The sequence below is a fragment of the Rhodococcus sp. C3V genome, from assembly GCF_029269915.1.
In the GTDB taxonomy this organism is placed as follows: Bacteria; Actinomycetota; Actinomycetes; order Mycobacteriales; family Mycobacteriaceae; genus Rhodococcus_F; species Rhodococcus_F qingshengii.
Genome location: NZ_JARJBE010000005.1, coordinates 285,123 through 396,836, shown reverse-complemented (window position 1 = coordinate 396,836; position 111,714 = coordinate 285,123). Strand labels below are relative to the sequence as shown.

Annotated in this window: 116 protein-coding genes (1 of these 116 cut by a window edge); 65 read left to right on the top strand and 51 right to left on the bottom strand. The window is 62.3% G+C overall.

Going from position 1 to position 111,714, the window contains the following annotated elements:
- Positions 1–24 precede the first annotated feature (24 nt).
- The gene (locus tag P3G66_RS16755) at positions 25–798 is read right to left on the bottom strand and encodes an ABC transporter ATP-binding protein (protein ID WP_231915889.1); all 774 of its coding nucleotides are present in this window, start codon (positions 796–798) and stop codon (positions 25–27) included.
- A gap of 11 nt (positions 799–809) precedes the next feature.
- The gene (locus P3G66_RS16750) at positions 810–1,682 is read right to left on the bottom strand and encodes an ABC transporter permease (RefSeq protein WP_050654934.1); all 873 of its coding nucleotides are present in this window, start codon (positions 1,680–1,682) and stop codon (positions 810–812) included.
- A 234-nt stretch (positions 1,683–1,916) separates the two neighbouring features.
- On the opposite strand from P3G66_RS16750, the gene P3G66_RS16745 reads away from it, so the two are divergent.
- The 3 genes from P3G66_RS16745 to P3G66_RS16735 all read left to right on the top strand — a co-directional run bounded on the left by P3G66_RS16745 (position 1,917) and on the right by P3G66_RS16735 (position 4,777).
- Complete coding sequence (locus tag P3G66_RS16745) at positions 1,917–2,807, top strand: LysR family transcriptional regulator (protein ID WP_007735587.1); 891 nt, start codon at positions 1,917–1,919, stop codon at positions 2,805–2,807.
- Entirely contained in the window at positions 2,804–3,730 is a 927-nt protein-coding gene (locus P3G66_RS16740; protein ID WP_050654935.1) for a LysR family transcriptional regulator, read from the top strand. Before P3G66_RS16745 ends, P3G66_RS16740 begins: the two co-directional genes overlap by 4 nt.
- 186 nt (positions 3,731–3,916) lie before the next feature.
- Positions 3,917–4,777: an acetylxylan esterase gene (locus P3G66_RS16735; RefSeq protein ID WP_276116882.1), complete on the top strand. Its 861-nt coding sequence runs from the start codon at positions 3,917–3,919 to the stop codon at positions 4,775–4,777.
- A 63-nt stretch (positions 4,778–4,840) separates the two neighbouring features.
- On the opposite strand, the gene P3G66_RS16730 is transcribed toward P3G66_RS16735, so the two are convergent.
- Both P3G66_RS16730 and P3G66_RS16725 read right to left on the bottom strand, forming a co-directional pair.
- A complete protein-coding gene (locus tag P3G66_RS16730; RefSeq protein WP_007735590.1) occupies positions 4,841–5,329 on the bottom strand; it encodes a hypothetical protein in 489 nt (162 codons plus the stop codon).
- Between the two features lie 67 nt (positions 5,330–5,396).
- A complete protein-coding gene (locus P3G66_RS16725) occupies positions 5,397–6,296 on the bottom strand; it encodes a LysR family transcriptional regulator (protein WP_276116881.1) in 900 nt (299 codons plus the stop codon).
- 119 nt (positions 6,297–6,415) lie between these two features.
- On the opposite strand from P3G66_RS16725, the gene P3G66_RS16720 reads away from it, so the two are divergent.
- The 5 genes from P3G66_RS16720 (at position 6,416) to P3G66_RS16700 (ending at position 11,258) form a co-directional block, all read left to right on the top strand.
- Positions 6,416–7,642, top strand: coding sequence for an MFS transporter (locus P3G66_RS16720; RefSeq protein ID WP_276116880.1), 1,227 nt, complete (start codon positions 6,416–6,418; stop codon positions 7,640–7,642).
- 38 nt (positions 7,643–7,680) lie between these two features.
- Positions 7,681–9,141, top strand: a complete 1,461-nt coding sequence (locus P3G66_RS16715) for an amidase (protein ID WP_276116879.1) — start codon at positions 7,681–7,683, stop codon at positions 9,139–9,141.
- Positions 9,142–9,195: 54 nt separating this feature from the next.
- Positions 9,196–9,714: a MarR family transcriptional regulator gene (locus P3G66_RS16710; protein WP_276116878.1), complete on the top strand. Its 519-nt coding sequence runs from the start codon at positions 9,196–9,198 to the stop codon at positions 9,712–9,714.
- Positions 9,715–9,835: 121 nt separating this feature from the next.
- Positions 9,836–10,336: a hypothetical protein gene (locus P3G66_RS16705; protein ID WP_050654940.1), complete on the top strand. Its 501-nt coding sequence runs from the start codon at positions 9,836–9,838 to the stop codon at positions 10,334–10,336.
- A 10-nt stretch (positions 10,337–10,346) separates the two neighbouring features.
- Positions 10,347–11,258, top strand: a complete 912-nt coding sequence (locus P3G66_RS16700; protein WP_228232326.1) for an NmrA family NAD(P)-binding protein — start codon at positions 10,347–10,349, stop codon at positions 11,256–11,258.
- A gap of 42 nt (positions 11,259–11,300) precedes the next feature.
- Here the strand turns inward: P3G66_RS16700 and P3G66_RS16695 are convergent, their stop codons facing one another.
- The gene (locus tag P3G66_RS16695; protein WP_050654941.1) at positions 11,301–11,546 is read right to left on the bottom strand and encodes a DUF3253 domain-containing protein; all 246 of its coding nucleotides are present in this window, start codon (positions 11,544–11,546) and stop codon (positions 11,301–11,303) included.
- Between the two features lie 108 nt (positions 11,547–11,654).
- Between P3G66_RS16695 and P3G66_RS16690 the strand changes: the two genes are divergently transcribed.
- Positions 11,655–12,281, top strand: a complete 627-nt coding sequence (locus P3G66_RS16690) for a class I SAM-dependent methyltransferase (protein WP_197494282.1) — start codon at positions 11,655–11,657, stop codon at positions 12,279–12,281.
- Positions 12,282–12,422: 141 nt separating this feature from the next.
- Positions 12,423–12,887 carry a hypothetical protein gene (locus P3G66_RS16685; protein ID WP_042922950.1) on the top strand — a complete coding sequence of 155 codons (465 nt, stop codon included), beginning with the start codon at positions 12,423–12,425 and terminating at the stop codon, positions 12,885–12,887.
- Positions 12,888–12,908: 21 nt separating this feature from the next.
- On the opposite strand, the gene P3G66_RS16680 is transcribed toward P3G66_RS16685, so the two are convergent.
- The 3 genes from P3G66_RS16680 to P3G66_RS16670 form a co-directional block, all read right to left on the bottom strand.
- Positions 12,909–13,346 (bottom strand): SRPBCC family protein, encoded by a 438-nt coding sequence (locus P3G66_RS16680; RefSeq protein ID WP_046379623.1) that lies wholly within the window; start codon positions 13,344–13,346, stop codon positions 12,909–12,911.
- Between the two features lie 96 nt (positions 13,347–13,442).
- Positions 13,443–14,129 carry a hypothetical protein gene (locus P3G66_RS16675; protein ID WP_276116877.1) on the bottom strand — a complete coding sequence of 229 codons (687 nt, stop codon included), beginning with the start codon at positions 14,127–14,129 and terminating at the stop codon, positions 13,443–13,445.
- Positions 14,126–15,046, bottom strand: coding sequence for a LysR family transcriptional regulator (locus tag P3G66_RS16670; RefSeq protein WP_276116876.1), 921 nt, complete (start codon positions 15,044–15,046; stop codon positions 14,126–14,128). The genes P3G66_RS16675 and P3G66_RS16670 overlap by 4 nt, the downstream gene beginning before the upstream one ends.
- Positions 15,047–15,141: 95 nt before the next feature.
- On the opposite strand from P3G66_RS16670, the gene P3G66_RS16665 reads away from it, so the two are divergent.
- From P3G66_RS16665 to P3G66_RS16655, 3 genes are read left to right on the top strand one after another with little or no spacing between them, the layout of a single operon-like run.
- Positions 15,142–16,344, top strand: a complete 1,203-nt coding sequence (locus P3G66_RS16665) for a YbfB/YjiJ family MFS transporter (RefSeq protein ID WP_276116875.1) — start codon at positions 15,142–15,144, stop codon at positions 16,342–16,344.
- A 45-nt stretch (positions 16,345–16,389) separates the two neighbouring features.
- Complete coding sequence (locus P3G66_RS16660) at positions 16,390–17,418, top strand: nitronate monooxygenase (protein WP_276116874.1); 1,029 nt, start codon at positions 16,390–16,392, stop codon at positions 17,416–17,418.
- Positions 17,415–18,119, top strand: coding sequence for a hypothetical protein (locus P3G66_RS16655; RefSeq protein WP_276116873.1), 705 nt, complete (start codon positions 17,415–17,417; stop codon positions 18,117–18,119). The genes P3G66_RS16660 and P3G66_RS16655 overlap by 4 nt, the downstream gene beginning before the upstream one ends.
- Before the next feature lie 55 nt (positions 18,120–18,174).
- Here P3G66_RS16655 and P3G66_RS16650 read toward each other — a convergent pair whose 3' ends face one another.
- Positions 18,175–20,010, bottom strand: coding sequence for an acyl-CoA dehydrogenase (locus tag P3G66_RS16650; RefSeq protein WP_081558645.1), 1,836 nt, complete (start codon positions 20,008–20,010; stop codon positions 18,175–18,177).
- Between the two features lie 397 nt (positions 20,011–20,407).
- The gene (locus tag P3G66_RS16645) at positions 20,408–21,430 is read right to left on the bottom strand and encodes a zinc-dependent alcohol dehydrogenase family protein (protein WP_030537173.1); all 1,023 of its coding nucleotides are present in this window, start codon (positions 21,428–21,430) and stop codon (positions 20,408–20,410) included.
- A 134-nt stretch (positions 21,431–21,564) separates the two neighbouring features.
- Here P3G66_RS16645 and P3G66_RS16640 point away from each other — a divergent pair, with 134 nt between their 5' ends.
- Positions 21,565–22,461, top strand: coding sequence for a helix-turn-helix transcriptional regulator (locus P3G66_RS16640; RefSeq protein ID WP_030537174.1), 897 nt, complete (start codon positions 21,565–21,567; stop codon positions 22,459–22,461).
- 27 nt (positions 22,462–22,488) lie between these two features.
- Here P3G66_RS16640 and P3G66_RS16635 read toward each other — a convergent pair whose 3' ends face one another.
- Positions 22,489–23,697 carry an MFS transporter gene (locus P3G66_RS16635; protein ID WP_276116872.1) on the bottom strand — a complete coding sequence of 403 codons (1,209 nt, stop codon included), beginning with the start codon at positions 23,695–23,697 and terminating at the stop codon, positions 22,489–22,491.
- Between the two features lie 178 nt (positions 23,698–23,875).
- On the opposite strand from P3G66_RS16635, the gene P3G66_RS16630 reads away from it, so the two are divergent.
- Positions 23,876–24,961, top strand: coding sequence for a PQQ-dependent sugar dehydrogenase (locus P3G66_RS16630; RefSeq protein WP_276116871.1), 1,086 nt, complete (start codon positions 23,876–23,878; stop codon positions 24,959–24,961).
- Between the two features lie 109 nt (positions 24,962–25,070).
- Positions 25,071–25,475, top strand: a complete 405-nt coding sequence (locus tag P3G66_RS16625) for a DUF4259 domain-containing protein (RefSeq protein WP_003942974.1) — start codon at positions 25,071–25,073, stop codon at positions 25,473–25,475.
- Between the two features lie 25 nt (positions 25,476–25,500).
- Here the strand turns inward: P3G66_RS16625 and P3G66_RS16620 are convergent, their stop codons facing one another.
- Positions 25,501–26,184: an SDR family oxidoreductase gene (locus P3G66_RS16620; protein ID WP_007735616.1), complete on the bottom strand. Its 684-nt coding sequence runs from the start codon at positions 26,182–26,184 to the stop codon at positions 25,501–25,503.
- Positions 26,185–26,261: 77 nt separating this feature from the next.
- Between P3G66_RS16620 and P3G66_RS16615 the strand changes: the two genes are divergently transcribed.
- The gene (locus P3G66_RS16615; RefSeq protein ID WP_007735618.1) at positions 26,262–26,870 is read left to right on the top strand and encodes a TetR/AcrR family transcriptional regulator; all 609 of its coding nucleotides are present in this window, start codon (positions 26,262–26,264) and stop codon (positions 26,868–26,870) included.
- A gap of 94 nt (positions 26,871–26,964) precedes the next feature.
- On the opposite strand, the gene P3G66_RS16610 is transcribed toward P3G66_RS16615, so the two are convergent.
- Positions 26,965–27,930 (bottom strand): hypothetical protein, encoded by a 966-nt coding sequence (locus tag P3G66_RS16610; protein WP_054188329.1) that lies wholly within the window; start codon positions 27,928–27,930, stop codon positions 26,965–26,967.
- A 283-nt stretch (positions 27,931–28,213) separates the two neighbouring features.
- On the opposite strand from P3G66_RS16610, the gene P3G66_RS16605 reads away from it, so the two are divergent.
- On the top strand, positions 28,214–29,110 hold the full coding sequence (locus P3G66_RS16605) for an SDR family oxidoreductase (protein ID WP_050654950.1): 897 nt from the start codon (positions 28,214–28,216) through the stop codon (positions 29,108–29,110).
- A 39-nt stretch (positions 29,111–29,149) separates the two neighbouring features.
- Here P3G66_RS16605 and P3G66_RS16600 read toward each other — a convergent pair whose 3' ends face one another.
- Complete coding sequence (locus tag P3G66_RS16600) at positions 29,150–29,776, bottom strand: FMN-binding negative transcriptional regulator (protein WP_030537447.1); 627 nt, start codon at positions 29,774–29,776, stop codon at positions 29,150–29,152.
- A 79-nt stretch (positions 29,777–29,855) separates the two neighbouring features.
- Here P3G66_RS16600 and P3G66_RS16595 point away from each other — a divergent pair, with 79 nt between their 5' ends.
- A complete protein-coding gene (locus P3G66_RS16595) occupies positions 29,856–31,190 on the top strand; it encodes an aminotransferase class I/II-fold pyridoxal phosphate-dependent enzyme (protein ID WP_225320193.1) in 1,335 nt (444 codons plus the stop codon).
- 108 nt (positions 31,191–31,298) lie between these two features.
- Positions 31,299–32,003: an SDR family oxidoreductase gene (locus P3G66_RS16590; protein ID WP_042448150.1), complete on the top strand. Its 705-nt coding sequence runs from the start codon at positions 31,299–31,301 to the stop codon at positions 32,001–32,003.
- Between the two features lie 50 nt (positions 32,004–32,053).
- Here the strand turns inward: P3G66_RS16590 and P3G66_RS16585 are convergent, their stop codons facing one another.
- Together P3G66_RS16585 and P3G66_RS16580 are read right to left on the bottom strand one after the other, a co-directional pair.
- A complete protein-coding gene (locus P3G66_RS16585) occupies positions 32,054–32,422 on the bottom strand; it encodes a hypothetical protein (protein ID WP_042448254.1) in 369 nt (122 codons plus the stop codon).
- Positions 32,423–32,447: 25 nt separating this feature from the next.
- Entirely contained in the window at positions 32,448–33,794 is a 1,347-nt protein-coding gene (locus P3G66_RS16580) for an APC family permease (protein WP_276116870.1), read from the bottom strand.
- Between the two features lie 146 nt (positions 33,795–33,940).
- Here P3G66_RS16580 and P3G66_RS16575 point away from each other — a divergent pair, with 146 nt between their 5' ends.
- Together P3G66_RS16575 and P3G66_RS16570 are read left to right on the top strand one after the other, a co-directional pair.
- On the top strand, positions 33,941–34,612 hold the full coding sequence (locus P3G66_RS16575; RefSeq protein WP_276116869.1) for a DNA alkylation repair protein: 672 nt from the start codon (positions 33,941–33,943) through the stop codon (positions 34,610–34,612).
- 136 nt (positions 34,613–34,748) lie between these two features.
- On the top strand, positions 34,749–35,837 hold the full coding sequence (locus P3G66_RS16570) for an iron-siderophore ABC transporter substrate-binding protein (RefSeq protein ID WP_232319084.1): 1,089 nt from the start codon (positions 34,749–34,751) through the stop codon (positions 35,835–35,837).
- Between the two features lie 9 nt (positions 35,838–35,846).
- Here the strand turns inward: P3G66_RS16570 and P3G66_RS16565 are convergent, their stop codons facing one another.
- Positions 35,847–36,791 (bottom strand): helix-turn-helix domain-containing protein, encoded by a 945-nt coding sequence (locus P3G66_RS16565; RefSeq protein ID WP_003942841.1) that lies wholly within the window; start codon positions 36,789–36,791, stop codon positions 35,847–35,849.
- 205 nt (positions 36,792–36,996) lie between these two features.
- On the opposite strand from P3G66_RS16565, the gene P3G66_RS16560 reads away from it, so the two are divergent.
- From P3G66_RS16560 to P3G66_RS16545, 4 genes are all read left to right on the top strand, one after another.
- Entirely contained in the window at positions 36,997–37,671 is a 675-nt protein-coding gene (locus P3G66_RS16560) for a DJ-1/PfpI family protein (protein ID WP_042448156.1), read from the top strand.
- Between the two features lie 34 nt (positions 37,672–37,705).
- Entirely contained in the window at positions 37,706–38,176 is a 471-nt protein-coding gene (locus P3G66_RS16555; protein WP_136471037.1) for a DUF2269 family protein, read from the top strand.
- Positions 38,177–38,258: 82 nt separating this feature from the next.
- On the top strand, positions 38,259–38,924 hold the full coding sequence (locus tag P3G66_RS16550) for a HEAT repeat domain-containing protein (RefSeq protein ID WP_192712704.1): 666 nt from the start codon (positions 38,259–38,261) through the stop codon (positions 38,922–38,924).
- A gap of 13 nt (positions 38,925–38,937) precedes the next feature.
- Positions 38,938–39,972, top strand: a complete 1,035-nt coding sequence (locus tag P3G66_RS16545; RefSeq protein WP_064113539.1) for a HEAT repeat domain-containing protein — start codon at positions 38,938–38,940, stop codon at positions 39,970–39,972.
- Between the two features lie 44 nt (positions 39,973–40,016).
- Here P3G66_RS16545 and P3G66_RS16540 read toward each other — a convergent pair whose 3' ends face one another.
- Complete coding sequence (locus P3G66_RS16540; protein ID WP_064113540.1) at positions 40,017–40,388, bottom strand: SdpI family protein; 372 nt, start codon at positions 40,386–40,388, stop codon at positions 40,017–40,019.
- Between the two features lie 375 nt (positions 40,389–40,763).
- Here P3G66_RS16540 and P3G66_RS16535 point away from each other — a divergent pair, with 375 nt between their 5' ends.
- Together P3G66_RS16535 and P3G66_RS16530 are read left to right on the top strand one after the other, a co-directional pair.
- Complete coding sequence (locus P3G66_RS16535; protein WP_082900928.1) at positions 40,764–41,240, top strand: hypothetical protein; 477 nt, start codon at positions 40,764–40,766, stop codon at positions 41,238–41,240.
- Between the two features lie 133 nt (positions 41,241–41,373).
- Complete coding sequence (locus tag P3G66_RS16530; RefSeq protein WP_064113542.1) at positions 41,374–41,868, top strand: DinB family protein; 495 nt, start codon at positions 41,374–41,376, stop codon at positions 41,866–41,868.
- 62 nt (positions 41,869–41,930) lie between these two features.
- Here P3G66_RS16530 and P3G66_RS16525 read toward each other — a convergent pair whose 3' ends face one another.
- The 5 genes from P3G66_RS16525 to P3G66_RS16505 all read right to left on the bottom strand — a co-directional run bounded on the left by P3G66_RS16525 (position 41,931) and on the right by P3G66_RS16505 (position 46,081).
- Entirely contained in the window at positions 41,931–42,392 is a 462-nt protein-coding gene (locus P3G66_RS16525; protein WP_276116868.1) for a DUF6389 family protein, read from the bottom strand.
- A 19-nt stretch (positions 42,393–42,411) separates the two neighbouring features.
- Entirely contained in the window at positions 42,412–43,128 is a 717-nt protein-coding gene (locus P3G66_RS16520; RefSeq protein ID WP_276116867.1) for an NUDIX domain-containing protein, read from the bottom strand.
- A 159-nt stretch (positions 43,129–43,287) separates the two neighbouring features.
- The gene (gene dmpG / locus P3G66_RS16515) at positions 43,288–44,316 is read right to left on the bottom strand and encodes a 4-hydroxy-2-oxovalerate aldolase (protein ID WP_020909650.1); all 1,029 of its coding nucleotides are present in this window, start codon (positions 44,314–44,316) and stop codon (positions 43,288–43,290) included.
- Positions 44,313–45,257, bottom strand: coding sequence for an acetaldehyde dehydrogenase (acetylating) (locus P3G66_RS16510; RefSeq protein ID WP_003943168.1), 945 nt, complete (start codon positions 45,255–45,257; stop codon positions 44,313–44,315). The genes dmpG and P3G66_RS16510 overlap by 4 nt, the downstream gene beginning before the upstream one ends.
- Positions 45,254–46,081: a fumarylacetoacetate hydrolase family protein gene (locus tag P3G66_RS16505; RefSeq protein WP_007735684.1), complete on the bottom strand. Its 828-nt coding sequence runs from the start codon at positions 46,079–46,081 to the stop codon at positions 45,254–45,256. The genes P3G66_RS16510 and P3G66_RS16505 overlap by 4 nt, the downstream gene beginning before the upstream one ends.
- Before the next feature lie 69 nt (positions 46,082–46,150).
- On the opposite strand from P3G66_RS16505, the gene P3G66_RS16500 reads away from it, so the two are divergent.
- Entirely contained in the window at positions 46,151–46,912 is a 762-nt protein-coding gene (locus P3G66_RS16500) for an IclR family transcriptional regulator (RefSeq protein WP_003942865.1), read from the top strand.
- On the opposite strand, the gene helR is transcribed toward P3G66_RS16500, so the two are convergent.
- Positions 46,874–49,096: an RNA polymerase recycling motor ATPase HelR gene (helR, locus tag P3G66_RS16495; RefSeq protein ID WP_276116866.1), complete on the bottom strand. Its 2,223-nt coding sequence runs from the start codon at positions 49,094–49,096 to the stop codon at positions 46,874–46,876. The genes P3G66_RS16500 and helR overlap by 39 nt on opposite strands.
- A 281-nt stretch (positions 49,097–49,377) precedes the next feature.
- On the opposite strand from helR, the gene P3G66_RS16490 reads away from it, so the two are divergent.
- From P3G66_RS16490 to P3G66_RS16475, 4 genes are all read left to right on the top strand, one after another.
- Positions 49,378–49,842, top strand: a complete 465-nt coding sequence (locus P3G66_RS16490) for a hypothetical protein (protein ID WP_225320190.1) — start codon at positions 49,378–49,380, stop codon at positions 49,840–49,842.
- A 302-nt stretch (positions 49,843–50,144) separates the two neighbouring features.
- Positions 50,145–50,381, top strand: coding sequence for a CsbD family protein (locus P3G66_RS16485; protein WP_003943084.1), 237 nt, complete (start codon positions 50,145–50,147; stop codon positions 50,379–50,381).
- Between the two features lie 142 nt (positions 50,382–50,523).
- Positions 50,524–52,692, top strand: a complete 2,169-nt coding sequence (locus P3G66_RS16480) for a catalase (RefSeq protein ID WP_276116865.1) — start codon at positions 50,524–50,526, stop codon at positions 52,690–52,692.
- 87 nt (positions 52,693–52,779) lie between these two features.
- A complete protein-coding gene (locus tag P3G66_RS16475; RefSeq protein WP_118605858.1) occupies positions 52,780–53,049 on the top strand; it encodes a Rho termination factor N-terminal domain-containing protein in 270 nt (89 codons plus the stop codon).
- 57 nt (positions 53,050–53,106) lie between these two features.
- Here the strand turns inward: P3G66_RS16475 and P3G66_RS16470 are convergent, their stop codons facing one another.
- Complete coding sequence (locus tag P3G66_RS16470; protein ID WP_007735689.1) at positions 53,107–53,412, bottom strand: hypothetical protein; 306 nt, start codon at positions 53,410–53,412, stop codon at positions 53,107–53,109.
- A gap of 160 nt (positions 53,413–53,572) precedes the next feature.
- Between P3G66_RS16470 and P3G66_RS16465 the strand changes: the two genes are divergently transcribed.
- Positions 53,573–54,721 (top strand): glutamate--cysteine ligase, encoded by a 1,149-nt coding sequence (locus P3G66_RS16465; RefSeq protein WP_007735690.1) that lies wholly within the window; start codon positions 53,573–53,575, stop codon positions 54,719–54,721.
- Between the two features lie 77 nt (positions 54,722–54,798).
- Complete coding sequence (locus P3G66_RS16460) at positions 54,799–55,326, top strand: CinA family protein (protein ID WP_054781115.1); 528 nt, start codon at positions 54,799–54,801, stop codon at positions 55,324–55,326.
- A 298-nt stretch (positions 55,327–55,624) separates the two neighbouring features.
- Here the strand turns inward: P3G66_RS16460 and P3G66_RS16455 are convergent, their stop codons facing one another.
- Together P3G66_RS16455 and P3G66_RS16450 are read right to left on the bottom strand one after the other, a co-directional pair.
- The gene (locus P3G66_RS16455) at positions 55,625–56,323 is read right to left on the bottom strand and encodes a hypothetical protein (protein ID WP_228232324.1); all 699 of its coding nucleotides are present in this window, start codon (positions 56,321–56,323) and stop codon (positions 55,625–55,627) included.
- 60 nt (positions 56,324–56,383) lie between these two features.
- Entirely contained in the window at positions 56,384–57,082 is a 699-nt protein-coding gene (locus P3G66_RS16450) for a TetR/AcrR family transcriptional regulator (RefSeq protein WP_225320187.1), read from the bottom strand.
- A 219-nt stretch (positions 57,083–57,301) separates the two neighbouring features.
- Here P3G66_RS16450 and P3G66_RS16445 point away from each other — a divergent pair, with 219 nt between their 5' ends.
- Genes P3G66_RS16445 through P3G66_RS16435 form a run of 3 tightly spaced genes read left to right on the top strand, consistent with a single transcriptional unit; the run spans position 57,302 to position 60,803 of the window.
- Positions 57,302–58,672, top strand: a complete 1,371-nt coding sequence (locus P3G66_RS16445; protein ID WP_007735697.1) for an MFS transporter — start codon at positions 57,302–57,304, stop codon at positions 58,670–58,672.
- Positions 58,673–58,686: 14 nt separating this feature from the next.
- Entirely contained in the window at positions 58,687–59,151 is a 465-nt protein-coding gene (locus tag P3G66_RS16440; protein WP_003943225.1) for a MaoC/PaaZ C-terminal domain-containing protein, read from the top strand.
- Positions 59,152–59,165: 14 nt separating this feature from the next.
- The gene (locus P3G66_RS16435) at positions 59,166–60,803 is read left to right on the top strand and encodes an AMP-binding protein (RefSeq protein WP_276116863.1); all 1,638 of its coding nucleotides are present in this window, start codon (positions 59,166–59,168) and stop codon (positions 60,801–60,803) included.
- Between the two features lie 7 nt (positions 60,804–60,810).
- On the opposite strand, the gene P3G66_RS16430 is transcribed toward P3G66_RS16435, so the two are convergent.
- The 3 genes from P3G66_RS16430 to P3G66_RS16420 all read right to left on the bottom strand — a co-directional run bounded on the left by P3G66_RS16430 (position 60,811) and on the right by P3G66_RS16420 (position 62,421).
- Entirely contained in the window at positions 60,811–61,173 is a 363-nt protein-coding gene (locus P3G66_RS16430) for a hypothetical protein (RefSeq protein ID WP_225320185.1), read from the bottom strand.
- 88 nt (positions 61,174–61,261) lie between these two features.
- A complete protein-coding gene (locus P3G66_RS16425; protein ID WP_058038435.1) occupies positions 61,262–61,699 on the bottom strand; it encodes a hypothetical protein in 438 nt (145 codons plus the stop codon).
- Complete coding sequence (locus P3G66_RS16420; RefSeq protein WP_058038434.1) at positions 61,696–62,421, bottom strand: TetR/AcrR family transcriptional regulator; 726 nt, start codon at positions 62,419–62,421, stop codon at positions 61,696–61,698. Before P3G66_RS16420 ends, P3G66_RS16425 begins: the two co-directional genes overlap by 4 nt.
- A gap of 100 nt (positions 62,422–62,521) precedes the next feature.
- Here P3G66_RS16420 and P3G66_RS16415 point away from each other — a divergent pair, with 100 nt between their 5' ends.
- Positions 62,522–62,899, top strand: coding sequence for a VOC family protein (locus P3G66_RS16415; RefSeq protein WP_003943112.1), 378 nt, complete (start codon positions 62,522–62,524; stop codon positions 62,897–62,899).
- On the opposite strand, the gene P3G66_RS16410 is transcribed toward P3G66_RS16415, so the two are convergent.
- Positions 62,887–64,503, bottom strand: a complete 1,617-nt coding sequence (locus tag P3G66_RS16410) for a helix-turn-helix domain-containing protein (protein WP_276116862.1) — start codon at positions 64,501–64,503, stop codon at positions 62,887–62,889. The two genes, P3G66_RS16415 and P3G66_RS16410, sit on opposite strands and share 13 nt — an antisense overlap.
- Positions 64,504–64,608: 105 nt before the next feature.
- On the opposite strand from P3G66_RS16410, the gene fepB reads away from it, so the two are divergent.
- Genes fepB through P3G66_RS16385 form a run of 5 tightly spaced genes read left to right on the top strand, consistent with a single transcriptional unit; the run spans position 64,609 to position 69,439 of the window.
- Positions 64,609–65,622, top strand: coding sequence for a Fe2+-enterobactin ABC transporter substrate-binding protein (gene fepB, locus P3G66_RS16405; RefSeq protein WP_276116861.1), 1,014 nt, complete (start codon positions 64,609–64,611; stop codon positions 65,620–65,622).
- 4 nt (positions 65,623–65,626) lie between these two features.
- Positions 65,627–66,673, top strand: coding sequence for an iron chelate uptake ABC transporter family permease subunit (locus P3G66_RS16400; RefSeq protein WP_276116860.1), 1,047 nt, complete (start codon positions 65,627–65,629; stop codon positions 66,671–66,673).
- The gene (locus P3G66_RS16395; protein ID WP_276116859.1) at positions 66,670–67,725 is read left to right on the top strand and encodes an iron chelate uptake ABC transporter family permease subunit; all 1,056 of its coding nucleotides are present in this window, start codon (positions 66,670–66,672) and stop codon (positions 67,723–67,725) included. The genes P3G66_RS16400 and P3G66_RS16395 overlap by 4 nt, the downstream gene beginning before the upstream one ends.
- A gap of 25 nt (positions 67,726–67,750) precedes the next feature.
- A complete protein-coding gene (locus P3G66_RS16390; protein ID WP_003943123.1) occupies positions 67,751–68,575 on the top strand; it encodes an ABC transporter ATP-binding protein in 825 nt (274 codons plus the stop codon).
- A gap of 21 nt (positions 68,576–68,596) precedes the next feature.
- Positions 68,597–69,439, top strand: coding sequence for a siderophore-interacting protein (locus P3G66_RS16385; RefSeq protein ID WP_276116858.1), 843 nt, complete (start codon positions 68,597–68,599; stop codon positions 69,437–69,439).
- Between the two features lie 5 nt (positions 69,440–69,444).
- On the opposite strand, the gene P3G66_RS16380 is transcribed toward P3G66_RS16385, so the two are convergent.
- Genes P3G66_RS16380 through P3G66_RS16370 form a run of 3 tightly spaced genes read right to left on the bottom strand, consistent with a single transcriptional unit; the run spans position 69,445 to position 72,700 of the window.
- Entirely contained in the window at positions 69,445–70,638 is a 1,194-nt protein-coding gene (locus P3G66_RS16380; protein WP_276116857.1) for a winged helix DNA-binding domain-containing protein, read from the bottom strand.
- A complete protein-coding gene (locus tag P3G66_RS16375; protein WP_276116856.1) occupies positions 70,638–71,279 on the bottom strand; it encodes a histidine phosphatase family protein in 642 nt (213 codons plus the stop codon). Before P3G66_RS16375 ends, P3G66_RS16380 begins: the two co-directional genes overlap by 1 nt.
- 14 nt (positions 71,280–71,293) lie before the next feature.
- Positions 71,294–72,700, bottom strand: a complete 1,407-nt coding sequence (locus P3G66_RS16370) for an FAD-binding oxidoreductase (protein ID WP_276116855.1) — start codon at positions 72,698–72,700, stop codon at positions 71,294–71,296.
- 140 nt (positions 72,701–72,840) lie between these two features.
- Here P3G66_RS16370 and P3G66_RS16365 point away from each other — a divergent pair, with 140 nt between their 5' ends.
- Entirely contained in the window at positions 72,841–73,740 is a 900-nt protein-coding gene (locus tag P3G66_RS16365; RefSeq protein WP_276116854.1) for a LysR family transcriptional regulator, read from the top strand.
- 22 nt (positions 73,741–73,762) lie between these two features.
- On the opposite strand, the gene P3G66_RS16360 is transcribed toward P3G66_RS16365, so the two are convergent.
- Both P3G66_RS16360 and P3G66_RS16355 read right to left on the bottom strand, forming a co-directional pair.
- Entirely contained in the window at positions 73,763–74,842 is a 1,080-nt protein-coding gene (locus P3G66_RS16360) for a helix-turn-helix domain-containing protein (RefSeq protein ID WP_276116853.1), read from the bottom strand.
- A 9-nt stretch (positions 74,843–74,851) separates the two neighbouring features.
- Positions 74,852–75,823 carry an alpha/beta hydrolase gene (locus P3G66_RS16355; RefSeq protein WP_003942833.1) on the bottom strand — a complete coding sequence of 324 codons (972 nt, stop codon included), beginning with the start codon at positions 75,821–75,823 and terminating at the stop codon, positions 74,852–74,854.
- A 93-nt stretch (positions 75,824–75,916) separates the two neighbouring features.
- On the opposite strand from P3G66_RS16355, the gene P3G66_RS16350 reads away from it, so the two are divergent.
- The 3 genes from P3G66_RS16350 to P3G66_RS16340 all read left to right on the top strand — a co-directional run bounded on the left by P3G66_RS16350 (position 75,917) and on the right by P3G66_RS16340 (position 78,378).
- Positions 75,917–76,510, top strand: coding sequence for a hypothetical protein (locus P3G66_RS16350; protein WP_276116852.1), 594 nt, complete (start codon positions 75,917–75,919; stop codon positions 76,508–76,510).
- A gap of 161 nt (positions 76,511–76,671) precedes the next feature.
- Complete coding sequence (locus tag P3G66_RS16345) at positions 76,672–77,100, top strand: YciI family protein (RefSeq protein WP_054825105.1); 429 nt, start codon at positions 76,672–76,674, stop codon at positions 77,098–77,100.
- Positions 77,101–77,103: 3 nt separating this feature from the next.
- Positions 77,104–78,378, top strand: coding sequence for an RNA polymerase sigma factor (locus P3G66_RS16340; protein WP_054825059.1), 1,275 nt, complete (start codon positions 77,104–77,106; stop codon positions 78,376–78,378).
- 15 nt (positions 78,379–78,393) lie between these two features.
- Here P3G66_RS16340 and P3G66_RS16335 read toward each other — a convergent pair whose 3' ends face one another.
- Positions 78,394–78,807, bottom strand: coding sequence for a hypothetical protein (locus P3G66_RS16335; RefSeq protein WP_003942828.1), 414 nt, complete (start codon positions 78,805–78,807; stop codon positions 78,394–78,396).
- Between the two features lie 154 nt (positions 78,808–78,961).
- Here P3G66_RS16335 and P3G66_RS16330 point away from each other — a divergent pair, with 154 nt between their 5' ends.
- From P3G66_RS16330 to P3G66_RS16315, 4 genes are all read left to right on the top strand, one after another.
- A complete protein-coding gene (locus tag P3G66_RS16330) occupies positions 78,962–79,132 on the top strand; it encodes a hypothetical protein (protein ID WP_007735738.1) in 171 nt (56 codons plus the stop codon).
- Between the two features lie 79 nt (positions 79,133–79,211).
- Positions 79,212–79,883 (top strand): TetR/AcrR family transcriptional regulator, encoded by a 672-nt coding sequence (locus P3G66_RS16325; RefSeq protein WP_172827073.1) that lies wholly within the window; start codon positions 79,212–79,214, stop codon positions 79,881–79,883.
- A gap of 145 nt (positions 79,884–80,028) precedes the next feature.
- Complete coding sequence (locus P3G66_RS16320; RefSeq protein WP_116057683.1) at positions 80,029–81,462, top strand: lipase family protein; 1,434 nt, start codon at positions 80,029–80,031, stop codon at positions 81,460–81,462.
- A gap of 139 nt (positions 81,463–81,601) precedes the next feature.
- The gene (locus tag P3G66_RS16315) at positions 81,602–82,300 is read left to right on the top strand and encodes a type 1 glutamine amidotransferase domain-containing protein (protein ID WP_003943085.1); all 699 of its coding nucleotides are present in this window, start codon (positions 81,602–81,604) and stop codon (positions 82,298–82,300) included.
- Between the two features lie 81 nt (positions 82,301–82,381).
- Here P3G66_RS16315 and P3G66_RS16310 read toward each other — a convergent pair whose 3' ends face one another.
- Genes P3G66_RS16310 through P3G66_RS16300 form a run of 3 tightly spaced genes read right to left on the bottom strand, consistent with a single transcriptional unit; the run spans position 82,382 to position 85,187 of the window.
- Complete coding sequence (locus P3G66_RS16310; protein WP_276116851.1) at positions 82,382–83,692, bottom strand: HNH endonuclease signature motif containing protein; 1,311 nt, start codon at positions 83,690–83,692, stop codon at positions 82,382–82,384.
- Positions 83,693–83,751: 59 nt separating this feature from the next.
- A complete protein-coding gene (locus P3G66_RS16305) occupies positions 83,752–84,606 on the bottom strand; it encodes an alpha/beta hydrolase (protein ID WP_276116850.1) in 855 nt (284 codons plus the stop codon).
- Complete coding sequence (locus P3G66_RS16300; protein ID WP_230359246.1) at positions 84,603–85,187, bottom strand: TetR/AcrR family transcriptional regulator C-terminal domain-containing protein; 585 nt, start codon at positions 85,185–85,187, stop codon at positions 84,603–84,605. The genes P3G66_RS16305 and P3G66_RS16300 overlap by 4 nt, the downstream gene beginning before the upstream one ends.
- A 116-nt stretch (positions 85,188–85,303) precedes the next feature.
- On the opposite strand from P3G66_RS16300, the gene P3G66_RS16295 reads away from it, so the two are divergent.
- Complete coding sequence (locus P3G66_RS16295; RefSeq protein ID WP_276116849.1) at positions 85,304–86,737, top strand: amidase; 1,434 nt, start codon at positions 85,304–85,306, stop codon at positions 86,735–86,737.
- On the opposite strand, the gene P3G66_RS16290 is transcribed toward P3G66_RS16295, so the two are convergent.
- Genes P3G66_RS16290 through P3G66_RS16275 form a run of 4 tightly spaced genes read right to left on the bottom strand, consistent with a single transcriptional unit; the run spans position 86,734 to position 88,706 of the window.
- The gene (locus tag P3G66_RS16290) at positions 86,734–87,369 is read right to left on the bottom strand and encodes a DUF5701 family protein (protein WP_003942937.1); all 636 of its coding nucleotides are present in this window, start codon (positions 87,367–87,369) and stop codon (positions 86,734–86,736) included. The two genes, P3G66_RS16295 and P3G66_RS16290, sit on opposite strands and share 4 nt — an antisense overlap.
- Before the next feature lie 10 nt (positions 87,370–87,379).
- On the bottom strand, positions 87,380–88,024 hold the full coding sequence (locus tag P3G66_RS16285; protein ID WP_054188290.1) for a TetR/AcrR family transcriptional regulator: 645 nt from the start codon (positions 88,022–88,024) through the stop codon (positions 87,380–87,382).
- Entirely contained in the window at positions 88,012–88,275 is a 264-nt protein-coding gene (locus P3G66_RS16280) for a hypothetical protein (RefSeq protein WP_007730221.1), read from the bottom strand. Before P3G66_RS16280 ends, P3G66_RS16285 begins: the two co-directional genes overlap by 13 nt.
- The gene (locus P3G66_RS16275) at positions 88,272–88,706 is read right to left on the bottom strand and encodes a hypothetical protein (RefSeq protein WP_208690091.1); all 435 of its coding nucleotides are present in this window, start codon (positions 88,704–88,706) and stop codon (positions 88,272–88,274) included. The genes P3G66_RS16280 and P3G66_RS16275 overlap by 4 nt, the downstream gene beginning before the upstream one ends.
- 140 nt (positions 88,707–88,846) lie before the next feature.
- On the opposite strand from P3G66_RS16275, the gene P3G66_RS16270 reads away from it, so the two are divergent.
- On the top strand, positions 88,847–90,175 hold the full coding sequence (locus P3G66_RS16270; RefSeq protein ID WP_003943249.1) for a diacylglycerol kinase family protein: 1,329 nt from the start codon (positions 88,847–88,849) through the stop codon (positions 90,173–90,175).
- Here the strand turns inward: P3G66_RS16270 and P3G66_RS16265 are convergent.
- The 3 genes from P3G66_RS16265 to P3G66_RS16255 all read right to left on the bottom strand — a co-directional run bounded on the left by P3G66_RS16265 (position 90,156) and on the right by P3G66_RS16255 (position 96,577).
- Positions 90,156–91,541, bottom strand: coding sequence for an FAD-binding oxidoreductase (locus tag P3G66_RS16265; RefSeq protein ID WP_064075087.1), 1,386 nt, complete (start codon positions 91,539–91,541; stop codon positions 90,156–90,158). The genes P3G66_RS16270 and P3G66_RS16265 overlap by 20 nt on opposite strands.
- A gap of 118 nt (positions 91,542–91,659) precedes the next feature.
- Positions 91,660–95,055 (bottom strand): BTAD domain-containing putative transcriptional regulator, encoded by a 3,396-nt coding sequence (locus tag P3G66_RS16260; RefSeq protein ID WP_276116848.1) that lies wholly within the window; start codon positions 95,053–95,055, stop codon positions 91,660–91,662.
- Positions 95,056–95,131: 76 nt separating this feature from the next.
- Complete coding sequence (locus P3G66_RS16255; protein ID WP_219467184.1) at positions 95,132–96,577, bottom strand: MFS transporter; 1,446 nt, start codon at positions 96,575–96,577, stop codon at positions 95,132–95,134.
- A 173-nt stretch (positions 96,578–96,750) separates the two neighbouring features.
- Between P3G66_RS16255 and P3G66_RS16250 the strand changes: the two genes are divergently transcribed.
- The 4 genes from P3G66_RS16250 (at position 96,751) to P3G66_RS16235 (ending at position 101,453) form a co-directional block, all read left to right on the top strand.
- Positions 96,751–97,410 (top strand): response regulator, encoded by a 660-nt coding sequence (locus P3G66_RS16250; RefSeq protein ID WP_050794016.1) that lies wholly within the window; start codon positions 96,751–96,753, stop codon positions 97,408–97,410.
- Positions 97,407–99,101 (top strand): two-component system, sensor protein, encoded by a 1,695-nt coding sequence (locus tag P3G66_RS16245; protein WP_214925783.1) that lies wholly within the window; start codon positions 97,407–97,409, stop codon positions 99,099–99,101. Before P3G66_RS16250 ends, P3G66_RS16245 begins: the two co-directional genes overlap by 4 nt.
- Before the next feature lie 74 nt (positions 99,102–99,175).
- Positions 99,176–99,853, top strand: a complete 678-nt coding sequence (locus tag P3G66_RS16240) for a GAP family protein (protein WP_003942973.1) — start codon at positions 99,176–99,178, stop codon at positions 99,851–99,853.
- Between the two features lie 25 nt (positions 99,854–99,878).
- Positions 99,879–101,453, top strand: coding sequence for a carboxylesterase/lipase family protein (locus P3G66_RS16235; protein ID WP_003943103.1), 1,575 nt, complete (start codon positions 99,879–99,881; stop codon positions 101,451–101,453).
- Between the two features lie 4 nt (positions 101,454–101,457).
- On the opposite strand, the gene P3G66_RS16230 is transcribed toward P3G66_RS16235, so the two are convergent.
- Entirely contained in the window at positions 101,458–103,416 is a 1,959-nt protein-coding gene (locus P3G66_RS16230) for a BTAD domain-containing putative transcriptional regulator (protein ID WP_276116847.1), read from the bottom strand.
- Between the two features lie 98 nt (positions 103,417–103,514).
- Here P3G66_RS16230 and P3G66_RS16225 point away from each other — a divergent pair, with 98 nt between their 5' ends.
- Together P3G66_RS16225 and P3G66_RS16220 are read left to right on the top strand one after the other, a co-directional pair.
- Positions 103,515–104,393, top strand: coding sequence for an alpha/beta hydrolase (locus P3G66_RS16225; RefSeq protein ID WP_003942926.1), 879 nt, complete (start codon positions 103,515–103,517; stop codon positions 104,391–104,393).
- 71 nt (positions 104,394–104,464) lie between these two features.
- On the top strand, positions 104,465–104,950 hold the full coding sequence (locus tag P3G66_RS16220) for a hypothetical protein (protein WP_054825108.1): 486 nt from the start codon (positions 104,465–104,467) through the stop codon (positions 104,948–104,950).
- A gap of 32 nt (positions 104,951–104,982) precedes the next feature.
- On the opposite strand, the gene P3G66_RS16215 is transcribed toward P3G66_RS16220, so the two are convergent.
- Positions 104,983–105,960 (bottom strand): ABC transporter substrate-binding protein, encoded by a 978-nt coding sequence (locus tag P3G66_RS16215; protein WP_276116846.1) that lies wholly within the window; start codon positions 105,958–105,960, stop codon positions 104,983–104,985.
- 244 nt (positions 105,961–106,204) lie between these two features.
- Here P3G66_RS16215 and P3G66_RS16210 point away from each other — a divergent pair, with 244 nt between their 5' ends.
- Genes P3G66_RS16210 through P3G66_RS16200 form a run of 3 tightly spaced genes read left to right on the top strand, consistent with a single transcriptional unit; the run spans position 106,205 to position 110,103 of the window.
- Positions 106,205–107,758 carry an MBL fold metallo-hydrolase gene (locus tag P3G66_RS16210; protein ID WP_003942885.1) on the top strand — a complete coding sequence of 518 codons (1,554 nt, stop codon included), beginning with the start codon at positions 106,205–106,207 and terminating at the stop codon, positions 107,756–107,758.
- Between the two features lie 14 nt (positions 107,759–107,772).
- The gene (locus P3G66_RS16205) at positions 107,773–108,438 is read left to right on the top strand and encodes a YoaK family protein (RefSeq protein WP_054188283.1); all 666 of its coding nucleotides are present in this window, start codon (positions 107,773–107,775) and stop codon (positions 108,436–108,438) included.
- Positions 108,439–108,477: 39 nt separating this feature from the next.
- A complete protein-coding gene (locus tag P3G66_RS16200; protein WP_054825063.1) occupies positions 108,478–110,103 on the top strand; it encodes a sodium:proton antiporter in 1,626 nt (541 codons plus the stop codon).
- Here P3G66_RS16200 and P3G66_RS16195 read toward each other — a convergent pair whose 3' ends face one another.
- Positions 110,104–110,541, bottom strand: coding sequence for a DUF2867 domain-containing protein (locus tag P3G66_RS16195; RefSeq protein ID WP_054825064.1), 438 nt, complete (start codon positions 110,539–110,541; stop codon positions 110,104–110,106).
- A 53-nt stretch (positions 110,542–110,594) separates the two neighbouring features.
- Between P3G66_RS16195 and P3G66_RS16190 the strand changes: the two genes are divergently transcribed.
- Both P3G66_RS16190 and P3G66_RS16185 read left to right on the top strand, forming a co-directional pair.
- Positions 110,595–111,167: a TetR/AcrR family transcriptional regulator gene (locus tag P3G66_RS16190; RefSeq protein ID WP_054825065.1), complete on the top strand. Its 573-nt coding sequence runs from the start codon at positions 110,595–110,597 to the stop codon at positions 111,165–111,167.
- A gap of 178 nt (positions 111,168–111,345) precedes the next feature.
- Positions 111,346–111,474, top strand: a complete 129-nt coding sequence (locus P3G66_RS16185; protein ID WP_003943237.1) for a hypothetical protein — start codon at positions 111,346–111,348, stop codon at positions 111,472–111,474.
- A gap of 61 nt (positions 111,475–111,535) precedes the next feature.
- Here the strand turns inward: P3G66_RS16185 and P3G66_RS16180 are convergent, their stop codons facing one another.
- Positions 111,536–111,714, bottom strand: partial view of an NAD(P)H-binding protein gene (locus P3G66_RS16180; RefSeq protein WP_276116845.1) — the end only. It continues 706 nt past the right edge of the window; the window shows 179 of its 885 coding nt (coding positions 707–885); its start codon lies beyond the right edge, outside the window; the stop codon is at positions 111,536–111,538.

Sequence of the window (111,714 nt, the reverse complement as noted above, 5' to 3'; positions counted from 1 at the left end):
ATCAAGCTGAGTTGGCTGGGCACATCAGTGGTCGAGCTGACCACGCAGCCGATTGAAGATTTCGATGTATCGAGGTTCGGCGGTGAGGGTTTCGAGTTCGCGGGGGCGTTCGATGTCAATGCTGACGTCGTCGATCACTCGGCCGGCCCCGAGCAGCAGAACGCGGTCGGAGAGACAGATGGCTTCGCCGAGGTCGTGGGTTACGAAGATGACCGTCCGGCCTACCTGGGATTGCCAAAGCTCGAGGAATTCTCGCTGTACTTCGACTCGGGTTTGCGCATCGAGGGCGGCAAAGGGTTCGTCCATCAACAAGATGTCCGGATCCAGTGCCCACGTTCGGGCCAACGCGACACGCTGGCGCATCCCTTGGGAGAGTTGCCAAGTCCACAGCTGTGACGCCTCGGACATTTGAACGGCCGCAAGCCAGCGCGCTGATTGAGTTCGTCTCTCCGCCTTGGGTACTCCCCTTAATTCGAGACCGTACTCGACGTTCTTCTGCGCTGTTCGCCACGGGAACAGCGCATCTCGGGCCATCATGAAGCCCATCCGGGAACGAGCGTCGAATGGTGTTGTGCCGAGGACTTCGGTTTTGCCTTCCGTCGCGTCCACCAATCCAGCGAGCGCGTTGAGCAGAGTGGTCTTTCCGCAACCGCTCCTGCCGACCAGGCTGACGAACTGTCCGCGAGGGATGGTGAGGTCGAGATTGTCGACCACAGTTTTCGCCGACCCGTCGGGCGAGGGGAAGGATATCGTCAGTCCGTCGAGTTGGACTGCGGGTGTAATCACTTTGGTATCCATGATGATTCCTGTCATCGTCGAGCCGGCGGCTGCCACCGAAGGAGGTAGCGCTCGGCGAAGTTCATGGCCTGGTTGAGGACGACTGCGACGATTGCGAGAAGTATGAGGATCGCGTAGACCGCTTCCATCCGGAACTGGGCCGAGTAGATCGACACAAGCTGGCCCAGCCCGTCTCGTGACGAGATCAGTTCCGAACCGACAACGCCAAGTAGCGAATAGATCAGCCCCAACCGAAGACCGGCAAAAATGCCAGGTGTTGCGACGGGGAGGAGGATGTGCCAGAACACCTGTGTCTTACTGGCATTCAGGACAGTGGATAGTCGGAGCCATTCGTCGTCCACCGACTTCACACCGGCTCGTGCACTCGAGCAGACGATGAAGAAGACAAGTGTGAACGCGAGAGCGACCTTCGCCGTCATCGTGATCCCGAAGATGACGATAAGCAGAGGCGCCAGCGCAAGACGTGGCATGGCATTCGCCGCATCCAGGAACGGATTCATGATGCGTTCGAGGGTCGGAAGCAGTCCGAGAGAGAGTCCGACCGCTACCCCGACTGCGCTAGCGAGGATCCACGCGATCACGACGGCAGTCATCGTGGCACGCAAGTTCGACGAAATCTCGCCCGACTGCACCGCTGCGGTGAAGTAGGCCCAGGCCTCGCCTGGCGTTTTGGCCAGAACTGGCTCGATCCAACCTTGCGATGCGACGAGCTGCCACGCTCCGAGTAGGACCAGAAGCAGCGCGACCTGGGCCAGTCGTACCCCGATGATGAGTCGCGTACCGGATCGACGCTGTCGAGCGGGCTTCGGCTCAGAGCGCGCCCGCCTCACGGAACGGGGTGACGTAGCACCGGATGGCGAACTTGCGGTGATGGTTTCGGTCATTTCGGCGCCTCCTCCGTAGTGCTCGCAGGCGGCGATAGGTGCTCGACAAAAGCAGACGGGTGCCTCTGGTCGAAGCTCCCCGGGTTGTTGCTCACTGCGTTCATATGTGAAGCAGATCACGGGATTCTTCTTCCCGTCTACGCCACATTCGAGAGGTATGCCATAGGGTTTCCCTATGTCTGACGGGCGCAAAATCGGGCGCGCGCGAGGACTGCCAGGAGAAGGGAACCCCGAATGGACCGGCGTCATCTGGAATACTTTCTCGCCCTTGCTGATCGGGGCAGCATTTCCGCTGCGGCTCGCGGACTGGGGGTCAGCCAGCCGACGATCTCGGAGGCTCTGGCCAGGATGGAGAAAGAGTGCGGCCTGACGCTCGTCCGCCGTGGCTCGCGGGGAGTCACCCTGACCGACGCTGGACGCGATCTCACAGGTCCGGCGGCCCAAGTACTTCGGGCATACCGGGATTTGGATCACGCTTTGCATCCATTGAACGTCGTGCAGCGGGGTCGGCTGACGGTCGTGTGTCCGCGAACACTGGCGCGTGATCCAGCGGCCACGGCCCTGGGTGCGTTCAAAAGAAAGTTTCCGAACGTTGCGGTGACGATGCTCAGCAACGACACCGACGGAATCGGAACGGTGGTCGCCTCGGGTCAGGCTGATATTGGGCTCGGGGTGGACGAGGTGTTCGACGAGGGCGTTGAACGTATCCTTCTCGGCCGGCAACAAATCGTTGCGCTGGTGCCGGCCGCACGAAGTGAAGGCGAGGGGGCAGCGGCGTTGACGGATCTGTTGCGAATCGGATTGATCACCAGCCCGCGTGACGATGTCACTCGGCGACTGTTGGCGGAACGCCTGGGCGAAGGCACTGTGGACGAGGCGGTGGTTGCGGAGACTATCTCTGTGGCTTCGATGATCCCACTTGTACGCGCGGGAGTCGGCGTCGCTTTCCTTCCCGAATCTGTCGCCGATACAGTCGGAGAAGGTGTGGTGCTGTGTCGTACTCGGCCCCCGCTCACTCGTGATATCTGGATGTTCCACGGTTCGACGCCATCGCCTGCGGCACAAGCGTTTATCGAGACGACCAGCCGATTACGTGACGAAGGTGGAATGGGGAACGCCGGATGAGCAAGTTCGGAGAGTCCGCCACCCCGCGAATCGATCCGCGGCAGCTACAAGACTTCCTTGCCGTCGTCGAACACGGCAGTATCACGGCGGCAGCGGCAAATCAGTTCACGGGAACATCGAGCGTCTCTCAATCAATTGCGCGGCTCGAAAGACGGGTCGGAGGACGGCTTTTCAATCGAGGCCGGACCGGCGCGACGCTGACTGCGCGCGGACGGAATCTCATCGATCCAGCACGCGAAGCGCTGGCCGCGCTCGACCGATTAGTGGTCGAGCGCGAGTTCTTACTGTCAGCAGTCCCCCACCTCAGTGTTGCCACGACAGCGAGCCTTGCGGACGATCCCGCAGCGGTACTGCTCGGAGCGCTGCGCACGGAGGTGCCGAACCTGAGGATCACCATCTCGGATCCGCCTGGGTCGTCCGTGGCCGATGCGATTCACCCGGTCATGGCAGGCACCGCTGACGTGGCAATAATGGAGTCGCTGCCCACCGGTGTTCCCGGGACGCGCACGGTGCGCCTTCCGGACCACAAGTTGCGGCTCGTCTGCCCGCCCGGTACCCCGCCACCGGTGGACGGGGTATTCATCGGCGAAGATCTCATGCGCATCGGCTTGGTTGTCGCACCACGGTTCGAAACTTCCGATGTCTATCGCCATCTGCGGTCGATCGAACCGCGAATCGACCACGCATTCGTGATGAGGTCACAGCACCGCGATGCCTTCGCGGATTTCGCGTACGAAGGGATCGGTGCTGTCATCCTCGAACTCTCCAGTGCCGAGCGAGCATCCGAACGCGGGTGCACTGTGGGCGAGATATTCGAACTGCCACCACGGAAGATCGCAGCCGTGGCAAGGGACGGCCAGAACACGCAGATCGTCGAACATTTCCTACGGCTGTGTGCCGAGCAATCCGCGCGGAAGCCGTAGGCCGAGGCGATCTCGACCTTGCGCTCTGGGTATTCGCGTCGCCCGGGCATCCACCGAGAACGATGATTTTGTCCACAGACACAACACTTCTGGGATAGTCCGTTTCCTGAAACAAAGCCGACGGGTTGCCTTCCCGTGAATATGTAATACACGTCACTCCGGATCAACTTCGAAAGGTTGACTTTCATGCGAAAGTCTCTGAAACATTTCGTGAATGCTGCAGCGGCGGTTGCGTTGTGCGCGACGCTAGGACTCACGGGCGCAACCGGAACAGCGGCTGCCGATGTGCCCGGCATCCCGAGCGTCGGGCACGATTGGGCGAGTGCAGGGCCGTACACGCCGAACGTCTCGATCGGGCTGGTGCACACTCTGTACTACCCGCGCCAGCTCGGCGCGCGCGGCGAGAAGCACCCTGTTGTGATCTGGGGGAACGGGACCGGTGTGCTCCCCGGTGCGTACACCTCCTTGTTGCGCCACTACGCCAGCCACGGATTCATCGTGGTCGCCGCCAATACACCGGCAAGCAATTTCGCCATCACCATGCGGTCGGGAATCGACCTCATCGCGGACAAAGCGGCCAGCCCGTCGAGTGTCTTCTACGGCAAAGTCGACCTGGAACACATTGGTGCGGTGGGGCACTCGCAGGGCGGGTCTGCGGCGATCAACGCGGCGATCGACGACCGCGTCGACACCGCCGTCGCGATCCAACCAGGCCCGCTCAATGATGTCGATCTCATCGACGAGCCGGTTCTCTATCTGGCCGGCCAGGCCGACGCAATCGTTTGGCCGGCGATCGTGCGGGCGATGTACGAGGACGCAGACCACGTGCCTGCCGAGTATCTGGAACTGCGCGGCGCCACGCACTTCGGTACGGCGATCAACGGCGGCGATATGCGCGGGCCGAGCACGGCGTGGCTGCGGTACTGGCTACTTGACGATCCGAACGCTCGCACCGAGTTCTTCGGAGCGAGCTGTGGATACTGCACTGACACCCAGCAGTTCTCCGATTTCGACCGCAACGATCTGGCCATGCAGATCCCGGGGTGACGGTCAGATCCGGAGTTGTCGAAGACGAACAGCCTTCCAATCAGGTCGGCGGAGTTGCGAAGCTCAGATGACGACGTAGCCGTACATCCGTTCGCCCTGAGCCACAGCTCTGGTCGCTAGTTCGGCGAAGGCGGTCAGGAACGGCACTGAGTCCTCCGACGGTTCACTCGTCTCGTCGATTGCCCAGGCCGCCGCAGCGGCGGCGACACCGTCAGCGTTCAATTCCGCTAGTGCATCGCGTAATTCGTCGGTAACCGTGAGCACGAGGGTGTCGCCGTCGTCGCTCATCGCGACGAGTTTCCCGCAGCGTGGACCTTTTGCAACTTCGTCGTAGGGGCGAGCGGTGAGGGCTGCTTCCAGTCGGCCGAGCGCGACAACTGGATCGACGCCTTTCGCCTGCAGAACTGGAGTCCCACTCGCAGCCAACTGGACCCGCGGGCGAGAAGCTGCGTTCGCCTCCATCACCTCTGGTTCCAAGTCGACGAGTCCCGCGAGGGCAGAGGTGGCATGCTCATCCGTGCGCGCGGTGAAGTAGTCGGTGATCGCAGACATGGCGCGATCATCTCACACACGATGCATCTCAATGCCCCGGACTCCTTCCGCGACTTACTGATCGACGTCAGGAGGGACAGGTGTGCGCTTCCTCGATCGCTTTCGCGAAAGCGCGAAGTCGTGGGCTTTCGAGATCGGTACGCCACACGAGACCCAAAGCAGATTCGGGTAATCCGTTGATCGGTACGAATGTGATGTCCGAGCGCTGGCTGTATGCAGCGGTCGCAGCGCAGAGGATGAGGCCGACCTGACTGAATGCGACCTGCGACAGGCCTTCCTGAACGGTGCTCGCCCCACCCTGCGTGGGAATCGTGGCTCCGCCCGGCGTTGTGCTCGGGGAATTCACACGCTGCCAATAGTCGGGGGCGGGGCCGGTGATGGGTACCAGGCAGATCTGCGCCAACTGCTCGGCGTCGATCACGCCCAGTTCGCTGAACGGGTGATGGACTGAGACGGCGAGGGTCTGGGGCTGTCGAGAAAAGACGAGCCCGGTTGTCAGTTCCGGCTCATCTACGGGGAGAAGGGCCACTGCCGCATCGATTCGCCCGGCGAGTACATCACTGAACGGATCACCCAGGGGTAATTCTTTGATGGTCACGCATGTTTGCGGATGTTGTATTTCGAAACGAGAGACAGCAGCCGCGATCGAATCGTAAATTGCTCCTTGGAAACCCACCCGAAGCCGCGCCGGCATGTTCCGTGCTCTTGACTGAGCGTCCTCGATTACTCCGACAAGCGCACGATGCGCGGGAGCCAACGACGCAAGAAAATCGGCACCGAATTCAGTCAGGTGCACGCGGCGACTGGTGCGCGCCACCAGGCTCGTGCCGATACGACGCTCCAACGCGCTGATCAGCTGACTCACTCGGCTCTGGGAGATGAACAGCCGCTCGCCGGTGCGACCGAAGTGCAGTTCTTCAGCGAGAACGAGGAAGCACTCGATCTCACGCATCGGGGGCTCCGACATTTTCACTCCGACCCTGGACTCATTCGACCACTCCATCATGGCTCATCGATGACTTGAGCTAATGGTTGGATGAGCGATTCGCCGTTGATCCGGTGACCTGCGAGGGCTTCTCTGGTTACATGCCCCACTCTGCATCCGCACAGAACAGCGCTGCGCCCACCTCCTCCACCCGCGCACACAGCGTCGAGAACCATTGGGCTGCCGTCGCCCTGATCGCAGCGTCCACATTCATCGTTGTCGCGGCGGAGATGATGCCCGTCGGACTTCTTACCCCTATCGGTGCCAGCCTGGTGGAGAGCGAAGGCACCATCGGGCTCTCGCTGGCCATCACCGGATTGGTGGCAGCGGCCACTGCCCCGTTCGTGCCCGTCGTGACCCGCCGCTTTGATCGTCGGTCGACGCTCGTCGTCTTGATGCTGTTAGTCGCAGCGGCGAACGCCCTCACGGCCCTTTCGCCGAGTTTCGTTGTCCTCGCTGTGGCTCGCGTCCTTCTAGGCGTGAGCATGGGCGGAGTCTGGGCACTCGCCGCAAGCCTGGCTCCCAGGTTGGTGGAGACCAGATCCGTCGGGTTGGCGACCACGATCATCTTCAGCGGAATCGCTGTTGCCTCAGTTCTCGGTGTCCCTGCTGGGACGTATATCGGGGCAGTCGCCGGATGGAGCGTGGCGTTCTGGACTCTCAGCTGCGCCGCGACGCTGATCGCGATCGCCATGATCGCTGTCCTACCCACGATGCCAGCTGATCGGGCCTTGTCGCTCGGGAGTCTCGTGGCGGCCTTTCGGAACCCAGGAGTCCGGGTCGGATTTGCGATTACTGCGCTCATCGTCACCGCTCATTTCGCGGCGTACACCTATGTGCGTCCGGGGCTGGAGTTCTTCGCGGGGTTGAACGCTTCGCAGGTCGGCACAATGCTCCTGATCTACGGTGCATTCGGTGTCGTCGGCAACTTCATCGCCGGGCCGTCCGCTGCAAAGTCCCCGAAGGCGGTGGTCGTCAGCCTCAGCGTGGGAGTAGCGATCACCCTTGCCCTGTTCCCGATCTCGGCTACCACCTTGATCACAGCTGCTCTGCTCATGGCGGCTTGGGGCCTCTTCTACGGTGGTGTATCGGTGAGTACTCAAACATGGATCGCACAAGCCGCTCCCGTTCACCGAGAGGCCGCTGCGGCTCTGTGGGTTGCAGTCTTCAATGCAAGCATCGCCCTCGGCGCGTTCGCGGGTGGACGCATTCATGACCACTCCGGTTCCGAAACGGTCTTCTGGATAGCCGCGGGAATCGCCACTCTCGCAATGCTGCTCGCCACATTCCGCAATCCCGTCGCGGCAAAGCGCGAACTGACAACCTAGCCGCCTACACAAACCTTCATAGAGGCAGGACCACAGATATGCGCCAGACACCCGTTTCAACCTTCATGGATGTGACCGAGATGCTCGAACGCTACCGGGACAAATCGCTGTCTCCGGTGGAGGTACTCGAGTCCACCATCGAACGTATCGAGGCGCTCAACCCGACCTTGAATGCAGTGGGACACACTTTCTTCGATGCGGCACGGGCGCAAGCGAAGTCAGTGGAACGCCACTACGCCCGCGGTTCGGATGTCAGCCTTCCGCTCGCCGGTGTTCCCGTTGTGGTGAAAGAGGATGAACCGGTACAAGGCCAACCGTGGACTCAAGGGTCCAAGGTCTATGAGGACTTGATCGCCACCCACACTTCGACTTTCGTGCAGCGGATCGTCGACGCCGGTGCCATCGTCCACGCGCGATCGACGGCACCCGAATTCTCCTCGGCCGCGTTCACACAGTCCGAGTTGTGGGGCGTCACTCGCAATCCGTGGAACACGAAATACTCCTCCGGCGGGTCTTCCGGTGGATCGGCAGTCGCACTTGCCACCGGTATGACGCACTTGGCTACCGGTTCCGATGTTGCAGGTTCGATCCGAACTCCGTCGTCACTCAACGGAATTGTCGGGTTCAAGCCACCGCACGGCCGTGTCCCCGTTGATCCGCCCTTCAATCTCGATCGCTACTGCCACTGCGGTCCGATGGCTCGCACCGTAAGTGATTGCCTCACACTGCAGTCGGTCATCGCGGGACCGAGCTCCACTGACATTGCCTCGCATGTGCCGGCATCGCCGCTGCCCGGCCTCGCAACGCATTCGTTGACAGGAATGCGTATCGCCGTGATCCCCGCGTTGGGTGACTGGCCGGTTGATCCGGACGTTGCCGCCAACACCGCCAAGTTGGTGGACACCCTCACTGCGCTGGGCGCACGCGCGGAGATCATCGAAGTCGACTTGTCACGCGCTGCAATCATGCGTGCGGCCGCCATTCACTACGATCACGTGTTCGGTGCATCGATCTCCGCCGAAGCGTCCGCGCACCCCGACAAAGTCACGGAGTACGCGAAGGAATTCGCGCGATGGGCACGCCGCACCCGTGGTGACGCGACTTTCCTCGACGGACTCGCGATCGAAGCCGAACTGTATTCGTCGATCGGATCCCTGTTCGACACCTATGACGCGTTGATCACTCCGGCAGTGGCGACGGAGGGCTTTCTTGCCGGCGACGACTACGTGGGGCACGGAATCAATGTGGCTGGAACAGAATTGGAGTTCTACCTCGAGGCTGTACCGGCCATCACCTTCAACATCCTGAGTAGCTGCCCGGTGCTGACAATCCCCACAGGTTTCGCTCGGAACGGAATCCCCACGGGCACACAGATAGTTACGCGACCGTACGACGACCAGACGGCCTTTGCGATTGGGCTCGCCCTCGAGAAGGTCCTGCCGTATCCCGGCAATCACCCGGACTCCCATGCGGCCCCGCAGGTATTGTTCGGCGTTTGAAGCTAGCTCTGGTGGAGGGTTGACCAGAATGTAGTTAGGTGCCATATTAGTTGCATGGCAGTGGACGGAACCGATCACGACTCACCCACGTTGGATCAGGCGCGGCGGCAGTTGGAGCACTACGGCCTCGGGTCCGATCCGCAGGCTGTGCTGGTTGCGGTGCGGCTGATCTCGGCGGGCGCGCGGCTCGGTCGAGCAACCGAGGTTCACTTCGCGAGGTATGGACTGTCGACCGGCCGTTACCGACTGCTTGCGGATCTGGAAGACCACGACGGGGAGAAATCTCCCTCGCGACTGGCCGCTGATCTCGGCGTCTCGCGAGCCACGGTCACCGGCTTGGTCGATGGGCTCGAGCAGGAGGGTTTGGTCGCTCGACGTCAGTCCGCGGAGGACGGGCGTGGTGCGGTGGTCGTCCTGACTGCTCGTGGCGCTCAGCGGTTACGTGACATGGCGCCCGAACACTTTGCTCGTCTCGAGGAAATGGTCGACGAGCTCACTGTCGACGAGCGAGCGGTTTTTTTGGATCTGCTCTCGCGGGTCGTTCGCGGTATCGGTGCGCTGACTGCGGAGTAGTCGGCTGGGATTCCAAGTATTCGCGTAGCGATTCGAATCGTCGTCAATTCTCGACAGAGACTTCTCTTTTCATGCCCAAATAGTTAGCCACCTAATTATAATCGGAAAGTTGGTCTCCTTCATGTCCGGACTCACCCCACCGATCCGTCGCGAAAACAAAAGGGAGATAACCGATTCCAATCGACTCGACTCGGTTGCCGATCGTCGCGGCGCACGACCTTTCATCCTGTGGAGAGAGGTGCTGGTCGCCTACCTTGCCCCCGCGCTGATGGCGGGTGCGGGCGGAGTCGCATCCGGCCAATCGGGCCTCACGACGGCGGCATTTACGTCCATTGCGGGCACGTCGGCAGTGGTGGCGTTGCTGATCGGCTCCTGGTTGCAGCGCCGCGCAGGGTCACGACCGTGGACCACGACACTGCCTCGCGTCATGGTGGCGGCAATTCTTGCCGTCGGAGCCGCTGTGATTGCTGGTCTCGTCGGGTGGTTCGCCTCCCGTTGGCTACCAGCACACACGAGCATCGTCGATGCCGCTTGGCTTGCTCGCCTGCAACTCGATCTGCCGATATCTGCCGCGGTCGCTGCCGTCATCGTGAGCTGGCGATGGCGCCGTCAGAATCCCTGACCGACAACACATGTCAAAGATCCCCGGCTTCCCGGGGAAGACCGAAAGGAACACGATGATCGTCATCATGGGAGCGTCCGGAACCACAGGCGGCGCGTTGCTACGCAGTCTCGCATCCTCGGGTGTGCCGAGCCGAGCGCTGTCCCGCGACCCGGACAGGCTGCGCGCCCACCTCGGCGACTTGGCCGACGGTTTGGTCGAAGTAGTGTCGGCCGATGCCGCAGACTCAACTTCGCTACGCACGGCTTTCGAAGGGGCTGAACAACTTTTCCTTGCCATGGCCAACGGACTCGAACAGGTCGAGCTCGAAACGCGTGTGATCGACATCGCCGCCGAGAGCGGCGTCGAACACATCGTCAAGATCTCCGATCCCGCCGCCGCGACCGACTCCCCCATCGCTCTCTCCCGTGGCCACCATGCCGTCGGCGAACACCTGCGCGCATCCGGGATCCGCCACACTCTGCTCCGCCCCTATGCGTTCATGCAGAATCTGTTGCTCCTGGCTCCGGCGGTGGCTGCGCAAGGGGTGATTCTGGGCGCGATGCGGGACGCGCCGTGCAACTGGATCGACTGCCGAGATATCGGTGACGTCGCCGCGGCCGTGCTCACACGCGCCGACCTCGCCGGCGGTACCTACGTCCTGACGGGTAGCGAGGCAGTCGGCTACGGCGGCATCGCCGATTCTCTGACCCGCATGCTCGATCGCCCCGTCCAATATATCGACCTGCCACCGCACGAACTGCGGCAAAACCTCGTCGATCATGCCCACATGCCTCCGTGGCTGGCCGAGCACATTCTGGAGATCCAGCAACTTGCCGTCTCGCGCCCGGAGTCACCCACCGACACGGTGGCACGTGTCCTGGGGCGTGAGCCACGAAGCCTGGATGCGTTCCTGCGTGAGCATCTGGACCGTTTCCGCTGATTCACGCTGCGAGAGCAGCGCCGCCAGAAGTCACGCGGTTGATCAACGAGCCCACCGAATCCTGATCGGACCTCGTACGGATTCCGGGTCGACGACTTCGCCGCCCTGGGTGATCTGCACTTCGCCGTCGGCCACCATGTGGCGGGCAGCCTCTCGGACGGATTCCATCAGCGGACGCCAATTGTCGGGTGCCGCTGCGCGGGCCACGTCGGAGGGGCAGATGCTCGACTCGGCCGATCGGGCACTGAGTAGTTCGCGGATCTTCGCCGCCAGTTCTTTCTCTTCCACCGTATGACCTCAGTTTCCGGTCGTGACCGTAGGCCTTCAACAGAGTATGAACCTTCGGTTCGGCGAGTTGCGGCGAAGGAATGGTGCACATCGATAATTATTGACGGCGTGGAGAATTCGAGTGCAACGCGCCGCGACGTAGTCCGAAAGTCGTATTCGGCCAGATCCCAGGAGTACACGGACCTCTTCGGCTCGATGGATTCGACGCACGTATCTGATCGGGCACTGGTGACCAGCTGGGCCGCCACTTTGACCGGCCCCGTACTCGACGCCGGGTGCGGGCCGGGGCAGTGGACAGACTTCCTGGCCCAGAGCGGGCTGGCTGTGAGCGGGATCGATCTAGTGCCCGAGTTCGTCGAACGAGCCCGCACCCGATACCCCGATCTCTCGTTCGAGGTCGGGGGCTTCGAGGCATTGGACGCGAAAACGAATTCACTGGGCGGCGTGCTGTCCTGGTACTCGCTCATTCACCATCACCCGCAAGATATCGAGGCACCGCTCGCTGAATTCGCGCGCGTGATCCGCCCAGGTGGTGGGTTGCTGGTGGGCTTCTTCGAAGGCACAACGGTAGAGCCTTTTGATCATGCCGCGACGACTGGTTATCGATGGCCGGTGACCGAACTTGCCGAGGTGCTGGTCACAGCGGGCTTCGACGTGATCGAGACCCATACCCGGACGGGGAGCGGCTACAGGCCGCACGGCGCAATCACTGCCAACCGGCGCGGCGTCGAATAGCGGATCGAGACAGCGGATCGAGACAGCGGATCGAGACAGGGCGAGCAATTCTCTTTCATTCATTTCGTGTGAGTGGTGTGCTGGATGAGTCACTCCCCGGCTTTTTCAGCACCGGATCATCCACAGTTGAAAGAAGGCGCCATGACCACGATTCATCTTCACAAGACGACCACTGCGACGCCCGAACAGGTCCTTGCCGGCCTGACCGACTTCGGTCCGGGCCGTGAGGAAATCTTCGGCCGCAGTGCGGACAGCTACCTGAAAGTGCACAAACAAGGACCCCACGATGCTGATGTCACCGAGGGCTCCAGTGGTATCTGGGAGCGTCTGCACTACGACTGGACCGACCCGCACCGCGTCGTGATGACAACCACCGACTCCAACCTGTGGGGCGGGGCGTCGAGCCATACCTACACGCTGACCCGGCAGCCGACGGGCCTGACCGATGTCGATGCCGTCGTGGTCCGGGACGGCAAGAACCTCAAGGGAAAGCTCCTGGCGTCGGTACTCGGACTCGTCGGCACCCAAGTGCTGGGAAAGTCGTTCACGAAGTCCATCGACGCCATCGAAGCTCGCAACGGTGGCGCGAGCGGCGGCAACCCATAGTGACAGGAACCTGACGGACGGTCAGAGCGCTTCGAGGGCTTCCGTCATCTTCTTCACCGTCTCCGGTGCCACTTTGGCTTCGAATCCCGCCTTCAGGAGAGGCGACGCAATCTTGGCGGCACCGTTGAACTCGACGTTCGCGTGATATTCGATCTCGGTCGAGTTCGGACTCACTGAAGTCAAGGTGATGTCGTCGGTACTGGTGGCAGTCTTGTTCTTTCCTTCGAGAACAACGTGATTCAGCTCGTCGGTCACCAGCGTGTACGTCAGTTCCGTGGTGACGCCGAACAGCTTGGACACGTTGTGCCACTGGGTTCCGACGCCGACAGGACCGTCGGAGATCTGCGTGCAGCTCTCGGTGCCCGGATCCCACGTCGGCGCATTGGCGAAGTCGCGGAGAAACGCCGCAGCCTTTTCGATCGGTACCTCGGCGGTGAATTTGCGGGTGACGTCAACCATGCGGTGGGCCTTTCGGTTCATTTTTCGGCGGTAGTGCCGCGGTGAGAGTTCGTTCCGACGCCCGGGCTACCCAAACTCGACAAACGGTAACCGTCTTCAGAGGACTGCGCGGTCCAGTGGACGCGGAAGCGGATCGAGTGCGCCGGTCTCGCGCAGGCGCTCGTACGCCCGAACGACCCCATCGACGGCCCCGATCTGTAGCAACACGCCGCCCGGTAACGCGGCAACGCCTGCTGCGAGGTCACCCGGGATCGCGTCAGCGCGAGCGGACGAGAGGTAGCCGACTCGGCCGATCACGGGATCACCGACGCGATAGTCGGACTCGTCTTCGAGAGCGTCGAGGATGTCGTCGTCGGTGACATCTCCGAAGTCCGGTTCCCACACCGCGGCGAGCATCCGAAGTAGTTCTGTCTCAGGAACTTCGGCGCTGTCCGGCGCGCTGACGGCAATAATCATCGACTGAAGGACGATTTCAGGTTCGCCGCCCGCCAAGCCGGAGAGTTCGAGCCCCCATTCGGGCCCTCCACTGGCTACGAGCCTCAATCCGATTCCCAGACGATCCGACCAGTCTTCGGCGGCCTGCGCGTTCTCGAGGGCCTGTGCCAACTGGTCGACGGTCACGGCAGTAGCAGGTCCAGCGGAATGGATCTGTTGCCACGACCCGTCGACCACCTCGGGCAACAGGAATTCGACTTGCTCCAACGTCCGACGCCACCGGGAGGCCACGGCCTGCGCCGATTCCGGCCGTCGTCCCCAGAAAACTCGAATAGCGCGTCGTGTCATCGAGTCCTCCGGTAAGGATCGTCCATGGGTAGCCATCTCCCGTCTTCGTGGATTCCGAGATCAGTGGCACCGCCGGTGAGAGCGTCGACGGCCGCGAGAACGGCAGGGCGCGTTTCGTTCTCACGACACAGGAGTGACCACGTCCAGATTGCCGCCGGGTCGATCATCGGGCGTGCCGTGAGATCGCTCGGCAGCGTGATGGTCTGCCCTTTGGGCGAGTTGACGACCGGACGGCCGACGGCACGGACGTGATCGAAGAATGCCGGACCGGTGATACCACCGTCGTTGATGCGCAGGATCTGTGCGCCGGTATCGCGAGCGAATTCTTCGGCGTAGACGTTCCACGAATACCAGGAGGTGGTGTCGTCGTCGACGAGTACGACGACGTCGCGTGCCCGCACCGGTGTGGTGTCCTCTCCGGTGGAGACCGCGTACAGCCGATCCGCACCGAGCAGTCTTGCGCTCAGAGCATGTTGGGCGACATCGGTTTTCCGCACCCAGGCGATCGCCAGGTCGAGGCTGCCGTCCGCTACCCGCGCGGCCTGCGCGTGCGAAGGCACCACCCAGGCGTCGACGTGCAGTTGCGCGACCCCTGAAGTGCGCGCGATCAGATCCGTGGGGAGCCAATTGACGTAGCCGATCCGGACGGGCTCCGCTCCGGACAGACGCTCCGCGCGGCGTCGCAGATTCTCGGCACTCTCGAGTAGCGCACGGACATCAGGGAGCAAGGCCGCGCCGGCTGGCGTCAGAGCGACGGAACGGCGGTCGCGGACGAACAGCTTGACGCCGAGATCGCGCTCGAGTGCCATGATCTGCTGCGACAATGACGGCCCGGCTATCAGTAGTCGTGCCGCGGCTCGGCCGAAGTGCAGTTCCTCGGCTACGACCTCGAAGTATCTCAGCTGACGCAGCTCCACGATCCTTCATGCTACGTGCGGTGGGAGGTTGCGCCTATCAGTCAGGAGCAAAGCGGTCGTGGCGGTCCGGCGCGGCCGGGGCACACGATAAGACCATGACCACAATCCAAAACGGCGTCTCCTCGCGAGCGCACGCTGTCCAAGCTGCCGCTGCGCTGGCGGCGAGCATGGGAATCGGTCGATTCGTCTACACACCGATTCTGCCGTTGATGCACACGCAGGCCGGTCTGTCGGCCTCGCTCGGCGCCACCCTGGCGACGGCCAACTACGTCGGGTACCTGATCGGCGCGCTCGCGGGAATCCTCATTCCCGGCGCGGTGCGCTCGGCAGCGGTGATGCGCACGTCGTTGGTGGTCCTCATCGCGACTTTGGCGCTCATGCCCACTACCCACGACGGATCCATCTGGTTCGCCCTGCGGCTCATCGCAGGCATTGCCAGTGCCCTCGTCTTCATGATCGCCGTCAGCGCTTTGCACGCGCACCTTCGGGGGCAGTCCCAATTCCTGGCCGGATGGGGATTCGGCGGAGTTGGGCTGGGTATCGCCCTGTCCGGGGTCCTCGTGTTCGTCGTCCGCTTCATCGGTTCCTGGGGTACTGCCTGGCTGGCATCTGCGGGCCTTGCAGTGGTGTGTGCGGTCGCCGCCTGGGGATTGACGCCGGAACCGCGTCCGATCATCACGCCGGACGCGCCGGGAACTCCCACTCCCCAACGCGGGTTCACTGCCTTGTTCATCAGCTATTTCCTGGAAGGCATCGGCTACATCATCGCGGGCACGTTCCTTGTTGCCGCAATCGATCTCGCCGCTCCAGAATGGGTCGGCAGCGGCGCTTGGATAGTGGTCGGTCTGGCCGCATTTCCCTCGTGCGCCCTGTGGGCTTGGCTCAGCCTGCGTTGGTCGAGGCCGACTCTGCTTCTCGTTGCCCTGTTGATTCAGGCGGTGGGCATAGCGCTTCCTGCTGTGATCGGAGGCGTCGGCCCCGCACTGATTTCAGCTTTCCTGTTCGGTGTCACCTTCCTTGGTATCGGGTCAATTGTGTTGGCAATCGGCGCGCACCTGCAGTTCCCACGCGCCGTGGCGTTGCTGACCGCTGGATACAGCGTCGGTCAGATTCTCGGCCCACTCGTTGTCACTCCGTTGCTGCGAGACGGGTATCGCGACGCTCTGCTGTTGGGTGCGGCCGTCGTCCTGGGCGCGGCAGTGGCCGCCGCGGTTTTGCGGTTCCGATTCCCTTCCGATCTCGATGCGGACCCTCGGACGGCCACCTCGACTGAGGAGGTAGTTTTTGATGTCAGATGACGAAACCGCCGGAGCACTACCCGACGTAGGACTGGAGATGTTCGAATGAGCGCACTCACAACCGATCTCGACCTGAAGGTCCCTGTCATCGCAGCGCCCATGGCCGGCGGCGCTTCCACACCGGCACTTGTTGCTGCTGCCTCTCGCGCAGGCGGTTTCGGCTTCCTCGCCGCCGGGTACAAGACGCCTCAGGCTCTGTCCGACCAGATCGACGCCGTGCGCGCCGAGGGAGTGTCGTTCGGTGTCAACGTTTTTGCGCCCAACCCGGTGCCTGTCGATGTCGATGCCTACCGTGCCTATGCCAGGGCGATCCAGGTCGAGGCGGATCGCTACGGCATCACACTGGCTGACGGTGAGCCGGTCGAAGACGACGACTATTTCGCGGACAAGATCGACCTGCTTCTGGCCAGCCCGGTTCCGGTGGTCAGCTTCACCTTCGGCTTTCCCGCACCCGGCGTCATCAAGGCGCTGCGCGCTGCCGGTTCACTTGTCGTCCTCACTGTGACTTCGGAGGCAGAGGCGCTCCTTGCCGTCGACGCCGGTGCCGATCTGCTTGTGGTGCAATCGTCGGCTGCCGGCGGCCACTCCGGAACGCTCACTCCCCTGCAGGTTCCGGCAGAAACACCGATCACCGAACTGATCGCACAAATCCGTCATCGCACCTCTGTTCCGCTATTGGCGGCCGGTGGACTGGCGACCTCCGCCGACGTCGCTGCAGCCTTACGTGCCGGAGCGGACGCGGCAGTGGTCGGTACCGTACTGCTGCGCACCGAGGAGAGTGGTGCCTCGGCTCCGCACAAGGCAGCTCTGGCCGACACGTCCCGCGGGAACACGGTCGTCACAAGAGCTTTCACGGGACGTCCTGCACGAGCACTTCGGAACGAGTTCATCGATCGCTACGACGCACGGGCGCCCATCGGGTATCCGGCCATCCATCACCTGACCAACCCGATGCGCAAAGCCGCTGTTGCGCAGGCAGATCCCGAGCGCATGCACCTATGGGCCGGCACCGGCTATCGCCACGCGACGGAGGAACCAGCCGGGGTAGTGCTTTCGCGATTGGCTAACCTGTGACGGCGCGGACACCGGAAGCCGCATTGCCCGAGGTAGTGACATACGACGGGTTGCCCGGGTCCGCCGGTGGTGCACACTCGCTTCGAGTCAAGCGTCCCGATGTTGCATTTCAGCGGCTGCAGACATTCCTGGAATCCTGCACCGAACCAGTGTCGTTGCCGTCGTGGACGTTCGAGATCTACCAGAGGGGGCCATCCGAGCCGACCGCGCAGTTGTCATCGTTCGCTACCGAGCTCTTCGGTGGGCCCCGCTACAAAGCGCAAACCCATACCGAATGGAACGTCCCACCTGGTTCTGTCAACGAAGCGCTCGATGCCCTCGTTGGTTGCGATGCGGTCACAACCCACGGACGTTCTGTGGCGGCGCTGACCTGCAGCGCGCCCGTACGCCTGATCGACCCCAACACCCGCGCGCCGTACCCCGACATCACCCCCGACGCGTTCGGCCGTTTTGCCGTGGATGGATACGGCCGGATTCTCGGCGAGTCAGGCATACGCGCAACCCTCGGCAACGCGACATCCTCACTGTCCCTGTGGCTCAACCTGCCTGCAGACGAACGGTTGTCGTCCGGTGCTCGTCACCTACAAGACCATCTCCCGTTCCGGTTGTCCGCGAAACACTGGCGTCTCTGGCGGCCGAACCGGAGCGCAGACTCTTATCGTTCCAACAAGATTCCGTCGCCGGTTCACGACCGCGTTTGAATCACGCAGCAAGCATTCCGAGTTGCGCACCACCCATACCGCGCGTGGCACGTTGTCAGAATGCGTCTTCCTCGAGTTCCATGATCTCGTTGTCGAGGGAACCCAGGATTTCTTTGGTCGACGCCAGGACGGGCAGGATGTTCTTGGCGAAGTACGACGCGATCACCACCTTGCCCCGATAGAACGACCGGTCCTTTGCCGACGCGTCACGGTCCAAGGCTGCCAACGCGACTTCCGCTTGCACCAACAGGCGCCATCCGATGAGCAGGTCGCCTACCGCGTACAGAAAGCGCACCGAACCGAGGCCTATCTTGTACAACTCGGAGGGTTGGTCCTGGGAAGCCATCAGATACCCGGTGAGCGTCCCGGCCATCTCCTGCACGTCGGTCAAGGCGGTCTCGAGTAGGACTCGCTCGGCCTTGAGTCGACCGTTCCCGGCCTCACTGTCGATGAACTCTCGTATGCGACCGGCTACGTGAGCGAGCGCAACGCCGCGGTCGCGTGCGATCTTTCGAAAGAAGAAGTCCTGCGCCTGGATCGCCGTGGTGCCCTCGTACAGGGTGTCGATCTTGGCATCGCGGATGTACTGCTCGATGGGGTAGTCCTGAAGATAACCGGAGCCGCCCAGGGTCTGCAGGCTCTCGGTGAGCAGTTCGTAGGCCTTCTCGGAGCCGACGCCCTTGACGATCGGCAGCAGCAGATCGTTGACCCGCGCCGCCAATTCGGCATCCGCACCCGAAACCAACTCGGCGACATCGGCATTCTGGTGTGCAGCGGTGTAGAGGTAGACCGCTCGGAGGCCTTCGGCGTAGGCCTTCTGCATCGCCAGGCTGCGTCGGACGTCGGGGTGGTGCGTAATGGCCACGCGGGGCGCGGTCTTGTTTGTCAGCTCGGTGAGGTCTGCGCCTTGAATTCGTTCTTTCGCGTACTCGAGGGCGTTGAGATAGCCGGTGGACAGTGTTCCGGTAGCCTTGGTGCCCACCATCATTCGAGCGTTCTCGATGACCTGGAACATCTGGGCGATACCGTTGTGGACATCACCCACGAGCCAGCCGACGGCAGGAACGTCCGTCGCTCCGAAGGTGAGCTCGCAAGTCGGGGAAGACTTGAGACCCATCTTGTGCTCGACGCCGGTGACGTACACGCCGTTGCGCTCTCCCAGTTCAAGTGTCTCCGAGTCGAAATGGGACTTCGGAACGTAGAACAGGCTCAAACCTTTGGTTCCTGGACCGGCTCCCTCGGGTCGGGCAAGCACCAAGTGGAAGAGGTTCTCGGCCGTGTCTCCGACATCGCCGCCCGAGATGAATCGCTTGACGCCCTCGATGTGCCACGTGCCGTCGTCCTGCGCGATTGCCTTTGTTCGGCCTGCGCCTACATCGGATCCCGCGTCTGGTTCTGTGAGCACCATCGTCCCGGCCCATCCGCGCTCGAATCCTTCTTTGGCCCAATGTTTTTGCTGTTCGTTCCCGATGGTGTAGAGCACGCTCGCCATCAGTGGACCCATGTTGAAGAAGCTTGCGGATCCGTTTGCCGCGACCAACATTTCGCCGATCGCCCAGACCAATGGCGCGGGAGCAGGAACGCCACCCATGCCTGCCGGTAGACCGAGTCGCGACCAACCGGCCTCGTTCACCGCCTCGACCGTCTTGCGCAGAGGTTCCGGGACCACAACTGCGTGATTGGGTGCGTCGAATTCGACAGGGTTTCGATCCGCGTCGGCGAAGGACGCGGCGACCGGGCCTTCTGCCAGCCTCGATACTTCCGCAAGAATGTTGCGCACAGTGTCGGTGTCGAGGTCCCCGTAAGCGCCGGCATCCAGCAGTTCGCCGATCCCGAGTACCTCGAACAGATTGAACTCGATATCACGCACGTTGCTTTTGTAGTGACCCATTGTTCTCCGACCTTGGTTCGTCAGCAATACGATTCGTCAGCAGATACGGCTCGTCAGCAGTACACAAGAAAGCCTGCCCCACAAGGAATTCAGTACGCAACCGTAGGTAGAGACGAGTGCCGTTGCTACAAAGTAGCGCCGAGTCGCTCTCAATGAAACATTCACTCGTACAATTGGTTTCGGCTGGTGGGGGCGCATATCAGTCGCGTAGCATCCTCTACGATCAAAGCAGCTGCGCACCAATTGAAGTGCCCGTCCTCACCTTCGGCGTCATACGCATTCGGTGTGATCAGTGAACATGCTGATCGGTAGACCAAGAGCGCCTCTCGTTGGTAGCCGAGATGTTTCTCGGCCGGTGTGTAGAGCCCAGTTCTGTCTCGTGAGCCTTTGGTATCGGTCAGAGGGTGAGTAGCACTTTGGTGGCGCGCCGCTCGTCCATCGCCCGGTAGCCTGCGGCGGCGTCCTCCAACGGGAGAGTGAGGTCGAAGACGATGCCTGGGTCGATCTGGTCGGTCATGATGAGCTCGATCAGTTCGGGTAGGAATCGCCTGACCGGCGCGGGACCGCCGAGCAGGCTCACCGTCGCGAAGAACAGGTTCATGCCGTCGAGTTCGACGCCGTGGGATACCCCGACGTAGCCGACATGTCCGCCGGGGCGGGTAGCTCCGATAGCCTGCATCATCGATTCTTGGGTACCTACGGCTTCGACGGTCGAGTGGGCGCCGTAGCCGCCGGTGAGTTCCTTGATCTTCGCGATGCCCGCGTCGCCCCGCTCTTCGACGATGTCGGTGGCGCCGAATTGTGTGGCGAGTGCCTGCCGGTCGGCGTGACGTGACATGGCAATGATCCGCTCGGCGCCGAGTTGTCTGGCAGCGAGGATCGCCAAAAGTCCGACTGCGCCGTCGCCGACGACGGCGACCGTTTTGCCAGGTCCGGCTTCCGCAGCTACTGCGGCGAACCAACCGGTGCCGAGTACGTCGGAGGCTGCAAGGAGGCTGCGGGCCTGCCGCTCGGTCGGCTCTCCGTGGACAGGGACGAGGGTGCCGTCCGCGAGCGGGATGCGAGCGTATTCGGATTGGGTGCCGACCGAGCCCATCATGACCTGGTGGATACAGCGAGACTGAAAGCCGGCCTCGCAGATTTCGCAGGTGTTGTCCGACGCGACGAACGAGCCCACGACGAAGTCCCCAACTTCGATGTCGTTGACGTCGGGGCCGACCTGTTCGACGACGCCCACGTATTCGTGTCCCATCGGCGTCGGGCCATTCAGCTCTTCGATGCCGCGGTACGGCCAGAGGTCGGAACCGCAGACGCAGGTGGCTGTAACGCGAATGATCGCGTCGGTCGGTTCGACGATCACCGGCGCTTCGATCTCTTCGACCCGGACGTCGCCGGGGGCATGCATGACGACAGCGCGCATGACGTGGCTCCTCACCATCGGTTTTCTCGTGTCACTTCAACCTGATCACGATTTGGCGGCGCGCGGGAGTCCCGCGCGATAGTGGTACTGCGAGGGACTCCCTCGCTACCGGTCACTGACTTACGCTCGATGGCATGGACGATCGAGCGCAAGTACGCGAATTCCTGACCTCGCGGCGCGCCCGAGTCACGCCCGAACAAGTTGGACTTCCGGCCGGATCGAACCGCCGCGTGGACGGTCTACGTCGAAGTGAAGTGGCAACCCTCGCCGGCGTGAGCGTCGAGTACTACACGAGGCTCGAGCGCGGAGCGATCAGCGGCGCATCGCCGGGTGTACTCGACAGTATCGCGAAGGCCTTACGACTCGACGACGCCGAGCGCGCCCACCTTTTTGATCTCGCGCACGCGGCAAGCCCGGTAGCCAGACCCCCGCGTCGGCGAAATGCGAAGGGCTGGAAGCCCCATCAGAGCCTGCAGTGGGCGCTTGATGCAGTCACCGCGGGACCCGCTTTCGTGCGGAACGGTCGCATGGATCTTCTTGCTGTCAACCCACTCGCGCGTGCGTTCTACAAGGACCTCTACGACATGCCGGGGCAGCCCCCGAACATCGCGCGCTTCACGTTCCTCGACGAAAGGGCTTTCGAGTTTTATCCGGACTGGAACGAGTTTGCCGAGGTGACCGTCTCGATTCTGCGAACCGAGGCCGGGCGAGATCCTCACAACAAGGAATTGCACGATCTGATCGGTGAACTCAGCACTCGGAGTGAGGAATTCCGGCGTCGGTGGGGCGCGCACGACGTCCGCCATCACGGCACCGGATTCAAGACATTTCACCACTCCGCCGTGGGGGAGCTGACGCTTGCCTTCGAAGGTTTGGAGATGGCCGCCGAGCCGGGGTTGACGCTCACGATCTACACCGCAGAGCCGGGATCGCCGTCCGCGGAACGGATGCAGTTACTCGCCTCGTTGGCAGCCAGTGAGAATGCGGACTCTTCGCCTCACGTGTCGGAGCGGTCGCTGACGGACGGCTGACGAACTGCGCGACGGTTGATCGGGTCGTCAGTTGACGACTTCGACGGCGGTGCGCTTCGTGCGTTCCTTGCGCAACAGGATCATCAGCGGCAGAAAGTAGAGAGCGGCAACGCCGGTGCCTACCAACACCGGCCCAGTGGCACCGAGACTCGAGGCGAACGCAAACCCGGCGATCCAGGAGCCGACCGCCGTGCCCAGATTGAACGACGAGGTGCTGAGAGCAGAAGCCATCGTCGGCGCCTGATCGGCATAACGCACAGCCATCCCGATCAGGATGGGATTGGTCGACATGCCGAACAGTCCCAGCATGACTACGAGAATCACCGTCACGATCACGTTGTGTGAGAAGAGGCAGAGCGCCCCGAGTACGAGAAACGTCATCGCTGCCGAGACGAACAAGACCCCGTACTGATGCTTCGCACCGAGTCGACCGCCGAGATTGGAGCCGACGAACGCACCGAGTCCGTAGCCGACAAGCACTAGCGGCACTGCCGACGCAGCAAGTCCCGTGTTCTCGGTCAACAGCGGAGAGATGAAGCTGTACGCCGCCAGCGACGACCCGCACACGACGGCGCAACCGGACAGAACGAGCCAGATGCGTCCGTCCCGTAGGCTCGCGATCTCCGCTCGCCAGGACGGCACCGCACCGGATTCGGTGTCGGCGGGTACCAATCGGTGGACGACGGCCGCGGCGACGAGTGCGAGGGCGGCGAGGGCCCAGAAAGGACCACGCCACCCGATGCTCTGACCGGCCAGAGCGCCGAGCGGAACACCGATGACGTTCGCGAGCATGCCTCCACCCAAGACGATGCCGAGCGCGCGCGAGGAAGACGCCGGGCCTGCCGCTTTTGCTCCGACCACTGCAGCGACTGCCCAGAAGGCGCCCGTCGCCACGGCTGTGAGGAAGCGGGCGCCGAGAATGAGTCCGAAGTTGGACGAGAGCGCGACGATGACGTGTCCGATCGCGAAAACAATCAGGGCCGAGCTCAAGGTCACGCGTCGGGGAACCCTGAGTGTCAAGATCGCCATCGCCGGCGTGCCGACGATCATCCCGATCGCGAAGACGGTGATCATCAAGCCGACGTTCGCGATCGACGTACCGAGGTCACCCGCGATCTCGGGAAGAATGCCGGCGACGACGAATTCGGTTGTACCCATCAAGAAAACTCCGACGGCCAGCACGTAGATCACGAGCGGCAGGCGGCCGGTTTCTTCGACGGTCGGGGCGGAAATCATGAGGTGGTCAGTTCTCTTTCTGTTGACGACGCGCATGTCGTGGCGCACCCGTCCAGGGCATCACGCCTGTCGCCTGCGAGGGAGTCCCGGTCGTTGGGGGTACTCGAAGGGACTCCCGGTGTGGCCGATTGCGCGCTACCGTCGGCGCAAAGACTGCCTGAACCCGGGAGGCGCGCCCATGACACGACGACAGATCCGGGGGCTCGGCGCCGCCGTGCTTGTCTCGGCCTTGATGACTGCTTGCAGTACCGAGGACGCTGAGGGGCCCGGTCCACAGGCAAGCACGACAACACGATCGGCGCCCGCCGCGGCCTTCGGTGAACCCGAGACCGTCGCCGACGGCTTGGACGCGCCCTGGTCGATCGCATTCCACGGCGATACACCACTAGTCAGTGAGCGCGACAGCGCGCGAATCCTCGAACTCGACGCCGGCGGAAACAGCCGCGAGGTGGGAGTCGTCGACGGCGTCAGCCCAAGAGGTGAGGGCGGTTTACTAGGGATCGCAGTACGTGAAAACCGCCTGTACGCGTACTTCACCGCGAACGGGGAGAACCGGATCGAACGCTTCGACATCATCGGTGCTCCGGGGGAATTCGCGCTCGGGCCGGCCGAGACGATTCTCGACGGGCTCGCTTCGGCCAACTACCACAACGGTGGTCGCATCGCGTTCGGCCCGGACGGGATGCTGTACGTGACCGTCGGTGATGCCGGTAGTCGAGACAGAGCTCAGGACCTCGACTCGATGTCCGGGAAAATTCTGCGCATGACTCCGGATGGTGATGTGCCGCAAGATAATCCGTTTCCGAACTCGTTCGTCTACAGCTACGGCCACCGCAACTCCCAGGGTATTGCCTGGACCGAGGACGGCACGATGTACGCCAGCGAGTTCGGGCAGGACACCTGGGACGAACTCAACCGGATCGAAGCCGGTGGCAACTACGGGTGGCCCGAGGTCGAAGGGATTGCGGGTGAAGACGGATTCATCGATCCGCTCCAACAATGGTCACCTGACGACGCCAGCCCCAGCGGAATCGCCATCCACGACGGCACGATCTACATCGCCAATCTTCGTGGTGAGCGACTCCGCACGGTGCCCTTGACCGATCCCGCGACCGCCGACGAGCAGTTCGTCGACGAATACGGGCGCCTCCGTGACGTTGTAGTCGCACCGGACGGGTCGCTGTGGATACTGACGAACAACACCGACGGTCGCGGCGACCCCAACCCCGGTGATGACCGCATCCTTCGCGTGCCGTTGCGCTGATGTCGATTTCCGGCGAACGCAGTACTTCCAGCCCGAGGGTCCTGGCCGAAGCCTGTGATTCACTAATATCTTTACGACAGGTGCGCCGGGTACGGATCGGAGAGACAGCATGGGGACTTGGGGTTCAGGACCTTTCGACAACGACGTAGCGGGCGACCTGCTCAGCGCAGTACAGGCGGGTGACTACGACATCGACGATTACGCTAGCCACCCCGATGGCGGTTATCTCGATGCCGATGATGCTCAAACAGCAATCGCCGTCGCCGAGATTCTTGCGGTTGCGCACGGCGTTGCGCCGAAGCCTGTGCAGCTGGATGGAATTGACGCCGCCGGGTACGTCAGCACCTTGAGCCCGGAGCAGAAGAGTTGGGTCCTCTCCGCACTCGAGCGTGCAGTTTCCGACAGCGACACTTCGGAGTTGTACGAGTTGTGGGAAGAGAACGGTCCGGAAGACCTCGCAGCTTGGCGGGCACCGATCCTGAGCAGATTGGCCAGCCTCAAAACGGTGGGGTAAGCGTCACTCGTCTGCAGTCCCTTGCTTACTCGGAGTTCGACGAGGACAGACTCCCCTTGACGTACCGGGTGGTGTCGTCAGCGAGGATCTCGGCGAGCCCGCTTTCGATACCGTCCAGTGCTTGCGCGGCGACGTCGGCAGGATCGATCTTCTGTTCGGCGGGTACGCCAGCGGCCATGTCGGTATCCATGTATGCGACATGCAGTGCCGATACGGAGATTTTGCGCGGCGCAAGTTCTTCTCGAACGGCGTCGGTCATCGCCCAGGCCGCTGCCTTCGACGACGCGTAAGACCCGAGCGCGGCTGGATGGAACCAGGACAGCACCGACAGAACGTTGAGTATTGTTCCGCCGTCGTTGTTTTCGATGACGGGAGCAAACGCCCGGGTCACGGCGAGCGGGCCGTAGAAGTTGACGTCCATCTCTCGTCGAATGTCATCGATGTCGCCCCCGATCAAGGGCGCCGAGGTAGAGATACCTGCGTTGTTGACCAGCAAGGTCACATCCGATGCGATTTGCGCGGCGGCGGTTATCGATTCGGCGTCCGTCACGTCCAACCTCAGGGGGATGACGCCGGGTAGATCGACAGTTTCCGGATTGCGCGCAGCCGCGTACACCTTTGCGCCGCGCTCGACGAGTCCCGCAGCCAGATGGCGTCCGAGCCCGCGATTGGCTCCTGTGACGACCGCAACCGTCTTGTTCAGGTCCATGATTCTCCCAGTGTTGTGATTGCTCGTGACGTTTAGATTATGAATCAAATCTAAGTGTCGGCTAGGATAGATGTCAAGTGAAATCCAAACTGGAAGGCGTTGTGATGGGCCGCGTATCGCAGCAACAAGCGGAAGAGAACCGTCGGCGCGTCGTGGAAACCGCAGCCCGACTGTTCCGAGAGAAGGGCACTCACCTCAGCGTCGCCGACCTGATGAAGGCGTCGGGGCTGACCCACGGTGGCTTCTACAAGCAGTTCGCGTCCAAGGACGCTCTCATCGACGAAGCGACCACCCACGCCTTCAAGGAACTGGCTCAGCTGCATTCTGCGGGACTCGAAGAGCATGCAGGGCAACGTGACTCCGCCCGAAAAGCTTTGATCGATACCTATCTCTCGGTGGCGCATCGCGACAACCCGGCAGACGGATGCCCCGCTGCTGCGCTCGCCGCCGACATGGCGCGCGAGCCTGCAGACAGCGAGGCCCGTCGGGTTTACACGGAGGGAGTGGGGGATTTTGCCGCAGCTCTTGCCGACGACGAAGCTGTCGGTCTCCTCCGGCTCTCCACCATGCTCGGTGCACTGGTTCTTTCGCGAGCTACGAAGGGTTCCCCGCTCTCCGAGGAAATTCTCGATTCCGCGCGCGTCGAACTGATCAGAGGGCTTCGAGAGCCGCTGTCATCTTCTTGACGGTCTCGGGTGCCCCTGGCCGCGAATCCCGCTTTCACGAGGTCCAGTGCTCGCGGTTCCGAGAGTCGGACTCTCGATATGTCGATTGAACGCTCTAGTTGATTCCGACGACTTCCTGGGCGATCGCTGCGAGTCTTGCCTGGGCAGCGGATACGACGCCGTGTCGGTTCTTGTGCGCTTCCTCGTACGCAACGATGTCCCGCACCTGTGCGGCGTCGGTCAGTTCCTTCACGGCGGAGACGGCTTGGGTGACGTTGAGTTCGTCGAAGTCTTCGATGGGAAGTTCAGTGGGGTCGAGTAGCCCACTCGACTTCCGTACCGAACGGAAAACGTCGGCGGCACCGTCAGCACCTTCTCGGCGAGTGACCTTCTCAGCAGTGGCGATGGCCGCATCCCTACTGGCCGAGAGTGTTTTCACAGTCACGTCACCGGCATATGCGCCCCAGCTGATCAGCTCACCCAGTACCGGCGGTGAGGTGCGAACAGCGTCGATGGCACGGTCGAGACTGCGGGTCGACCAGGAGACCGGAACGTTGACCAGCCGTATCGCCGCGCCGGTGGCAGCTTGCATCGGTGTGCGGCGCAAAGCTGCCGGTCCACCGAGTGCCTCTTCGGCCAAGACAGTCGTGAGCCAGTCCACGGTCGCGGAGTGTGCAGTGATGAGGCGGTCGGCCAACGCCGCGACGGTCTGATCGCCGCCGGCAGTGGCCAGGGCCTTGAGGTAGCGGGAACGGTCGAGGAGTTGATGTTCGAGCGCAAGGTCTCCCAATACCGCTTCGTCGAAGGGCTGAGCCTGTTCGACCATCGCTTTCACTCCGGCTGTCGCGCGTCCGATGAACGGACCGACCAATTCCGGAACGCCACCCAGATCGCGAACAGTGGACTCTATGGAACTCGCCCTTTCACGGCCGTTCTCTGCGTTTTCCGTCAATTCGCGTCGAACCGCTTCGGTTCTGGCCTGTGCGACGCGCGTTTCGGCGACCTGGATCTCGGTGTGCGTCAGACCGAGGAGGATGCGTAACTGGGTGATCAAGGCGGACGTGGTTTCGGAGTTGCTCATATCGGGGTCGTCCCTTCGTCGGTGCGTGCTTTACGTGATGTTCAGCTTCTGCTCGACGAGTGCTCCGCGGGTCGCGGAGCCACCGCCGCTACGCGGGCTACCCCGACCTACCGCGTAGTAACCACAACGAACAAGTGGGCTCGACGCACCGAGATCGTCGGCGCCAGGACGAGTGAGATCCCGGCCACCCCGAGGTTTCGATTTCTATTCGGTGGGAAGGAGGCATGTGCAGTGCATCCATCCAGAAGCCCGCGAGAAACTGCGTCACCCGAGGAGTATCGATATGCCGGACCAGTACGCAATGCAGGACCCGACCACGCGGTTCCCCGCTCCTGTGCGTGAGCGGCAGGCGGAGATCGCACACCCCGGTCTCACCGCAGACATGATTTCTCCTCCCGACCACGGTGAAAACACCTATCGAGGAAGCGGTCGACTCGAAGGAAGGCGTGCGATTGTCACCGGAGCAGATTCGGGCATCGGACGTGCGGTCGCGATTGCATTTGCCAGAGAAGGCGCGGACGTTGTCCTGAGTTATCTCGACGAGGAAGAACAGGACGCTCGGGAAACCGCTCGCTGGGTCGAGGAGGCAGGTCGCAAAGCCGTCTCGGTGCCGGGAGATCTCCGAAGCGAGGAACACTGTTCTGCTTTGGTCGAAACCGCGGTGCGTGAACTCGGCGGACTCGACATCTTGGTGAACAACGCCGCGTTTCAGATGGTGCAGATGGGCGGCATCACCGATATCACCACCGAACAATTCGACCGTGTGATGAAAACCAACCTCTACGCACTATTTTGGCTCTCCAAAGCAGCGATCGCGCAGATGGAGCCCGGATCGACGATCGTGAATACCTCGTCCATCCAAGGTGCGTCCCCGTCGCCCGAGCTGCTCGATTACGCCACGACAAAGGCGGGCATCATCGACTTCACCAAGGGGTTGGCCGCCGATGTCGCACGAAAGGGAATCAGGGTCAATGCCGTTGCACCTGGACCGATTTGGACGCCACTGATTCCGGCGACGATGCCCAAGGAGAAGTTCGAGACGTTCGGGGACGACGTTCCGCTCGGGCGGGCAGGTCAGCCGGCCGAGCTTGCTCCCGCCTATGTATTTCTCGCCTCTGGCGAATCCAGTTACACCACTGGGGAAGTCATCGGCGTGACGGGTGGAAAACCGCTCACCTGAATGTGCGACTAGACAAGGCGTACGACGACGGCGTAACGGTCAACCGTTGTCGAGGCCCGCGGCGACCATCGCTGCGGCGGTCTCTCGTTCGGAGAATGAGCCCTTCTCCAGACCCCGGATGACGCCGGAGCGATCAGCGGGGGAACGGTTTTGATTCAACTTCGCTTTTCCGTAGACACGGGCCACGTGCAGTTCGATCCCCACAATCCCTCGCAGCTGCGCATCGACGAACTGCGGCGGCGCGTCGGTGACCTTCCATTCGTTCTCACGGCCGGATTCATGTCGAGCTGTCAGTGCGGTGACGTGCGCACGCAGCCACTGCTCGTCGTCGTGCGCAACCAGTTGGCCGTAGACGTAGAGAACTTCGTAGTTCCACGTCGGGACGACCTTCCCGTGGACGCTCTTGCTCGGGTAGAACTCGGGGCTCACGTAGGCGTCGGCGCCGGGGAGGATCACCAGAGACTCCGATGTCCCGGTGTATCGCCAATGCGGATTCGTCCGGGCGAGATGCCCCTCCAACACGTTTCCTTCGGCGTTGTACAGCAGTGGCATCGACGTGACTTCGAGGGTCTCGGGGCCCGGTGTGACCAGGTGTCCGAATCCACCGGCGTGGAGAGAGTCGGCGACCGCGTCGTCGGAGAGGCGGAATTGTCCGGGCAGAATCATGTGTCTCCTCACAGATTTTTTGTCATGTGACAATGTGTCCCAGCGTGGAGGTTCTGTCATGTGCTAATAGAGTGAGCCTGTGACCAGCACTGTGGCGGACCAGGTGAGGCTCTATGTCGTCCGCGGGACAGCGGGCGAGATTTCCGAGGGCATCCGCAATCTCATCAGTGCTGGGGTACTGGCTCCAGGGGATGCGTTGCCGCCCATACGGGCCTTGGCCGACGATCTCGAGGTTCACCGGAACACAGTTGCCGGAGCCTATCGCTTGCTCGTGGCGGCGGGAGTTGTGGAGACACAGGGCCGGCGCGGCAGCTTCGTGCGAGCCATACCGTTCCTGGAAGGAGAAGGCGGTATCGCTCTTCCTGGCAGCGTGGATCTCGCCAGCGGAAATCCTGATCCGGCATTGCTGCCTGATCTCAGAGCCTCGTTGGACCGGACCACTTACACGCCCCGGTTGTACGGCGCCGCAGCCACCGAGCCTCTACTCGATTCCTGGGCACGTTCCTCGATCGAGGACGAGGTTCTAAGGCCGTGCTCGATCACCATCACCAACGGTGCCGTTGACGCGGTCGAGCGACTGTTGACCGCTCATTTGACCCGAGGTGACGCCGTCGCGATCGAGGATCCGTGCTTCCTGGCGAGCATCGGAACGCTCAAAGCCAACAGCTTCCGAGCGGTACCGATGGACATCGACACTTCGGGTATTACCCCGCAAGGGCTGCTGCGTGCTCTCGAAAGTGGTGTGCGCGCGATTATTTGCACCCCTCGTGCGCACAACCCCACCGGGGTCAGCATGAGCGCCGACCGAGCGGCGATTCTCGGAAGCATCCTGGCCGAGTTCCCTCACGTTCTGGTAATCGAGGACGATCACTTCTCTGCCGTGTCCAGCAATCGGTACTGTCGGCTCGCTCCGATGAGCACGACGCGGTGGGCGCTTGTTCGTTCCGTGTCGAAATTTCTCGGGCCCGACCTGCGCGTGGCAGTGGTCGCCTCGGACCTCGACACCGGCATTCGGCTGAGCACTCATCTCCGGTCGGGCGCCAACTGGGTCAGTCACCTGCAGCAGCGCTTGAGTGCTGAACTGCTGAGTGATCCGACGGTGATCGACGGCCTCGCCAATGCTCGCGCTGTCTACGAGCGCCGCCGAACCCTTCTGAAATCTGCACTGTCAGAACATGATATCGAGGTTCCTGACACTTTCGACGGACTCAATGTCTGGGTTCCGCTGGATCGGGATTCCGAACCGATTGTCGAGCGACTCGCCGAGTCTGGCTGGCTCGTGCGGGACGGAAGTCAGTTCTCGGCGACGCCGGGTCAGTGCCACCGGGCACTTCGTGTGACCGCCTCCACCATCACCTCTGACCAAGCACGCGAGTTCGCCAGTGCCCTGGCTGAAATATTGGCGAGCCCGTAGTTGTCCAGCTGCACTACGGTGCGAATCTGAGTCTCTCGCTTCTCGACGAAACTACCGGCGACGGCTGGATCGATAGGATCGGTTCGAGCGACGACGAAGGGTGTAATTGTGGCGAGGGCGGTTGTTGTCGGTGCGAGCCGAGGTCTTGGTCGTGCTTTGATCGAGGGTCTGAGGAGCGATGGCGACGAAGTTCTCGGCATATCGCGTCGGCGTCCTGACGGGTTCGACGTCTCCGAGTGGATCGAAGCCGACCTGACCGATCCTGTTACGGCAGCGAATTCGATCGATCAGGAGCTTGTCGGTGGTGTAGACACCCTGATCTGCAACGTCGGAATTTGGGAAGGGGATGCCTTCACTTCCGATTATGCGTTCACAGATCAATCCGATGTCGAAATGCTCGAAATGATCAACGCCAACATCACGGCCACAATTCTCCTGCTCAAGCGCCTGATCCCGAGAATGATCGGCCGTCCTCGACCTCGGATCATCTTGACCGGGTCCACCTCGGGACTCCCGCGAAGCGGTAGGCCGGAGGTTGCGTTCGGTGCATCGAAGTTCGCGATCAACGGCATTGCCGACGCGTTGAGAGAGGGCTATCGGAAGGACAGACTCGCAGTGACTGTCCTTCATCTCGGATATCTCAATACAGAAGACGGACTCGACGTGCCCCGAGACGTCGCTGCCGCCAGGGGAGAGGGATCTCTGGTCCCGGTACATGACGTTGTGGATACGGTGCGCTCGATCTCGAGTTTGTCGTCTTCGACGTCAGTGCGGGAAGTAGTCCTCACTGCGATCGACGATCCGCGATTCTGATTTGCGGCTGTCGACTCAATCTGGTTGCTGAACAGACGTATTCAGAGAATCTAGACCCCGATCAAGAAGTAAGCTCCGGTCAGATACGTCAGGGTGAGGCCCGCCAAGGTCCACGCCATGTACGGCCGGATGTAGAGGCGCCGCAGGCGGTGCAATCGCAGGGAGGCTCGCAAGAACGCGCCCACGGTCCCGAGCAGCAACATCAGGCTCGGGACGAAGACCGCCAGTCGGCGATCCTTCTGTGAGCACAGCAAGGTGTCGGTACCGAAGCATTCGCCCCGCCGGGAGCCCAACCACACGATCGCGATAACCAAAACCGCGGTAGCCAGAACGACTGACACGCCGTACGTCAGGGTTCGCCTGTTGATCTTTCGCTCTCGACGCTGAATTACATCTGACGCGTCAGAACTGTCGGTCATCACACCGGCTCCTGTACATCGCACCTCACTTCGTGGATCGGCGGTGGGAGAGGGCGTACAGCACTACTCCGACGGCCAAGAGTAATGATGCGCGTAACCACGTCGCAGCGCTCTGCTGGGTGAGCAACGCAACGCACGTACCGAGAGCGAGGATCGGGAAGATGATCGGCGTTCGGAAGTGTTTGTGTTGCACTGCGTCACGGCGCAGAACCAGGACGGCGATGTTGGTGCTGATGAATACGAAAAGCAGCAGGAGTACCACCGTCTCCGCCAGGGCTGACAGCGATCCGGTGACGCAGAGAGCCATGGCAACTGCTGTGGTCGCGATAATCGCCACCCAGGGGGTCCGTCGCTGCGGCAGTACCCGAGCGAAGACGCTCGGGAGCAAGCCTTCCGATGCCATCCCGTATGTCAGCCTGCTCGCCATGATCATTGTCAGCAGTGCGCCGTTGGCGACGGCGACCAACGCGATCAGGCTGAACAGGCGAGGCGGAACGCCGACGTCGGCAGCTGACACAACTTCCAGCAGTGGCCCGGAGGATGCGGCAAGTTCGTCGGCGGGCAGGACCACCGAGACAGCCAGGCCGACAAGGACATAGGCGGCGCCGGTTGTCAGTAATGCTCCGAACAGTGCGCGTGGGTAGACCTTGCTCACGTTCTTCACTTCTTCGGCGACGTTCGCGGACGTTTCGAAGCCGACAAAAGAGTAGTACGCGAGGAGTGCCGCAGCCAGCACCGCGAGTGCAGGCGATCGGCTGTCGTCGAACTCCACGACGCGGCTCAGGGTTCCGTCGCCGCGCCCGAGAACTATGCAAGCGAGGACGACAACGAGGACGAGCCCGGTGACCTCCACGACTGTCATGACGACGTTGGCGCGCATCGACTCCTTGATGCCTCTGGCATTGAGAAGTCCCACCAGGAGCAGGAAGACGAGCGCCGCTGGAACGGTTGGGACGTCGATGAAGGCTTTGAGATAGTCGCCCGAGAATGCGAGGGCGAGTCCCGCCGCACTGGTTACGCCGGCCGCCAGCATCGAGAAGCCGACAAGGAACGAGATCAGTGGTTTCCGATACGCCCGTTGGGCGAAGACGGCTGCGCCGCCCGCTCGCGGATATTTGGTGACCAGTTCGGCATACGACGTTGCTGTCAGCAATGCCATGACGAGCGCTACGAGCAGTGGTACCCAGACGGCTCCACCAACTTCACCGGCGATGACGCCCACCAACGCGTAGATACCGGCGCCCAGAACATCTCCGAGGATGAACACGAAAAGGAGTGGGCCGGTTATCGCCCGGGTCAGAGTGTTCGTACCGCCGCCTTCGTCGCGGCGTGCGGTTTCGTCCACGTTCTCGGCCCTCGCGGCGCGTCGCATGTGCAAGGTTCATCCTGTCTTCATGGTGACGTGCCGCCACCTCAGGAGCAGTCATGTACCCATTGGCCGAGGTTTCAAACGTAGGTCGCCCGCCTTCCCGTGCTTTGCTTGTAGGGGAATCGCAGAAGTAGTGACTGGAGGACGAAGTGGCCGAAACGACGGTTGCCGCGGTGATGGACGAGTTGGCTGCTCTCGAAGATCCGAAGGCGCGTGCGGTGAACGAGAAGCACGGTGACGATCACGGTGTGAACCTCACAAAACTGCGCGCTGTTGCGAAGCGATTGAAGACTCAGCAGGAACTCGCACAACAGCTTTGGGCGACGGGCGATACCGCGGCGCGATTGTTGGCCCTTTTGATCTGCCGCCCGAAGGCGTTCGAGCGTGACGAGTTGGATGTCATGTTGCGAGAGGCCCGCACTCCGAAGGTGCAGGACTGGCTCGTCAATTACGTGGTGAAGAAGAACCCGCATGCCGAGGAGTTGCGGGTGGCCTGGACCGCTGACCCTGATCCTGTGGTCGCTAGCGCCGGGTGGGCTCTGACCACCGAACGTGTCGCGAAGAAGCCCGAGGGACTTGACCTTTCAGGGCTACTCGACGTCATCGAGTCGGAGATGAAGGATGCTCCTGACCGCCTGCAATGGGCGATGAACCACTGCCTGGCTCAGATCGGGATCGAACATGCCGAGTACCGCGCCCGGGCAATCGAGATCGGTGAGCGTCTGCGAGTGCTCGAGGATTACCCGACTCCGCCGAACTGTACCTCGCCGTTTGCGCCGATCTGGATCTCGGAGATGGTGCGGCGCCAGTCTGTAAAATAGCTCGATCGCTTGTCGCGGGGCCGGCGTGCGGTTCTTGACCCTATTGGAACTGAGGCAAGGGTAACCTTTGTGCTACGTTTGGCGTCGTCACCCGCTGGAGGTGTCTGAGCAGGTCAATCGGTCGAGAGGTGCTTCAGTGACAAGGATTCCGGGTCGAGCGTCATCGGAGCGGCGCAGCCGTGTCCGCGGGATGGTAGCTGTCCTGGCGGCATGCGGCCTCGTAACTGGAATGGCGGCCTGCAGCAGCAACGACGACGGTGGTGGCACCGAGACTTCGTCCGCGGCGAATGCCGCGTTTCCGGTGACGATCACGTCGGCTCTCGGCACGGCCGAGATCAAGGACGAGCCCAAGCGGGTTGCTACCTGGGGTTGGTCCAACCAGGATGCCCTTCTGGCGCTCGGGGTCGTCCCGGTCGCGATGCCCACGTTTTCCGGACCTCAGTACGGGGCCGACGCGCAGGGCATTCTGAAGTGGGACGCCGAGGCACTCGACAAGCTCGGTGGCGAGCAGCCGATCTTGTTGTCGGGTGACGGAACGGGCGAAGCACCTGTCGAGCAGTTCGCCAAGGCTGAACCAGATCTCATCTTCGCCCCGTACTCCGGGCTCACTCAGCAGGAATTCGACGCACTGTCGAAGATCGCGCCGGTGGTTTCCTTCCCGGACGAGCCGTGGACCGCGTCGTGGCAAGACCAGGTGACCATCGCCGGTCAGGCGCTGGGTAAGCAGGCCGAGGCCGGCGCACTCATCGACAAGACCAACGCCGCGATCAGCGCGACCGCTGCGAAGAACCCTGCGTTGCAAGGTAAGACCGTCACCATCGCACTCCCGAACAGCCCGAGCACGTTCGCGGTGAGTAAGAACGCCGACGTGCGTGTCGAGTTCCTCGAGCAGCTGGGTCTGAAGAACGAGCCGACGATCCAGCAGGCCGATCCCGCCAAGGATCCGGAGGCCGTGTACTTCGAGCTGAGCACCGAGCAGGCGCCGCTGATTGCGTCTGACGTGCTGTTCGTGGTGGCCTACGACAAGGACTCTCTGAACGCGTTCCTCGCCGAGCCACTGGTGGCAGCTCAGCCGGTGATCGTCGATGGGCGTACGGCATCCACCAAGGACTTCAGCGTCGACAAGAACTTCGCGTTCGGCGGACTGACGGTCCTGACCATCCCGTACATCCTCGACGACGTCGCCACAGTTCTGAACACCGCTGCCGGCAACGTCAAGGGCTGACCCGGCCCGCTAGCGGGAAGTTCGAAACTGCGTCCGGTATCGCTGTGGACTGGTACCGACCAGGTCTCGGAAGCGTTCGCGGAATGTCGTGACGGCATTGAATCCGACTTGTCCCGCAACACGTTCGATCGAGTGGTCGGTAGTCTCGAGCAGAAATTGCGCTTGGCGGAGCCGTGCGTGATGGAGCCACTGCAACGGCGTCGTACCGATTTGTTCCTGGAATCGGCGGTTGAGCGTGCGAGTGCTCATCGTTGCCTTGGCCGCGATTGTCGTGATGTCGAGTTGCTCCCCGAGGTTCTCTTCCATCCAGTTCAGTAGCGGCCTGAGGGTTGTCCCGCTGGGTACGGGAGGCTCGTGAACGATGAATTGTGCTTGCCCTCCGGCACGTTCGAGCGGCATCACGCTCAGACGTGCCGTGTCGGCGGCGACGGCAGACCCGTAGTCCTGACGCACCATGTACAGACACAGGTCGAGTGCGGCCGCGGCGCCGGCGGAAGTCAGGACGTGCCCGTTGTCTACGTAGAGAACGGCAGCGTCGACGTCGATAGCCGGGTGCCGGCGGGCCAACTCCGACGCAGCCGCCCAGTGCGTCGTCGCGCGAAGTCCGTCGAGCAGGCCTGTGTCGGCGAGGGTGAATGCGCCGACGCACAGTGAGGCGATGCGCGTGCCGCGATCCGCGGCAGTTCTGAGGGCTTCGATGATCTCGGGGTCGATCGGCACATCGAGATCGGCGGTGCCCGGGATGATGATCGTGCTGGCCTGGGCGAGACGTGACAGTCCGTGCGGTACGCGCATCGTGAACGTTCCGGTCTCCACCTCCTCGGTGAGCGCGCACACGGCGGTCCGGTAGGCCGGTGCGCCTGAGGGAAGCCTGCATCGTCCGAAGACTTCGAGGGGTGCTGCCAGGTCCATCGGCACCACTCCGGGCAACGCGAGAACTGCAACGTCATGCATGTCTGAAACGTAGCGTATGTGGCGCGAGATTCTGTGATCTCGTGTCGTGAAATATCCTCTCAACTGGTATTTCACAGAATATGTGAGGTTGGCTGAAAGCCGTCGAAGGTTGGCTTTCAGCCGTCGCCGCAGGGGTCAACTTCCTCCTACTGTCGTAGGAACAGCGACGCGCACAGGAGCGCGTCGCACAAAATCGGAGGTTGCAGTGCACGCGCAGATCGTGTTGTTCGACGGATTCGATCCCATGGATGTCGTGGGTCCGTACGAGGTGCTCTACGCCGGGGGTCTCGCCAGCGGTGGGGCGTTGAGTGTCGAACTCGTCAGCGCGGAGGGGCCTCGGACCGTCCTGAGTGGAAGTGGTGAACTCGCTATGACCGCCACTGCAACCCTCGATGTCGAACACGCGGATCTGATCATCGTTCCCGGAGCATCGGGTCTCTTCGAACCCGATGCGGACCAGTCGGGCACCAGTTTGCCGGAAAGACTCGCGGCCACAACGGAAACCGAACTGCCCGTCATGATGCGGCGTGCACTCGACGATCCTGGTGTTCTTGTTGCGACCGTCTGTGGAGGATCTTTGGCGCTGGCGATGGCGGGGCTTCTCGAAGGGCGCCGCGCCGTGACACACCATCTTGCCGTGGACGCACTGGCGGCCGGCGGCGTTATTCCGATCCAGGCGCGAATCGTCGACGACGGTGACCTGATCACCGCCGGCGGTGTGACGTCCGGTCTCGACCTTGGCCTGTACCTGTTGGAACGATGCCTCGGGCCCCGGATAAGTCTCGAGGTCGAAGCGCTCTTCGACTACGAGCGTCGTGGAACGGTGTGGTCGGCCAAGGGCGCCGAGCCTGTAATCACCTTCGCCCCGGACGCTGCGTGAATACGCTTGTGCGTACCGAAACGCGAGAAATCTCATGACCGGAATCCTGCTGTCCCTCCACGTGATTGCGGCCATTCTTGCCATCGGCCCCGTCGCTGTGGCGGCGAGTATGTTCCCGGTGGCGAGCCGCGCCGCGCTCGCCGATCCGGACAGCGCGAGTGTTGCGACGACGGGCATGCTGCATCGCATCGTTCGGGTGTATGCCACGATCGGCGTTGTCGTTCCGATGCTCGGTGTCGCCACCGCCGTCAATCTCGGAGTGCTCGGTGACCTGTGGATCCTCACCTCGATCGCACTCACCGTCGTTGCCGCCGTGATACTCACCGCGGTCGTGCTTCCCGCCCAACGGCTGACAATGGCGGCGATCGAAGGAACCGGGTCCGTTGTGGATGTCGCAACGCGGCTCACCCGTCGACTGGGCACAGCGACGGGGATCTTCAATCTGCTCTGGGCCGTTGTCGTCGTGCTGATGATCTTTCGGCCAGGATCGACAACCGGCGTGTGATCCGAGGCGATATTTCCCGTGTCGGAGACAGCGACGCTTGACCTTGACACAGTGACAAGGACTCCAATGGTCGACGAAGGAGGTGGTTGTCGTGAACACAACCAACCATGGTGGGCAGAATGCTCACCTCGTCGACGCATTGGCCGCGGCTGATCCCTCGGTTCGGCTGCGCGCCGCGCTCGCTGTCGGCACGCGCCCGGACCCTGAGCTGACGGATGCCCTGATCGATCGGTGCGCCGTCGAGCCGGACTTCTTCGTCCGCGACATGCTGACCTGGGCATTGTGCCGCTTGCCGGCCGAAATTACGGTGCCGAGGCTGATCCGTGAGCTTGGGTCCGATGGTTCGCAAGCCCGCAGTCAGGCGCTCCACACCTTGTCCAAGATCGGCGATCCGATCGCGTGGCCCGAGGTCTCTGCGCTGGTGCACGACCAGGACGACGAGGTCGCGCGCAGTGCGTGGCGCGCCGCAGTGGCACTCGTGCCGGCAGGAGTCGAGGGTGCATTCGCAGCGGATCTGGCGACCGAACTCGGGCGGGGTGAACTGCAGATGCAGCTCAGTCTGAGCCGTGCTCTGACCGGGCTCGGCGAGGCTGTACTCCCGGTGCTCGACGCGGCCGGAATGAGCCCGAATCCGCGTGTCCGGGCGCATGCTGATGCTACAAAGCAACTCTGGCACGACCCCGACGGTGGGTTCGCACTCTCACACGAGTTGGCGAAGCGCGTCGCGGCAATCGGCCCGGACGCGTAGGAAGGGGAGACGGATGTTGATCGGCGAGGTCTCGCGGCGTTGTGGTGTCAGCACACGGATGCTGCGTCACTACGACACCTTGGGACTGGTGAAGCCGACGGGCCGCACGTCCGGCGGTTACCGGGAGTACTCCGCCGACGACATCCGTCGACTCTTCCACGTCGAGAGCTTGAGGACGTTGGGGCTCTCGTTGAACGAGGCCAAGCGTGCACTGGACGAACCCGACTTCGCGCCGGCCGATTTGGTGGGTGAACTCATGCAACACACTCGGCAACGGATCGCGGCGGAGGAGGAATTGCTGACCAAACTCGAAAGGGTCGACGCATCCGCCCCTTCGGAGTGGGATGACGTCCTGCGCATGGTCTCGCTGTTGCGTGCACTCGAATCCGAGTTCGCTGCCCACCGTCAGCAAGCGATCCTGTCGCAGGATGCGAATGCGGCATTGCCCGTCGACGCACTCGTCGAGGCCATCCTGTCGGAGAAGGATGCCAACGTGGCCGGAGCGTTGCAGTGGGCGTTGGCGAGGACCGAAGGTGCGGGCCTTGCAGGTCTCACAAAGGGGCTCGAATCGGAGGACGTCGAAGTTCGACGCCGCGCGACGTCGGCCATCTCCGGGATCCACACCGAGGAAGCAACTCGGGCGCTGAAGCGAGCTCTCGATGATTCGGACGCGATAGTCCGCGCTGATGCCGCTCTCACCCTCGGATCTCGCGGAGAGGCCGTCTCGATGCCCGCTCTCCTCGAGATGGTCGCCGACGGGCGACGCGACGTCGAGGCCGGAGAGGTGCTCGGTCTTCTCGCGGAGCACTCACCGACAAGCGGTGAGGTCGTCGATGCCGTGCAGGCAGGGCTCGACGGCACTGACGACGCCCCGACGAGGTTGCGAATCACGCAGGCACTCGCTGAGATTCCCGGCGCGGCGGCCCGGGAAGCGCTCGCCCGGCTGACACGCGACAACGACAAGACGGTCGCGTCCACGGCAGCCGCGATCCTCGCGATGCGGGACCGTGGACCACGCCGGCGCGAACGACCGCGTATCGGGAACTGAAATCGGAGAACTAGGGCACCTCTGACAAATGCGGGCCCGGGTGGTCAGCGCCGCAACGATTTTGCCGCGGCGTTGCCCTTCAACGCTGCACAGAGCAGGACAAGGAGCACCGCTAGAAACACGACTGTTGAGGCGACAGCCGACACCACAGATCCGAAACCTGTCACGACACCGATGACGACCTGCATGCACAGTCCCACTACGGCTGTCCACGCCGTCCGGCGTAGAAGGGGCCACGCAATCCGATGGGCCAATTGCCACGCCTCGGGGCTCGAGATCGTCGCCTTCGTGCGTATGCCGACAACGGGATTCGGTTCATCACCGACGAGTCGCGGCATGAGCCCAGCAACGAACGCGAGGATAAGCGTCGACGACGTCAGTGAGACCGTCAGACCCAGTAAGTCAGGCGATTCCATCCGTCCAGCCCCCAATCGGCAGATGTTGACGCAGCGGACATTCCAGTCTGGGGTGCCGCTGGGACACATCCGACTGTATGCGAACGAATGTATGTACTGCTGATCGGGTGACGCACTTTCAGGCTTTGTCGGATGAGCAGTGGACTCGATCTCGGACTAGTTTTCAGACAAGCCCTAGTGTGGATTGCCTAGGCAGAAAAGGTTTCCCGCCGGATCTGCCAACACGTGCCGGATGATCCGCCCGAATCAAGTCGAGGTGAACCGTATTCCTTTGGCTGCGAGCCTGATCGATCTCAGGCAAAGCCTCGAAGCTGCTGCGCACCCGCTGCGCGGTGATCAACGGATATGGTTTCTCACGTGGTGGATCAACGGCGAATGAGTTTGCGACGCAGGTACCTGAGCCTCGGTCTTGGCGAACTGGCGGCCGCGGCCGTATTTGCCGCTGTGGCTGTCGGCGTCGTGATGCCTCGGCTCGAAGGTCCGAAAGACTCCGCTGCGTTGTGGTCGGCGCTGGCCCCACTGCTTGTGATACTCGTACAAGCAGGTGTCTACTGGCTGCTTGCCCGAGGCTGGGTCGAGCAGGCACCGATGCCGGCCCGCCTCGCAGCGCTCTACCGCGTGTTTCGGGTCCTCGATGTTCTCTTGTTGGCGATAGCTCTTCTCGGCGTTGTCATCTGGCTACCAGATCACTCCGGCGCGGCCGTGGGCGTGGTGGCGGTGTGGGCTTTCGGCGTCGCCGAGTACGCCAACTACTTCGTGGCTCGTCTCGCCTACCCGCTGCAGCGGTGGCCTTTCGAGGTCGGCAAGTTGCGGAGGCCCCAACTTGTGCACGACCTGCATTCGGCGCGGTGATACCGGCGATGAAGCCTGCCTTTGCCGCAACGGCAAAATTTGATGCGGGATCGGAGTGAATTCGGAAGGATCGGTTCTGCCCACCCAGGAATGAAGCCTCTATGTCGTTCTTCACCGAGTAAGGAGAACCACCATGGCAGCGTCGCGTCGCAGCCGCCGTGATGCCCCACCACCCCGGTCCGGAAACAGCGAGGTCGATACGCTACGCGCGTTTCTCGACTACTTGCGTGATTCGATCGCTGCCAAGGTCGAGGGTGCTCCGGAACCTCAGGTGCGCACCACAATTGTTCCGTCGGGGACAACCTTGCTCGGGCTGGTCACTCACTTGACCTTTGTCGAACGATCGATGTTTCTCGCAGAAAACGTGGCGGATTGGAAAGCGACGTTTCAGCCGTCATCGGAAGACAGCGTGGACGGTGTCGTCAGTCGCTATCGCGAGACGGTCGAGCGTGCCAACGCAGTTCTCGACGGATGCACAGATCTTGCCGCGCCCATCCCGCGACCGGGGGCGAAACGACCCGCTCCCAGTGTCCGCTGGGCGCTCGTGCACATGATCGAAGAGACCGGGCGCCATGCCGGGCACGCTGACATCCTCCGCGAACTTATCGACGGTTCGACCGGTCGGTGACATCGCAACATCGATCACAACAGTGGTTCGAAGTCGTCCGTCTCGCCGACAGCTTCCGCGCTTCATTGAGGCGAATGTCCGCTACCGAAATCGGGGCCCACAGGTATCGGGTCGGTCGCTCCGTCGGGAGTTGTTACTTCCCAGTGCAGTTCGGATGCAGTCGGGGGAACGAGCGCGCCGATCCACTCGGCAACGACACCGACGATAACTTTCTCGAGTTCCGTGCGTGACCACTCTCGCGGACGAGGGGGAACCGGTGGCTCCCAGCCTTCCTCACCCCAGATCACGCCGAATAGCTCTCTCTCGTCACCGATTTGCTGATTCAGGCTGAATGCGTCAGGACCCTCGAATCGTGCCCAGACGCCGAATGTTCCCTCGCCGTCCTGATCGACCGAGACATCGATGACGATCCCTTCGGTGCGCGGGGTTGCCGCGTGGTGAATCGCAGCCAGTCGATCGCTCACTACCGCCGACACGGTATCGAGGACAGACCTCAGCGCGCCGCTGTACTCAGCAGGTTCCATCGGCACAGGATATAGAAATTCAGGCAATCGACTTCGAAGTCAGTGCCCTTGACATGGCCGCCCATTGAAGAAGAATAACCGTCTTACCGTCGACGATTTCTCCGCCGGAGATCATGTCGTGTGCCGTGTCGAACGGCAACTCCAGGACTTCGATGTCCTCGCCTTCGTCTGGCACCCCGCCACCACTGCCGGTTCTGTCCGCCGGGCTGTATCGGCCGGCGAAGAAATGCACTCTCTCGGTGACGGATCCGGGGCTCATGTACAGATCGAACAGATGCTGCACCTCACCGATCGCGACGCCGAGCTCTTCGCTCGTCTCTCGCCGAATGGCTACTTCCGGCGTGTCGGCATCGAGCAAACCGGCTGCGGTCTCGATCAACATTCCGTCGGGGTGTGCGTTGACGTAAGCGGGAAAGCGGAATTGCTTCGTCAACAGGACGGTGCGCCGTTCGGGGTCGTACAGCAAGATCGTCGCGCCGTTCCCACGGTCGTAGGTTTCTCGTTGCTGTGTCTCGAGAGTGCCCTCCCTTCGCCGATACGTGAAGGTGCTGCGACGCAACACATGCCAACCGTCTGAGGTGACCTCGACTCGTTCGACCTCGACGTTCGGATTACCGTGCAGCCCGAGACCTGTTCGGTCGAGGCCGGTGCGACCCCGGCTGTCCGGAACGTCGACGCCGGCGCAACCCGCCGTTGCAGTCGGGTGTATCAGCTTGTCGCTGTCAGGTTCGGTCATGTCATCCACCGTAGCGAAGATCGGCACCTCGCCGTTATTGGGCAACAACAGCTTCAGCGTTGAGCGGCGTCGCGGCGGAAACTCTCAGTCCAACTGAGAAGTCCCGCCCCCGTCCGGAGACGGGAGCGGGACTCGGGTGTCAGCGAACTCGGCAGCGCGTCAGACTGCTTCCTTTGTCGCCTGCGCTGCGAGGGTGAGCGCGATGTCGACGATCATGTCCTCCTGACCACCCACCAGACGGCGGCGTCCAGCTTCGAGCAGCAGTGTGCGAACGTCGATTCCGTAGCGCTCCGACGCAGCCTCCGCGTGGCGCAGGAAGCTCGAGTACACGCCGGCGTAGCCAAGTGTGAGGGTCTCTCGATCGACGCGGACCGGCCGGTCCTGCAGCGGACGGACGATGTCGTCGGCGGCATCCTGCAGGGCGAACAGGTCGCAGCCGTGCTCCCACTCCTCGATGTTGGCGACGGCGATGAAGGCCTCGAGGGGGCAGTTGCCGGCACCGGCGCCGTGACCGGCAAGCGAAGCATCGACGCGGGTGACGCCGTTCTGCACGGCCACAACAGAATTGGCAACCGAGAGTGAGAGATTCTCATGGGCGTGGATACCGATTTCGGTGCCCTCGTCGAGGATGTCGCGGTATGCACGAACACGATCCGCGACGTCGTTCATCACCAGACGTCCACCCGAGTCAGTGACGTAGACGCAGTGCGCGCCATACGATTCCATCAACTTGGCCTGCTTCGCCAGTTCCTCGGCAGGCGCCATGTGGCTCATCATCAGGAAGCCCGAGACGTCCATGCCGATCTCGCGGGCGGTTTCGATGTGCTGCGCGGAGACGTCGGCCTCGGTGCAGTGCGTGGCAACGCGAACCGAGCGCACACCGAGGTCGTAGGCATGCTTGAGTTCACTGATCGTGCCGACACCCGGAAGTAGCAGCGTGGTGAGACGAGCGTGCTCGAGTACCTCGGCCGCTGCTTCGATCCATTCCCAGTCGGTGTTCGAGCCGGGGCCGTAGTTGAGCGAGCCGCCGGCGAGGCCGTCACCGTGTGCTACTTCGATCGCGTCGACGCCGGCAGCGTCGAGAGCTGTGACGATCCGCTTGACGTCGGTGGGCGAAATGCGGTGGCGGACAGCGTGCATGCCGTCGCGAAGGGTGACGTCCTGGACGAAGATCTTGCGGTTGCTCACTTGGTTGCTTCCTTCTGCTGGGCGATGCGCTCCGCGATCTGCATTCCGGCGGACGTCATGATGTCGAGATTGCCGGCGTACGCAGGCAGGTAGTGTGCAGCACCCTCGACCTCGAGGAACACCGACACCTGATGGGTGGGGCGATTGCCGTCGACGAGCAACGTCTCGACGGGCTGGTCGGCCGGGATCTCGGTGATCTGGACTTCCTGCTTGAGCCGGTAGCCGGGGACATACGCGGACACGTCGCCGACCATCTTCTCGATCGACTGACGGATCTCGTCGTGAACAGCCGGGTCCGGTGCGTCGACGAGGCAGAAGACCGTGTCGCGCATGATGAGCGGCGGCTCAGCGGGGTTGAGGATGATGATGGCCTTGCCGCGACGAGCGCCGCCGACTGCCACGATCGCCTCGGACGTGGTCTCGGTGAACTCGTCGATGTTGGCGCGCGTTCCGGGACCGGCCGACTTGGAGGCGATGGACGCGACGATCTCCGCATACGCCACCGGGACGACCCGAGAAACAGCGGCAACCATCGGGATGGTGGCCTGGCCGCCACATGTCACCATGTTGACGTTGGGTGCGTCCAAGTGCTCGTCCGCGTTGACAGCCGGTACGACGTACGGTCCGATCGCGGCAGGCGTCAGGTCGATCATGCGCTTGCCGAGGGGAGCCAGCCGCGCGTTGTTGGCCACGTGAGCCTTTGCCGAGGTGGCGTCGAAGACGATCTCGATCTCGTCGAAGTTCGGCAGACCGACAAGGCCTTCGACGCCTTCTGCCGTGATCGGCACGTTCAGACGCGCGGCGCGAGCGAGGCCGTCGGACGCGGGGTCGATACCGACCATCGCGCCCATCTCCAGGTAGTCGGAGTTGCGCAGCACCTTGATCATCAGATCCGTGCCGATGTTGCCCGATCCGATGATCGCGACCTTGACCTTGCTCATGCGTTGTCCTCTTCGCTGGAGAAACTGGTGGTGACGGAACCGAGCCCGGAGACGGTCACGGTGACTACGTTGCCTGCGGTGACCGGTGCCATGGGGCCGAGAGCGCCGGACAGGATCACCTGCCCTGCGGTCAGCGGCTGCCCCAACTCACGTGCAGTGCGGGCGAGCCAGACGACGGCTTCGATCGGATCGCCCAGGCAGGCGGTTCCGACGCCGGTGGACACCTCGGTGCCGTCGACGGACATCGACATGACGACGCCGGCGGGTTCCACCTCGTCGAGGGTGCGTCGTTCGGTTCCCAGGACGTACACGCCCGAGGACGCATTGTCGGCGACGGTGTCACCGAACTTGATGTCCCACGACTCGATGCGGCTGTCGCAGATCTCGATCGCGGCGACGGCATAGTCGATCGCACCGCGCACCTGCGCACTGTCCAGCGGTCCGTCCACGAGGTCGGCACCGAGCACGAAGGCAACTTCCGCTTCGACCTTGGGCTGGATCAAACGGCTCATGGGGATGGCGCCGCCGGCGGGGAACTCCATGTCGGCGTACAGCACGCCGAGGTCGGGCTGGTCGACACCGAGCTGCTGCTGGACTGCCACCGAGGTCAGGCCGATCTTGCGGCCTACGACCACGGCCCCCGCCTGCCGACGGATTTCGTCGACGCGGCGCTGGACGGCATAGGCGGCGACGAGGTCGTCGGCGCCGATCAGATCGCGCACGGGCGCGCAGGGAGTGCCGCTCGCGATGGCGGCTGCGAGGCGGTCCGCAGCAGCTGCGATGTCGGTCTCGCTAGCTGTACTGGTATTCGTGGGCTGGCTCATGGCCACTACTTTCGCCGCGGCACCGAGATTGCGCCAGGGAACTGTCTCACTCAGCGATACGCTGGGGAGGTGACTGGCAGCGCAAACCTCGACACCGTGCTCGGCAAGGCGGTGACGATCCTGCGCGCCTTCCGGGCCGACGACCACGTGTTGCCTCTGGCCACCCTGGTCCAGCGGACGGGCCTGCACAAGGCGACGGTGCACCGCCTGGCCAACGAACTGGTCGCGAACCGGCTACTCGACCGTATCGACGGTGGCTACCGGCTCAGCGGCGGCCTCTTCGAACTCGGCATGCTCGCCTCTCTCGAACGTAGCCTCCTGGAGATGGCGATGCCGTTCCTCCAGGACCTGTACGAGCGGACCCACGAGACAGTCCACCTGGGGGTCCGTGACGGCCACGACGTCGTATACGTCGCGAAGATCGGCGGACACCGGCAAGCCAACTCGCCGTCCCGGACCGGTGGCCGGATACCGCTGTATTGCACCGCAATCGGCAAGGCGCTCCTGGCATTCTCCGACAACGAGTTTCGCCGCGAGGTGCTGTCGGAGCCGATGACGCGCCGGACCCCGCACACAATTGTTGCGCCCGGCATTCTCAACACCCAACTGAACCGAGTGGTCGAGACCGGTATTGCGTTCGAGCGCGAGGAATCAGCGCCGGGTCTCGCATGCGTTGCGGCGCCGGTATTCGGAACCAATGACAAACCCGTCGCGGCCATCAGTGTCACCGGTCCCACCAGTCGCTTCGTCCCCGAGAGCCAGGTGTCCTACGTGCGCGCTGCTGCCGAAGGCCTACACAGCACGATCGCTCGCCGCGAACGATTGCGGTGATCTGGCCGTCCCGACCCGGACGAGCCCGGTCAATGCGTGCGGCAATGGCCCCTCGTGTAGGACGCCGAGACGTTGGGTCGCGCGGGTGAGGGCGACATAGAGTTCAGACGCACCGCGTGGGCCGTCGGCGATGATTCGCTCCGGTTCCACGACGAGCACGGCATCGAACTCGAGGCCCTTCGTTTCCGAAACCGGCACAGCGCCGGGCACACTCGCAGGTCCGATGACGACGCTCGTACCCTCGCGTCCGGCCTCGTCCTGATTGAATTCGTCGATGGCGGAGGCTAGTTCGTCGGCGGAGATTCGCTTGGACCACGGTTGGACCCCGCAGGCGCGGACGGACTCGGGTGGCTGGACGTCTGGCGCGAACTCGGCGAGCAAGGCGGCGGCGACGCTCATGATCTCGGCGGGGGTGCGATAGTTCACCGACAGGGATCGGTAGATCCAGCGGCCGGGGACGTACGGCTCCATCATCGTCGCCCACGAGCGAGCACCTGCGGGTGAACGTCGTTGCGCGAGATCACCTACTACCGTGAAAGACCGGTCCGGGCAGCGGCGCATCAGGACTCGCCAGTCCATCTCGGACAGCTCTTGTGCCTCGTCGACCACGATATGCCTGTACGTCCAGTCTCGGTCAGCAGCAGCGCGTTCGGCGAGCTCACGGGTATCGCGTTCGACGAAACGATCCGCCAGGTCCTCGGCGTACAGCATGTCCTGGGCGAGGAGATGATCCTCGTCGTCCATCAAGTCTTCGCGACTGATCATCATGTCCAGCACGCCCGCTGCATACGCAGCCTCGTCGCGGCGTTCACGTTCGGCACTCTGGTCGACGGGCTTGTCCCGGCCGAGCATGTCCACCAATTCGTCGAGAAGCGGAACGTCGGACACCGTCCAGGCATCGCCCTCTCGGCGCAACAGTGTCTCGTCTGCGCCTGCCTTGCGTAGGCGTTCCGGCGAAGTAAACAGCTGTGTCAGTAGCTCTTTCGGTGTCAAGATCGGCCAGAGTGCGTCGAGTGCGGCGGCAAACGCGTCATTCTCCGCCAACTCTGCGGTCAGATCTGCGCGCACTTGTTCCCAGGCTTCACGGTCACTGCGTGTCAACCATCCCTTGCCGATCTGCGCTATCGCCCGCTCGGTCAGTGCCCAGGTGACGATTTCGGTGAACACAGTCCGAGCGTCGTTATGGGGGAGTCCGCTCGAACGAGCTTCTTCTCGGGCCCATTCCGCAGTTTCGGCGTCGATTCGCACTGTGACGTCCGCCAATTCGATCAACAACGGGTTCTCGGGCAAGCGCTGATGATCGGCAATCGCTGCGCCGAGAACGTCCAGGATCTTCAGCGAGCCTTTGAGCCCAGCGGCCTCCGGAGTGTCCTCGGCAGTGACGCGTAGACCGGGAACGAGATCACCGGTGGTCATGAACACCACGTCGGACTCGCCCAGCGAGGGCAGCACGCGGCCGATGTGGTTCAGGAACGCCGGGTTCGGCCCGACCACGAGAACGCCGTGACGTTCCATTCGCTCTCGCTGCGTGTAGAGCAGGTAGGCGACGCGGTGCAAGGCGACGACGGTTTTCCCGGTACCGGGGCCACCTTCGATCACCAGCACCCCGGGGTGTTCGAGTCGGACGATGTCGTCCTGCTCGGCCTGGATCGTGGCCACGATGTCGCGCATGCCCTCACCTCGCGGTGCGTTAACCGCAGCGAGCAAGGCGGAATCGCTGTGGGTGTCGTGTTCTGCGCCGTCAGGGCGCCCGAGTACCTCGTCGGTGAAATCGACCACGTGTCGACTGCGTGTGTGGAACTGACGGCGTCGACGCATGTTCTCCGGGTTTGCAGCGGTGGCAACGTAGAACGGGCGAGATGCCGGCGCCCGCCAATCGAGCAGCACCGGTTCGTAGTCGTTGTCCGCATCGAGAAGGCCGATTCGGCCGATGTACGAGGTCTCACCCGACAGCGAGTCCAACCGGCCGAAGCACAGGCCGTTGTCGGCTACGTCCAGCCTCTTCACCTCTTTGGCGAGCGCGCGCACCTCGGCGTCGCGTTCCATGAGTGCTTCGCCGTTTCCGCGCAGAGCGGTGTTGTACCTGTCCTTGACTCGGGCGCGCTCCGCATCGAGGCGAGCGTAGAGCCCCTCCACATAGTTCCGCTCGGATCGCAGTTCTTCTTCGTATCCCTGGGTTGGCACGTGCCCTCACTTCCGCTGGCTGTTCCGATCCCGTAGTGGGTCGTGCGGGATCGGAAGAGCCATTTTGCGGCACTACCCGGGCCTTGCCGCAAGGCCCCCGGTGCGATATACATTGGTAGTGGAAGGGAGTGTCGATCCTCCCCCGGCTTTTTCCCACAGATCCTCTCGCGACCCCCCAGCCTGATGCACGGCTCCCAGCCTGGTCGATGTTTGGACCCCGAGTACCACGGGTACAAATCCAGTGACCGGTGTTCCAAAATCGGTTCCCCTCATGAACTTACGTGGATCGAGGGATTGTGAAGGCGATACTGGCAACGGCCGCGAGCATCCTTCTGGTGGTTGCCCTGGCCGTCGCCGTCTTGCTTCTTCTTTCCGGATCACCGCGCGAAGGTACTTCGCACGAGCTCGCCGATACGGTTCACACGATCGGTGGGAAGCCGACAACCTGCACCGAGTTGTTCGGTGAAACATGCAGCTTTGCTTTGCAGTCGGACTACAACCAGTGGGGACAAAACCTCGAGGGTTTTGTCAATGCCGGGACCCTCGGACCTTTCGCCCGCAGTATCGGCTTCGTGGCGGAGGCGAAACTGAGCTTGCAGGCATGCGAGGTCAGCGCAACCGCCGGGCGGACGATTCTCGATTTCTACACTCTCGCCGAGATCGACCACCCCACGGCCACCACCACCGACCTCTTCCCCTTCTGGAACGAGTCCCGCCAATTCCTGTGCCCGGTAAACAGTTTCTGAGAATGCTGTTTGCTATTTGAGATGTTCGAGACGCATCGCTCGCTCGGAGCCAGGTTGGGCGCAAGCGCGCGAATCGTGGACAGCGTTCCGCCCACGGGGGGATCGGTCTGTAACTGGCTCATGAGCACTGAATAACACACGAGAGTGAACGGCACTCCCCTCGGTGGCCGCTTCTTGTACGCGTTGCGGAGTGTCGGTGCACGGATGTTTATGCGAATTTCGACGGGGTAGGGCCTTCTGTGGGGGATTCCTACCTGTGTGGGATTCCTGAGCAACAATCCGAAACGTATTGGAGGGTCAACGTGCCAGATGACAAGAGCGGTCCCAGCGAGGGAATCAAAGGCGTCGTAGAGGACGTCAAGGGTAAGGCCAAGGAAGCCGTGGGTGCGGTTTCCGGAAACGACAGTTTGACCCGAGAGGGCCGCGCCCAGCAGGACAAGGCCGAAAGCCAGCGAGAAGTCGCGAAGAAAGAGGCAGAAGCCGAGAAGGCTCGCGCAGAAGCGGCCGCGGACGAAGCGCGACAGAAGTCCGAGCAATAGCCCTGACGCACTCGTCACCCTCGGCCTGGGATTGATCCCAGCCGGGGGTGAGTCGTGGCTCCGCGTTCAGTTTGAAATCTCTACTTACATAAGGCGTAACAAGATTCTTGCGCCCAGCATGACGATCAAGAGGAGCTGTTCGATGCCTTCATCTCAGTCCGTCCCAGGTGCACCGGCCCCGAAAGCGCCGGACCTGAAAGAGCCGGTCAAGCCTCGACAGCCGTTGCCGCCCAAGGATGACCAGCGGCAGCCGGAGGTGCGTACCGTCGCGGGTGCCGAGGAGAAGGTGAAGGGAAATGGTCGCGGCCAGCGGGGGGAGTACCTCACCACCGCAACCGGTACACGTCTCTACGAGACCGACCACTCACTCACTGCCGGCGAGCGTGGCCCGACTCTTCTTCAAGACCACCACCTGCGTGAGAAGATCACACACTTCGATCACGAGCGAATTCCGGAGCGCGTCGTCCACGCCCGCGGGGCGGCCGCACACGGAACGTTCCTGGCGAATGGCGCGGCCGAAAACATCTGTAAAGCATCGGTGTTCGCTTCCGGTGCTCGAACCCCGGTGTTCGTGCGGTTCTCGACGGTGCTGGGTTCACGAGGTTCGGCGGACACCGTACGCGACACACGCGGTTTCGCCACCAAGTTCTACACCGACGAAGGTGTCTTCGACCTGGTGGGCAACAACATCCCGGTGTTCTTCATCCAGGACGGCATAAAATTCCCGGACATCATCCATGCCGCGAAGCCCCACCCGGACCGCGAGATCCCGCAGGCGCAGAGCGCGCACGACACATTCTGGGATTTCGTGTCGCTGCACACCGAGGCCACGGCGCACACATTGTGGAACATGTCCGATCGCGGCATCCCGCGCTCCTATCGCATGATGGAGGGCTTCGGTATTCACACGTTCAGGCTCGTGAATGCCGACGGCGAGACGAATCTGGTGAAATTCCACTGGAAGCCGGCCGCCGGAGTGCATTCACTCGTGTGGGAGGAAGCGCAGATCGCCGGCGGTGTGGATCCGGATTTCCATCGACGCGATCTTGCCGACGCCATCGAGGCGGGCGCATATCCGTCCTGGGATCTGGGCGTGCAGGTGTTCCCTGACACCGAAGACGAAATGTTCGAAGGCATAGATCTATTGGATCCCACCAAGATCGTGCCCGAAGAACTCGCGCCGGTTCAGGTCATCGGAACGATGACACTCGACGCCAATCCGACGAACTTCTTCGCCGAGACCGAGCAGGTTGCATTCCATCCGGGTCACTTGGTTCCGGGTGTCGACATCACCAACGATCGTCTCCTGCAGGCACGTTTGTTCTCGTACCTCGACACGCAGATCACGCGACTCGGTGGCCCAAATTTCGATCAGATCCCGATCAACCGGCCTCACGCGCCTGTCAACGACATGCTTCGCGACGGCTTTCATCAGGACGGTGTACATACCGGAGTTGCGCCGTACCATCCCAATTCGTTGGACGGTGGGTGCCCGTTCTTGGCCTCGGCGGAGAGCGCGGCCTATATCGAGGTGCCCGAAGAAGTTTCAGGGCGAAAGGTGAGGCAGGCGCCGGCATCGTTCGACGATCACTTCTCGCAAGCTCGACTCTTCTATCGCAGTCTCTCCCCTGTCGAACAGGAGCACGTCGCGCAGGCGTATACCTTCGAATTGGGTAAGTGCTACGAGGAGAACATCAAGACCCGGAATCTGGGCATCTTGGCAAATATCGACTCGGGTCTCGTGTCGATCGTCGCAGGGGGGCTTGGCCTTCCGGTTCCCGAACCGACCGAGCCGTTGAGTGATCCGGAGCTCAGCCCTGCACTGTCCCAGGTTGGTGCGGAATGGCCGGTAGACGGAAGGATCATCGCACTACTGGTCGATGAGAACTCCGATCTCGAAACGGTTGTCGCCGTTCGAGACAAGATCTTCGACGCCGGCATGGTGCCGCTGATCCTCGGCCCGCACGGCGGAACCATCGGGGACGGTGACGACGCGGTGACGGTGCAGCGAACGTACCTCACAGCTCGTTCGATCGAATTCGATGCAATCCTGCTGAGCGGCGACGTTTCTCGGATCGGCGAGGGCAAGTTGGATCCACGGGTGGAGACTCTGCTGAACGAAATGTATCGTCACAGCAAGGCAATTGGTGGTTGGGGAGAGAGCATGAGTGCGCTGGCTGCGGCCGGTATCGACGAGTCTGCATTGGGAGTCGTCGTCGATGCAGACGCGGAAGGAGCGCTCGCCTCGCTGGCTCAGCTTCTGAAGACGCACCGCGTGTGGGGGCGTTTCGAGGTGCCGCCTACATCCTGAGTGCCGACGTACGTTCGAACCTGCGGTGTGGCCGAATTGCCAGTTCGGCCACACCGTCGGAGTGAAGACGAGTGAAGGGACGAAACAGTGGCTCGCAAGGACTCACAACCTCAACTCAAGGATCAAGAACTCTACGAAGAGCTACGCGAGAAGGGCGATTCCAAGGAGAAGGCGGCCCGAATCTCCAATGCGGCCGCCAATCGAGGGCGGTCGAATGTCGCCAAGTCCGGCGGACAATCCTCGCCGTACGAGGAGTGGACAGTCGACGAGCTGAAGAAACGTGCCGAGGAACTCGATCTGCACGGCTATTCGAAGCTGAACAAGGGTGAGCTGATCGAGCAGCTCCGCACTCACTGAGCTGTGTTCTGCTCGAGTCGTATTCTGCTTGAGCAGAATACGACTCGAGCGGTCGGTTCAGTGCCCTTCTTGATCGAAGAGTTCCTGACCTTCCAGTCGTTTGACCCGTCGGTGTTCCATCAAGATGGCCAGTGTTCCGACGATGAAGGACACCACACACACGACGCCGGCAATGACTGCCCAACCACGAAATCCGTAACCTGCTGCCACCAAGGTCAATCCGAGTGTTGCCAGGCCCAGCCCGATCAGCAGGTATCCGGGATAGTTGCGACCGTCGCTGATTGCCTCCCCTACGTGCGATCGATTTGTGTGTTCGTCATCTACCGGTGAACTTTCGCTCGCGTTTGTCACGGCACACTCCATCCTGAGCTCATGAAGACTTGCGATTCTTCGCTCGTCGTCGGTTCACAGGGCAACTACCCGATCGGCCACTGGATGAAACGGTTGGAGTAGTGCCGAAAGGGGTAGAAGGTCGTACGCTCGAAGTATCGGATGTGGATGAAAACCGGTGCGAGGAAGCCCTATGAACGCGAAGCCGACTCCCGACATATTCTCGGTAGGTACACCGACTCTCGGTGTCGAAGAGGAGTTCTTGCTCTGCGATCCGCAGACTGGACATCCCACTCTGCGCAACTCCGAGGTTGCTGCCGCCGGGCGGGAACTCGGTATCTCGCTGCAACTCGAACTCACGCGCTGTCAGGTGGAGACGTCCACGTCGATCGGAAACCATATTCGTGATCTTCGTGATCAACTCTGTGAGTCGCGTGCCGTCACCGCCGACGCCGCTGCCCGTGTGGGTTGTCAACTCATCGCAGTCGGGACGCCGTTCTACGATCCGCCGGTAGACGAGATCACTCAAACGTCGCGATACCAGCGAATGGCCGGTCAATTCAGAGCGATCACCGAAGGTGTGATGTGTGGTTGCCACATTCATGTCGGTGTGGAAGATCGAGAACGATCGGTCCAAATCATCAACCATCTGCGCCCATGGTTACCGACCTTGTTGGCACTGACGGCGAACTCTCCGATCAGCGCCGGTCGCGATACCGGTTATGCGAGTTGGCGTTACGTTCTGTTCGGCCGATGGCCCAGTTCGGGTCCGCCGCCCTACTTCGAGTCCGTGGCGCACTACGAAGATGCTGTTGCAGCAATGCTGGAGACAGGGGTCATTCTCGATCCACACATGGTCTATTGGGATGTGCGCATGTCGGATCACCTTCCCACCGTGGAGATTCGGATCAGCGACGTGCCCGCCACCGTGGAGGAGACGATGACTCTGGCCACACTGGTGCAGGCACTCGTCGGTACCGCATCCGCCGCGATCACGAAAGGTGAAGCAGCGCCTGCTGTCGATCACGAGCTACTCCGCGCGGCTTGCTGGCGGGCGGCGCGTGACGGACTCGACGGGAGGTCGCTGGACGTGGAATCCGTGCGCTTGCTGACTGCACACCAGGCAGTTCGGCAATTGGTGGATCACGTCGAACCTGCGTTGACTGCATTCGGAGAATTCGAGCAGGTCACGGCCTCCTTGGACAAGGTGTTCAGCAACGGAAACGGGGCGATCGTGCAGCGCCGTCAACTCACGCGTCGGTCACGTGTAGCTGATGTGATCGACGAGTGCGCTCGACGCACTTTCGAAGGGTGCAGTTCGCAAGGGGGCAGTGAGCTGTAAGGCACGGTTGGAATGGGCATTCGAGAACTTTCAATGTCTTGTCGAAGTCACCGATCGGACTGCAGGAGGAGGAACATATGAATGGCGATCCACGACCCGAGCTTCCGTCGGACAAGGATCTCGACGATATGTGCAGGCAATTGGCTGCGGCAGTAGAGGAACACGGTCTGTCGGTGGCGACGGCGGAATCGTTGACTGCCGGGAACATCGCCGCACATCTGGGAAAGGCGCCGGACGCCGGATCGTGGTTTTGTGGTGGGATCGTCGCGTACACCCGCGAGGTGAAACATTCCGTACTTCATGTTCCGGACGGGCCAGTGGTCTGCGAAGAGGCAGCCAGGGTCATGGCGCACAGCACCGCCACACTGATGGGTGCGTCGCTAACGCTGGCCGTCACCGGTGAAGCCGGTCCTGATACCCAGGAGAACGTTCGACCCGGAACTGTGTGGTTCGGAGTCGTCGACCATGGGACCGCCGAAACGGAGAAGCAGGTTTTCTCGGGCGACCCCGAAGCTGTCCTCGGTGCAACTGTCGAGCACGCGATCCAACTACTTCTGCGTCACGCATCCGGTCGCCACACACCGAGTTCGAGAGTTGTGAACTAGTCGAGTTTTCAACTCTTCGAACGGTTCTTCTTGTGACGACCTGTGTGTTTCGCAGGCGCCTGCGCGGTTGGAACCAGATGACCGTCGGCCGTGTATTTTTCGACTACGAGGTTCTTGCTGACTCCTCGGTTCGCATCCACTGCGCAAGTGATTGCTTCCTTGTCGGAATTGAAAGGTTCCTCGGTCGAAGAGCCGTCGGGCATCGTGATTTTGTACCGATCCATACATCGACTATTGCGGGTTGATCCGTCTCCGACAACCCGAGCTCACGGAAATATCGGTCTGGGAATCAGGCGGATCAGCGGGTCCAATACTCTTCGGGACGTTGACCCGGACGGAATCCGTAGTGCGCGAGCATCGCGGTCGCTTCCGGAAAATTGGCTGCCAGAGCTTCGGGCACATGTGCATCGCTGCCGAATGTCACCGCTTTACCTCCCTCTTCGCTCCACCATTGGGTTATCCAGGGCCACAGCCGACGGGTGTTCATCTCGAGGATCCGGTCGCTGTCGGCGATGGCGCGCATCGCATTTCGGAATCCCTCTTCGAATCGACGGGGATCGAAAGGTCCGGCACTTTCGATCGGCCATGCACGCACCGCGTAGTCGATATGGGTGAACACCTCGAAGGTCCGAGAGCCAGCCACCATACGCGGGATCTCATCGAGGTATGCCCACATGACTTCGTCGGCACTCCACTTTCGAAACAGAGTGTTCGGTTCACTCCGATCGTCGCCGACCTCGAGCGTGTGCAAGGAACCCAATACCCGGTCGATGACACCGAGATCAAGGAGGTGCGACGCCTGCGCTTCGTGCAGGTGCGGTTGTCCGAACTCGACGCCGGTGAGTATCCGCAATTCAGGAAAACGGTGTCGGCATCGTTCGATGCTGTCGAGATAGCCGTCGACGTCGAGGATCGGTGCGCGCGCAAGTCTGTTGCATTCGTCCGGATGCGTGCGACAGCGGTCCACCGGTGTCCCACGACCACTCGCTGTGAACATGACTGTCCGCGGGTAGTTGCACGTTCAGTTCGTACCAGAGCCGGGAGTTTCGGGGGGCGGTTAAAGCTCGGACTGTCGCGCGAATTCGCTCTGTGCAGTGGTTCCCCAGATCTCGGAGGACTGAGTCTCGGGCTCGCTGTCCAGCTTTCGGACGTCGTGAATGAACTCCACACCGTGCAGTTCGTCGGACGGAACCGACAGAAGCTTGCACGTGGTGCTGACGAAGAATCGCTGGACATCTTCCAACTCGAGACGCCCACCGGGCCGGTACCAATGCGCGACCCCGGTACACATCTCGAGTATCGCGAGTCGGCTCAATGCCAGATCTTCGATGTCGAAGGCGCCCACGCGTTGTCCGCGTTCGAGGATCTGTCCGAAAAGTTGCTCGTACTCGTCGCGCAGGGTCTGCAACTCGATGCGGTTGTCTCCGGTCAACCCGCGCATCTCGTACTCGGCGACGCGGGCAGTCAGTTGGTTGACGGCGGTAATGCCGACGTGTGACGACACCAGGCCAGCGAGCTGGACTACGGGATCGGCGCTTCGGCGCATTGCCCGCTCTCCCGACTGCGTCAGCTCGTCGAGGCAGGACCGAATGATCGAGGCCAACAGTGACTCTTTGCTGCCGACGTAGTGGTAGAGCGTTGCCGAGTTGATGCCGGCTTCGGCTCCGAGCTCACGAATGCCGGTGGCGGCGAATCCTTTCGTCGCGAACAGCGTGACTGCCGCCCGTTGAACGCGCCCCAGGTCCATGATCCTCATTTCGGTTGGTTGCCCAATCATGCTAGCATCGCCGCCGAAATCGACTGGCTGTCAATCAGTCGATTGATAGCTGTTTGTGTACTGGCAAATTGCATCTCAACTAATCAATCGATCGATTGAAATACGCTTGACTGTGCCCTGGGTCACTGCATAGTCTCCTTGTCGAGCCTCCCTCTCGGTGCGAGAGCTAACAGGGCACTCCATACAAGGAGCAATGACATGAACGACGCGAATCCCCCATCTCCCGCAACTGTCGACAGGCCTGCCCTGCGGCGTGTGGCCGGATCGGTTCTGGTCGGCACCACGATCGAGTGGTACGACTTTCAGATCTACGGCGCCTCCGCCGCGTTGGTCTTTGCGCCGCTGTTCTTTTCGGGCGCAGACCCCGCGCTGGCGACAATTCTTTCCTTCGCCACCTTCGCTGTCGGCTTCCTGGCGCGGCCACTCGGCGGTGTTGTGATGGGCCACTTCGGCGACCGCATCGGACGCAAGAAGGTCTTGGTGCTCGCACTTCTCTTGATGGGAGCAGCGACGTTCCTGGTCGGCGTCCTTCCGACCTCCGCCCAGATCGGTGTGTGGGCCCCGATTCTTCTCGTATTGCTGAGACTGATTCAGGGCTTCGGCGTCGGGGGTGAGTGGGGCGGTGCAGTTCTGACTGCTGTGGAATACGCACCCAAGAACCGCCGCGGTTTCTACGGCAGTATGCCGCAGGTCGGTGTGCCTGCTGGCCTTCTGCTGGCGACGGCCGTCATGTTCGGCACCAAGGCGCTCACCGGGGACCAATTCCTGGTGTGGGGGTGGAGAATTCCCTTCCTGCTGAGTATCGCGTTGGTCGCCGTCGGGCTTTACATTCGCACCGCGTTGGAAGAGACTCCCGCATTCGCTCGCGTGAAGCAGCAGAACACTGCGGTCAAGATTCCGATGGTCGACGCGTTCAAGAACTACCCTCGTCAAATCATTCTTGCCGCAGGTTCGATGATCAGCACGGGCGCTTACTTCTACATCCTCAACACCTACAGCCTGACCTACGCCGATCAGTTCGATCTGCTGTCCGGAAACCTCATGCTCGGAGCGGTCATGGTGTCCGCGCTCGTTGCAGTCATCTTCATTCCGATCTTCGGTCAACTGTCCGAAAAATTCGGCCGACGCCGGATCCTGATGGTCGGCATCACCGGCATGGGAGTGTGGGTCTTCGTTGCATTCGCCGCGATAGATACCGGCAACTTCTGGATCACCACCGGCGCATTGGCAGTCGGCGCATTCATGCTCAGCATCTCGTACGGGCCGCAGGCGACGTTCATCGCGGAACTGTTCGACGCACGGGTGCGGTACAGCGCAGCGTCCATCGCTTTTCAGATCGGGGTGCTCTTGGGTGGTGCAATCGCGCCGATGGTTGCCGCCATGTTGGTTCGCGCAACCGGTGGATCGCTTGCGGTCGCTGTGTATATCGCTGCCCTGTCTGTTATTTCGCTGATCAGCGTCTACTTCGTCCGTGACACCGACCTCGACGAAGGAAGTCGCGACATGTACATCGATGACAACGGGGCGTATCTGCCGCCGGTCGATCAACGCTCCACGGTTGTCAACTAATAGAGGAAACTTCAATGATCACAAAGAGTTTCGAAGAGATCTCTGTCGGAGACATTGCGGTGACGGACCCGCGGGTCGTCACCGAAGACTATGTGCGAAGTTTCGCCGACCTCACCTGGGACCGCCATCCTCTTCACCTCGACCCTGACTACGCGCAGCAGACGCGCTTCGGTCGCCAGATCGCCCACGGTGCCCTCATGTTGTCCACCTTGCTCGGTCTGGTGGAGTTGGACCCCCGTTACCTGCAGTGCTTCTACGGGCTCGATCAGGTCAGATTCCACCGGCCGACTTACCTCGGCGACTCGGTGCATGCGGTGTCGGAAGTGCTGTCGGTGCGCCCTCGCTCGGACGGTGAGACCGCGATCGTGACGTCGAAAGGCTCACTGGTCAACCAAGACGGAGACCTTGTCTTCTCCGGCGAGTTCTCATTCCTGGTAGGCGAGACCCATTCCCTCGACCTCGAAGTGGGTGCTCGGTGAGTTTTCGGCGGCATATGTCATGGTGGCAGGACCTCGAAGCAGAACACTTCGAATGGGCTGTGCCAGAGCACTTCAACATTGCGCACGCATGTGTCGATGTACAGAATCCCGATGATCTGGCCCTCGTCGTAGACACCGGTGGGCACTGGGCGCGGTACACATTCGGTGAAGTCGCCACGATGAGCCGAAAGTTCGCGACCGTGCTCGCGGATCTCGGCCTGGTCTCAGGCGATCGCGTCGGTGTGATGGTCCCACAGGGAATCGAGGTTCTGGCGACACATCTGGGCGCCTTCCGATCCGGAATGGTCACCGTTCCACTTTCGGTCAAGTTCGGATCGGATGCGTTAGTACATCGGATGCGTGACTCCGGCGCGAAAGTTCTTGTGGTCGACAAGGACTGCTATGAAAGAGTTGCCGACGGAATCGGTGAGATACCGGGTCTCGAAGCCGTAATCGTGGTCGGAAGGCTCGATCGGCTCTCCGATTCGACGCCCGTGCAAATCCTCGATTTCCACAGCCTCGTCGACGATGCCACAGAAAGTAGTGAACTGGTAGCCACGGGCCCCGATTCACATGCCATCATCATCTACACCTCAGGGACGACCGGGAATCCGAAAGGCGCGCTCCACGGGCACCGAATTCTCCTGGCGCACATGCCCGGTATGCGGACGGCGTTCGACAATGCTCCGCAGCAGGGAGACGTCTTCTGGACGCCGGCAGACTGGGCCTGGATCGGTGGTTTGTTCGACGTACTGTTCCCCGCACTTGCGTTGGGGTGCCCCGTAATTGCGACGCCCGACAAATTCACGCCTTCGCGTGCGGTCGAGATTCTGAGCCGTCACAAGGTGACGGGCGCCTTCATTCCGCCCACTGCCCTCAAGCAGATGCGAAGCATCGGCGTCGACAAGACTGCTGCGCGTGGTATTCAGCTGCGGGCATTGGGAACCGGTGGTGAGGCACTCGGTGACGCGCTGCAGGCCTGGGTTGCGAGCACTCTCGGCGTAGCTGTCAACGAGTTCTACGGGCAGACGGAAATGAATCTGACCATCGGCACGTCGCGGTCGAAGTGGAGTCCCGCCAGCGGCTCGATGGGTCGCGCCTTCGCCGGCTTCGAAGTCACCCTCCTCGATCCACTAGGCGAGCCGGTCGAGATTGGTGAGGTTGGCGAGATCTGTGTGAAGGCAGGCAATCCCGGACAGTTCCTCGGATATTGGAACCAGCCGTCGAAGACCGATGAAAAGGTGTACGACGGTTGGATTCACACCGGTGATCTGGGTCGGACTGATGACGCCGGGAACTTCTGGTACCAGGGACGCGCCGACGACGTCATTTCGTCCGCGGGGTACCGAATCGGCCCCGGAGAGATCGAAGAGTGCCTGCTCTCGCACGACGAGGTAGCCATGGCAGGTGTCATCGGTGTTCCGGATCCGTTGCGCGGCGAAGCGGTTCACGCTTTTGTCGTACTGTCCGAGGGGTCGAACTCCTCGGAGGAGCTCCGTCAGGAGTTGCAGACCCACGTGAAAAGTCGCCTTGCTTTCTACCAGTACCCGAGGGAGATCACGTTCATCGACAGCTTGCCGCTCACCACTACCGGCAAGATTCTCCGACGTGAACTCCGAGCGCTGGCCACCTCCGCGAACGGACTCGGCTAGCAGAGGGCTACATGTTGGGTAGGACCACCACGAAGAACCAGCCGCTCAGTGCCAGACCGATGAATCCGGTGAAGAGGCCGACTATTGCATCCCATGGCAGCTGGCGGGCATTCGAGAGCAGATGCCCGCCAGACTTCTTCGGGTGACGTCGGAGCGCGAAGATTCCTGTTGTGATCGCGCCGACGCCCAGCAGGATGCCGAAGCCGAAAGCCCAGAACAGGAGTACCGACAGCGCGCCGAGCATCTCAGACCGCTCACTCCAGCGTGCGATGCGCTGTGTTTCGGTGGGCGGAGGCCACTTGTGTGAAGGCGACAGAGCTGCTCCGAAACGGCGGGTGTGGTGACGAATTGACTGGTCGCTGAGAAACATTGTCCACCACGCCTGGAGTTGAGTCGATGTGCCGCTGGTATGTACTCGTCTACCCCGTCTTCGCGGATATATGCCGCTGATTTCGAGGCTAGGTGGATGCCGCTTCTTCCCAGGAGTTTCCGTTCCACACGATGGAGATGGGGTATTCGTTGTTGACCCCGTTTTCCCAGTAGTCGATGACGCCGTGGCGCTCCGATTCGAGTTCGATCCAGCCGATGCTGAATCCCCCTCGAAGTACGCGTTGAGCCCGGCGGTCGATCTTGTCCAGTGAACGGCAGAGTCCTCGCACGCGGGAGTCGATCCAGCCCGCAGAGGCATCAAGAACGGTGATCTCGACGATGCTCGCGTCGCTCAGCGGAATCTCGATGAGAAGCTCGCCGGAATCTCGTACCTCTCGGGTCGATCGATTCTCGTAGGCGTGCAACAGCTCTCGCGGTTCGAACACCGAAGGGTCGCCGTCGGACCGTCGAGACCAACCGAAACGCTGCACGGGCACATTGTCTCCCACGAATTGCAGGAATGTCATTCGATGTGAATGAGGCCGTCCAGGGCGTCCAGTACCCGGTCCAGCCCGAACTCCCAGGCCGCCTCGGGGCTGTACGGGGAGTTCTTGGCCTCGCCGGCCGCCCCTCCGACTCGCTGCGCCAGCGGGAAGTCGTCGCCGAGATAAGCAGCCAGACGCTGGTTCCAGGACGACCACACCTCGGCCATGTCGGTTGCTCGGGGGTCAGGGCGCCGCGCTTGCGCCGAGGATCGGGCGAAGTCGGCGACAAATGTCAGGGCGGAGTCCCGGTCGATGTCGCTCAGTCCCGTGCCGTCGAAGGCGTGAAGTTCGTGGTCGTACTTCGCGATAGTTCCCGGACCCAACGCGGAGCGCTGATCGGAGATGTCCAGGAGCCACCAATGCTCCGTATAGAGGGCAAGTTCTTCCTCGGCGACCCGACGCACACGTTGGCGCCAGGTCATGTTCCCGTACGGCAGGAGCGGGCTGCGTCCGTGTACGGCGTCGACCATGAGCACCAGCAGATCGTCGCGGGATCCGACGTGGGTGTACACCGCCATGCCCGAGATTCCGAGTTCGGCGGCCAATCGGCGGACCGTCACGGCGTCGAGGCCGTCGGTATTCGCGACGGAGATCGCGACGTCGACCGCCTGTGAGGTGGTGACCTTCGCTCGCGGGCCGCGGGTGCCACCCTTCGGTGCGAGGGGGTGATCGCGCCAGAGCAGGTCGATCAGTTCGCGTGCCATCAGTCGTCTCCAGAAATCGGGAATACCTCAACGGTGGTATACCTTATACGGTGCATACTGTATGCACTGCATAAGGTTTATCGATCATGGGAGGCCCACGATGAAAATCACCAGCACTGCTCTGTCCTTGAACGTCGCCGACACCGACGCATCGGCAGACTTCGCGAAAACCCATTTCGGTTTCACCGAGGCCATGGCCGATGACGGCTTCGTTTCCCTGAATCATCCGGATGCCGGGGTGAACGTGGTCTTCCTGCGCACCGGGCTCGGGACGTTCAAGCCCGACTTCGTCGCAGGTCCGGCCGGTCAAGGCTTGCTCATTGCATTCGTGGTCGACGATGTCGACGCCGAGTTCGCCCGCATCGCTGCTGAAGGTGCCTCCGTCGTCACCGAACCTGAGACGGAACCGTGGGGTGAGCGTTACTGCCAGTTCGTCGACCCCAACGGAATCGTGTGGCAACTCGTTCAGTGGGTGTGAAGGACCCGAGCGCTCGGCTCCGCGGCGCGCGGCACAGAACGTAGCCAGAGGGCGCGTTCGACGGACTGGGCTTGGAAGCGCTGCGGTGAGATCCCGTGCGCAGTGCGAAACGCTCGGCTGAATGCGGGCAGGTGCGCGTAACCCAGGTTCCTCGACACCGTGCCGGGTGCAACCCCGAGTTGGAGTTGGGTGCGTGCCTGGGTCATCCGTGAAAGCGATCGCCACTGCGGATACGTGGTGCCGGTTTCGATACGGAACTCCCGGCGCAGCCTGGCCGCGTCGGTACCGAACTCTTGCGCCCACTCGTCCAGAGTGCGAGGGTCGGCCGGCCGGGCGGAGATTGTCGCTGCCAGTCGTGTGGCAATCGAATCGGCGGCAGACCCGTTCGAAACCGATTGTGCGAGAGGGCCGGTGGCGATGATGTCGAATGCTGTGGCGCTGTCGTGGCCACGCGGGCGCAAGGGCGTGTAGGCGGCGACGAAAGTGTGCAGCAATGCCAATTCGTCATCGGGGGAGAACTGCACGGTCTCGAGGGCGTCGGCAGATACGGTCGACCCGTTCGAGGAGCGGAAGCCGAGCGGTAGCAGCAGTGAACCCGTCGGAACCGTGACGGTATTGAGGACGCCTGCGGGCAGAATCATGGCCTCTCCGGTGCGCAGTTCCCAGCTGCGGTCCGCGACGTCCACCCGGGCTTGGCCTCGGTAGACCCACACGGCGACGTGGGCGCCGTTGACGCGCGGCCACGTCGCATTGGCCGGTATCGGCGGCGCTGTTTCCCCGGGCTGCCTGGGCTCTGCGAGCATGCGGACCAATGCTTGATCGTTGTCGGTGTCCACGCTGCGATCGGTTGGACCGGAGAGGGCCCGGCGGCGATAGTCACTCGGGCTCTCTCCCATCTGGGCCCGGAACGCACGCGTGAATCCGCTGCCCGTTTCGAAGCCGACTTCGTTTGCAATCCAACCGATCTCGCGGTCCTGCTTCAGGTACTCCAACGACGCGGCGATCCGAGCTCGAAGCCGCCAGCGCGTGAAGGTGAGGCCGGTTTCTTCCACGAAGTACCGCTGGAGCGTTCGAATGCTGATCCCGGCACGCTGCGCGAATTGTGCCTCGGTGTCGTCGGTGCCAGGTGTTCGCAACAGGGCGTGCGCGATCTCGAACGCTTCCCGTGATTGCGGCAATTGCGGCAGCGAGGTGGCCCCGTCGTCGGCCCGGGTAATCATTTCGAACAAGGACGACGGGTGTGCAGCGTCGCCGCGCAGATAGCCCAGGTTGTGAACGAACTCGTGGATCAGTCTGTCTTCCCATCCGGGCGGAACGCGCAGACGCGTCACGGTAACCGGCCCGGCGCTGACGCCGTTCGAGGGTGGAAGCAGGATGGGGAACGCGACGGAATCCGAGTCCGTCTCCATCGAATATCGCACGCCCGCCGGGATCCACAACAACTCGCCTGCCGGCACCTCGTAGACGGTCGATCCGGTCCTGACGCGTCCACTGCCTGCGAGAACCCAGAACAACAGGGGTGAGCGGCCGATGCTTGGCTCGGTGCGGCAGGCGCGGATCGGCCCCAAGTTGATTGCGTCCGACCTTCCCGAAAGTGGTAACACGTTGGCGCTCCTGGACAACCCTTGCGACTTAAGTATGGCTAACTTTACCTCTGCCGACTGCGTTCGCAGCGGCGCACTCTCGTATCTTCAGAAAGCCACATACTCATGCGCAGATCTCTACGCCCGACGGCGGCAGTACTCGCCGCGGTCGTCGCCCTCGCTCTTGCAGGCTGCTCGAATTCGTCAGGTAGTGACACCGGAACCGAGGGCACCCAGAAAACCTCCGGGGCCACCGAGGGATGGCCGCGCACCGTCGATCACGGCGGCCGCAGTACCGAGATCACTGCAAAGCCGACTCGGATCGTGTCCACCTCGCCGTCGTTGACCGGCACGCTGCTTGCGATCGGAGCGCCGGTGGTCGCGAGTGCGGCGACAACGCCGTCGGGAATGACCGATGACCGGGGGTTTTTCTCCCAGTGGTCGGGCGTGGCGGCTGATCGTGGCGTCGAGGTGCTCTACCGAAATCTCGAGCTGGACCTCGACGCGATCGAGACCTTCGAGCCCGATCTGATCATCGGCTCCGCCAACGGCGGCGACTCGACGCTCGATGCCTACTCGCAGCTGAGCGACATCGCACCCACTGTTCTTCTCGACTACGGCGCCAGCTCCTGGGAGGAGCTCGCTGATCAGCTCGGGACTGTCACCGGACTCGAGAGCGAGGCCGCCAAAACCGTCGACGAATACGACAGCTGGGTCACCACCCAAGCCGCGAAGATCAAACTTCCCGAGCAGCCGGTGACGGCACTGGTCTACATGGGTGCCGACGGTGTCTGGACGTTCCGAGCCGACAGCCCGCAGGGCAATCTGCTGGCCTCGCTCGGCTTCACCTATGCCGAGCCCGCTGAGCAGTTTGTCGCTCCGGACAAGCGGGGTGCCTCCGGCGTCGCGATCGTCAGCTCCGAAAACATGTCTGCCGCACTAGACGGGGTGCAGACGCTGTTTGCCGTCTCGATGGGGCCCAAGGACGTGGAGAAGCAACTCGCGGCCGACCCGCTTCTTGCGAATCAACCTGCGGTCAAGGGTGATCGGGTCTACGCGATGGGAACGGCAGCTTTCCGTCTCGACTACTTCAGTGCAAAGCAGACGGTCGAGTCACTGGTGTCCACGTTCGGTGGATGACCGCGTGGGCGTTTCTGCGCAGTCCCGGACCGAAGCGCCACTGCGGTCCGGGACGGCCGCGCGTGCGGGGTTGTTGGTCCTCGTCTCCATCGTTGTAATCGTGCTGGCATCCGTCGGCGGACTCGTCATCGGCTCACGCAACATCCCCGTCTCCACTGTCCTCGATGCAGTTCTTTCCTACGACGCCGGTAACAACGAGCACCTGATTGTGATCGAATCACGTTTGCCTCGAACAATTCTCGGGCTTGTGGTCGGGGCCGCGCTCGGACTGGCCGGCGCGCTGATGCAGTCGATCACCCGCAACCCTCTGGCCGATCCGGGACTACTCGGTGTGAACGCCGGAGCATCAGCAGCAGTCGTGATTGCGATTGCCTATCTGGGGGTGACTTCGGTCGGCGGCTATCTGTGGTTCGCGCTTGCCGGCGCGGCCGTTGCCTCGGTAGGTGTGTACATGTTGGGGTCGGCGCATCGCAGCGCCGCGACCCCAGCGCGCATGGCGCTTGCCGGTGCCGCTGTTGCGACGGCGATCACGGCTCTCACCAGCATGGTTCTCATCAGTAACGAGGCCGCATTCAATCAGTTCCGATTTTGGGCAGTGGGTTCGTTGCAAGGCCGCGGCGGCGACGTGATCGTCGCTGTTCTGCCCTTCGTCATCGTCGGTATCGTGTTGTCGTTGTTGCTGATTCGTCCACTCAACGCAATCGCGCTCGGCGAGGATGTCGCCAAAGGGCTCGGTGCCAGCACCGGACCCGCACGGGTCGGATCCGCTGTCGCAGTCATCCTGCTGGCAGGGGCCGCCACTGCGGCGGCTGGACCGCTCGGATTCGTGGGCCTGGCTGCGCCGCACATCGTGCGCGGTGTCGTCGGGCCGGATCTGCGATTTCTTCTGCCGTGCGTGCTCGTTGTCGCCCCGGCATTTCTGCTCTTGGCCGACGTTCTCGGTCGCGTTGCCACCGCGCCGGGAGATCTGCAGACGGGGATCGCCGTGGCGGTGCTCGGTGGCCCCTTGTTTGTTGCGCTCGTTCGCTCGCGGCGGGTGGCGTCGCTGTGAACGCGATTGCAGCGCAGCCGGTTCCACCGCTGTTCCGCGGTTGGGTGGTTCGAATCGGGTCGTACTCGTGGCGGATAGTTCCGCGAGTGCTGTTCGTAACCGTGACAATCAGTGCGGCATTGGCGGCGCTCTCGTTTGCCACGCTGATGTATGGAACCCTGGATCTGTCCTTGGGCGAAGTATGGCGTGCCCTGCACGGCGAAGGCGCCCCAGCGGCGGTTCGGTCCGTCCAGAATCGCAGGCTGCCGCGGCTGATCACGGCGATCGGCGTGGGCGGAAGCCTCGGTGTGGCCGGCGCGGTTTTCCAGACGCTTTCGCGCAATGTTCTCGGCTCGCCGGACATCATCGGTTTCACCACCGGCGCTGCGACTGCAGCCGTGGTTCAAATCGTGTTCTTCGGAGGCGGGGTACTGCAGACCGCGGGCGCGGCTGTTCTCGGCGGCATGCTGACGGCGCTGCTGGTGTACGCGCTGGCGCGCAAAGACGGAGTCAGCGGCGGTCTTCGACTTGTCCTGGTCGGTATCGGCGTGGGCGCGATGCTGAGCGCCGTGATGTCGTTCCTGGTGGTGCGTGCGGATATCGACGACGCCACCGTTGTGCAGCAGTGGACGGCCGGCTCGCTGACCGGGCGCGGTTGGCCACACGCGGTCAGTGTTGCCATCGCCGTCGGTGTTCTCGTTCCTGCTCTCGTCGTGGTGTCCCGGCGCGTCACCATGATGGAGATGGGCGACGACGCAGCGTCCTCGCTCGGGATCTCCGTGGAGCGATACCGATTTGCCGGCATTCTGCTTGCGGTCGCGCTCACCGGAGCGGCGACCGCGGCCACCGGCCCCATCGCATTTGTGGCGCTCGCCGCTTCCCAGATCGCACGACGGTTGGCACGGCGCAGCGGTGTTCTTGTCGCGACTTCCTTCCTGCTCGGCGCAGTTCTGCTGGCGGGTGCCGACTTGATCGCGCAAGCGGTCGAGGTCGGTCTCCGCACTCCGGTCGGTCTCGTCACCAGTCTGCTCGGTGGTGCCTATCTGATCTGGCTGCTCGCTCGTCAGGCCTGAAAAAAACTCGCTACGAAAGAGATTCATGACTACTGCCACCCCAACATCGCGGCTGCGCGCCGAGAAGATCGAACTACGGTACGCCGATCGAACCATCGTGGACGAGTTGAGTCTCGAGATCCCCGATGGAGGGTTCACCGTCGTCGTCGGACCGAACGGGTGTGGCAAGTCGACATTGTTGCGTGCGCTCGGCAGAATGCTCACACCTCGATCGGGTCGTGTTGTGCTCGACGGTAACGATATTCGGTCCTATCGAACCAAAGAAGTCGCCCGGCGAATCGCCCTGTTGCCACAGTCCCCGCTCTCCCCTGGAGCGATCAGTGTCGCAGACCTCGTATCCCGCGGCCGATATCCGTATCAGAGCATGCTGCGCCAATGGTCACCCGAAGACGAGCATGTTGTCTCCGAGGCCCTGAATGAAGTCGGAATGCGATATGCAGCAGACCAATTGGTGGACGAGCTGAGTGGGGGACAACGTCAGCGGGTATGGATCGCCATGACGCTCGCGCAGCGCACCCCGGTGTTGTTGCTCGACGAACCGACCACCTTTCTCGACATCGCCCACCAGATCGAGGTTCTCGACCTCTGTTCCCAACTGCACCAGTCCGGTCGAACGTTGGTCGCGGTCCTGCACGACCTGAACCTCGCGGCCAGATATGCCACGCACGTAGTTGCCATGCGGTCCGGAAAAATTGTCATGCAGGGCAGTGCCTCGGACGTCTTCACCCCTGAGCTACTGCGCGAAGTCTTCGACCTCGAGGCTCTGGTTCTCGAAGACCCGGAAACCGGACGGCCACTTGTTGTTCCGCGTGATCGAAGACCTGTCAGTCAGCTACCCGTCCACAACTGAACCACCGATCAGGAGATATCAATGACTACCGCATCTCGACCTGAAGAAACTGAAACGTCTGCGTCGGCAAAGGCGCCACGCGGAGAAGACCACGACCGCGGTCTCAACGACGTGGTTGCCGTCGTCGAACGCGTCGAACGGCCGACCGAGAGCATCTTGCGCATCGCCGGCCAGTTGACTTCGTCGGCGGACGACCCGAATTGGTTGCGGCCCAACGTCGCATTTCGCATCCAGCTCGGTCCGCAGTACGGCGACGTCTCTCGCGTCTACACGGTGCGCACCTGCAACGCACCGAGCGGTTCGATGACCTTCGACGTAGTGCTGCACGGCCACACCAGCCCGATGATGAGGTGGGCCGCCGACCTGCGTGTGGGTGACACGTTCTCACTCACCGGTCCTCGCCCGCACTTCCTCGTTCCCGAGATCGCCGGGCGCCGCGTCGCACTGTTCGCCGACGATACCGCGATACCTGCCCTCTATTCGATTCTCCTTCAGTGGCCCGAGGGACTGACCGGCGTCGGCTGGGTCGCCACCGGTGACGCCGAGGCTTTCGCGGAACTACCCGTGATCCCCGGCCTCGAGCTGCACCATGTCGAAGATCGCCTCGCCGAGTACGCCGTCGAACTCGATAACCCAGGAGACTACGCGGTGTGGGGTGCCGGGGAACGGGACGAGATGCGAGCCATTCGAGCGCATTTCCGCAAGACAGTCGGCCTGGCGAAGGACGATGTAGTTGTCTTCGGGTACTGGAAGCGAGGGGTCAGCACTACCGAGATAGATCAGAACCGACTTCGGAACTACACGAGCATCCTCGAAAACGGCGGCACGCTCGCAGACATCGACGATCTGGCAATCGGTATCTGACGCTATCACCGGGCACTAGTGCCGGCGGGAGGTTCGGGAACGTCGTGCCTCATCGCCTGTGAGACGTACCCCGTGCCGATTCTGACGCCGCCCAGCCACTCGGTGAGGCGCGCCGCCTCGGCATCGAGAGAACGTCGCGCAGACGCTGACACGGTCTCGAGCAATCGAACGTGCACCACACCGGTTTCGTCTTGAATCCAGCATCCTACGACGCGACCGTCGACCCAAGCGGTGGTGCCGGCATTACCTCGGGTGTCGAAGAGTTGGTTGCGGTGCGGGCCGAGGTAGAAGTCACGGTTCTTCCACCCCATGATCGTCGGGTCGAGCACCGGTAGGAGTGCCACCCAAGGACCTGGATCAGGCACCGTGGCGACGTCATCGGGTAGCAACCAGCCGGTGTCGCCTCCGTCGAGTGAGACTGCAACGGCGTCGAGTTCGGCGATGGCGGCCCGGACGACCGTCTTCGTCGAGCCCAGCCACCAGACGATGTCGTCTTCCGTGCCCGGTCCGAAGGTGTAGAGCCAACGGCGGACTATTTCTCGATAGCCGTCTGCAGATTCGAGATCGACGGGGGCGTCGTCGAGCCAGTGTCGAGTGAGAGTCCACAGTGGGCGTGAGACGGGGAAGCGTGCGGTGTTGGTGCCGCGCATGATGTCTGCGGTCGCCCCGAGATGCGTGAGAACCCTGGGTGCCGACCAGATTTCACCTGCCGAGCCCTCGACCTTGACGTCTATCATCGGCACGGCCTGACGAATCTCTACCGCTGAAAGCCCTTCAGGCCTATCGGTGAGCAACTTCAGTACTTCCGTCCGTGCGCGATCGAGCCAGTCGTTGCCGTCGACGGCGAGTCCGGCCTTGACGACATCCTTGGCCATTCGTGCCCGCTCGGTGTTCGCGACGCGGGCGGACGCACTCGACCACGCGGCCGGCAGCAAGTCGCGGGGAAAGGTGAAGAGTGTGCGGCGCATTGCCAATTGCTTCACGAGACTGCGTTGGTCGTACAGGGCGCGGTCGACGTCGGCGGCGTCCACGGACCGAACCCTCGCCCAGCAAGACAGATAGACCGTCGCTGACTCGGTGGCGTGCAGTACCGTCATCGCCCGCGTGGCAGCTTCCGGCGAATCGACGTGGAACATTGGCTCCAGCGCATGACGTACCCCTATGCGAGCACGGCGTTCGTCGTCGGAGACATGGCGCATCAGGTCATCGTGCCACAGTCCAGGTGCGCCGTATCAGCTAGTTGCGCGAGGGTTCGGTTGCGCCAGTAGTCGTCGTGTCGGAGATGTGTGATTGCACCCGGGGTGGTCGCGAAGGTCGCAAATCCTGCGGCTTCGACGGGAATCTGTAGCCAGGCGGAGACGACGAATGTGTGTGCAAAGCCGTGGGTTACGACGATGTGATCGTGATCGAGATCGTCCATCAGTTCGCGCATGCATTCGTGAACCCTTGCTGCGATGTCGCGGCGGGTCTCGGCACCGGCAACGGGGCCATGGTGATCGAGGCGGTTGTTGTCGGGGGCCGGGACCTGCCGCTGGGCCAACCACGAGTTCGGGCGTCCTTCGGCTTCTCCGAAGCTGATTTCGCGCAATCGAGTGTCTGTTGTCGCCGGAGCATCGAGTGTCCGGGTGATGATCGTGGATGTCTCGGTGCATCGTTCGAGGTCGGACGAGGTGATGCGGACCGGGCGCGAAGTTCCTGTGCGTCGTCGTTTCAGTGCTTCGGCGATCAAACCTGCATCGCGCCGACCAGCGGGGGTGAGAACCGAATTGTGCCAACCGCCGACTACGTCCTGCGCTGTGTGTTCGGCATGAGGATGAGTGACGACGTAAAGATCCTGCACGAGACCCCCTTTGCTTACCCGACTTTTTCCGGTAACAGTATTCCAGGGTTGAGGATTCCACGGGGATCCCAGGAGGATTTGATCAACTGCATTGCGGCAATGTCGGTTTCAGTGCGCCCCAGCGATATCCACGGCGACTTCGCGCGGCCTATCCCGTGCTCGGCGCTGATGCTTCCATGGTGGGCGGCGACGAGTCGGAACACCGTATCGGTCAGTTCGTGTGCGACCCTCGGCTCGGCATCCAGAAGGTTCACATGAATGTTTCCGTCGGCGAAGTGCCCGAACAGGATTGGCCGCACGAGGGGGAATCGTTGTGCCAGGCTTTCTCGGAGGTTGTCGATGAACATTCCCATCACGGACAAGGGGACGGAAATGTCGAGCTTGACTACCGGCGTCGTCGACGACGCGCTGATGCTTTCGGTATGGCTTTCCCGCAGAGTCCACAGTTTTCGAGCGGGCCCAGGTTCGACCGTCGCGTCCTCGATGAGGTCGGCAGAGTCGGAGAGTACTTCGAGGAGCGACTCTTCCGTCTCGCGCGGTGATGACACCTCGATGAGTGTGTACATCGGTGAAGGGGTGCCGAACGGGCGACGGGCATCGGTGTGTGCGCAGACGAGGGAGATGCCGTCGTCAGTCATGATCTCGGCGGCTTCGACGGTCAATCCGCTCTGACGCACGCGATTACACAAAAGTAGCGCTTGATCGACGTCGCTCACACCCGCGAGCACGACCTGGGTGTCGGTCGCCGGGGTGACCAGCTTCATCAGGACCTTGGTGATGACTGCGAGCGTTCCCTCACTGCCGGCGAGAAGTCCTGGAATGTCGTATCCGACATTGTCTTTGACGAGTGGAGTCCATCTACTCAGTACCGAACCGTCCGCGAGCACGGCTTCGATACCGAGTGTCTGTGCGCGTGTATTTCCGTATCGGACCATGCGCGTCCCACCGGCGTTGGTTGCGACGATGCCGCCGAGTGTTGCGGATTCCTTTGATGCCAAATCGATTCCGAAGCGGAGACCGTGTGCAGATGCGGCCAGGTCGGCGCGAGCAACGGTCACGCCGGCGCCGGCTGCGATTGTCCGACCGATGGGGTCGACTGCTTCGATCGTCTCCAGACGCCTGGTACTCAGCACCACGGACCCAGCCGAGGCGATCCCACCACCGACCAGTCCGGTGTTGCCGCCTTGCGGTGTGACGGGAACCCCCGCGTCGAAGCATGCTCGAAGAACCGCAGACACTTCGGAAGTGTTGCCGGGGCGGATGACCGCGATCGCGTCGCCGATCCAACGTCCCGTCCAGTCACGTGTGTAGCCCTCGATCAGTTCGGAATCGGTAAGGACATGCGTGTGGCCGACGATCTCCGCGAGGGCGTCGAGAAGCCTCGCGTCTGTTGCAGGTTCAGTGAGTGTTCGGGGGTTCATGTGCAACCTTGTGATCGTTCGGGTGACAATTTTCGGGAGACAGACGGTGGATCAACGTGAACTCGATCCTCCGACCTCAGGTGATGCCGTGTCCAAGACCAAGTAGTGACACCACCATCTGTTTTTCTTATAATCGCCGTATGAACCTGCAGCGTGCCCGTTATCTGATCGCTCTGTCGGATCATGGGAGCTTCACTCGAGCCGCTGCGAACGTCCACGTCGCGCAATCGGCCCTCAGTCAGCAGATCAAGGTTCTCGAGCGCGAACTCGGAGTTCCGCTGGTGGATCGTCGGGGTCCGCAGTTCACCTTCACGGAAGCCGGCAAGGTGGCGGTACGAGAGGCGCGCTTTTTGATCGGGTGTGCGGACCGGGCGGTCGAACGAATTCGGTTGGCCGCGCGCGGTGTGGACGGAGAACTGCGCATCGCGTACACCCGTTCGTGGGCGGGCGGCGCAGTCGCGGATCTGGTCAGCACCTATCGAAGGCTCTACCCGGGCGTCGAAGTTGTCGTTCATCGTGGCACTTCGGCGCAGACTGTCGACCTCGTCCGAACCGGAGCCGTAGACATCGCGGTTGTTCGCCCGCCGCTCGATGAAGACGATCGAGAACTTCCCCTGATCGTCCTCGACACCGAACCTATCCTGGTCGCTGTGCCCGTGGATCATCCGTTCGGAGATCGAGCGACGCTCGAACTCGGAGATCTGGTGGACGTCTCCGTTGTGTTCTGGCCGGAGGCCAACGCCCCGGGGATGTATTTGCATACGCTCGAACAACTTTGGCCAAACGGGGCGCCCAACATCGTTCGATTCGAGGCCGACGACGAGCAGGTGCTGCATGCCGTCTCGGACGGGGTGGGTATTGCGCCGATCCCCCAGGGCAGAGCGCGGATGCTCCGCATCCCGGGTGTCCATTTATGTGAGATCGCCGGTGAGCAACCAACTCTCGACGTGGCAGTGACCTACCGCCCGGATAATCCGAATCCGGCGCTTGCGCCGTTTGTTGCGCTCGCTGAACGCGAAAGATCGTCAACCACTGCGTAGTGCCTGTGATGCGCGGTGGGTCCTATCCACCATCGAGGACCAGCATCATGGCCGTTGCGCGTGCTCGGTTCTCGATGGAATCGACGTGGAATCCGACGTGCTGGGACAGTTTCGCCAATCGGTGCGCGACGCTGCTGTGGTGAAGATGCATGGAATCTGCTGCGGCCCTCAAGGTTCCGGACTGCAGGTATGACCTCAAGGTTTCGAGTAGTTCTGATCCCTGTTTGGTATCGCCGATCTCTTCGGCACGAACCAGATCCGGTATTCGCGAGTGATCGATGTGTGGTCCCGGCGCCAGGAGATTGAGGGCGCCGAGATCGTCGGCGTTCACGATCGGTGTTGTTGCCGACGCCTGTGTACGAGCGAATCGTGCAGTGCTCAGTATTGTGCTCACCTCGGAAGCGGGAGCAGTCAAAGATATTCCGGCGCGTACGGATGACGACAGTGCGGCCACGGACAACTCGGGTGTCGCTGTGAACGAACCCGTCACGAGATTCAGATACTCGCCGTCAGCGTCTATCCCAGTGGCTTTGCCAGGTGTGTAATCTGGCGAAATGGCAAGGTGTGCAGCACCTTCGGCCGTGCCTGAGACTGCCTTGGTTGCCATTACACGGACTTGGGTATGGGGCTCGATACCGAGACCGGCGCAGGAGGTGAGCACCGCAAGTTCATCCATCGGGAACAACAGATTTCGAGTGTGCTCGGCTTCGGTAGGCAGACGTCGGGGTTGCAGAATTATCGCTGCGGTCAGGGCCATCCGGTCGACGAGCATTTCGTCGAGTGGCAAGCTGGCCCCGGGGCGTTCGATCCATACCGTTCCGAGAACCTCGTCGTCGACAGCGATGTTTCTGGTCATGCTCGGTGGGATCTGGGGTTCGGGTGACCATCGGCCGCGCGGATCGCAACGGCGCAAATTCTTCTTGCTTCTACCGCGTTCGACGATCTCGATACCCACGACGCAGTCCGCCAACTGCGCGCTCGCGCGAAGCAAAGATGCGGTGTCGGAGCCGTGCCGCACTAGGGCGTCGAAGTAATCGATGACACGTACCAGGCCTGCCGAGTCTGCATCGAGCTCGGCAAGCCGGTACATCAGTCCTTGCATCTCGCAACGCTACGAGACTGGTGACGGCGAACGCAACCCTCTCCTGAGCGCAGTGAGGGCTTCGGCGGCACCCCTTTCGCTGACCGCTGCGGTCGCGACGAGTGTCGACCCGTGAAAGGTTCCGGGGAAGGAGTGCAATTCGACGCTGACTCCCGCTTGCAGCAGCCGAAGGGCGTATTCGATTCCTTCGTCGCGGAGCGGGTCGAGTTCCATGGTGGACAGGTAGGTCGGCGGCAGACCTGTGAGGTCGGTAGCCCGGGACGGCGCAGCGTAAATGGAGACGTCAGGATGTTCGGGACCGGAATACGACTCGCCGAGATAGTACTTCCACGACAGGATGGCGTTGGGGCGGTGCCACAAGGGGGTGTCGACGAAGTTCGTCATCGAGACCGTCGCCAGACGGTCGTCGAGTGCAGGGATGTCGAGGAATTGGAATGCCACGGGCACAACCCCCTCGTCGCGGGCTTTGAGGACAGTGCCTGCGGCCAGTCCACCGCCTGCGCTCTGCCCTCCCACTGCGATGCGGCTGGGATCGACCCCCAGCTTCTCGGCATGGGCGTGGATGTAGAGGAGCGCGGCATAGCAGTCGTTGACGGGGCCGGGGAAAGGGGTTTCGGGGGCGAGGCGGTACTCCACGTTTGCAACCGCGAATCCGAGTTCCCGCGCTACCTCGACGCAAAATAGATCGCTGGATTCTGCAGTGCCGATTGCGAATCCGCCGCCATGGATCCAGAGCAGAACGGGGACAGGGCCGGCGGTGTTGTCCGGGGTGAAGAAACGAATCGTGACCTCCGGATCGCCGTCCAGTCCAGGAGCGGACAGTTCACGAAGCGTGACTCCGTCGAATGACAGGTCGGCCAACATGGTGCCGACCAGAGCGTCGTAGGTGGCCCGTGCGTTGGGGAGGTCAGCGAAGTCCAATTTCGGGACCATGGTGAGTGCTGCAGCGAGTTCGGGGTCGAGAGTGGGGAATGTTGTCATGCACCCATCATCGAGCCTGGATGTGGCCTACGTCACCAGTGACTTGTAGGAAATTGGAGAGTCTTCCTCCGACACCCGTCGGATCTCCCTAGGATGACGCCGGTGGACAGAGTACATCTCGGGGTGGGTTCGAGCGATTCGAAAAGTGGGGCACGTATTGGTGGCCGACCTCCGCAGGTTTTCGCCGGTCAGCCGATTCTGAAGTCGCACGAGTACCTTCTGACGCTCGAGGCACACACGGCGCCGTGGCTCGGCGTGCGAGAGCTTTCGGTCTTCATCCGTCGAGGTTTCTCCATCGGCGACGACGACCTCGAATACCCGGACATCGGGGTCAGGGCAGTCCTGCACCCGCCGTCGTCACGAAGTGCGGAATCGGCGGGCAGCCATGCGGGCCTTGGCAGCGCGGCGTTGATCAGGATTCCCTCGGACGACGAGGTGATGCCGTTGGTGTTGATCGCTCCGCGACCGGTGCTCATTCAGAACGAACCGTCGTATGCCGAATCCGTGGAGGCGGATGGACACAGCTTCCTGTTCCAGATCAACGAAGAGGGGTGGCCGGTGGTTGCCGAGTCCCACCCCGATTTCGTAGAGGAGTACCTATTCGGTTACGGATCGCTGTATTTCTACGGGAGCACTGACGCGACCGGGCTCGTTCGCGAAGTTGTGCCGGGATTTCTCGACTTCTGACCGGCCCGACGGCCCGTCCGCCGATACCGTGGGCAGCGTATCGCGACCGGCGGTTATGTCCTCGGAAAAATTGTTTCGGAAGTTTGTCGATCGGTGAGTGCGCCGTTCGACGTGTAAGCAGAGGGACCGAACAGAGCGGTCCACGAACGAAGGAGATTCTCATGAAGTACATGCTGATCATGCGTTCCACCGATGAGGCCATCGAAGCATCCAAGGAAATGGACTTCGACGCGATCATCGCCGCGATGGGGCAGTACAACGAGTCCCTGATCAAGGCAGGTGTCTTGCTGGCCGGTGAGGGACTGGCGATGGAGGAGGGATTCATCGTCGATTTCGAGTCCGATCCTCCGCTGGTCTCCGACGGCCCGTACGGGGAGACGAAGGAGTTGTTCTCGGGATTCTGGATCATTCAGACGTCGACCAAAGATGAAGCCTTGGAATGGGCGAAGCGCTGCCCGCTCGGGCCGGGAAGCAAGCTCGAGGTACGCCGCGTGAGCGAGATGTCGGACTTCGATCAGGACAACGAGTACATCCAGAAAGAGGCCGGCTGGCGTGAAGAGCTCGGTACCGATCGTCCGGTCGCAGGCTGAACCATGACCGACGAGGCGGTGCGAGAAGAAACGAGAAAGGCTGTCGACGCGGTCTGGCGTATCGAATCCGCGAAGATTGTCGCCACGTTGACTCGCACCGTCGGAGATCTTGATCTCGCCGAGGATCTGGCCGCGCAGGCTCTGCTCGAAGCCGTCGAGCAGTGGCCCGCGACGGGGGTTCCGAGAAATCCCGCTGCCTGGCTGACATCTGTGGCGACACGACGAGCAATCGACGGGTGGCGACGACGTGAGAGGTTGGACGAGCGCTACGCCCACTTTGCGCGTGAACTCGAGAACGACGCTTCACGTTTCGACGACGTCAGCTGGGATCCGGACCGCATCGACGACGATGTCCTTCGCCTGATGTTCATCGCCTGCCATCCCGTGTTGAATCGAAAAGCGCAGGTGGCGTTGACGCTTCGGGTGGTGGGCGGTTTGACCACGGAAGAGATTGCGAAAGCGTTCCTCACGCCGACGGCGACGGTGCAGCAGCGGATAGTCCGCGCGAAGAAGGCGCTGACTGCCTCGAAAGCGGTTTTCGAAGTTCCAGGGCGAGAAGAGTTTTCGCGCAGATTGAGCGCCGTCCTCGGAGTGCTGTACCTGGTGTTCAACGAAGGCTATGCAGCCAGTTCCGGGGACGAGTGGATGCGCGCGGAGCTCAGTGCTGAGGCTCTGCGGCTCGCGCGAATACTCGCCGAATTGGTCCCCAGGGAGTCCGAGGTACACGGCCTTGTCGCATTGATGGAGCTGACAGCCTCGAGATTCGGCGCTCGGACAACCTCGACCGGTGAGCCCATCCTGCTGGCGGACCAGGACCGGACGAGGTGGGACCGTCTACAGATCTCGCGTGGGCTTGCGGCGCTGGAACGAGCTGACGCCGTCGGGCGTGGACGAGGCCCGTACGGCCTGCAGGCGGCGATTGCCGAATGTCATGCGCGAGCAGCAACTTTCGATGACACCGATTGGAAGAAAATAGTCATCCTCTACGAGGCTCTGGCGCAACTGGCGCCATCGCCCGTGGTCGACCTCAATCATGCGGCGGCGGTATCCATGGCATACGGTCCTGGCCCTGCGCTCGAATTCGTCGACAAGCTTGTCGCTTCAGGTGAACTGGCCGACTACCACCTGCTTCCCAGCGTTCGGGGGGAGTTGCTCAGTCAGCTCGGCCGATCCGAGGAGGCTAGAACCGAACTCCTCGAAGCGGCTCGGCTGGCCGGGAACGAGCGTGAGCGCGCTGTGCTGGTCGCGAAAGCCGATGCGCTGCTGCCGGATCGGTAGTCACGCGATTGTTAGTCAGGGCTGAGTCGGATCATCATTCGGCACCATGGGCGGCATCCCGACTCCGTAGGGATCGAGCATGTCCGATACACGTCGACCCCACCGTTCATGCGCGGACTGACGGGTCATTCCCGCTGCGCGGCCGATGGTTGACCATGTTGCGCCGAATCTACGCAGGCTCATGACGCTTGCCGTCGAATCGATACCCGCGGCGAGCTGAATCCGGAAACAGGCCAACTGCCACGCCATCTGACGCTGCGCCGGGATGTCGGTGTCCTGTTCTGCCTCCCACTCAGGGCTGCCAGGTAAAGGATCTGTTCCGACAATCTTGTCTGCCTGAGTGCCGGCCTCGGTGATCGCGGCGTTGACCGTGGTGATCGCGGCGGTCTCGATCTTCGCGGTCAGGGCGCGTTCGATCAGGTCTTCCATGAGAAGTTCTCCTTTCGTCAGGACTAGCCTGACAGGCGCTGTTGAATTCTGTCAAGAGTCCCCTGACGGACTTCGAGTTTAATTAATGCACGATTTATTTGTGTACTATCTAAATGGTCTCCGGTTCTGTTGACCGTCGTCGAAGGGGTTGCTGGTGAAAATCGTGGTTTTGTCGTTCCTGGTGGCGTTGACTTTGATGACGGTCGGGATCATCGCCGCGCGCAACCGCAGCACTCGACCTGCCGTGACCGGGGCAGTTACTGCGGCGTCAACGGTTCTCGCTGCCGCCTGGACACTTTTTGCCGTGGCCTTCGTATTGGCCTGATCGTGCTGCAGTGCCGGTGCGCCGGTAGTGGTGGTGAAGGAACTTTGCAGCAGGTCAGATGCGTTTTGTGTGCGGCGCGATGCCGCATACTCTGGCAGACGTGGCAATTGCTGAAACAGACAGAAACTACGGCGGAAGGTCGGTCGCGGCTCGCAAGGCCGAACGCCGTTCTCTCTTTTTGAATGCTGCTCTCAGCGTGTTTGCAGACCAGGGGTATGCCGGAAGTTCGGTGGCGGATATCTGCGCGTCCGCGAGTCTGGCCAGAAGGCAGTTCTACGACGAGTTCGGTAGTCGCGAGGATCTACTCCTCGCGCTGTATGACCAGATTCAACTCGACGCCAGAATTGCAATGGTCGACGCACTCGATGCAGAGCCTTCGGTCAATCTCCGTGACAAGGCAGCGACGGCCATGGCCGCCTTCGTCGAGTCGGTCGGAAGTGACCCACGACGCGCACACGTTGCCTTCATCGACGTCGTAGGTGTCAGTCCCCGGGTGGAAAAGCATCGTGTGGACCAACGTTCGGTCTGGGCAACATTTTTCGAGTCGATCATCAAAGGGATCGTGGGCGAAGATTACGAACCGCCGGGTGGTTACCGGTGGGCGTCCACCGCCTTCATCGGCGCGCTTACCGCGCTGGTGCACCAGTGGAGCACTGCGGAGCCTCGTCCTCCCGTGTCGGTACTGGTCGATCTGATGACGGTGCTCTTGAATGCGTTGATCGACGACGCGCCCCTTCACGCCGACGAATAGGTCACGAACACCAGGGGATTGTAATCCGGCCCACAACGCTCTACTCTCGTCCTCAATGTGTTAGACACTCGCATCTAACTTGTGTGCTCGTGATGAGAACTGCGGCAACACAAGGCAATCTGTGCTTTTCCGGGGAGGAATTGGTATGGGACGACGCTGGACAACTGACCGACAACGCGGGGGCCTCGCAATTGCCGTGATTGCAGTAATCGGGCAGATCGGACTTTCGGCACCTGCCTCAGCGGCACCGGACGAAGGTGTTCCCGCCCAAATTCAGGTCCAGCCTGCCCTGCCGCCTGCGGTTGCACCGCCTTTGCCTGAACTGGACCAGGCCTTCTATGAACCGCCTGTCGAGGTCGTCGAATCCAAGCAACCGGGTGAGATCATCGCCGCTCGTGCGGTGAATCTCGGTACTCTCAACCTGATTCCGACCAACGTGGATGCGTGGCAGATCTCGTATCGATCCAATAATGCTGCGGGCGAGGCGATTCCTGCTGTCACCACAGTGATCAAGCCGCGTGGCGACACTCGCGATGGAGGCCCGCGCCCGCTGCTGTCCTTTCAGATGGCAGAGGATTCACTCGGAAATTACTGCGCACCTTCGTATGTCATGCAGCAAGGCGCGTTGCCGTGGCTGGTGACGGGCGCTGCGACCGGTGGGGCTCAATTCCTCGAAGTGCAGGCGGCACTGGCGCAGGGTTGGGCATTGTCGGTGCCCGATCATCAGGGACCCAATTCTTCCTTCGCCTCCGGCCCCGTCGCGGCCCGGATCACGCTCGACGGTATTCGTGCTGCTGAGAACTTCGAACCCATGGAGCTGCAAGGGCGGTCAACTCGCGTAGGGCTGCTCGGCTACTCGGGTGGATCGATTCCTACCGGTCACGCAGCTGAAATACGGCAGGCGTACGCGCCGGAACTGAATATCGTCGGAGTCGCCGAAGGTGGTGTTGCCGCGGATCTCGGCGCTTTGCTCGACAATGCCAACAACGCTCTCGGGGCCGGGATCGTCGCTGCCGGTGTAATCGGAGTGAGCCGAGAAGATCCTGAACTTGCAGGTTTCATCGATCAGCACATAAACCCTGCCGGCCGAGCGCTTTTCGCTGCCAAGGACAACCTGTGCATGCTCTGGACGTCGGCTGCAGTGCCCTTCCTCAACATCAAGGGCTTCCTCGATGTCCCGGGAGATCCGGTCCAACACCCCACGGTGAGAGCTGCGCTCTCCCGAGCTGCCATGGGTAAGTCTGTTCCTGACGTGCCGATGTACATCTATCAGTCGAATCCCGACTGGTTGGTGCCTGTTGGCCCGGTGAACAAACTTGTCGATACCTATTGCCAAGATCCTTCTGCGAGTGTCGTTTACACCAGAGACCACTTCAGTGAGCATGTCAGCATGGAAGTCGTCGCTTTGCCGAGTGCTCTACTGTGGCTTCGTGATCGGTTCGCTGGTGTGCCTGCTCAGCAGGGATGCAGCACCTTCGACGCTGGATCCATGGCGCTTGATCAGAGGACCTGGCCAGTCTGGGTGGATGCGGTCGGTGAACTCGTCGCAGGCCTGTTCGGCAAACCGATCGGGACCTGACGGGTGACGTGATTCTGCGGTGGTGAGGAATTCTCACAAGGGCAGCGTGTTGCACTGACTGGACGTTATTTCATTGATCGGGCCTTGAAGATGGTGTCTTGTCACCAATGGGTTCCTGTTACCGACGAAAGGTTGCGCGATGACAAAGCTGTTGTTTGCGGTCACTTCTGCAGATCACTGGACGCTGAAGGACGGAACACCCCACCCGACCGGGTACTGGGCGGAAGAACTGGTCGAGGCGCATCGCGTTTTCGTCGACGCCGGCTACGACATCGTGATCGCGACGCCTGGCGGTAAAGCTCCCGTTGTGGACGAGGGAAGCCTGGCGCCCGAGGTGAACGGTGGGCAAGAAGGCGCCGACCGTATGCGCAAGTACATCGCCGATCTGCAGCCGGTGCTCGATTCGCCGGAGATTCTGGAGAACGCCGATGCTGCCGATTACGACGTGGTCTTTGTACCGGGTGGGCACGGACCGATGGAGGATCTTGCGGTGTCGGCATCCTTCGGTGAGCTTCTCGTGAACTTCTTGGACGCGGACAAGGTGGTCTCGGCGGTCTGTCACGCGCCGGCGGCACTCCTGCCGGCCCAGAGACCCGATGGAAGCTGGCTGTTCGACGGCTATCAGCTGACCGCGTTCACCAACGAAGAGGAGACGCAGGCTGGTCTGGCGGACAAGGCTCCGTGGCTGCTCGAAACTCGCCTACGCGAATTGGGCGGCAAATTCTCGAAGGCTGAGGCGTGGTCGCCTTATGTCGTGGTGGACCGCAAGCTCTACACCGGTCAGAATCCGGCGTCGTCACGGCCTCTCGCCGAGCGGGTTGTCGCCGACTTGGGCTGAGCATGTCTTTTGGCGCCGCATCGAGGTCTCCTCGATGCGGCGCTGGTCCGTGTTCTGTTGTCGCCAAAGAGGTTTGACCTCTCAGGTTTTGAAGGTGGTGTTCGCCGGTCGCGGGTGCTGCTGCGGGTCGATCGAGGGTGGCGGGATGAACCACGGTTTGTTGTCGACACCGATCCGAATCGCCCACTTCCCGACGAACCCTGATTTCCGGTGCATCAACCGGTGGTGCGAACGGCACAGCAGGACCAGGTTGTTCATCACCGTCGGGCCGCCGTTCGCCCAGTGCCTAATGTGGTGCGCATCGGTCCACGCGGGCACACATGTGCAGCCCGGGAAGGCGCAGCCTTTGTCTCGGGCGATCAACGCCACTCGCTGTTCGGCGGTGACCAACCTCTTTCCTGGTTGTGCATCCAAGGGCGCGCCGTGATCGTCGAGCAGAACAGTGGAGAGGAAACAATCACACCCGAGGAGCCTGGTCTGCGATACCGACAGCGGTCCGAGCCAGGGCATGTGCCCGACATCAAGATCGGCCGGCTCCAGTGAGCCGTCATCATCCGAATCCGAAGACTGTGCGGCACAATCCCGATGCTCCGCCAGATCGCGAGCATTGATGTGCACGTTCACATGCGGTCGTTGACCACCATCGGTACCGGTCTTGGCGCAGTCCAGATAGCGGCGGATCAGTTCGGTGAACCCGTCCGCGGTCCGCTTCGCCGCCGACCGGGCATCGGGGGTTCCATCCGGTGCCGGGGTCGGCATCGTCAGCTTCGACAGGGCCGAGAGCAGCATTTCACCGGTGAGGGCGTCGAAATCACCACGCACCACCACCCGACCATTCAGCGTCGACGCGATCCGCAACTCATTCAGCTCGACATCTTCGGCGGGCGGAATCTCATCCGATTCGAACAACCGCTCCAAAGTCGCGATCACATTCCGCACCTTCGTCGTCGTCGCCTCCACACCCGACGCAGCAGCCAACAACAAATCGATGCACTTCGGTAGCGCCTCCTCCGGCATCCCCTTCGGCGGTGATTCACAGAACGCCACGATCAACACGGCGTGCTCGAACGAGCAATCCCCGCAATCGAACCGAGCCGCCACCGCCGGAAACGGCCGCAAAGCTGCACCTAACGCGGCGATCTTCTTCCCGTCCCGAACCTGCAGCATCGTGTTGGCCGCCAACCAGGACCCCACTCCGCGGCTGGCAATCACCTGATCATCGGAACGCAACGACAACTCGTCGACCACCGCCACACGAACGGCTTCGAGGCGCAGAATCTCCGCACTCGCCGACGCCGCAGCAGCGCGCAACTCTGCAGCAGACAACTGCCACAACCGTCCGCGTAACCCCACCGCAGAACCAGACACCACGTCCGACAACAAGACACTCATTGAATCCCCCGATCCCCTCCCCAAAGGATACTCGAACACGCGTTCGAGTCAAGAGGGAATTAGGCGAGGGCGCGAAGGAGTGGAGTGGGGTCGGCGACGACGAACAGATGGCCGCCTCCGTTGATCTCTTCGAAGCGAGAGTCGGGAATCAACGAGTGTGCCCAGCGGGCTACTTCGATGGGTACGTTTCCGTCGTCGGTTCCGTGTAGGAAAACCGTTGGTACCGAGATCGATTGGAAGAGTCCAGGCACCTCGTGGCGATACCGAGCCAAGTCGACAACCCCTGCGGATCCGCCCTGTGCGATCCCTTCGGATGAATCCAACTGGAGAGCGGGGCGATGTACCTCGTCGGTCATGACGGCCTGATCGGCGGCCGGCCAGATCGAGACTGAGTCGCTGCGTAGCTTGGAGAACACTCCGGTTCCTGCGAGCATTGCGCCGGCCACACGGGGAGCCCAGTTGGCGGCAAAGTACAACGCAGATACCAGTTTTATTCTGCGTCGCAAAGTATTTCGCGGTGCCCCGGGGATCATGGCGCACGCCAGCACCAGTTTCGAGACTCGTTCGGGAACGGCTGCAGCGACTGCGAGCGCGTAACCGCCGCCTCCGGAGAAACCCATCAGTGTGGCCGAGCCCAACTCGAGGTGATCGACCAGGGTGACGTAGTCGTCGTCCCAGGAATGAAATCCCTTGTCCGTGTACGGATCCGTGCGTCCGAAGCCGGGTCGATCGGGGACTATCAGCCGTATGCCTGCCGTCGAAGACGCGTTGTGGAGTGAGAGCCCTTCGTATCGGCTGCCAGGTGATCCGTGGGCCACGACTACCGGGTGGCCAGTCGGATCGCCGTACTCGCAGAATGCGATACGACGCCCCGACGCGTCGCGAATTTCGGTTGTGGTCACGCTGCTCGTCATGATGTGGTTCCTTGCTGCGCGATCGACGCCACACCGTCCAGGATGAGGGCGACTCCGAACTCGAACCTTCGGGTGGGATCGTGATGAAGTGCGAACACCGATGCCTCGCGTCGATCGGCAGGTGCGCTGTCGAAAGCGCCGCGTCCCAATTGAATTGCGACGTGTCCGGTGACGAAATCATGCAGCGCGCCGTATGCGTACGTGGCCTGCTCGTCCTCGAGGCCTGCCAAGGAAAGGGCGCTCACGACTCGGTGGGCGGTATCGTCGGCCCCGGGTGCTTCCAGTGATGCCTGCCGATGGGCTTCCAGGACCAGGGGATGGCGCATCAGGAGGTCGTGGAGGCCGTAGGCGAACGTGCGGGCAACCCCGCGCCAGTCGGTCGGCCAGTCGATCGACGAGACGGCTTCGCCTACGAGAGTCGAGATCAGATCTCGCCTCAAGGCGTCGATGCCGCCGGTTGTGCGGTGGACGGACATCGGCGATATGCCGAGTCGTTCGGCGAGCACTCGAAATGACACCGCATCCAGGCCGTCCGTATCGGCGATCTCTGCCGCGGCATCAAGAATCTGTCTGTGACTCAATGCTTTTGGTCGACCAGCCCTTGCAGAGCTGGTGGATTCGGATACCATGCTGACAACAATAGCGATACGCGTATCGAAATTACAAGTGTCCATCGACCTCCAAGGAGCGCTGCCCGATGACCGATCTCCATCAACTGTCCGCCGTCGAACTTGCCGGTGTGATCGCCGCCAAACAGGTCTCGATTCCCGAAGTCACCAGGTACTTCGTCGACCGTGCGACCACTTCCGATGACGTCGGCGCCTTCACGACGATCGCAGGGGAGCACGCAGTCGCCCTCGCCGAACAAGCGCAGCGCAGGTTGGACGAGCGGGACGCCGGGCCCCTTCCGCGGCTGTTCGGCGTTCCGACGGCAATCAAAGACCTCGATGCAACGCGCGGCATTCGCACGACCTTCGGATCGGCGCTCTTTCGCGACTTCGTGCCGGACGCTGACGACGAGATCGTCGAGGCGATCCGAGAAGGTGGGTTGATCGACATCGGTAAGACGACGGTGCCCGAGTTCGGGGCAGCCTGTTACACCGAGCCGGAAGTCGCTCCGCCTGCTCGCAGTCCGTTCGATCGCACGCGGAGTGCCGCCGGCAGCAGTGGCGGCGCTGCTGCCGCCGTCGGCGCTGGTCTGGTGCCGTTTGCACAGGGAAGTGACACCGCCGGTTCGTTGCGTTCGCCGGCAAGTACGTGCGGAGTCGTCGGCCTCAAGCCGAGCCGCGGTTTGATCACGATGGGCGTGGCGGGGCATGACAACTTCGGATTTGCGAGCAAGGGGCCGATCGCCCGGACAGTTCGCGATACCGCTGCGCTGCTGGACGTTCTGGCGACGCGACCCGGCGCCGGAACTATCCACCCGCCTCGGCCGAAGTCGTTCGAAGAGTTCGTCGTACAGGCTGGGGGAGTTCGGGCTCGCCCCTTGACCGTCGCTCTTGCTCACGGATCGGTCTCCGGCGGAGCCGTGGATGCGCAGCTCTCGGCTGCTGTATCGAAGGTTGGGTCTGTGCTGGAGGGGCTGGGCCACAACGTGTTCGAGCGACCGCAGGCTCGCGATGACATTTTCATCGATGCTTTCGTCAAGATGTTCTCGTCTTTGGCGGGAACCAAGCCGATCCCGGAGGAGTACGAACACCTTCTGCGTCCGATAGTGCAGCACTTGCGAGTTCAAGCAAAGGAGGTGTCTTCGGGTGAGCTGGCCGCGGCAATCGGTATTGTTCAGGCCTGGGCGCGGCGATGGAGTCTCGACTACGCCGACGCCGACCTTGTTGTCACTCCGACTGTGACGAAGCCGCCGCTTGCGATCGGGGAGTTGCGCAACGACGAAGACCCCGCGACCGAACTGATCGACATGGTCGCTTTCACAGGAAACACCGTCGTCGCCAATGCAACCGGTTTCCCGTCGATCAGTCTGCCACTCGGTTGGACGGAAGACGGCGTTCCACTCGGCGTGATGATCTCGGCGAAATGGGGTTGCGACGCGGAATTACTCTCTGCCGCTGCAATGCTCGAGGCCGAGATGCCGTGGAAGGATCGGTACCGATTCGACCGCGCCACCGTGCTCTAGTTCGGGAGCGGTACCCGGTCGCTCGCCGATGCGAACCCCAACCACGTGTGGCGGTTACCCCACCAGCACCACCCGACTTTCGGGGCGTTGCGGTTGTCTTTGCCGTCGCGACCGGTTCCGTTGCTGATCCACACGGCGGGAGTTCTGGTGTCGAAGGATCCGTCAGGTTTGCGCAGTCGGGAGCCGATGGTCATGAAACACTTTCCGCGTTCGAGAATGTCGGGGCGCTGCAACAGCCAGTGGATGCCTTCGGTAAGCGTCAGCGGCGTACGGTCTGCGTCGACGATTGCGGGCAATGCTTCGTCCGGGCTCCAGTTGGCCAGGTGATCCCCGCGGTCGACTCCACTGAGCAGATGTAATGAGCTTTCGGGCAGCGTTGCCTGCTCGGTGGGGGCGAACAAATCGACGTCCGCCATGTCGACGACTATGAATCCGCGCTTGTTCTCGAGCTCGAGCAGCGGAGTCAGAACTGAAGCCGGAGCCAGTTTTTCGTGCACGGTGAGTAGTCCGACATCACCGTGCCCGGTTGCGGCCTCCCTGACATCGCCGGCAGAAAGTCCGGCCATCTCGTGAACACCGAGTTCGATCAATCGCTCGGCCTGCTGATCGATGGGCGGGAGGTCGAAATGCATATCTGCGATCCTACCGATCGTGAGCAGAGCGATCGGAGGGTTCGGCCGCGAGGGAAGTCGGCCACGCAACGCCCAACGCGCGCATGATGAACGGGACGGTGGTCGCTACGACGGCGTCCACTCGGTCGCCGGCCATGAGCATCGGGCGTCGGCTTTCCACGCAGGCGAGGATGAGTTGCGCGGATGCGGCAGCATCGGAATCGACAAAGACACCGGCGTCGACACCTTCCTGGACGAGCTGTTCGACCAGAACCGACAGCGGGACAATATGTTCGAGGAAACTTTCGCGATCCTGCGCTGACAACAATTCGACCAACGCGATTCCTGTGAATCGTTGCAGTGAGAACTCGACGAGTGTCAGTTTGACGAGGATTTCGAGTCGGTCCACAGGATTCTCGCGGTCCGCGAGTTCACGCTCGGCCAGGAGTAGGAATCTATCCATCTCGCGGGTGGACCAGGCGAGCAGCAACGCGGATTTGTCGGGGAAGTAGTTGTACACCGCTGTCCGCGAGACGCCGGCCGCCTGGGCCACGGTCTGCAGCTTCACGTTTTGCCAGCCCTGCTCGTGAAGTTCGCGAATGAATGCGTCCAACATGGCTTCTCGGGTGGCGATTTTGTGCTCTGCGGTTGTCGCGCCACCGGTCAACTTCGGCATGGTCGATCCTCCTGGGTCTGATTCACGGTCACGGGGAGGTCGAACAGGTCCGCAACAAGGCGCGGATCACCTTGCCACATCGAGACGGGTGCGAGCATCATCTGCTGCGCGATCGAGCGTACGGATCGGCAGACCTCTTGTTCTTCGGCGAGTGTGAGCGTCGTGCGTTTGCGCAATCGCTCCATCTCCGCGGTAGTGAGATCAGTGATCCATTCCTCGGCTGCAAGCGAGAGGGGTGAATCCGGTGTCACGACCGATCCAACTCGGCACTGGAGAACCGCGAAGTCATCACGGACAGCGTGATGACGGCGACGACCGAGACGGCGTGTGCCGCCGCCAGCCAGAGCGACTCGGGTGCATGTTTGTGAAGGGTGGGCGCCATCAGCATGGCCATGAGGAGGGCGAGACTCGACAACATCGCGGGACCGTTGGGGCGGCCGACAAGCAGGCCGACCAGAAGAACGAGCGCGACGACGCTGCACGCCACATCTACAGGCGGGTACGTGGCCGGAACGATTCCGCTGACAGTGTCGGTGAAGTTCAGCCCGATCGACACCAACTGTGAGAGACCTGTCGCGCCGGCCAACCAGGCCGTCCAACGCAGTCCGTGGAGTCCGGCTTTCCGAATGCCGGTCAGGGTTCCTTCGGCGGATTCCCACGCTTCGGACGTCGGTGTTGTCACGGCTACTCCTTTTTATGACGAGGTGTCGTCATAAAGTAGCAGTGCGCGATCGCGAGATTCTTGCCGGTAGGTGACTGGCCTGCGTTGAAGGGATAGCGTCGAAGTACCGGCCGAAATGACAATCGCGGGGAGGTGGCTCGATGACGACCTCTGCCCACACGGATCGGCCCTCGTCGAAACAGAGTTGGTTGGCGCGCGCAGCCTTCGCGGCCCTGGTTCTTGCAGTCGCGGTGCTCCTGATCTTCGCCGGACTGAAAGCCTTGACCATGCTGATCCTGGGGATCGGTGGGGTGGTCGTGTGCGTCGTAGCCGTGTACTGGTTTCTGACCACCCGCGGATTCCTCCGCTGGATCTCGTTGGCGGTGGTGGTACTGACCCCGATCGTGGTGCTCACCTTCCTGGTCCGAGAACGACTCCTGTGGGTGGTGCTGCTCGCGATCGGGTTGTTCGTCGTAGCCGGTATCTGCGCTCGCACCGCCTTGGCGGGGGAGGAGAAGGAATTGCCGGTTGTCGAGCGACCGGCACCGCCGCCCGTCAAGCCGTTCTTCGTGATGAACCCGAACTCCGGTGGTGGCAAGGTCGAGAAGTTCGACTTGAAACGCAAGGCCGAGGAACGGGGGGCCACGGTCGCACTGCTCGAGGGGCCCGAGAAGATCGACGTGACGGCCTTGGCCAGGCAGGCGGTCGCGGACGGCGCCGACCTACTCGGTGTGGCCGGTGGCGACGGAACACAGGCACTGGTTGCTGCTGTCGCGGCCGAACACGACCTGCCCTTCCTCGTCGTCAGCGCGGGAACGCGCAACCACTTCGCCGCGGATCTGGGGCTCGATCTCGAGGATCCGTCTCGGTGCCTCGACGCGCTCGTCGATGGCGTCGAGGTCACGGTGGATCTGGGAAATGTCGGCGGTCGAACTTTCGTCAACAACGCATCGTTCGGGGCGTACGCCGAGGTAGTCCAGAGTCCGGAGTACCGCGACGCCAAGACCAGCACCTTCTTGCAGATGCTCCCGGATCTCCTCGCCGGACGTGCCGGAGCGGTGCTGACTGCGCGCTCCCCGAGCGTGTCCGCGGTGGGTCCACAGGCTGTGCTGGTCAGCAACGGCCCGTACGAGATGAACGACCTGGCGGGGCTCGGTCATCGGCCGCGATTGGACCGGGGCACTCTCGGAATCGTCGCGATCTCCGTCAGCAGTGCCCGTCAGGCCATCGGGTTGCTCCATCGGGCGCATCAACACGGTCTGGCTCAGGGCACCGGATTCGAGGTGATCGTCGACGCCGACACCGACGAGATTCCGGTCGGCGTCGACGGCGAGGCGCTGGTGATGCCAACTCCGGTCAGATGCACGGTCAGTCCGCAGGCGCTGAGGGTCAGAGTCCCCCGAGATCGACCGGGCATCCGTCGCCCCCGGCACGCCTGGGATCTGGTCCGGTTGCGAGAGTTGGCGAAGTTCAGGAGATCCGGCGCATGACCTGACCGACGGCCAGAACTCCCTGTGGATCATGCGTGTCCGCCAAAGCGCTCAGCCAGTGAGCGGTGTCCTCGTCGTAGGTGCGGGCGATCTTCTCCGGGTCGACGCTCGGCGCGAAGTTGGGCAGTGCATGCCCGTTCGTCCATGGCGCCATCGTTCGTCCGAGAGTCTCGGCGTGCGGGACTACCGCGTCGACCATCGGTGGGGCAAGAACTCCGACGGTGAACAGCGAGAAGGCAGCGTCCCGATGGCAGAAGGCGCTGCGGTGCTCAGGTTCCCGTGCGAGGGCGCCCCCGAGGAGACGTAATTCGACGACGGTTTGGGGTGAACCGGATCCGGGGCCGGCAGCGGCCAGCAATGCGTCGACGGCCTCGTGTGACAGCTCGTTGGTCAATGCCGTGGATTCGTGCGTCGGCATCGGGTCGACGGGATCGGCGTGCACTGCCCCGAGGGCGGCATAAGGCAGCACACCGACTGCGTCGATCAAGGGTGTTGCGATTGAACGGATTCGGTCGATCAGTGACTTGGCATCGGATTCCTCGGCAAGACTTGCGAATCTGACCGCGACGGTGAGCCTGCCGGCCAGCGGCGGCGGAACCTGTGGAAGGGGTGGAAGTTGCAGAAAGGCAAGAGAGGTCGAGCTGTGCTCAGGCAGGTCGGCGCCCCAGTCCAGCCAGGCGTGCGCGACCGCGCTTGCATCTGCGCCGTCGAAATAGAGTGCACCGCCGTAGAAGTGGGTGACAGGTAGTAGGTCGATCTCGATGGCTGTGACAATGCCCAGTGTGGCCTTGCCGCCGCGTAGCCCCCAGAACAATTCGGCATGTTCGTCGGGGGTGACATGAATGAGTTCGCCACTGCCGGTGACGATGTCGAACGAACGAACGTGATCCGACGACAGCCCGTACGTGCGCACCAACGGGCCGATGCCGGCACCGGTGAGGAAGCCGGCGACTCCGACAGTGGGTGAAGAACCTGCCAGTGGCGCCAAGCCGTGGGGTGCGGCAGCGTCGATGACGTCCTGCCAGATCAAGCCCGCGCCGATTCGGGCAGTGCGGTTTTCGGGGTCGACGACGCACTCCGTGAGCCTGCCGGTGTGGACGAGGAGAACGTCACTGCCGAGAGGGACCGCGCCGTGGCCGGTGCGCTGAACACCGACGCGCAGACCCAACTTCGCCGCGAATCGCACAGTTGCGGCAATGTCTTGCGCGCTCTCGACTGCCACCACAGCGCCAGGCGCGACGGGAACCGCTGCATTCCACGGAATCGCCAACTCGTATCCCGTTTCGCCAGGCAGGGAAACGGAGCCGGTCACCTCTGCGCGCAGTGATTCGACCGCGGCGTCGAGCGTGGGGGTTTGAAGGTTCATGGTCTTCCTTTCCTCATCCGTCTTTCGGTCAAGGGAAGGATGTCCGAACAGGCTTGGGTGGTTCTTGACGTATGTATCCCAAGCGGATCCAAGTTTTATCCAAGCGCATTCTCGCAGTTCAGGGCCATGTCGATCGCGCTCGTTCAGCTACGCCCCGCATGCCGAGTGTCTCCGATTCGGCCGCCACTTCCGTCAGCTCCCGTTCACGTTCGGCGGACGGCTCTCGAAGCAGCGCCCGAAGCAGTCGACAGCGCAGCAGTGTTGGTGCTCCACCGGAGCCAGTGGCGATCTTCTCGGCCTGATCCAGGAGAGTCGATGCCTGCTCGACGTGACCGAGAAGCGCGTGCAGACGCGCGGAGGCTTCGGCGACCGAGCCCAGTTCACCGACATGGCCCACCGTTGCGATGCAGCCGGTGTATGGCGAGAGAAGGCCGATGAACGTGTCGGCGTATTCGACCAGTTCCAGATCTGCCACGACGCGTGCAAGTAGTGTCTGGTGTCCCAATGTCGTCCACGTCTGTGGCCCGCGATTGATCAGCCACTTCTTGATGCCTTCGGAAGTGGCCTCGCGCTCGCCTCGGGCGGCATCGATGGCGATGGTCCACGAATCAGGTTCCACGACACCGGGATCAGATTCTGCCAACGCACCTCGCTCCCATTCCAGAGTGTTGAACGCCAGATCTGCGCTGCCAGCCGTGTACAACTCCGTTTGCAGATGGATCTGCCTGGCCGTCTCGTACTGCCGGCGGGCTTGCGCGAAGTCTCCGTACCATTCGGCGAGAGTTGCTTCCATCCAGCGTAATTGGACCCGAACCACCGGGAGTCTCAGTAGCTCGCAGCCGATGATCCCCTGCCTGACGTGTTTGACGGCGGCATCGACATTGGCCAGATTCATCTCCGTCATGCTCGCGACGGCGTGTGCGACGACGCTGTCGACACGCGATTGTTGGTGCGGCAGTTCGAAAAGCTCGCGCAGTAGGCGCATGGACTCCGCGCTGTGCACCGCGACTCCGGAGAAAAGCAGAATCCGTCCGAGCAGCGCGTCCGCGATCACATCCGAATCGTCGAGTTCGCGGGCGATGTCGAGAGCACGGGCGCTCCATCGATTCGGGATCTCGGCTTCGGGGTGGTAGCAACTTCCCACCGCCAGCGCAGCAAGAACCCGTGCGTGAGCTGACCTGTCGTTCTCGACCAAGGGCTCGACCGCCGCGAGCCGTTCGAGCAGTGGTCCCGGATCGGTACCGTAGGAAACCCACGGCCACGCACCGGCGGCCCGAAGTAATGCGCCTGCCAATCGTCCGACGGCGGAGGTTCGCCCCTCCCGAACAGCCTCGAGGAGACCGGCATTGACGACGTCGAGAACTGTCTGCCCTCGACCTGCGCGGGCGAGGGCCTCGACTCTGGCCACCAGCAGGTCGTCCCGATCGTCAGCGGATTGCTGGGACACCGGAAGTAAGTCGAACGCGCGGACAGCTGCCTCCCACCACTCGGCCGCGGTCTCCGAACTCCACCGATCGGTCGCATCCTGAGCTGCAGCCGTGCATGCCTCCAGAACGACGAGTGGATCGACCAGGGGAAGTGCCGACATCAGATGTTGCGCGCGGCGGCTCAGCCGGTCCGGATCGGAGGAATTTTCGAGCACTTCGGCAACTCGGGCATGTATCCGCTGGCGACGAAGCGTGGGTATCGCTTCGAGGACTTCGTCTCGGAGAAGGCCGTGAGCAAAGACGTAACCGCCGTTTGCCGAGTCCGCGACGATGATTCGTTCATCAGCAGCCGCGTCGAGATGGTCGGCGAGAGTGTCGACATCGAGACGGGTGGCTGCGGCCAGTGTGTACACCTCGATGGCGTCGCCGATAACTGCGGCAACCCGAAGAGCGTGCAACACTGCCGGTTCCACTGCGGCAAGCCGTCGACCGAGGACAGATCGAACGGCGACGGGGATGCCGTCGCCCAGTCGCTCGTTCCGGGGAAGCCTGGCGTACTCCGAGACGAACAGCGGGTTGCCGCCGGTTCGTTCCGCCAGGGTTCGCGCCTCCGCGTCGTCGAGCGTGTCCCCGGAGACGCACCTTGCGAGTGTTGCAACCTCGCCCTGCGCGAGCGCCGGCACAATCATGGTTCGGTTTCCTTCGCCGTGGAGTACGGCTTCTTCGAACTTGCGCACTGCCGACCCGACTTCCGAGTCTCGGAGCGTCGACACGAACCAGACTCTGGCACTGGTCATTGCGCCGACCAGGTAGGTCAGGCAACGAAGGGACGTGGGATCGGCCCATTGAATGTCGTCGATGACGACGGTCAACAGTGCATCTTTCGCCGCAGCTTCGATGGTGGTGCGAACCCGTTCGTAGACGGCAAATCTCGCTTCGTCCGGATCGATGTCCGTCGGCGGCGTCAGTACGAAATCGGCGTCGGCTCCGAGTTCCCGAACCAGTCGGCGGATCGGCCACCACGGCGGCGTTCCGTCGTCCTCCGGGCAACGTGCCCAGACGGTGGCTCCTCGAATGGACGTTGTTCTCGACGAACACTCCTCGGCGAATCGTGTCTTGCCGATGCCGGCGGGGCCGGTCAAGATCAACCAGCGAGGTGAGCCACGGCGAACGTCGTCGAGCATCTTGTCGGCGACAATCGTCTGAGCGTCGCGCCCGACGAACAAGCGTGAGGAATCCGTCTCGGGCATCGCTGCTACGGCTGGGGGAGAAGCCGGGACCGACACTTGTTCGGCCCCCGTCCATCCCGGAGTGCGCGGCCAGGCGGCCAGGCCGGGTTCGTGGCGCAGGATCGCGCCTTGCAATGCTGTCAGCTCCCCGCCGGGCTCCAGTCCCAGCTCGGCGTCGAGCCGAGACGCGTGTAATCGAAACTGTTCCAAGGCTTCCGGTGACCTGCCCGCCCGATGCAGGGCAACCATTCGCAGCCAGCAGGTCCGGTCGCGGAACGGGTACTCACCACAGAGTTGAGCAGCTTCGACCAGCGCGGGTGCCAGGCGCCCCAGAGCCAGAAGCGCCGTTATCCGGGTCTCCCGGCACTCGGTCCGCACTTCCTCGAAGGCTGCGGCTTCCACCTCCACCCAGTGCGCGTCGTTCAGGTCGTCCAGAAGCTGCCCCCGGACCGAGGCGAGGGCACGGTCAGCGGTCGTCAAAGCCTCCTGCCACCGTTCGTTCTCAGCGTGTTGTCGCGCCGTTTCGGCGTCGTCGAGAAACACCGACAGATCGACGTCTGCCGGAGTGACCTCGAGGACATAGCCCGGCGATTGACGCACTATCGGTGACGCCGTACCGGTTTCGACGCGTAGTGCTCGGCGCAGGTTGGAGATGTATGCCTGGATGCTTGCCATCGCACTCGCCGGTGCGTCGTCGTGCCAGAGAGCATCGATCAGCCGGTCGGTGGAGACGACGCGACCACGGTTGAGCAGTAGAACGGCAAGGACCGTTCGTTGTTTTCGAGGGCCCAGATCGATCACGTCGCTCGTCGCCGGACCCCGTGCGACCTCCAACGGCCCGAGCAGTCGATAGATCATCCGTTTCCCCTCGTACCTGCGGACGCAGGACGGTTCGATTCTAAGGAGCAAAATTCATACATGCAGGACAAAACGGTCAACTAGTTCTCGTCAACATCTGCTCGGATTCCTCGGAAAGAGTCTGATTGACGCTGGTAGTGCGCAGCGTCGCCGCACAGACCAACGCACCGAGAGCTGCGATGAAGGCTGCGACAAACAGTGCCAACCGAAGTCCACCGACAAACTCGTCCGGTGATCCGCCGGGCAGCATCGACTGCGCCGGAAGGAAGGCGCCGAGCACGGCAACCCCGACTGCGATGCCGGTCTGCCGGAACGCGTCGTTGATCCCTGCGGCCAATCCGGAATGGTTCGAAGTGCTTTCGCCCAGAACCAACCCACTCATGACGGGGTTGAACACCCCGGCCCCCACGCACGCGACAACAAATCCGGGAAGTATCGCGTACGGCGAACTGGTCACGTCGACGACCGTCATCATGACCAGCCCCACCGAGACGAGTAGAAGCGAGCACGTCAACGAGACCGAGACGGGGATGCGCCCGTCCAATTTCGCGGTGGCGCCCGCGACGACGAACATCGCTATCGTCGCCGGTAGATACACCAGGCCGGCGTCCACGGGAGACAGATGCAGTACGTTCTGCAGGTAGATGGTCGTGTAGACGAAGACGGCGAACAGGGAGGCGGAGATCGAGAACGCTGCGATCTGCGCTCCGGCGAAGGCCCGATTGGCGAGCAGATGCGGGGGCAGCATGGGCTCGGTGGTACGAAGCTCGTGCAGGGAGAAACCGATCATGGCGGCCGCGGCGATCACTGCGGCGATCATCGGCTGCGGCTCGAACCACCCATCCTCGTTACCGCGTAACAAACCGAACACCAGAGCTGCCAGGCCGGTGGACACCAGAATCTGCCCGGGCACGTCCGCGCGGCGAGGTCGAGGATCGCGTGACTCGGGAACCCACCGCACCGTCATCGCCAGTGTGATCAACCCGATCGGAACGTTGATCAAAAAGATTGCGCGCCAATCCAACAACTCGGTGAGCAACCCGCCCACCAGTGGGCCGACGGCAAACGCGCCCCCGATCGTGGCGCCGTATGCAGCCAGAGCAGTCGCGCGCTGGGGACCCTTCTCGAACACGTCCGCCAGCAAGGCAAGTGAGCAGGCGAAGAGTACGGCACCGCCGATACCCTGAGCGGCCCGCGCGAGGTCGAGCACCCAGATGTTCGGCGCCAGAGCGCAGAACAGAGATGCCGTGGTGAACCACAGAATGCCGATGACGAAAACATGGCGTCGACCCCGTCGGTCTGCCCACGATCCGGCGCTGAGAACCACCGTCGCCAATGCCAGCGTGTACGCGTCGATCACCCATTGCAGGGCGCTGACTCCGGTATCGAGATCGGATGCGATCGACGGCAGGGCGGTGTTGACGACGGCGATGTCGAGCATGAGCATCGCGGTGCTCACGCATACTGCCAGCAGAGTCGCTCGTCGTACTGCGGTGTTCTTCGGGGTGATCGGTGCGGTCATGGCCCGTCCTGATGGTCGAAGGGGTGTGTACTCGGAACACCCTGCGCTCCGACGCTTGGGACATATCGGGCGAAATGCTTGGAACCCGCATGGTTGATAACTGCCGTGTTACTCGGAATCCCTCACCACCTGCTCGGTCGAATACGCACTCTCCCAACGGTTAATCTCTGGTCATGGAGACCAGCCAGTGGGTGCGACGGGTGTTGGTGGTGGAAGACCAACCACTGATGCGTGTGCTCGTCGGTGACACGCTCACACACGCCGGGTTCGTGGTCCATACGGCCGGATCGGCGGTCGAAGCGCTCACGGAGTTCGACGGATTCGATCCTGACCTCTTGGTCACCGACATCGACCTTGGCGTGCGGCCGAACGGCGTCGATCTCGCAAACATCGTCACCGTGAAGGCTCCGCATTGCGCGATCGTGTTCCTGACGAACTACCCCAACGCATCGACAGCGCCAGGTTCTGCGGGTGTGCCGCCGAAATCGCTGTTCGTGGACAAGGCGGCTGTCCAGTCGGCGGATCAGTTGATCGGCGTAGTGGAGGCCGCGTTGACGGAAACCGAGCCACCGACGCTCGGGAGTGATCCGGACTCCGCCTTGTCGAGCCTCACCAGATCACAGCTCGATCTTCTGCGTTACATCTCGCTCGGGTGGTCGAACAGCGCAATCGCAGCGCATCGTGGGTCCTCGATCCGAGGTGTGGAGAAGCTCATCGCGCGCACTCTCGAGAGCCTGGGATTGACGCACGATTCGTCCACCAATCCGCGAGTGCTTGCTGCGAGTATCTTCATCCGCCATTTCGGTGTGCCCGAAGTGACCGACTCGGTGTGAACCCGCGCGAGTGGTGGCTTCGTCTCGGTGATCGGAACATCGTCACCAAGTGGTCCTGGATTCTGACGCTGCCGTTCGCGGTGACCGTGATGGCCAACTACTACCTGTGTACCGGGGTGCGCGAAGTAGGCGTGATGGCAGTCGGCGCCTTCGCGACCCACTGCGTTGTCGGGGTGATGCTGCTGATGGCGAGGGCTGTTCTTGCAGCACACCGATCGCAGCTCGCAGCCCTGGCCCTGTTCGCAATGATCGGCGCGATCCGCCCGTTCGTCCTCGACGCGATCACCCGCTCGCTCGAACTCCCCGTCGACCCCAGACCGATGCTCGTCCGGGTGGGACTCAACGTCGTGTGCAGCGTTGTCTTCTTGTCGTTGACCGCCGTACTGGTAAGCGCTCTCCGTGACCGCCTCGCGCTGCAACGGAGTTTGAAGGTTGCCGGGGCCGCCGTCCAACTCCAACAGACCCGGGATCGATTCCGCCTCGACCAAACCCGTGCGCAGTGTCGGCGAGAGCTCGAGCGCAGTATCGAGACAGTCATGCACGCGGTTGCTGAAACGGAACTCGAGGGCGTACGAGGAGCAGCGCTCTTGAAGCGAATCTCCGACGACGTGGTTCGCCCGATGAGTCATCGACTGTTCCGGGAGATTCCCCCGATCGAATCACCGACGCCGACTGTGCGGCTGACGGCGAGAGATCGACTGATCGGCGTCGTACGCAGCGTTGAACCGGCGCCACTGTACGTACCGGTGTTCGCGTACACGGCACTGGTGACCGTCTACCTGCTCACGACTTACGGCGTGACGTTCACGGCGGTCCAGCTCGGCGTCGGTTTCTGGCTCTTCGTCGGTGGCAATGCGTGCGCTCGCCGAGTTGTCAGCAGCGGAGACGGCCCTCTGAGACGGATCGCGACTCTTTCTGCGGTGTACTGCTCGAGTGCGCTGATCAGCAGTACCGCGACGTGGCTGCTCCTGACGGTGTTCGGCCGTACCCCGACTTTCTATCTCTCGTCGATGGCCGTCTACCCGTTGGTTGCGCTGTCCGTCTGCCTGATCAGGGCTGCGGATACGCAGCGTCAGGACGAGGAGCGTCAACTCCGCAGTGCCCTGAGCCGGCAAGCGCTCGATGCAGCTCGTATCCATGCCGAGCTCATGCACACCCGACGTGGACTGGCCAGGTTGTTGCACTCGTCGGTGCAGGGCGAACTCGTAGCGGCCGCATGGTCTTCGGGCGCCGTTGCCGGTCGCCCAGTCGATGTTGCGGCAACCATTGCCCACATTCTCGACGGCTTGGAAAGCGACCTGTCTGCGTCATCCGATCAGCCGGCTGACTCCGATGCCCGAAAGCGTATCGATGATCTTGTCACGGTGTGGCGCTACGCAATTCCGGTCGTCAGTCACGTCGACGACGAAGTCTGGGCGGTGATCGGTTCCGGCTCCGCTCGGCTCGACAGCGTGGTGGAGATCCTGTCGGAGGGACTGACCAACGCCGTGAAACACGGTGCAGGAGGGCCCGTCTTCCTCGAGGTGACACTCGCCGATGCTCGGGCGGTAGTAGTGCGGATCAGTTCGCCGGGTCGGATGCCGGTGGCACGGGACTCAGGGATCGGGCTTGAATCGCTCGCCGGTACGGTAACGTCCCTCGAACTTGTCGAAGAGGAAGACCGGGTGGTCCTCACAGCCGTGCTTCTGTGACACCGTGAGTGGCGATGTCGTGGAGGCCGAACGTTTCGCCAATGGCCGGATTGGCCGCTTGTACGGTCGCAGAAATGGAATCGATTACTGCGCAGCTCATCCCACTCGCCACCGGCGTCGTCATCAGCCCGATTCCTCTGGTTGCGATCATCGCGATCCTGCTGTCCACTCGGGCGAAGGCAAATGCATTCGCGTACACCGCGAGCATCGTGCTGGCCGCGGCAGCGATCACAGCAGCGACGGCACTCTCGACCACCGGAGTGGAATCGAAGTCCAGCGGCAGCGCGCATACCGTCCAGACGGTGTTCGCCGTCGTGTTCACTGTCGGTTTTCTGGCGCTCGCGTACTCGAGTTGGCGTGGCCGTCCGAAAGACGATGCCGAGCCGGCGATGCCGTCGTGGCTGGCGCAGATCGACTCGATGCAACCGGCCAAAGCTGCGGTTCTGGGACTGTTGTTGACCGTACCCAACGCGAAGAACCTGCCGCTCGAACTCAAGGCAGGTTCGATCATCGGTGGCGGGCACCTCGGCTGGGTATCAGTGGTCGCGTACTCCGTTCTGTTCGCGGTAGCGGCGTCCATCGCCTTGATCGTGCTGTCAGCATTGGCTGCCGTGCCCTCGGCGAAGGTGACCGATGCACTGAGCGCCACCAAAAGCACTCTGATCCGCCACAATGCGGCAATCATGACCGTTTTGTTCCTGATGCTGGCAGCATTGGAACTCTCGCACGTTGTCGAAGCCCTGTCGAAGTAGCAACTTGTTTTCGAGGAGAAATCGAATGACGATCACACCCAGCGAAGCGCCGGTAGTCGAGACAACGTACGGGCCGGTTCGAGGATCGACGAAAGGCTCGGTGTCGAGTTGGAAGGGGATTCGTTACGCGGCACCTCCGGTCGGTGCGCTGCGATTTCGCGCGCCGGTTCCGCCGCAGCCGTGGACCGAGGTCCAGGACGCAACAGAATTCGGACCGTGTGAGCCGCAAAGTCGGCTCGCGATGATCCCGCTCGGTGAGAACGTTCCGATGGACGAAGACTGCCTGTTCCTCAACGTGTGGGCACCGGGCCCCGTCGGTTCTGATGCGCCGGGTAAACCGGTGATGGTCTGGATTCACGGCGGAGCGTATTTCCGCGGAGCGTCCAGCCAACCACTTTTCGACGCAACCACATTGGCTGAGAACGGCGACGTTGTCGTCGTCTCGATCAACTACCGCATCGGTGTGTTCGGCTTCGTCGATTTCTCGTCCTTCAATTCGAGTGAACATACCTTCGAGCCCAATGTCGCTCTCCGCGACATGATTGCAGCGCTGCAATGGGTTCAAGGCAACATCGCGGCTTTCGGTGGCGATCCCGACAAAGTGACGTTGTTCGGCGAGTCGGCAGGTGGCGGCGCGGTGACGACGCTGATGACCGTCCCGTCCGCTCGCGGCCTGTTTCATCGCGCTATTGCCGAAAGTTCGCCCGCCACTTCGGTGTACGGTAGTGAACGTGGTGAGATCGTCGCGAAGCTGTTTCTCGAGATCTTCAGCGGCGGAAGCGATCTGGGTCTGTTGCGGTCCACGTCTGCCGAAGACTTGATCGGGCCGTCAGACGAACTGTTTGCTCGCGTCCCCCAGGAGACGCCTGGCACTTTGGCGTTCGCGCCGATCGTCGACGGTGATCTGCTCCCTGACTACCCGGTGCGCGCGTTCCGTCACGGCAATGCACACCCGATTCCGCTGATCATCGGAACCAACAAGGACGAATCTTCGCTCTTCCGGATGATGAAGTCGCCGTTGATGCCGATCGATCCCGTCGTGATCACGTCGATGTTCGCGGAGATCGCCGACGAGCATCCAGGACTCGAGCTACCGGATCATTCTCAAATCGAAGGCGCGTATTCGGGACTGTCCAAGCTGGGCGCCGGTCTCGGTTTGACCCGTGATTTCGGATTCCGGCTGCCTACGTTGTGGATCGCCGAGGCGCACAGCAAGGTTGCGCCGACGTGGTTGTATCGCTTCGACTACGCGCCGCCGATGCTCAAGGCGCTGAAGATCGGTGCGACCCACGGCACCGAACTTGCCTACGTCTTCGGCAACATCAACCACGGGGCACGAGACATTACCTACAAGTTGGGTGGCTTGAGCGCGGCGCGTCATGTCTCTGAGCGCATGCAGGCGAGGTGGTTGGACTTTGCCAGAGCTGCAGGCGATTACGACGCCGGGGACGATCGCGAACTGGGTGCGGACCCGGGGTGGCCCACTTACGACACCGACACACGCTCGACACTGTTGATCGACAAACGCGATGCCGTCGTCGCTGATCTCGACCGCGAGATCCGGGAGGCGTGGGGTGAGACGGTGATTGCATTCACCTGACGGTTCAGCCCTGCTCCAATTCGGCCAGGTAGTGCGAGACGGGTCCCACGGTGAGCATTCCGCTTCCGGCGCCGGCTATTTCGGCGGCGGCAGGTAGGAGCGCCGCTCGCGCACGCTCCTTGACTCGACGGTCGCCGACTGCAGTCGCCGCTGCGGCAGTCAAGCACCACAGTGCCTCGGAGAGTAGGTCTTCGGGCGGGTCCGGCAACGCCTCGACGGCCTTCGCTGCTTCGTTCGTCTGCCCCTGTGCGATGAGCAGGTGTGGCCGGGCCCAGGGTTCGTAGGGGCCCCACTGCGTGGTCGGGTCGAAAATCGCCGGCAGTCCCCGCCATACGCGGAGGGCGAGAATTGCGAGAGGGAGTATGCCGTCCGCGAGACCCGGCATGCCGGCATCGGAAAGATTCACCGCCGCAGCTTCGTACAGCTTCTCGCAGTGCGCGGCCTCCGCGCCGGTAGCGGCAGTACGCACAGCGCGAAACCAGGTGGTGAACACTGCTGCCAAGGGGCGTTCGTGACGTCCGGCCAATCGATCAACCGTCTCGGCAGATAGCTCGGCTGCATCGAATTGCCCAAGGGCGCTGAGGGCTTGCATGCGGATCAGATGGCCGAGGATCTCGAAGGTAGCCAGGCCGTGTCGAATGGCGAGGTCGACCAGTTCACGGCCGATGTCGTCGCGCTCGGAGGCCAGACCGGTAGTCCAGAACGTCTGCATGAACAATCCGTTCAGAGCGAAGGCCAGGAGCCCTGGATCGTCGAGAGCGCGACCGATCTGTACTGCGGCACGGGCACATTCGAGACCGTGATGACCGGGCAGTCCGCGCGATTCGAGTGCGATTGTCGCCAACAGTCTCGCCCGAGCGGGTTCGTTGCCGGCCGGAAGTCGATCGAGAGTGCGCTGAGCGGCCTCGACGATCTGCGTAGCCTGCCGAGGATCGTCGGATCGCGTCCAGATCCCGGGCACGTCGTAATTGCCGATGATCCGCGCGGTGAGTTCGACGTCGTCCAATTGTTCAGCGGCGCCGATGATTGTCAGTCGTTGGTTTCGGGCAGTCTCGAGTCCGCTTCCGCCCGCAACTGCCAAACTTCGGAGGAGGCCGACGGTTGACTCCAATCTCGATTTCGATCCTGCCGCTACGGTCCGGTCGTACGCTGCCGAAACCTGACTGAAGATCTGTTCTGCCCCTGCAGGATCCAGGTGGGTTTCCCGGCGGAGAATGTCGGACTCGAGGTCGTTCAGTCGTGGGCCAGGGTCGATGCCCAACTCTTCGGCGAGTAACTTCCGTGCGCGACGTAGGACTGCCAGAGCATCGCCTTGACGATCGGACCGGTACAGCGCGAGAGCGAGTAGTCGCCAACCATCCTCGCGCCAAGGGTGTTCCGTCACGTGGGCATCCAGAGCGGGAATCGCTTCGGCAGCTCGCCCGAGATCGAGTTGCGCGGATGCCAAGCGTTCGACGGCAGTCAGACGCAGTTCCTCCAAGCGCGATCGCTCCGTTCGGGCCCAAGGCTCGTCGGCGAACTCCGCGTAGGCCGGCCCTCTCCACAGTTGCAGCGCGGTTCGGAGCAGTTCGAGTGATTGCGCCGGCGTCGAATCTGCGGCTTCTCGCACCAGTCTTTCGAATTCCCAAGCGTCGACCGCGTCGGGTGCTGCATGAAAGGCGTAACCGGGCCCTTCGGTGACAATGACTTTCGGCTTCTTTCGCGGCGCGCGATCCGGTTCGAGCGCACGCCTCAAAGCGGAAACGAACGTACGTATTGCGCTGGTAGCGCCGGACGGAGGATCGACCCAGAGGTCGTCGACAATCACGTCCACGGGAACAACACGTCCGCGGGCGACGACGAGACGAGCGAGGACCGCTCGGTGTCGTGGACCCTTCAGATCGATCTGGTGTGAAGACTCGTTCCACGCGACCACGGGTCCGAGCACTCCGAAAGCCGGGGCTTCAAATGTGTGGTCTCGCATTTCCCCACGCTATCGCGCTCATCGAACGCTCATCGACTGCGGCGAAGCTGATTGCCATCACCCCGACCTGCCATCACCCCGACCAACGAGAGCGATCGATGACTATCACCATTCCAGGCTTCGACTACCAGCAGATTTCCACAGCAGACGGAGTGCGGCTCAACGTCGCGGTCGGCGGAAGCGGAACACCACTCGTCCTTCTGCACGGCTTCCCTCAGACTCACCTCATGTGGCGTCACGTAGCCACTGCCTTGGCGTCGGATCACACCGTCATCTGCCCGGATCTACGCGGATACGGAGCCAGCGACAAACCGGTCGAGGAAAACCCGGACACCTACTCCAAACGAACAATGGCTGCCGACATCGTCGAGGTGGCCAGGAAATTGGGACACGAGAAGTTTGCCCTCGTCGGCCACGATCGTGGCGCACTGGTTGCCGTCAGAGCGGGGCTGGATCATCCGGATGTGATCACGCAACTCGGCTCGCTGGACGTGCTCCCCACCCTGGATATGTGGGACATCCTGCATGGATCGAATGCTGCTGTGGCGTTCCATCTCTATCTCATGGCTCAGCCACCTGGTCTTCCCGAGCAGATGATCAGCGCCAGCGCCGATGCGTTCTTCGAGTACTTTCTCGACGTGTGGACGCAGAACCGCGAAGCGATTCCGGTAGACGTGCGGGCGGAATACCTGCGCGCCTCACGGGAGGCGGTGCCGTCGATCGTTGCCGATTACCGGGCGTCGGCAGGCATCGACATCGAACACGATCAGTCCGATCGGGAGGCGGGCAACCAACTGCACATGCCGGTCACGGTCATTCAGCAGGACTGGGGCTCGATGCTCGGCTACGACGCCGAGGCCCTGTGGAAAGCGTGGGCGCCCGATCTCGAGCACCGCACGCTGTCCGCAGGTCACTTCATGGCAGAAGAGGCGCCTGCCGAAGTGGTCGAGGCGATCCGGACCCTACTCGAGAGGTAGTTTTGACGCTTCTCGGCTGTCGAGGTACTGGCGAGCGCATCACGTGCGTCGCGAATGGACGAGGGGGATCGATGGGTTTCTCGCTGCACTTCATGCGGGTGACGAAGGACGTGCAACTCGATGTTGATCGGGCGGCGGTCGCCGCTTTCCTCGATCAGCACGGGCTGCGCGTGGTCGAGAGCCCGTACGGAGGCGAGATCGTCGACCGTGACGACAGGGCATTGACGATCGACGGGGCCTTCTCCGACCTTCATCTCGACTCGCTCGAGCAGAGCGATCCACTCAGTGGTGGAATCTTCCACGCGACGCTGTCGCCTGCCGAGTGCGCGTTCGTCTACGACCTCTGCTCGGCGGCTGGGTTCCTGATCGTCAACCCTCAGGGTGACCCGACGTTTCTCGTTCCCCAGCGCAATCACGAGCCCGACGACGTTTCCGAGTTGGAGGACGTCGTCTGGGTTGAAAGCGCCGAGGAACTGGCGCGGGCGCTCACCGGTGGTTTCCAAGCGTTCCGCGAGTTTCGGGACCGCGTGACAGGACGAGCCGCCGGTGCCGAATGATCGGGGCCCATCGGGTTGACGAAGGTCGGGTCCTACCGCTTGACCCCGGCCGCCAAGTCGTCGACGAGAACCTTGGCGGTCAAGGCGTATCCCGCGGCCTTGTAGTAGTCGAAGGGAATCACTCGACCAGCCTGCGCGGCGGGCAGACGCTGCCACGTCGGCGAGGTGTACACGCTGCCGGAGGCGCTGCGATCCAAGGCGAAGATGACGTCGGCTTCTTCGAGACGGTTGAACTGCTCCGATCCGAGCATCACGCGAAGGTCGGGGCCTTCACGGAGCACCTCGAATCCCAGGTCCTCGGCGACGGCGGTGCGGAAATCGTTCTGGAACCACGCGATCTGATCCTCCGCGGCGGCGACGAAGGCAACGTTCTTGCCGGCCATCAGCGGTTCGACGGTCGGGCGGACCTGAGCTACATGGGCGTCGTACTCGGCGAGTACTTCTTCGGCGCGATCGCTGCGCCCGATGCCGGTGAGGAAGTCCGACATGACCTTCCGCCACTCCGGGGTGAAGTCCTTGCCGACGGGCAGGACCGGTGCGATCTGCTGCATCCGGTCGTTGCCGTACGACCCGGTGTCCCACCAGCCGGCGCTGAGGACGAGAAGGTCTGCGCCGAGAGTCGAGATGTATTCGAAGTTGGGATCCGAAGCACCTTCGGCGAAGATCTCGACACCCGTGGCATCCGGGACCTCACGGCGTAGGTGTTCGGCTGCGCCGGTCGGGTAGGCGGTCACCGGGTATCCGGCGAGGATCGACAATTCGAGGCCGTCCCGAGGGTCGAGGGCAACGACGTTCTGTGGGTCCGTCGGAATGATCAGCTTCTCGTCGCCGCGAGTGAACTCGAAGGTCTCCGCGTTCTCGGGCGTCGAACTTTCCGTGCTGCCGCAGGCGGCGAGAAACGCGGCCGCAGCGACGCCCGCGCCGACGCCGAAGAAACCGCGTCGCGTCAGGTTGTCCACGATCGCCCAGTAGTCGCGATCGGTCGTGGAGGGAGAAAGGAGTCGAGTCATGCTTGTTAGGTTAGCCTTAGGGGCTGTCTTCGGGAATGCTGAAACAGCTCCCGCGAACGCCAAGAAATACGGCGAACACGCCAGCACAGAGAGTGTTGTCCGCGTCACCGGCAGGTCTGATTCACAACCCACTTTCGACCTCTGACGTGCATGACGTCACAACCGGCCGCCTCCTCGATCGCGATTTGGCCCTGATCGCGCCGACTATGCTGAGTTGACCAGCAGTACGATTTCGGAGGTTGCAATGCAGATCACCAGCGTCGGCCACGCAGGATTTCACATCCAGACCGAGGCCGGATCCATCCTGTGTGATCCATGGGTGACCCCGACGTATTTTGCGTCCTGGGTGCCGTTCCCCGACAACACAGAGTTGGACTGGGACGCGCTGGGCAACTGCGACTACCTCTACGTCTCGCACCTGCACAAGGACCACTTCGATCCGAAGAATCTGATCGCGCACGTCAACAAGGACGCCACAGTCCTGCTCCCCGATTACCCGGTGCCGGACCTCAAGCGTGAACTCGAGAAGCTCGGCTTCCACAAGTTCTTCGAGACGGAAGACTCCGTCAAGCACACCGTCAGCGGTCCCAAGGGCGATCTCGACATCATGATCATCGCTCTGCGCGCTCCCGCGGACGGTCCGATCGGTGACTCGGGCCTCGTCGTCTCGGACGGGGAAACCACCTGTTTCAACATGAACGACGCCAGGCCCGTCGACCTGGACCCGCTGACCGACGCCTTCGGGAAGGTCGACATCCATCTGCTGCAGTACTCGGGCGCGATCTGGTACCCGATGGTCTACGACATCCCGAAGGGCACCAAGCGCAACTTCGGCAAGCAGAAGCGTCAGCGCGGCATGGACCGCTGCCGCAACTACATCTCCCAGGTCGACGCTGCCTGGGTTGTTCCGTCGGCCGGCCCGCCGGTCTTCCTCGACGACGACCTGCGTTACCTCAACGACGATCACGGCGACGAGGGAAACATCTTCCCCGACCAGATCACGTTCCTCGAGCAGATGCGCATCAACGGCAACGATCGTGGTCTGCTGATGATCCCCGGCTCGGCCGTCGAACTTCGCGGAAGCGAGAAGGTCGCGCTGACGCATCCCATCCCGGACGCAGACGTCGACAAGATCTTCTCCAACAAGGCCGAGTACATCGAGAAGATGGCGCAGAAGATGGCACCGGTCATCGCCGCGCAGAAGGCCACGTGGGCTCCGGCCGAAGGCGAGCCGCTGCTCGACGGTCTCAAGGCCAAGTTCGAGCCGATCATGGCTCAGTCCGATCTGATCTGCGACGGAATCGGCTACCCCGTCGGACTCGTGATGGGAGAGGAGACGGTCGTCCTCGACTTCCCGAAGCGGATCGTTCGTGAGCCCATCGACGGAGAAGGTAAGTACCGCTACGGCTTCCGCATCGCTCCCGAACTGGTTCGCACCGTTCTGCGCGACGACGAGCCCGACTGGGTCAACACCATCTTCCTGTCGACACGCTTCACGGCGTGGCGCATCGGTGGGTACAACGAATTCCTCTACACGTTCTTCAAGTGCCTCACCGACGAGCGCATCGCGTACGCCGACGGCTGGTTCGCCGAGGCCCATGACGACAGCGCGTCTATCGAGTTGGGCGGGTACGAGATTCAGCGTCGTTGCCCCCACCTCAAGGCTGACCTGTCGAAGTTCGGTGTCGTCGACGGCACCAACCTCACCTGCGATCTGCACGGCTGGCAGTGGGATCTCGAGACCGGCCGCTGCAAGACGTCCAAGGGCCACGAGCTGCGCACCAGCAAGCTGAGCTGAACCGAGCTCGTCGGGTGACGGGATACAGCAGGTCGCTGATCGGCCTGGCGACAGCGCTGGCCGGGTTGGCCGGTTACGTCGACGCGCTCGGATTCATCACGCTCGGTGGGCCTTTCGTTTCGTTCATGAGCGGCAACATGACGCAGGCGAGCGTCGCATTTGCCGACGGGGTGTGGTCGACCGCGCGGGTGGCCGGCGGCATCATCGTGCTCTTCCTTCTGGGAATCGCGCTGGGAACCGTCGTCACCCACTTCACGGAGCGCTATTCGGTCCGGGCCCGCAAGGTCACGGTGCTCGCAGTTGTAGCCGGGCTGCTGGCCATCGGTTCGGTGATGAGCAGCCTCGACGTCACCCCCGGCGCGATCTCGGCGATGGCTTTGGCGATGGGAGCCGTCAACTCGGTGTTCCAGCGCGACGGCGAGGTGACGATCGGTGTCACGTACATGACCGGTGCGCTGGTCAAGATGGGCCAGCGTCTGACCGGAGCCTTTCTGGGTGGCCCGAAGTGGGCGTGGCTGCAGCACTTCGGGATGTGTGCCGGGTTGATCGCGGGCGCGGTGGTCGGTGCGTTGGTTCACCGATGGATCGGTCTTCACGCTCTGTGGCCCGCATCGGCGTTCACGGTTGTTCTGATCGCCGTTGCCTGGCAGGTCTCGCCCCCGTCTCCGGCAAAGGTGTAGAAAGAGCCAGACACAAATCCGGGGGTACAGGGGGAAGCAGTGGACGCTCTGATCATCGTGGTGCTCGGTCTGCTCGGAATCGTCGCGGCCTCGACGCTCGGAGCGCGGATCGGAGTCGCAGCACCGTTGATTCTGGTGATGGCCGGGATCGTTGTCAGCCTCTTACCATTTGTCCCAGCAGTGGACATCGACCCGGAATGGATTCTGGCAGGCGTGCTTCCACCACTGCTGTACTCCGCCTCGGTCTCGATGCCGTCGATGGAGTTTCGGCGTGAGTTCGGTGCCATCGGTGGGCTTTCCGTTCTGCTCGTGGTCGTGAGTGCGCTTGTTCTCGGTGTGTTCTTCTCCTGGGTGATACCAGGACTCGGTATCTGGTGGGGCATTGCACTCGGTGCGATCGTGAGCCCGACGGATGCCGTCGCGACGTCCATCGTCAAGAAACTCCCGGTCTCGCCGCGGGTGGTGTCGATCCTCGAAGGCGAAAGCCTGCTCAACGACGCCACCGCTCTGGTCCTGTTGCGTACTGCCATCGCCGGGGCCGCCGCATCGGTGTCGCTGTGGAGTGTGTTGGGCAAGTTCGCTTTTGCCGTCGTCGTGGCCGCGGTCATCGGAGTTGTCGTCGGCAAGGTCAACCTGATGGTTCGCGCCCGTGTCACCGATTCGACGGTCAACACGGTCATCTCGTTCACGGTGCCGTTTCTGGCGGCGATCCCCGCCGAAGAGTTGGGTGCGTCAGGATTGGTTGCTGCCGTCGTGGCCGGGCTCGTCACCGGCTACGACGCTCCTCGGAAGCTGTCACCGCGACACCGGTTGTCCGACTCCCAGAACTGGCGCACAGTCGAATTGGTCCTCGAAGGTGCGATCTTCCTGGTGATGGGCCTCGAACTCTCGTCGATAGTCGACGATGTCCGGGTCGACCACGAGGGCATATTCACGGCGGTCTTCGTGGCGGCGGGTGCACTGTTCCTCACGATCTTGGTGCGGGCTCTGTACGTGGCCCCGCTCCTGCGAGCGCTCCAAGCACGGGCGAATTTTCGTGAACGCATGAAACCCAGACTCTCCGACATCGCGAATCGCCTCGACAATCCCGAGGATTACCCGCCAGGCGAACGACGCAGCAGGCGCCGGGCACCTTCGGCGAATCAGATGGAAAGGTTCAAGGTTCGGGTTCGGCGGACGGTTGCCGATATCGACTACTACCTTGCTGCGCCGTTGGGATGGCGTGAAGGCACGATCGTCATCTGGGCCGGCATGCGCGGGGCGGTCACTCTGGCTGCAGCGCAGACTCTGCCGGAAGACACCCCGAGTCGATCGCTCCTGATCTTGGTTGCGTTCCTGGTGGCAGCAGGCTCGTTGATCCTTCAGGGAGGAACGTTGAAGCGCGTCGTAGTGGCGACCGGTCCGGCAGCGCAGGACCTCACCGAATCCGAACTAGACGAGCATCGCAGGTTGCTCGACCTCCTCGAAGATGCTGCTGCGAGTGTCGTTCCGCCAGAGGGTCGGTCGAAGAAGAGGATCCGCCTCGACGTGATCGACGCGCAGCGTCAGGCACTGCTCGACGCACGTGACGATGGCGTGTTCGACGCACGGATGCTCGGATCGGCACTTGCCGCGCTGGACGCCGATCAGATCAGCCTCGAACTCAAGGGCGGTCCGGACGGTTGATCACGTGCACAGTCTCTTTCGAGCGGACGTCATCATTGCCCGCGTGATCACTCCGTGCAGTACCTGAACGGGTGCGAAGTAGATTCGGCCCGCTCGGTTCTTCAGCTCCACGGCGGTGACGACGTGCAGGAGGCCGGCGTCGTTGTCGGCCTGAACCGAGGCGACGAATCGTAGGTGTTTCTCGTCCGCTTCGATGAGGGCCTCGCCGTCGGCGATCTTGTCGACGGCAAAGGTGTCGGGGCGTCCCTTGGCGATGCCGAGCAGTCCGACTACCCGCTCCCTCAGCCAGAACATCGCGAGGACGGGTGCGGGGACATTCCTGACGTCGAAGACTGCCTGCGCCCACTCCTCGGATGTATGGGTCGGAACAGATGCGATGGTGATCGTGGTGGCTTCTGCCCAGTCCGGTGCAGGCATTGCCTTGAAAGCGAGTGTCATTTCGTCCTCCGTACGGTGCCGTATGGAACTTACCCATACGGTACCGTACGGAGGTGACGAATGCCCGCGCCCGACTCTCTCGCGACCAGTGGATCGATGCAGCTTTCCAGGCTCTGACAAGCCATGGGCCTGATGCAGTTGCAGTGGAAAAGGTGGCGCGCACGCTCGGATCGACCAAGGGTTCCTTTTATTGGCACTTCGCCAACCGCGACGAATTGCTGCAAGCTGCGCTCGGCCGGTGGGAAGTTTTGGCAACCGAGAGACTGATCTCCTCCGTCGAGTCCTCTGGTGAACCGGCGGAGGTGAGATTGCGTCGTCTGGTGGATTCGGTCACGACCGGATTGGCCGATCGTCGTGCGGAGTTGGAACTGCTTGCCGGGATCGACCATCCTGTGGTTTCGGCGGCGGTTCGACGTGTCACCGAGCGTCGAGTTACCTACATCGTGACGTTGTTGGTTGATCTGGGGATGGACAGGCGGAAAGCGGAACATCGTGGCGTACTTGCCTATTCGATGTACCTGGGGCAGATGCAATTGGTACACAGTGCGCCCGATGTGGTTCCTGGCAGCGGTGCGGACGCTCAGGCGCTCGCCGACGAGTTCGTGAACATGGTTCTGGCCAGGTAGTCCGCCGTCGAACGCAGCGTGATCTGCGCATCACCCTGCGCTTTCAGGTGAGGGACCACACATTGCGCGTAACCCATAGTTACAGATACTTTGAGGTCAGCTGAAGTGGGGTGCCGGATATGTCGACATTTCCCGGAGGCGCAAAACCGTTTCACGACAGGAAGAAAGGTGACTCACCATGAGCGTTGTGCTTATTTCGTTGCTGGTCGCCGCTGGACTCACCGTGCTGGCCACCAGTGACGGTGCCGGTCTGGACTTCGGGAGTCGGCAGCTGAACCGCCAGTTGAAGACCCGCACGCACCGGTAACCCCGGAAATCGGCCGGCTCCACGCGATACTTCGCGGAGCCGGCCGTTTGCGTTGTTCCGGTCAGTTCACTCCGAGATCTACCAGCCAGGCCCGGGTGCTGCGGGCGACGATGCCCAAGGCAACGGCAGAACCCGTCGCGGAGTCGAACGCGACGCTGTCGGCAGATTCGAGCCCCGTGTAGAGCTGGGAAACCCCGACTGCTGCGCCCGCTCCGATGATCGGCGCAATCGACGCACCGA

What these genes read in the sequence shown, in the direction of transcription:
- P3G66_RS16685 (WP_042922950.1), top strand. Translation starts at nt 12,423, where the DNA reads ATGACCACGATTCATCTTCACAAGACGACCACTGCGACGCCCGAACAG.
- P3G66_RS16380 (WP_276116857.1), bottom strand. Translation starts at nt 70,638, where the DNA reads ATGCGCCATGTCTCCGACGACGAACGCCGTGCTCGCATAGGGGTACGT.
- P3G66_RS16365 (WP_276116854.1), top strand. Translation starts at nt 72,841, where the DNA reads ATGAACCTGCAGCGTGCCCGTTATCTGATCGCTCTGTCGGATCATGGG.
- P3G66_RS16605 (WP_050654950.1), top strand. Translation starts at nt 28,214, where the DNA reads ATGCCGGACCAGTACGCAATGCAGGACCCGACCACGCGGTTCCCCGCT.
- P3G66_RS16265 (WP_064075087.1), bottom strand. Translation starts at nt 91,541, where the DNA reads ATGAACCTTCAAACCCCCACGCTCGACGCCGCGGTCGAATCACTGCGC.
- P3G66_RS16735 (WP_276116882.1), top strand. Translation starts at nt 3,917, where the DNA reads ATGCGAAAGTCTCTGAAACATTTCGTGAATGCTGCAGCGGCGGTTGCG.
- P3G66_RS16465 (WP_007735690.1), top strand. Translation starts at nt 53,573, where the DNA reads ATGAACGCGAAGCCGACTCCCGACATATTCTCGGTAGGTACACCGACT.
- P3G66_RS16545 (WP_064113539.1), top strand. Translation starts at nt 38,938, where the DNA reads ATGTTGATCGGCGAGGTCTCGCGGCGTTGTGGTGTCAGCACACGGATG.
- P3G66_RS16455 (WP_228232324.1), bottom strand. Translation starts at nt 56,323, where the DNA reads ATGTTCACAGCGAGTGGTCGTGGGACACCGGTGGACCGCTGTCGCACG.
- P3G66_RS16440 (WP_003943225.1), top strand. Translation starts at nt 58,687, where the DNA reads ATGATCACAAAGAGTTTCGAAGAGATCTCTGTCGGAGACATTGCGGTG.
- P3G66_RS16750 (WP_050654934.1), bottom strand. Translation starts at nt 1,682, where the DNA reads ATGACCGAAACCATCACCGCAAGTTCGCCATCCGGTGCTACGTCACCC.
- P3G66_RS16295 (WP_276116849.1), top strand. Translation starts at nt 85,304, where the DNA reads ATGACCGATCTCCATCAACTGTCCGCCGTCGAACTTGCCGGTGTGATC.
- P3G66_RS16675 (WP_276116877.1), bottom strand. Translation starts at nt 14,129, where the DNA reads ATGACACGACGCGCTATTCGAGTTTTCTGGGGACGACGGCCGGAATCG.
- P3G66_RS16360 (WP_276116853.1), bottom strand. Translation starts at nt 74,842, where the DNA reads ATGCAAGGACTGATGTACCGGCTTGCCGAGCTCGATGCAGACTCGGCA.
- P3G66_RS16580 (WP_276116870.1), bottom strand. Translation starts at nt 33,794, where the DNA reads ATGCGACGCGCCGCGAGGGCCGAGAACGTGGACGAAACCGCACGCCGC.
- P3G66_RS16215 (WP_276116846.1), bottom strand. Translation starts at nt 105,960, where the DNA reads ATGACTCGACTCCTTTCTCCCTCCACGACCGATCGCGACTACTGGGCG.
- P3G66_RS16285 (WP_054188290.1), bottom strand. Translation starts at nt 88,024, where the DNA reads ATGCCGAAGTTGACCGGTGGCGCGACAACCGCAGAGCACAAAATCGCC.
- P3G66_RS16310 (WP_276116851.1), bottom strand. Translation starts at nt 83,692, where the DNA reads ATGAGTGTCTTGTTGTCGGACGTGGTGTCTGGTTCTGCGGTGGGGTTA.
- P3G66_RS16445 (WP_007735697.1), top strand. Translation starts at nt 57,302, where the DNA reads ATGAACGACGCGAATCCCCCATCTCCCGCAACTGTCGACAGGCCTGCC.
- P3G66_RS16635 (WP_276116872.1), bottom strand. Translation starts at nt 23,697, where the DNA reads ATGATTTCCGCCCCGACCGTCGAAGAAACCGGCCGCCTGCCGCTCGTG.
- P3G66_RS16630 (WP_276116871.1), top strand. Translation starts at nt 23,876, where the DNA reads ATGACACGACGACAGATCCGGGGGCTCGGCGCCGCCGTGCTTGTCTCG.
- P3G66_RS16470 (WP_007735689.1), bottom strand. Translation starts at nt 53,412, where the DNA reads ATGGAGTGTGCCGTGACAAACGCGAGCGAAAGTTCACCGGTAGATGAC.
- P3G66_RS16450 (WP_225320187.1), bottom strand. Translation starts at nt 57,082, where the DNA reads ATGAGGATCATGGACCTGGGGCGCGTTCAACGGGCGGCAGTCACGCTG.
- P3G66_RS16555 (WP_136471037.1), top strand. Translation starts at nt 37,706, where the DNA reads ATGACCGGAATCCTGCTGTCCCTCCACGTGATTGCGGCCATTCTTGCC.
- P3G66_RS16730 (WP_007735590.1), bottom strand. Translation starts at nt 5,329, where the DNA reads ATGTCTGCGATCACCGACTACTTCACCGCGCGCACGGATGAGCATGCC.
- P3G66_RS16700 (WP_228232326.1), top strand. Translation starts at nt 10,347, where the DNA reads ATGTCAAAGATCCCCGGCTTCCCGGGGAAGACCGAAAGGAACACGATG.
- P3G66_RS16680 (WP_046379623.1), bottom strand. Translation starts at nt 13,346, where the DNA reads ATGGTTGACGTCACCCGCAAATTCACCGCCGAGGTACCGATCGAAAAG.
- P3G66_RS16640 (WP_030537174.1), top strand. Translation starts at nt 21,565, where the DNA reads ATGGACGATCGAGCGCAAGTACGCGAATTCCTGACCTCGCGGCGCGCC.
- P3G66_RS16305 (WP_276116850.1), bottom strand. Translation starts at nt 84,606, where the DNA reads ATGACGAGCAGCGTGACCACAACCGAAATTCGCGACGCGTCGGGGCGT.
- P3G66_RS16650 (WP_081558645.1), bottom strand. Translation starts at nt 20,010, where the DNA reads ATGGGTCACTACAAAAGCAACGTGCGTGATATCGAGTTCAATCTGTTC.
- P3G66_RS16610 (WP_054188329.1), bottom strand. Translation starts at nt 27,930, where the DNA reads ATGAGCAACTCCGAAACCACGTCCGCCTTGATCACCCAGTTACGCATC.
- P3G66_RS16425 (WP_058038435.1), bottom strand. Translation starts at nt 61,699, where the DNA reads ATGACATTCCTGCAATTCGTGGGAGACAATGTGCCCGTGCAGCGTTTC.
- P3G66_RS16520 (WP_276116867.1), bottom strand. Translation starts at nt 43,128, where the DNA reads ATGACCGAACCTGACAGCGACAAGCTGATACACCCGACTGCAACGGCG.
- P3G66_RS16320 (WP_116057683.1), top strand. Translation starts at nt 80,029, where the DNA reads ATGGGACGACGCTGGACAACTGACCGACAACGCGGGGGCCTCGCAATT.
- P3G66_RS16740 (WP_050654935.1), top strand. Translation starts at nt 2,804, where the DNA reads ATGAGCAAGTTCGGAGAGTCCGCCACCCCGCGAATCGATCCGCGGCAG.
- P3G66_RS16715 (WP_276116879.1), top strand. Translation starts at nt 7,681, where the DNA reads ATGCGCCAGACACCCGTTTCAACCTTCATGGATGTGACCGAGATGCTC.
- P3G66_RS16260 (WP_276116848.1), bottom strand. Translation starts at nt 95,055, where the DNA reads ATGATCTATCGACTGCTCGGGCCGTTGGAGGTCGCACGGGGTCCGGCG.
- P3G66_RS16250 (WP_050794016.1), top strand. Translation starts at nt 96,751, where the DNA reads ATGGAGACCAGCCAGTGGGTGCGACGGGTGTTGGTGGTGGAAGACCAA.
- P3G66_RS16755 (WP_231915889.1), bottom strand. Translation starts at nt 798, where the DNA reads ATGGATACCAAAGTGATTACACCCGCAGTCCAACTCGACGGACTGACG.
- P3G66_RS16710 (WP_276116878.1), top strand. Translation starts at nt 9,196, where the DNA reads ATGGCAGTGGACGGAACCGATCACGACTCACCCACGTTGGATCAGGCG.
- P3G66_RS16370 (WP_276116855.1), bottom strand. Translation starts at nt 72,700, where the DNA reads ATGAACCCCCGAACACTCACTGAACCTGCAACAGACGCGAGGCTTCTC.
- P3G66_RS16565 (WP_003942841.1), bottom strand. Translation starts at nt 36,791, where the DNA reads ATGCATGACGTTGCAGTTCTCGCGTTGCCCGGAGTGGTGCCGATGGAC.
- P3G66_RS16235 (WP_003943103.1), top strand. Translation starts at nt 99,879, where the DNA reads ATGACGATCACACCCAGCGAAGCGCCGGTAGTCGAGACAACGTACGGG.
- P3G66_RS16385 (WP_276116858.1), top strand. Translation starts at nt 68,597, where the DNA reads ATGACTACCGCATCTCGACCTGAAGAAACTGAAACGTCTGCGTCGGCA.
- P3G66_RS16530 (WP_064113542.1), top strand. Translation starts at nt 41,374, where the DNA reads ATGGCAGCGTCGCGTCGCAGCCGCCGTGATGCCCCACCACCCCGGTCC.
- P3G66_RS16230 (WP_276116847.1), bottom strand. Translation starts at nt 103,416, where the DNA reads ATGCGAGACCACACATTTGAAGCCCCGGCTTTCGGAGTGCTCGGACCC.
- P3G66_RS16350 (WP_276116852.1), top strand. Translation starts at nt 75,917, where the DNA reads ATGACGCCGGTGGACAGAGTACATCTCGGGGTGGGTTCGAGCGATTCG.
- P3G66_RS16195 (WP_054825064.1), bottom strand. Translation starts at nt 110,541, where the DNA reads ATGACACTCGCTTTCAAGGCAATGCCTGCACCGGACTGGGCAGAAGCC.
- P3G66_RS16510 (WP_003943168.1), bottom strand. Translation starts at nt 45,257, where the DNA reads ATGAGCAAGGTCAAGGTCGCGATCATCGGATCGGGCAACATCGGCACG.
- P3G66_RS16290 (WP_003942937.1), bottom strand. Translation starts at nt 87,369, where the DNA reads ATGCATTTCGACCTCCCGCCCATCGATCAGCAGGCCGAGCGATTGATC.
- P3G66_RS16600 (WP_030537447.1), bottom strand. Translation starts at nt 29,776, where the DNA reads ATGATTCTGCCCGGACAATTCCGCCTCTCCGACGACGCGGTCGCCGAC.
- P3G66_RS16255 (WP_219467184.1), bottom strand. Translation starts at nt 96,577, where the DNA reads ATGACCGCACCGATCACCCCGAAGAACACCGCAGTACGACGAGCGACT.
- P3G66_RS16460 (WP_054781115.1), top strand. Translation starts at nt 54,799, where the DNA reads ATGAATGGCGATCCACGACCCGAGCTTCCGTCGGACAAGGATCTCGAC.
- P3G66_RS16480 (WP_276116865.1), top strand. Translation starts at nt 50,524, where the DNA reads ATGCCTTCATCTCAGTCCGTCCCAGGTGCACCGGCCCCGAAAGCGCCG.
- P3G66_RS16185 (WP_003943237.1), top strand. Translation starts at nt 111,346, where the DNA reads ATGAGCGTTGTGCTTATTTCGTTGCTGGTCGCCGCTGGACTCACCGTG.
- P3G66_RS16225 (WP_003942926.1), top strand. Translation starts at nt 103,515, where the DNA reads ATGACTATCACCATTCCAGGCTTCGACTACCAGCAGATTTCCACAGCA.
- fepB (WP_276116861.1), top strand. Translation starts at nt 64,609, where the DNA reads ATGCGCAGATCTCTACGCCCGACGGCGGCAGTACTCGCCGCGGTCGTC.
- P3G66_RS16660 (WP_276116874.1), top strand. Translation starts at nt 16,390, where the DNA reads ATGAGCGCACTCACAACCGATCTCGACCTGAAGGTCCCTGTCATCGCA.
- P3G66_RS16720 (WP_276116880.1), top strand. Translation starts at nt 6,416, where the DNA reads ATGCCCCACTCTGCATCCGCACAGAACAGCGCTGCGCCCACCTCCTCC.
- P3G66_RS16315 (WP_003943085.1), top strand. Translation starts at nt 81,602, where the DNA reads ATGACAAAGCTGTTGTTTGCGGTCACTTCTGCAGATCACTGGACGCTG.
- P3G66_RS16505 (WP_007735684.1), bottom strand. Translation starts at nt 46,081, where the DNA reads ATGAGCCAGCCCACGAATACCAGTACAGCTAGCGAGACCGACATCGCA.
- P3G66_RS16620 (WP_007735616.1), bottom strand. Translation starts at nt 26,184, where the DNA reads ATGGACCTGAACAAGACGGTTGCGGTCGTCACAGGAGCCAATCGCGGG.
- P3G66_RS16725 (WP_276116881.1), bottom strand. Translation starts at nt 6,296, where the DNA reads ATGTCGGAGCCCCCGATGCGTGAGATCGAGTGCTTCCTCGTTCTCGCT.
- P3G66_RS16415 (WP_003943112.1), top strand. Translation starts at nt 62,522, where the DNA reads ATGAAAATCACCAGCACTGCTCTGTCCTTGAACGTCGCCGACACCGAC.
- P3G66_RS16745 (WP_007735587.1), top strand. Translation starts at nt 1,917, where the DNA reads ATGGACCGGCGTCATCTGGAATACTTTCTCGCCCTTGCTGATCGGGGC.
- P3G66_RS16420 (WP_058038434.1), bottom strand. Translation starts at nt 62,421, where the DNA reads ATGGCACGCGAACTGATCGACCTGCTCTGGCGCGATCACCCCCTCGCA.
- P3G66_RS16340 (WP_054825059.1), top strand. Translation starts at nt 77,104, where the DNA reads ATGACCGACGAGGCGGTGCGAGAAGAAACGAGAAAGGCTGTCGACGCG.
- P3G66_RS16430 (WP_225320185.1), bottom strand. Translation starts at nt 61,173, where the DNA reads ATGTTTCTCAGCGACCAGTCAATTCGTCACCACACCCGCCGTTTCGGA.
- P3G66_RS16435 (WP_276116863.1), top strand. Translation starts at nt 59,166, where the DNA reads ATGTCATGGTGGCAGGACCTCGAAGCAGAACACTTCGAATGGGCTGTG.
- P3G66_RS16625 (WP_003942974.1), top strand. Translation starts at nt 25,071, where the DNA reads ATGGGGACTTGGGGTTCAGGACCTTTCGACAACGACGTAGCGGGCGAC.
- P3G66_RS16210 (WP_003942885.1), top strand. Translation starts at nt 106,205, where the DNA reads ATGCAGATCACCAGCGTCGGCCACGCAGGATTTCACATCCAGACCGAG.
- P3G66_RS16665 (WP_276116875.1), top strand. Translation starts at nt 15,142, where the DNA reads ATGACCACAATCCAAAACGGCGTCTCCTCGCGAGCGCACGCTGTCCAA.
- P3G66_RS16525 (WP_276116868.1), bottom strand. Translation starts at nt 42,392, where the DNA reads ATGGAACCTGCTGAGTACAGCGGCGCGCTGAGGTCTGTCCTCGATACC.
- P3G66_RS16705 (WP_050654940.1), top strand. Translation starts at nt 9,836, where the DNA reads ATGTCCGGACTCACCCCACCGATCCGTCGCGAAAACAAAAGGGAGATA.
- P3G66_RS16270 (WP_003943249.1), top strand. Translation starts at nt 88,847, where the DNA reads ATGACGACCTCTGCCCACACGGATCGGCCCTCGTCGAAACAGAGTTGG.
- P3G66_RS16220 (WP_054825108.1), top strand. Translation starts at nt 104,465, where the DNA reads ATGGGTTTCTCGCTGCACTTCATGCGGGTGACGAAGGACGTGCAACTC.
- P3G66_RS16355 (WP_003942833.1), bottom strand. Translation starts at nt 75,823, where the DNA reads ATGACAACATTCCCCACTCTCGACCCCGAACTCGCTGCAGCACTCACC.
- P3G66_RS16390 (WP_003943123.1), top strand. Translation starts at nt 67,751, where the DNA reads ATGACTACTGCCACCCCAACATCGCGGCTGCGCGCCGAGAAGATCGAA.
- P3G66_RS16535 (WP_082900928.1), top strand. Translation starts at nt 40,764, where the DNA reads ATGAGTTTGCGACGCAGGTACCTGAGCCTCGGTCTTGGCGAACTGGCG.
- P3G66_RS16540 (WP_064113540.1), bottom strand. Translation starts at nt 40,388, where the DNA reads ATGGAATCGCCTGACTTACTGGGTCTGACGGTCTCACTGACGTCGTCG.
- P3G66_RS16335 (WP_003942828.1), bottom strand. Translation starts at nt 78,807, where the DNA reads ATGGAAGACCTGATCGAACGCGCCCTGACCGCGAAGATCGAGACCGCC.
- P3G66_RS16645 (WP_030537173.1), bottom strand. Translation starts at nt 21,430, where the DNA reads ATGCGCGCTGTCGTCATGCATGCCCCCGGCGACGTCCGGGTCGAAGAG.
- P3G66_RS16585 (WP_042448254.1), bottom strand. Translation starts at nt 32,422, where the DNA reads ATGACCGACAGTTCTGACGCGTCAGATGTAATTCAGCGTCGAGAGCGA.
- P3G66_RS16325 (WP_172827073.1), top strand. Translation starts at nt 79,212, where the DNA reads ATGCCGCATACTCTGGCAGACGTGGCAATTGCTGAAACAGACAGAAAC.
- P3G66_RS16345 (WP_054825105.1), top strand. Translation starts at nt 76,672, where the DNA reads ATGAAGTACATGCTGATCATGCGTTCCACCGATGAGGCCATCGAAGCA.
- P3G66_RS16240 (WP_003942973.1), top strand. Translation starts at nt 99,176, where the DNA reads ATGGAATCGATTACTGCGCAGCTCATCCCACTCGCCACCGGCGTCGTC.